The following is a 112,161-nucleotide window of genomic DNA, read 5'->3' as shown; positions in this document are numbered from 1 at the left end:
TTGCCGCATCCCGCGCGGGTCCACGCGGCCATCGGCATCCATCGGTGCGAACCGTTCGTAGTCGTGATCGTGCCCGGCCAGCGCCAGTTCCGCGCCGGCCTCCACCAGCACCTGCCACACGTCGCGCATCTTCGTGTTGCGTGGGTGCCCGCCGGAACTATACATGGGAGCATGCCACCAGGCGAGGGTGCAGCGGGCCGGGTGACGCGCCAGGTCGTCCCGCAGCCAGGCGAGCTGCTCGGCGTGAAGGCCGCGGTCCAGGTGGCTGTTCAGCGCCACGAAGTGCCAGCCGCCGGCATCGAAGCTGTACCAGCCCCGGCCGCGCGGGCCGGCCTGCGCGCCGAAATAATCGTAATAGCCGCCGGCGCTGCCGTCGTGGTATTCGTGGTTGCCGGGCACAGGGCGGGTGCGGTCGCGGAACGCGCCCCACGTCGGCGCATAGCAATGGGTGAATTCCTCGGCGCGGCCATACGGGTAGGTGTGGTCGCCCAGGGTCAGCACCAGCGCGTCCGGCGCAGTGGCCAGCCGGGACTGGATCAACGCGGCGGTGGCCGCGGCATCGGAGTAGCGGGGGCGGCTGTAGCGGCAGTCGGCGATGTCGCCGGCCGCGAAGACCGTCAGTGGCACTGCCGGCGCTGCCGGGGCCAATGCCGGCAGCAATGACAGCAGGGTCAGTGGTAACAGCCGCGGCAGCGGAAGGCGCAAGTTCAGTTGACGAAGCGCAGCAGGCCTTGCAGCGCGTGGATGACGGTTTGTTCGCGCACCGCGTGGCGGTCGCCGGAGAAGACGAGGCGTTCGGTATGCACGGTGTCGCCATTGGCCCAGCCGAAGCAGACGGTGCCGACCGGCTTGCCCGGCACGGCGCCCGTCGGGCCGGCGATGCCCGTCGTCGACACGGCCAGGTGGGCATTGCTGTTGGCAAGTGCCCCTTGCGCCATCGCGGCGGCGACTTCCTCGCTGACGCTGCCGAACTGCGCGATCAGCGCCGCCGGCACCTCCAGCAGTTCCGTCTTCGACGCATTGGAATACGTGACGAAGCCGCAGTCGAACCAGCCGGTCGAGCCGGCGATCTCCGTGATCGCCTGCGACACGCCGCCGCCGGTGCACGATTCCGCAGTGGCCAGAAGCAATCCCTTGTCCTGCAAGGCACGGCCCACCTGGGCGGCCAGTTCGTTGATGTCCGTACTCACGTGTCGCTCCTCGAGGCAAACAATCCGGTTCCATTCTAGCGCGCGCCGCCGGCGGCTGGCCACGCACGCGGCAAAAAATTGTCGGGCTTGCCCGCTTGGGGGAGCAAGGGGCGCACCGGGAGACCAAACAAGCGCTGCGCCCGTCAACTCGACGATAGAATAGGCTGACGGATCAACCAATACGCCCGGCAGAACGTGACACATCGAGAGCTTTCCCGCAGGCAGTGGCTCGCGCAGTGGCTGACGCGGTGGCTTGGTATTGCGCTCGCCGCCGCGACGCTGCCGGCGCGGGCGGGCGACGAGCTGGAACGGCAGATCAAGGCCGCGTTCCTGTACCGCTTCGGCGGCTTCGTCGAATGGCCGGAAGGAGCGTTTGCCCGGGCCGACAGCCCGCTGGTGATCGGCGTGTTCGGCGCCGACGCGCTGGCCGAACAGCTGGAGCGCCTGGTGGCCGGGCGTACCGTCAACGGCCGTATCGTCCAGGTGCAGCGGCTGAACGCGGCGCCGGGCGCCGGCCGGGCCGCCCATATCGCGTTCATCGGCGGCGCCGGCGGCGCGGCAGCCCAGGGCCTGCTTGACGGCTGCCGTGCGCAGCCCATATTGACGGTATCGGACAACGGTCAGGTCCATGGCATGGGCAGCGTGATCAACTTCCTCGTCGTCGATGAACGGCTGCGTTTCGAGGTGTCGCTGAAGGCGGCCGCCGCGGCGCGGCTGCGCATCAGCGCGCGTTTGCTGGCGGCTGCGTACCGCGTCCAGCCGGGAGCGGCATGATGGTCAGGCTCCGTTCCCTGCGCAACAAGCTGCTCGGCGTGATCGCGCTGGTGATGCTGCCGGCCGTGCTGGTATCGATCGCCACGATCATTGTCTACGACCTGCACGTCTACGAGCAGACGATCACGGACGACATGACGACCCAGGCCGAGCTGCTCGGCCACATGAGCGCGCCGGCATTGTCGTTCGACGACGCGCGGCTGGCGCACGAGAACCTGGCGCTGCTGCGGCTGCGGCCGAAGGTCAATGCGGGCGCCATCTACGATGCGCACGGCCGGCTGTTCGCCCGCTACGCGGCGCAGCGCGACACGGCCGGCGTGCCGGCACAGCCGGGCCAGGAGGGCTTCCGCATCGAGGCCGGCAAGCTGCAGCTGTTCAAAAGGATCACCGACAACGGCGAGCTGCTGGGCACCGTCTACCTGCGCGCCGAGTACGAGGTACTCGAACGGCTGCTCGACTACATCCTGATCGGCATCGTCGCCGGCATCCTGGCGCTGATCTGCGCGTGGCTCGTCAGCCGGCGCCTGAACAGCGTGATCACGCGGCCGATCCTGTCGATCGCCGACGTCGCGCGCGACGTGATCGCCACCGGCGACGTGTCGCGCCGCGCGCCGCGGCTGGGGCAGGACGAGGTGGCCGAGCTGGCCGATTCGTTCAACAAGATGCTGGCCGAGATCGAGATCAGGAAGCGCGAGCTGGAAACGTCGAATCGCGAGATCGCCCGCGAATCGGAGCAGCGCCGCGAGGCCCAGCAGGAAGTGATGCGGCTGAACCAGGAACTGGAGCAGCGCGTGCACGAGCGCACCTTGCAGCTCGAGATGGCCAACCGCGAGCTGGCGATGGCGATGGAAGAGGCCAAGAGCGCGAACCAGGCCAAGTCGGCGTTCCTGTCGTCGATGAGTCACGAGCTGCGCACGCCGCTGAACGCGATCCTCGGCTTCGCGCAGATCCTCACGTCCGACAAGCTGCCGTCGACGCTGGCGCAGAAGAAGGAATTCGCCAACCACATCCTGAAGTCGGGCCGCCACCTGCTCACGTTGATCAACGAGATCCTCGACCTGGCCAAGATCGAATCGGGCGCCGTGGCGCTGTCGATGGAACCGGTGGGCCTGCCGGACATCCTGCAGGAATGCGAGGCGATGATGGCGCCGCTGGCGGCCCAGCGCGGCATCCGGCTGCTGTTCCCGGACCGCTGCACGATCAACGTGACGGCCGACCGCACGCGCCTGAAGCAGGTGCTGCTGAACCTCCTGTCGAACGCGATCAAGTACAACCGCGAGGGCGGCGCCGTGGTTGCCGACTGCACCCAGTCCGCCCCCGGCCTGCTGCGCATCTCCGTGCAGGACACGGGCATGGGCCTGAAGGCCGAGCAGGTGCGCATGCTGTTCCAGCCGTTCAACCGGCTGGGCCAGGAAGCGGGCGTGGAGGAGGGCACGGGCATCGGCCTCGTCGTCACCAAGCGCCTGGTGGAACTGATGGGCGGCACGATCGGCGTCTCCAGCAGCCCCGGCGTGGGCAGCATGTTCTGGGTCGAGCTGAAGACCACCGAGCCGGTGCCGCTGCCGGTGCCCGGCCCGGCCTCGCCGGCGCTGGCGGGCCTGCCGGTGCCGGAACGGGACAGCGTCACCTTGCTGTATGTCGAGGACAATCCGGCCAACCTGAAGCTGGTGCAGGAGATCATCCGCTTCCGCCCCGAGCTGCGGCTGCTGTCGGCGCCGGACGGCCAGCTGGGCCTGGAACTGGCGCGTGCGCACCGGCCCGACCTGGTCCTGCTCGATATCAACCTGCCCGGCATGAGCGGTTTCGACATGCTGCGCCAGATGCGCGCCGACCCGCGCACGGCCGCGATTCCGGCGATCGCGCTGACGGCGAACGCGATGCCGCGCGACGTGGAACGGGGAATTGCGGCAGGATTCTCCCGTTATCTGATCAAGCCGATCAATATCGACGAGTTCACGGAAGCCATCAACGCTACACTGAGCACTACAATGAGCGGTACCACCGAGCGGCAGGCCCACCCGCAGCCGGAACGCAAGCAATAGAGCGCAAGCAATAGAGCGCGAGCAATAGCCTGAAGGAGAAGTCATGATCAGCCGGGCCGACATCCTGAACGCCAGCATCCTGATCGTCGACGACCAACCCGTCAACGTGCAGCTGCTGGAGTACCTGCTGCAATCGACGGGCTACACCCACGTCAGCTCCACCACTGATCCGCGCGTCGTCGCGGCGTGGCACGAGCAATACAACTACGACATCATCATCCTCGACCTGCAGATGCCCGGCATGGACGGCTTCGCGGTGATGCAGGCGCTGCGCCCGCTCGAGCCGGAGGGCTACTTGCCGGTGCTGGTCGTGACGGCGGAGCCGGACAAGAAGCAGGCCGCGCTGGACGCCGGCGCGCGCGACTTCGTCAGCAAGCCGTTCGACCCGATCGAGGTGCTGACCCGCATCCGCAACCTGATCGAAGTGCGGCTGATGCAGCGTGAAGCGAAGTTCCACAACCTCGTTCTCGAGCGCACGGTGCGCGAACGCACGGCCGACCTGCAGCGCTTTCGCAGCGCGATGGATGCGACGGCCGATGCGATCTTCCTGATCGATCCGCGCGTGATGCAGATCGTCGACGTCAACGAAGGCGCCTGCCGCATGCTGGGCCACCCGCGCACCCAGTTGCTGGCGATGGAACCGTCCCGTATCGGCCTGGGCAGCCGCGAGCAGTTGCAGCAGCACGTCGACGCGGCACTGGCGGCCGGGTCGGACATGCGCGCCCCCGTGCTGCTGGAAGCGGAACTGCTGCGTCACGACCATGCCACCGTGCCGGTCGAGGTGTACTGGCAGCTGCAGCACCAGCCGGCCGAGCCGCGCCACCGCGATGAGCTGGATACCCCGCGCGACCCGCATCTCGACGGCCAGCGCACGCTGATCTGCGTGGCGCGCGACATCTCCGAGCGCCGCCAGGCCGAGGAACGCCTGACGCACATGGCGCACTACGACAGCCTGACGGGCCTGCCCAACCGCACGCTGTTCTACCGCACGCTGGCCGAAGCGATCGATCTGGCGCGCGACAAGGAGTGGCGCATCGTCGTGCTGTTCATCGGCCTCGATCGCTTCAAGACCGTCAACGATTCGTTGGGCGCGGCGATGGGCGACGAACTGCTGCGCGAGTTCTCGAACCGGCTGGTGCAGTGCGTGCGCATCCGCGACACGGTGGGGCGGCTGGGCGGCGATGAATTCGGCCTGATCCTGACGATGACGCGCGACCAGCAGGATGCCGTGCTGGTCGCCAACGAGGTGCGCGAGGCGCTGCGCGCGCCGTTCCAGCTGGGCGAGCAGCAGGCCCTGATGACGGCATCGATCGGCATCGCCGTCTACCCGGACGATGCGGCCGATCCAGAGACGCTCGTCAAGTACGCCAACACGGCGATGGGGCAGGCGAAGGAGGCGGGCAGCGATGCCTACCGCTTCTTCACGGCCGGCATGAACGTGCAGGTGCTGGCGCGGCTCGACCTGGAGATGGCGCTGCGCCGCGCGCTGGACCACGACGAACTGGAGCTGAACTACCAGCCGAAGGTGAACCTGCACACGGGCAGGGTCAGTGGCGCGGAGGCGCTGCTGCGCTGGAACCGGCCGGGCCACGGCACCGTGTACCCGGCCGAATTCGTCCACGTGCTGGAGGATACGGGCCTGATCGTCCGCACCGGCAACTGGATCATCGATGCCGCGTGCCGGCAGATCGCCGAATGGATGGCGTCGTCCGTGGGGCCCGTCAACGTGGCCGTCAACGTCGCGTCGCGCCAGTTCGCCGAGGGCGACCTGGAACAGGAGGTGCGTCATGCGCTGGAGCGCCACAACGTGCCGGCGGACCTGCTGGAGCTGGAGCTGACGGAGACGGCGTTGATGTCCAACGCGGAGCGCACGATCGAGGTGCTGTCGAAACTGCGCGCGCTCGGCGTGAAGGTGGCGATCGACGACTTCGGCACCGGCTATTCGTCGCTGGCCTACCTGCAGCGCTTCCCGATCGACAAGCTGAAGATCGACATCGCGTTCGTGCGCAACATCGTCACGAACCCGAACGACGCGGCGATCGCGCTGGCGATCATCAGCATGGCGCACAGCCTGAAACTGCGCGTGGTCGCGGAAGGTGTCGAGACGCGCCCGCAGCTGGAATTCCTGCGCCGCAACCGCTGCGACGAGGTGCAGGGTTTCTTCTTCTCGCGGCCGTTGTCGGCGGGCGACCTGGGCCAGCTGGTCGTCGGCGGCAAGGCGCTGCCGCCGGACCCGAACCAGGCCCCCGAACCGCCGCAGACCCTGCTGATCGTCGACGACGACGTCAACGTGCTGTCGTCGCTGCACCGGCTGTTCCGGCGCGACGGCTACCGCATCCTGACGGCCGCGTCGCCGGCCGAAGGCTTCGACCTGCTGGCATTGCACCCGGTGCAGGTGATCGTGTGCGACCAGCGCATGCCGGTGATGAGCGGCACCGAGTTCCTGTCGAAGGTGAAGGACATGTACCCGGACACGATCCGCATCATCCTGTCCGGCTATACGGGGCTGGAAGCGATGCTCGATTCGATCAACCGGGGCGCGATCTACCGCTTCTACACGAAGCCATGGGACGACATCCAGCTGCGCGACAACATCCGCCTGGCATTCCACCACTACTGGCTGATGCACGGCAGCGGCAGGCAGGCCGGCAAGCCGGGGGAGGATCACACGGCGCTGCCGGCAAGGTGACATAGGGTCAGACCCGGTGGGGCGAAGCAGGGGTTTCACGGAGCATGCTCCGCGCCTGCGCAGCGGCGCTGGCTTGCAAGCCAGCGCTCCTTCCTGACCCCAGGGTTTGCACTTGGGTTTGTTCTCGACCGTTAGCGGCCCTTCGCAGTCACACCACGAAGTGATCGAACCCCCCCAGCCGCAAGTCCAGCGGCGCACCGGCCGCGTCCACGAACCGCAAGCCCCGCTCCGCCTCGATTCGCCCCACCCGCGCCACCGGCGTGCCGCACGCGACACCCGCCGCGAGGATCGCTTCGCGCTGCGCGGCCGGCGCCGTGAAGCACAGCTCGTAATCGTCGCCGCCGGCAGCCGTGTACGCGCGGCGCAGCGCGATGTCCTGCGTCGCCAGCACTGGGCCGGCAGGCAGCGCATCGGCGTCCAGTGTGGCGCCCGCGCCAGAGCGTTCCAGGATGTGGCCCAGGTCGCCCGCGAGGCCGTCCGAGATGTCGATCGCCGCGTGGGCCAGCCCTTGCCCGGCCAGTGCCAGGCCGAGTGCGACGCGGGGCGTGGGCAGGTGCATGCGCTGCGCGGCCTGCGCCAGCGCATCCGCCGCGAGCGGGGTTTCGCCGCGCAGGCCGGCCAGTGCCAGCCGCGCATCGCCCAGCGTGCCGGAGACCCAGATGTCGTCGCCGGCGCGGGCGGCATCGCGCCGCAGCGCGCGGCTTGACGCCACCTCGCCGAAGATCGTGATGCAGATGTTCAGCGGACCCTTCGTCGTGTCGCCGCCGATCAGTTCGCAGCCATGGGCATCCGCCAGCGCGAACAGGCCGCCGGAGAATGCGCGCAGCCAGTCGGCATCGGCCACCGGCAACGCCAGCGCCAACGTGAACGCGACGGGCCGGGCGCCCATCGCGGCAAGGTCGGACAGGTTGACGGCCAGGCTCTTGTGGCCGAGCCGGCGCGGATCCTCGCCCGCAAAGAAGTGGCGGTCCTCGACGAGCATGTCGGACGAGATCGCCATGGTCATGCCCGGCGTGGGGCGCAACAGCGCGCAGTCGTCGCCGATGCCGAGCTCGGCACGGCCGGCGCCCGGGCGCACGAAGAATTGTTTGATCAGGTCGAATTCGGAAAGCATGCTGCCATTGTAGCGGCAGCTTCCGGTCCGAGCCGCCAGCCCGCGCCGTTAGTCGGAGCCGTCCCCGCCACCGCAGTCACTGCTGGCGCCGCCATATGCCGGCGTGCCGGCCGTCCGACTTCGCAGCGCCTGCCGGATGCCGAGGAACGCGAACGTGGCGACGGCAAGCGCGCCGAACACGGCCCACGCCGGGCCATAGCTCCAGGCGAACGCGACGACGATGACGGAAACGACGAGCACGGCAGGAATGCGCATGAGGACCTCCGTTGGTCTGACGGCACCAATGTAGCGTACTTCCGGCGGCGCGTCAGCAACTCGTCGTGATGCGCTGCGGCGTACCTGTGGCTTATTCGTCCAGATGGCGCGCCAGCGCGGCCCGGTAGCCGCTGGCGTGGCGTTCCTCGACATTGGCGAGCGCGCCGAAGCGCTTCGCGGCCGTCTCCAGCATGCGCCGGAACGCCGCCGCGTGTTCCGCCGACTCACCGATCTGCTCGTCGAATTCGCCGGCGGCCAGCCGTTCGCCTTCGGCCAGCGCCGCGGCGCGGAACTCCGGGTACATCTCCTCGTATTCGTGCTGCTCGCTCTCCAGTGCCAGCGCGAGGGCGCGTGCCGGCGTCGTGCGATCGCGCGGATACAACAGGTCCAGGTGGCCGAACGCATGCAGCACCTCCTGTTCGGCCGTTTCCTCGAACAGCCGGGCGATCTCGGGAGCGCCGGCCGCCCGCGCCAGCTTCGCGAAATAGCGGTACTTCAGGTGCGCCATCGCCTCGGCGGCAAATGCCGTCTGCAGGTTTTTCAGCGTGATCGAATCGGGCGTATCGGCCATCGGGTTCTCCTCGTGCAAACGATGCGGGATGATAGCGAAAATTGACTGATAGCAAAAACTGATAGAAACGCTGCTTGCGATAGAAAAACTCGGAAAGGCACGAGCGTTCGTGGAAATACCTACTTCAGCGCCGTTTACCGTCTGCTAGAATCGGATAATTTTCAGACAGCACAGGAAGGCAGTACAGCAATGGATTCGTCATCTGACAAGAAAGAGGAACTGCGGCAACAACTGCGCCTGGCCGCGCTTGAATATCACGAGTGCCCCCGGCCCGGCAAGATCAGCGTGACCCCGACCAAGCAGCTGATGAACCAGCGCGACCTGGCCCTGGCATATTCGCCGGGCGTCGCCGCCCCCTGTGAGGAAATCGTCGTCGATCCCGCCGCCGCCTACAAGTATACGGCGCGCGGCAACCTGGTGGCCGTCATTTCGAACGGCACCGCGGTCCTCGGCCTCGGCAATATCGGCGCTCTCGCCTCGAAGCCCGTCATGGAAGGCAAGGGCGTGCTGTTCAAGAAGTTCGCCGGCATCGACGTGTTCGACATCGAGATCAACGAGCAGGACCCGGACAAGCTGATCGACGTGATCGCCGCGCTGGAACCGACGTTCGGCGGTGTGAACCTGGAAGACATCAAGGCGCCGGAGTGCTTCTACATCGAGCGCAAGCTGCGCGAGCGGATGAAGATTCCCGTCTTCCACGACGACCAGCACGGCACCGCGATCATCGTCGGCGCGGCCATCCTGAACGGCATCTCGCTGGTCGGCAAGAACATCAAGGAATGCAAGCTGGTCGTCTCCGGCGCCGGCGCGGCCGCGCTGGCCTGCCTGGACCTGATCGTCGACCTGGGCTTCCCGATCGAGAACATCTACGTGACCGACCTGGCCGGCGTCGTCTACAAGGGCCGCACCGAGCTGATGGACCCGGACAAGGAACGCTTCGCCCGTGAAACGTCCGCGCGCACGCTCGCCGAAGTGATCGACGATGCCGACATCTTCCTGGGCCTCTCCGCTGGCGGCGTGCTGAAGCAGGACATGGTCAAGCGCATGGCCGTCAAGCCGATCATCCTGGCGCTGGCGAACCCGAACCCGGAAATCCTGCCGGAAGACGTGAAGGCCGTGCGCGACGACGCCGTCATCTGCACGGGCCGTTCGGACTACCCGAACCAGGTCAACAACGTGCTCTGCTTCCCGTACATCTTCCGCGGCGCGCTCGATTGCGGCGCCACGACGATCACGCGCGAAATGGAAATCGCCGTCGTGCACGCGATCGCCGAACTGGCGCATGCCGAGCAGTCGGACGTCGTCGCCACCACCTACGGCTTCACCAGCCTGTCGTTCGGGCCCGAGTACCTGATCCCGATGCCGTTCGACCCGCGCCTGTTGATCAAGATCGCGCCGGCCGTGGCCAGGGCCGCCGAGGAGTCGGGCGTGGCGACGCGGCCGATCAAGAACCTGGAAGCGTACGCCGACAGCCTGCAGGAATTCGTCTACCGCAGCGGCACGTTCATGAAGCCGCTGTTCTCGGTGGCGAAGAAGACGCATCCGGATCTGAAGCGCATCGTCTACGCGGAAGGCGAGGAAGAGCGCGTGCTGCGCGCCGTGCAGGTCGTCGTCGACGAGCGGCTGGCGCGCCCGATCCTCGTTGGCCGCCCCACTGTGCTGGAATCGCGCATCCAGAAGTTCGGCCTGCGCCTGAAGCTGGGCGTGGACTTCGACGTGATCAACCCCGACTACGACGACCGCTACCGCGACTACTGGACGGCGTACTACGAACTCACGAACCGCAAGGGCGTGACGGAGGAATACGCGAAGCTGGAAATGCGCCGCCGCCACAGCCTGATCGGCGCGATGATGATCAAGAAGGGCGATGCGGACGGCATGATCTGCGGTACCTTCGGCACCACCCAGCTGCACCTGCACTACATCGACCAGGTGCTGGGCAAGCGCGCGGGCACCAACGTGTACGCGGCGATGAACGTGCTGGTGCTGCCGGAGCGCCAGATCGTGATGGTGGACACCCACGTCAACGAAAACCCGAGCGCCGAGCAGCTGGCCGAGATCACGATCATGGCCGCGGAAGAGATGCGCCGCTTCGGCCTGTCGCCTTCGGTGGCGCTGCTGTCGCACTCGAACTTCGGCTCGTCCAACAGCGAGTCGGCGCAGAAGATGCGCGCCACGCTGCAGCTGGTGCGGGAACGCGCACCGGACCTGGAGATCGATGGCGAGATGCACGGCGACACGGCGCTCGATTCGAAGTTGCGCAAGAAGTTGATGCCGAATTCGACGCTGGAGCGCGACGCGAACCTGCTGGTGGCGCCGAACATCGAATCCGCCAACATCGCCTACAATCTGGTGAAGACGGCGGCCGGCAACGGCATCGCGATCGGCCCGATCCTGCTGGGCTGCGCGGCACCGGTACACATCCTGACCCCGTCCGCCACGGTGCGCCGCATCGTCAACATGACGGCGCTGTGCGTCGTCGACGTGGTGGCCCAGCGCAAGGGCTGATTTTTTCGGATCGACTCCGAAGGGGCCGCCGCGAGGCGGCCTTTTTTTGTGCGCGGCTTTCGCGACCGGCGGCAATATTTCCTGTGCGGATTTGATCCCGGTTATGCCGCCGGCGAAGCGTTTTGACAATGCGCAAAGAGAAGGCTACATTGTCGTCACCATGACCGACCTCATCCTTGCCATCGTCCACCACCTGATCGTCTTCGGCATCGCCGCCGTGCTTGCGGCGGAACTGGCGCTGATGCGGCCGGCCGCGATGTCGCCGCACACCGTGCGCCTGCTGGGCCGGTTCGACGCGGCCTACGGCGTGCTGGCGCTGGCGATTCTCGTCGTCGGCTTCGGCCGGGTGTTCCATGGCGCCAAGGGCGCCGACTTCTACCTGCACAACCCCGCATTCTGGATCAAGGTCGGGGCGTTCCTCGTCGTCGGCCTGCTGTCCATCAAGCCCACGCTGCGCATCCTGGCCTGGCAGAAAGCGCTGAAGGCGGATGCGGGGTTCACGCCGCCGCTCGACGAGGTCAATGCGTTGCGCCGGCGTATGCTGGGCGAGATCCACGTGTTCGCGGTGATCCCGATCGCCGCTGCGGCGATGGCGCGCGGCTTTGGGTATTCCTGAGCGCGGCTTACAGCCGAGCCCGTCTTTGCGAACGGCAACGCGGTAAGGACTTGACTGCCCGGTCCTATCGCATCCTGCGTGGTTTTGCCGTTTTTTCTGCGTGCCGTACTCCGGCGCACCGTTCCCTGTTCGGTGATGCGTTTGTAACAATGAGCTTCCGGTATCTCCGGCCTCATTGCCACATGCTTTCAAACATCGAACGTAGGAGCGATCATGATCAAACGCCTGCTCTTTGCCGCCGCAGCCGCGGCAACCGTCTGTGCCACGGCCCGGGCGGAAACCTGGAGTTTCACCTATCAAGGCTTTACCGATGCCACAACCGGCATCTTCGCGCCGGACATGCGCCTGACCGGACGGTTCGGCGGGCAAGACAAGAACGGCGATGGCGTCATCACTTTGAAGGAGCTGACTTACATGTATGCCGCCGGCCAGGAGTACCTCGGCTCGTGGCGCGACGGCTGTGTCGATTCGACCAGCCAGTACCTCAAATGCAGTATCGTCAGTTTTTCCTTCAAGTTGACCGGCCAGCTCGCGTTCGACATCGGCTACGAAGGCAACGACGAGTTCTCCAGCGGCTGGTATGGCGGCATCATCACGGGCGACCGGATCTACAACGGCGCGTATGGACCGGTGGGCGAGTGGGAGCGCCGCTACCTGTGGTCCGACCGCACCACGTTGACGCTCGACCCGGCCCCGGTGCCGGAACCGTCGATCGCATTGCTGCTGCCCCTCGGCATGGCGGTGCTGGCGGCGCGGCGGCGCGGCTGGGTGACGCGCTCCACCAAGAAGTGATCGCATGGTCCGGGCGGCGCTGGAGCACTACCCGGACAGATGCTCCTGTCGCGTGACCAGCTCACGGGCGGCTCTGCACGGCATTCGGCAGGCCGGTCGGCTTGCGGATTGCACCCCGGTCTTTTTTTCGTATTTCCTCAACCTCTTCCGTTCCAAAGCCGTCTCCTGTTCGGTAATTTTTTGGCAATAATGACCAGACCGGATCCGACAGCCGAGCCAACCCTGTCGTCGGCCGGGCATGGCGGGCACGGTCCGTCACGCGGGATAAGTCGAGCTGTTCCATCGAACTGCACAGGAGATATCAATGAAAAAACACCTGTTGTGTATTGCATTGCTTGCTGCCGGACTCGTCGGCGCGAAGGCTGAAGCGGCGACGTGGGAATTCACGTACCAGGGTTTCCTGGATGTCCAGACCGGCACCTTCAGGCCGGACATGACATTGACCGGCCGCTTTGACGGGACGGACGTCAACCGGGACGGCATTATTGCGCTGGACGAGTTGACCTACTTCAAGGCCGACCACTACACCCTGATCGAGTGGGTTGTCGATTGGCCCGGTGGTCCGAGCCGGCCCGGTGGCTGCGCCAACGAATGGACGCCCTGGCTGCGCTGCCTGATTCCGCAATTCTCGTATGACCTGAAAGGGAATCTCGACTTTCACGTCGAACACTGGGGCAACGACGAGTACGTCAGCGGCTGGGGCGGAACGATGCGCACCGGTCAATTCATCTACACTTACCGGTACGGGGGTATGTACGAGAGTGAATACCAATATGACTGGACCAGCGAGACGACCTTCACGATCTCGCCGGCGCCCGTGCCCGAGCCGGGCGCGGCGATGCTCTGGTTGAGCGGGGCCGGTCTCGTCGCCGCAGCGCTGCGCCGCCGCGGCAAGTAGTCCAGGCAGGCCGTCGCCGGCCGCGGTCGTCAAGCCGCCGCGGCCAGCGGCGGATAATCGATGAGCCCATGCGCGCCACCCCCGAACAGCGTCTCGCGATCGTGCTGTGCCAGCGGGGCGCCGGCGCGCAGGCGCTCCGGCAGGTCCGGGTTGGCGACGAACGGCCGGCCGAATCCGATCATGTCCGCCCAGCCGCCCGCCAGCGCGGCGCGGGCGCGGGCGGCGTCGTACTTGCCCGCGTAGATCAGCATGCCGTCGAATGCCGCGCGCAGACGCTGCCTGAACGCGAGGGGCATGTGCGGCGCGTCGTCCCAGTCCGCCTCGGCGATATGCAGGTAGCCGACGCCCAGTTCGCCCAGCAGGCTGGCGGCCGCCACGTAGGTCGTTTCCGGGTCGGCATCGACGCAGCCGTTGAGGGTCGTCAACGGGGCCAGGCGGATGCCGACGCGGCGTGCGTCGCCCGTGCCTTCCACCAGCGCCTGCGCCACCTTGCCGAGAAAGCGCAGCCGGTTGTCCAGCGTACCGCCATACTCGTCCGTGCGCAGATTGGCACCCGAATCGATGAACTGGTTCACCAGGTAGCCGTTCGCGGCGTGCAGTTCGACGCCGTCGAAGCCGGCCGCCATCGCCCGGCCGGCGGCGGCGCGGTAGTCGTCGACGATCGCGTGGATCTCGGCGATCGTCAGCGCGCGCGGCGTGGACGCCTGCACGGCGCCCGGTCTGCCGTCCGCCTCGGCGATGAAGACGTTGACGCCGGTGGCCGGCAGCGCCGACGACGACACGGGCGCCTGGCCGCCCAGCAGGCTGGTATGGCTGAGGCGGCCTACGTGCCAGAGCTGGGCGAAGATCCTGCCGCCGGCGGCGTGCACGGCGTCGGTCACCTGGCGCCAGCCGGCGACCTGTTCCGGCGTGTGGATACCGGGCGTCCACGCGTAGCCTTTGCCGAGGGGCGAGATCCACGTACCTTCGCTGACGATCAATCCGGCGTCGGCCCGCTGCGCGTAATACTCGGCCATCAGCGCGGTCGGCACGTCGCCGGGCTGGGCGGCGCGGGCGCGCGTCATCGGCGGCATCACGATGCGGTTCGGCAGGGTGAGGGGGCCAAGCGTGGCGGGCTGGAACAGCGGGTCGTTCGGGACAGTCATGGGGCGCTCCGGAAAATAGGTCAGAGCGCAGTGTGCCTTCCCGGTCCAGCGCCAATAAAGCCCCGTACGGATGAATTTCCTTTGCGACGAAGTCAATAATTGCTGCGCTCGCATGCGAAAGTTGCGCTGTAACAAGATGTAATTGTTGTAATCCGGCGCATCCCCGCGGGCGGACGGGAGAGGTGCCTCTGTTACAATATCGGGTTTCTTGGTCACCTCTCCCGGACACCCGATCACATTATGCAAAACACGAAACGCGCCCTGGTAACGGGCATCTCCGGCCAGGATGGCGCCTACCTGGCCCAGCTGCTCCTCGAGAAGGGTTACGAAGTCACCGGCACGTTCCGCCGCACCAGCTCCGTCAATTTCTGGCGGATCGAGGAACTGGGCATCCAGAACCATCCGAACCTGAAGCTGGTCGAGCATGACCTGACCGACCTGTCGTCGTCGATCCGCCTGTTGCAAAACGGCCGTTTCCACGAGATCTACAACCTGGCGGCGCAAAGCTTCGTCGGCGTGTCGTTCGAACAGCCGGTGACGACGGCCGAGATCACCGGCATCGGCGCCGTGAACCTGCTCGAAGCGATCCGCATCGTCGATCCGAAGATCCGCTTCTACCAGGCGTCCACGTCCGAGATGTTCGGCAAGGTGCAGGCGATCCCGCAGAAGGAAGACACGCCGTTCTACCCGCGCAGCCCGTATGGCGTGGCCAAGCTGTACGCGCACTGGATGACGGTGAACTACCGCGAGTCGTACGGCATCTTCGGCTCGTCCGGCATCCTGTTCAACCATGAGTCGCCGCTGCGCGGCCGCGAGTTCGTCACCCGCAAGATCACCGACTCCGTCGCCAAGATCAAGCTGGGCAAGCTCGAGGTGCTGGAGCTGGGCAACCTGGACGCGAAGCGCGACTGGGGCTTCGCCAAGGAATACGTGGAAGGCATGTGGCGCATCCTGCAGGCCGACAAGCCGGACACCTACGTGCTGGCGACGAACCGCACCGAGACCGTGCGCGATTTCGTGACGATGGCCTTCAAGGCCGCCGGCATCGCCATCGAATGGCAGGGCAGCGCCGAGAACGAGACGGGCCATGACGCGCAATCGGGCAAGGTGCTGGTGCGCGTGAGCCCGAAGTTCTACCGCCCCGCGGAAGTCGACCTGCTGATTGGCGACCCGGCCAAGGCGAAGAAGGAACTGGGCTGGGAGCCGAAGACCACGCTGGAAGAGCTGTGCCAGATGATGGTCGAGGCCGACCTGCGCCGCAATACCGCCGGCTTCTCGTTCTGACATGACGGCCGCGCTGCAGTTGCTGTCGCCGGCGCGTGAAGGCGCCGGCAAGCGCGCGCTCGTCACCGGCATCGCCGGCTTCACCGGCCGCTATGTGGCCGAGGAGCTGCGCCAGGCCGGCTACGAAGTGTTCGGCCTGGCCAGCCCCGGCTACGAACACGACGCCGCGACGGTGGCCGTCGACCTGACGGATCGCGCCGCCGTGGCGGCCGCCGTGCAGTCGCTGCAGCCCGACGTGATCGTGCACCTGGCGGCGATCGCGTTTGTCGCGCACAGCGACGTCGAACAGATCTACCGCGTTAACGTGGTCGGCACGCGCAACCTGCTCGAAGCTGCCGCCGCGCTGCCGAAGAAGCCGCAGGCCGTGCTGCTGGCGTCGTCCGCGAACATCTACGGCAATGCCGACGTGGAAGTGATCCACGAGGACGTGCCGGCCGCCCCGGCCAACGACTACGCCGTCAGCAAGCTGGCGATGGAATACATGGCGCGGCTGTGGATGGACAAGCTGCCGATCATCATGGTCCGTCCGTTCAACTACACGGGCGTGGGCCAGGCCGAGAACTTCCTGCTGCCGAAGATCGTGGCGCACTTCAAGCGCCGCGAGCCGCGCATCGAGCTGGGCAACCTGCAGGTGTGGCGCGACTTCTCCGACGTGCGCGTGGTGGCCGCGAGCTACCGCCACCTGCTGGCCGCGCCGGGCGCTGCCGGGCAGGTGTTCAACGTCAGCTCCGGCAAGGCATACTCGCTGGGCGAGGCGCTGGAGATGATGGCGGCGATCGCCGGCTACCGCATCGACGTGCACGTGAACCCCGCGTTCGTGCGTGCCAACGAGGTCGTGCGGCTGACGGGCGACAACCGCCGGCTGCAGGCGGTTGTCGGCACGATCGCGCCGCCGCCGTTGCAAGACACCCTGCGCTGGATGTACGAGGCGTGACCCTTTCGATCGGCCTTTCCACCACGACGACTGAACCGGGCCTGACTGGCGGCCACCTCGACGGAATCGGTGTCTACAGCCGCGCGCTGCTGCATGAACTCCCGCAGGCCGGCGTGGCGGTGGCGCCTTACTCGTTCGGCCCGGCCGCCCGCCTGTCGGTAGGCCAGCCGATGCGTCACCCGTTCCCGCTGGCGACCTTGCGCGACCTGGCGCTGCCCGGCGCGCGCGAGCACATGGACGTGGACCTGTACCACGCCACCGACTACCGCATCATCCGCATGGACCGCCCGATCGTCGCCACGCTGCACGATGCGCTGCCGATCGCCCATCCGGAGTGGTGCAACCCGAAGCTGCGCAAGCTGAAGAACTGGCTGCAGGTAAAGGCCGCGCGCAAGGCGGACCACGTGATCGCCCATACGCATTTCACGATCGCGGAGCTGGTGCAGTGCTTCGGCGTCGACGAGCGCCGCATCAGCGTGGTGCCGTGCGGCGTCGACGAGGCATGGCTGGAAGCGCCCGATGCGGCCGAGGTGGACGCCACGCTGGCGCGCCACGGCCTGCGGCCCGGTTACTTCCTCACCGTCGGCACGATCCAGCCGCGCAAGAACACGGCCCGCGTGCTGCAGGCCTACCTGGGACTGCCGGCGAGCGTACGCGCGCAGCGCCAGCTCGTCATCGTCGGCGCGCCGGGCTGGCGCTGCGAGGAACTCGTGGCGCAGATCCGCGCGGCGCAGCAGAACGGCGAGAACGTCGTCTGGCTCAGCAAGCTGACGAGCAGCGCCGAACTGCGCCACGTGTACGCGGGCGCCGGCGTGTTCGTGTTCCCGTCGCTGTATGAAGGCTTCGGCATTCCGATCGTCGAGGCGTTCGGCTCGGGCGTGCCGGTGATCGCGTCGAACACGACGTCGGTGCCGGAAGTGACGGCGGGGGCGGCGATCGACGTCGACCCGCTGTCGGTCGGTGCGATCGGCGCGGCGATGCTGGAGCTGGCGCGCGACGAGGCATTGCGCCGCCGTTACATCGCGCGCGGCAAGGTGCGTGCCGTGGAGCTGACGTGGCGCGAGACGGCGCGCAAGACGGTCGCCGTGTACGAGTCCGTGCTCAAGGGACGGTGATGCGCGTTCTGCATTTCTACAAGACTTACTACCCCGACTCGTGGGGCGGCGTCGAGCAGGCGATCCGCCAGATCTGCGTCGGCACCGGCCGGCTCGGCATCACGAACGAAGTGCTGACCCTGACGCGCAACCAGGGCGGGCGGATGGAGATCGACGGCCACGTGGTGCACCGCGTGCGGCAGGACGTGGAGATCGCGTCAAATGCGATGTCGTTCGCATCGATCGGCGCCCTGGCCCGGCTGGCGCGCACGGCGGACGTGGTGCATTACCACTTCCCGTGGCCGTTCGGCGACCTGGCGCATTTCCTCGCCCGCGTGAAGAAGCCGTCGGTCGTCACCTACCACTCCGACATCGTGCGGCAGAAAACGCTGCTGAAGGTGTATTCGCCGCTGATGCGGCGCTTCCTGGCCGACGTGGACGCGATCGTCGCGACGTCGCCGAACTACTTCGCGTCGTCCGACGTGCTGCGCCGGCACGGCGACAAGGTGCGCGCGATCCCGTTCGGCCTGGACCGCACCACGTACCCGTCGCCGTCGCCCGAACTGCTGGCGCGCTGGCGCGAACGGGTGGGCGAGCGCTTCTTCCTGTTCGTCGGGGTGCTGCGCTACTACAAGGGCCTGCACATCCTGCTGGACGCGCTGGCGCGGCAGGAGTACCCGGTGGTCATCGTCGGCGCCGGCCCGATCGAAAACGAATTGAAGGAACACGCCCGCCGGCTGGGCTTGACGCAGGTGCGCTTCGTCGGCGCCGTCGACGAGCACGACAAGGCGGCGCTGCTGACGCTGTCGTATGCGATGGCATTCCCATCGCACCTGCGCTCGGAGGCGTTCGGCATCTCGCTGCTCGAAGGCGCAATGTACGGCAAGCCGATGATCTCCAGCGAAATCGGCACAGGCACCAGCTACATCAACGTGGGCGGCGAGACGGGCATCGTGGTGCCCCCCAGCGATCCGCAGGCTTTCGCTGCCGCGATGCACACGTTGTGGCACGACCCGGCACTGGCGGCGGCGATGGGCCAGCGGGCATCCCAGCGCTTCGACACGTTGTTCACGGCCGAAAAAATGGCCGCTGATTACGCGGCCGTGTATCGAGAAGTTGCAAAAAGTTCCACTAGAGTCGGCACCGTTTGAGCTAAATCAAGGTTCCATATTGATACGCCGCTAACATTAGTCGGACTTCCCGCCCCCGCCACGGTCTGCTTTTTCATCGAACGTGCAGCGCAACAACGTGGCGGACGGCGGGAGTTCACCTGATAACGGCTGAGCCCGTGTCACTGGTGCCAGGCACCAGTGACACGGGCTCAGCAGGATGTCTCCGGGTGCCTGGCACTAGGGAACACGAGCTCAACAGGATGTCTCCTGGTGCCTGGCACTAGGAGACACAAGCTGAGCCGGACATCTCGCCGACCTTGCCCTCACGCGGCCCGGGCCACGTGCTCCTCGGCCCACTTTTCCTTGATCGCCAATACCGCGGGCAGCTGTTCGATGAACAGGTCCACCAGCGCCGGGTCGAAGTGCGCGCCGCGCTGTTTTTTCAGGAAGTCGATCGCGTCCTGCAGCGGCCACGCGGCCTTGTAGGGGCGTTCGGACGTCAGCGCGTCGAACACGTCGGCAATCGCGCAGATGCGGCCTTCCAGTGGGATCTGTTCGCCCGCCAGGCCGTTCGGGTAGCCGCTTCCGTCCCATTTTTCGTGGTGCGACAGCGCGATGTTGCGCGCCAGCTTCAACATGCCGTGCGGGTGTTCGCCGATGATATCGGCCCCGATCGTCGCGTGCGACTGCATGATCGCCCATTCGTCCTTGTCGAGCGGCCCGGGTTTTTGCAGGATGCGGTCGGGGATGCCGATCTTGCCCACGTCGTGCATCGGCGCCGCGTGCAGCAGGTCGTCCGCCTGCGCCTCGCTCATACCGGCCGCGATGCCCAGGAGGCGCGAGTAATGGCTCATGCGGATCACGTGCATGCCCGTCTCGTTGTCCTTGTATTCCGCCGCCAGGCCCAGGCGCTGCACGATCTGCAGCCGGGTTTCCTTCAGCTCGTCCATCCGCACCAGCGACAGGTGCGTGCGCACGCGCGCCCGCACGATCGGCGCGCTGACGGGCTTCGTGATGTAGTCGACGGCGCCGGCGTCGAAGCCGCGCACTTCGTCTTCCGTGTCGGACAGCGCCGTCACAAAGATCACGGGAATGCCGGCCGTGGCCGGGTCGGCCTTCAGCGCGCGGCACGCTTCATGGCCCGTCATCCCGGGCATCATCACGTCCAGCAGGATCAGGCTGGGCTGCTCCTGGCGCGCCAGCTCCAGCGCTCGGGCGCCGTCTTTCGCGAACAGCAGCCGGTAATGCTCCTGCAGGATCTGGCGCAGCAGCTGCAGGTTGCTGGCCTCGTCGTCGACGGCGAGGATCAGGGGCAGGGTGGAGGTCATGATTGCGTTTCCGTTTGCATGCCGGGAACCGCCGCCAGGATGTCGGCCAGGCGGCTCTCGGCCAGGGTGAAGTCGAAGTCGTCGATCGCCATGCGCAGCGGCGCCAGCGCGGCAGGGGGCACGTGGCCGTGCAGCGCCTGCGCCAGCGCGGCCAGCGCCGGCTCGTCCAGTGCACCGCGGGCCAGCGACCGGGCCAGCGCCTCGCCAGCAACCTGCAGGGCCTGCGCGTCGAACGGCGCCGCCGGCAGTGCGCCCGCCGCGGCGGCCTTTTCAGGACACGCGCGCGACCGCACCGCGGCCAGCGCCTGTTCCAGTTCCGTGCCGACGCGCGCCAGCAGCGGCGCCAGCGCGGCGCGCGCACCGGCGGCGGCATCGCGTTCGATGTCGGCCAGCGTCGCGGTGAGCTGTTCGAAGCCCAGGTTCGCGGCGACGCCGCGCACGCGGTGCGCCTGCGCCTGCAGCTGCGTGTGGTCGCCGGCGTCGTACAGCGCCGCCAGGCGATCCGCGCTTGCCGCGTGATCGGCCTCGAAGCGGCACAGGGCCAGCTGATGTTCCTCTTCGCTGCCGCCCCAGCGCAACGCGCCGGCCACGCGATCGAGCACTTGCGGGCCGGCAGGCCGCGCCGCGGCGGCAGCCTGCCCCACGACTTCCTGCAGCCCCAGCACCCGCGCGATCTCATGCGACAGCGCGTACCAGTCCACCGGCTTCGATGCGAAGCCGTCCATGCCCGCCGCCTTACTCGCCTTGCGGTGCGCCTCGAGCACGCTGGCCGTCATCGCGATCACGGGTACCCGCTTGCGGCCGGTGCGTTCGGCCTCCGCGCGGATCATCCGCGTGGCAGCCAGCCCGTCCACGTTCGGCATCTGCACGTCCATCAGGATCACGTCGAAGTCCTGGCGTGCCGCCAGCTCGGCGGCGCTGGCGCCATCCTGCGCCGTCGCCACCGTGTGGCCGCGCTTGCCCATCAGGAGCGTCAGCAGTTCCAGGTTCTGCGCCACGTCGTCCGCCGCCAGCACGGCCAGCGGCGGCAGCGCATACGCCTCGCGCTGGCGCTGGCGCGGCAGGTCGGCATGGTGCGGCGCGAGCGCCGGTGCCAGCGGCAGCACCACGTGGAACGTCGTGCCTTCCCCCGGCGTGCTCTCGGCCCGGATGCCGCCGCCCATCAGCTCCACCAGCTGCTTGCTGATCGTCGTGCCCAGGCCCGTGCCGCCGAAGCGGCGCGTCATCGATGCATCGGCCTGCGTGAACGGATCGAAGATCGCGGCCAGCCGGTCCGGCGCGATGCCGATACCCGTGTCGCGCACGGCGATGCGCAGTTCCCGCGCCGCATAGCCGACGGACAGCGTGACGCCGCCCTGGGCCGTGAACTTGATCGCGTTGTCCAGCAGGTTCGTCAGCACCTGGCGCATGCGCAGCTCGTCGCCGTGCAGCCATGGCGACAGGTCCGGCGCGAACGCGATGTTCAGCTCCAGGCCCTTGGCCCGCGCGGTCGCGTTGAACGTCGACGACAGTTCGTCGATCAGCGCCAGCAGGTTGTAGTCGGCCAGCTCCAGTTCGACGGCGCCTTTCTCCAGCTTGGCCGTGTCGAGGATCTCGTTCAACAGGCGCAGCAGCGCGCGGCCCGCATTGCGCACGGTGTCGAGGTGGGCGCGCTGGTCGTGGCGCAGGTCGCTGTCCAGCAGCACGTCCGTGAATCCGAGGATGGAATTCATCGGCGTGCGGATCTCGTGGCTCATGTTGGCGACGAACGTCGCGCGCGCCGCCGCCGCCTGCTCCGCATTCTCCTTCGCCAGGCGCAGGTCTTCCTCCATCTGGCGGCGCGCCGTCGTGTCGAGAATGACCCCGTCGAACCAGCGCGGCGTGCCGTCGTCATTGCGCACCATCGTGCCGTGTTCCCACACCCAGCGCCAGCTGCCGTCGGCGTGGCGGATGCGGTATTCCACCGTGTACGGCAAGCCGTTCTGCGCGCACAGCTTGCACACGGCCAGCACGCGCGGCAGGTCCGCCGGCGAAATCAGGTCGGTCAGGGTGCGGCAGCGCGCCGGCCCGACGAAATCGGCCAGCGGATAGCCCGTCACCCATTCGACGCCCTCGCTGATGAATTCGAGCGGATAGTCGGCTTCGGCGCGGCAGCGGAACGCGATGCCGGGGATGCTGCCGATCAGCGAGCGGAATTGCTGTTCGCTGTCGCGCAGCGCCTGCATGATCGCGCGCCGCTCGCTGATGTCCGTGATGAACAGCACGTACATCTGGCGGTCGATCAGCTTGGCGTGGCCGAGTGCCTTGCGGATCGGCACCAGCGAGCCGTCCTTGCGGCGGCCCAGCACTTCCTCGCCCGCCGTCGCCAGGTGCGTGACCCCGGCACGGATCGAGCGCAGCAAGCCGCCGCGCTCGGAGGCTTCCGGGTCCGCCATCAGGAGCCGTACCGGCTGGCCGACGATCTCGCGCCGCTGCCAGCCGAAGATACGCTCGGCCGACGCATTGAATTCGCGGATGATGCCTTCCTGGTCGATCGTGACGACGCCATCGACGGTCGTCGTCAGCAGCGCGCGCATCCAGTTCTCGCTTTGCAGCAGGTTGCGGTACATCTCGCGGTAGCGCAGCAGGCCGTGCACGGCCATCACGGCCAGCGTGAACACCACCGTGATGCCGGATACGGCCAGCGCCAGCATGTCCGTGTCACTGCCGGTGCTGGTGGCGGGCGGCTTGCCGAAGAAGCGCGCCGCGGCCATGCCGGTGTAGTGCATGCCGGCGATCGCGCAGCCCATCACCACGGCGCTGATCGCCAGCCGCTGGCTGCTCCGCAGGCGTACCGGCAGGCCGCGCAGGCCGAAGCGCACGCCCAGTGCCACGGTGGCCAGCACGACGGCGACGACGATCGACAGGCCGAACATCCACGGGTCGTAATGCAGTTTCAACGATGTGCGCATCGCCGCCATGCCGGCGTAGTGCATCGTGCCGATGCCGGCGCCGACCAGCACGCCGCCGGTGGCCAGCGTGCCGCGCGTCAGGCGTTCGCGCCGCGTGATCGACAGCGCGACGGCCGATGCGGCGAGGCCGGGCAGCAGCGACAGCCCCGTCAGCAGCGGCTCGTAGTGCGTATCGGTGCAGACGTCGAACGCCAGCATGCCGATGAAGTGCATGGCCCAGATGCCGGCGCCCAGCGCGAGGCTGCCCGCCAGCAGGGCGGCGGCGCGCAGGCCGCGGGTGGCGGTGGCGCGCTGCCGGCCGGCCATGTACAGGCCCATCCAGGATGCGAACACGGCGACCAGCACCGACAGCGCGACGAGCCGCGCATCGTAGACGCCATACTGCAGCAGCGACGGGTCCGCCGGAGAAAACAGGTTGTTCAGATCCATGGGGAGAAACGGAGGAAAGGTGGAGGGACAGTACCACACTTTCTCCTTAGAAATTAATGACTTGGCGGTTTTGATAACGCCTTCCGGGTGGCTTTCCCCGTGCATGCCGTTGCCGCGCCGCGACAGCTTGTTTTGCGGTTATCGTGGGTGCTGCATTATTGTCATGGCGCTGTGTCATGGCGCTGTGCCCCGACCTTGTTGGAACGGCCTGAACTTTTCCCCTGTCGCGTTGTCTCAGCAGTATCGACAGCACCGACACGGAGGCGGCGATGGACAAGCCGATGGACCCGGACAAGTTCGAGCGGTTCCTGGGGCGCTTGCGGCGACAGCTGGAAAAGCTCACGCGCCAGCAGGTCGGCCGTACGCAGGATGCTGTGGCGGCTCATGCGGCACGCTGGCAGTGCCTGGACATCATCGAGGCGTTCGGGCGGCTGCGCAAAAAGTGCCCGCACTGTGGCCACGGGCGCTTTCACCGGCACGGCTACACCTCCGGCCTGCAACGCTATCGCTGCCTCGGCTGCACGCACACGTTCTCGGCACTGACCAACACGCCGCTGCTCCACTTGCGCCGGCGCGACCGCTGGCTGCCCTACCTGCAATGCATGCTTGATACGCGCACGGTACGGTCGTCGGCAACCACGGTCGGCATCCATCGCAACACGAGTTTCCGCTGGCGCCACCGCTTCCTGATCCGCGTCGTGCATGACCGGCCGATTCCGTTGAAGGGCATCGTCGAGGCCGATGAGACGTACCTGCTCGAATCGCAGAAGGGCTCGCGCTGCCTGAACCGGCCGGCCAGAAGACGTGGCGGCGTGGCGCACAGCCGCGGCATCAGCAAGGAGCACGACTGCATCCTCGTCTTGCGCGATCGCGGCGGGCAGACACGCGACTGGTGGACGGGGCGTGGCCCCGTCACCAGCAAGCAGCTGTCGTGGGCTCTGCCGGCGGCGCTGGATGAGGACGTCGTGCTGGTAACCGATGGCGCGAAGGCCTATCGCACCTTCATCGCCGCGTATCCGTTTGCCCACGTGCCACTGAACCTCGCGGCCGGTATCCGGTCACGCGGCCCGTACCACCTGCAGAACGTGAACAACTACCACAGCCGCTTCAAGACATGGCTGCGTACCTTCCTCGGCGTGGCCAGTCGCTACCTGCCGAACTACCTGGGCTGGCGCCATGCGCTGGACGGCGGCCGGATCGCTACGCCGGAAGGGCTGCTGAAGTCGGCGCTGGGCCTGCGCACCGGCGCGGCAGCAAGTCATTGAACGCCGGTGCGAGCAAGGGCGATCGAAACAGGCTGAGAGCCAAAGCCGGAGCCGGAGCTGCCCAGTAAATTCGGCGACCAACACGGTCGGGTGACAGCGCCATTGTCATCGGCCCGTGACAAGGGTATAACGGCAAGCACGACCACAGGCCAGGGAGCCCCATGAACCGTTCACCCACCACCCGGCGCAGCGCGTTGCGCGCGCTGGCCGCCATGCCGGCACTCGCGCTGCTGACCGCCGGCCTTCCCGCGCTGGCCGCGGCGCCGCTCCGTGCCGTGTTCCAGGCCACCGAGGCGGACCCGAAGAAATGGCAAATGGTTTTCAACAACCTGCGCAACGCCCGCGCCGAACTGCCGGACGCCGTGCTGGAACTGGTCGTGTTCGGCCCCGCCATCGAGATGCTGCGCACGCAGTCGGACATGGCGCCGCGGCTGCGTGAAGCGATCGCGGCGGGCGTGCGGGTGCAAGCGTGCCGCAACAGCATGCAGGGGTTCGGCGTCGCGGAGGCCGACCTGGTACCGGGCACCACGATCGTGCCGTCCGGCGTCGCCCACGTGATCCGGCGCCAAGCCGAAGGCTACGCTTACGTCCGCCCATAGCGTTCCCGAAGTCGTCATACAACTGCGCAGCGATGTGAGCGAATGAGCATCGGTTGTGCTTGCTTAACGCTGGGTTAGGTTGTACGATGACATACAACTAAGGCGCCGCCTGGTTCCACAGCTGATCTCGCTGGAGACCGAGAGATCGAACCATAACCAACATATGTGATCCTATGAAGCTGAACGAGCCCGTAAGCCAGCAGGGTGCTGGCCAGCGCGTGGCCGCTTCCGCCGGCAAGTACCGGTGGACGATCTGCGCACTGCTGTTCTTCGCCACCACCGTCAACTATCTCGACCGCCAGGTGCTTTCGCTGCTGGCGCCCCAGCTCTCGAAGGAGTTCAACTGGTCCAATTCGGACTACGCCAACATCACGGCCGCGTTCCAGTTCGTGTACGCGGTGTCGATGGTGTTCGCCGGCCCGATCGTCGACCGGCTCGGCACGAAGAAGGCCTACATGTGGGCGATCGCGATCTGGTCCGGCGGCGCCGTGCTGCATGCGTATTCGGTGCCGATGGGCGCCGCGTTCGGCTCCTTGATGGGGGCGCTGGGCATGGTCGCCGCGCCGGCATCGATCGTCGGCTTCATGCTGTCGCGTGCCGTGCTGGCCGTGGGCGAGGCGGGCAACTTCCCCGCCGCGATCAAGGCCACCGCCGAGTTCTTCCCGAAGAAGGAGCGCGCATTCGCCACCGGCATCTTCAACTCGGGCGCCAACGTGGGCGCGATCCTGGCGCCGCTGACGGTGCCGCCGATCGCGCTGATGTGGGGCTGGCAGGCAGCGTTCATCGCGATCGGCGTGATCGGCTTCATCTGGATGGTGCTTTGGCAGACGATGTTCGACGCGCCGGAGAAGAAGCTGTCGCCCGCCGAGCTGGCGTACGTGCGCAGCGACACGAGCGCCGCCGCGCCGGCGCCGGTGCAGGGGGGCGCGAAAGTATCGTGGCTGCGCCTGCTCTCGTACCGCCAGACGCAGGCCTTCGCGGCCGGTAAATTCCTCACCGACGGCGTGTGGTGGTTCTTCCTGTTCTGGCTGCCGAAATACCTGTCGGCCGAATACCAGATGGGCGCCGCGGACATCGTCGTGCCGCTCGCGGTCCTGTACAGCATGACGATGTTCGGCAGTATCGGCGGCGGCTACTTCCCCGCCTACTTCATGAACCGCGGCGACACGCCGTATGACGGCCGCATGAAGGCGATGCTGCTGATCGCGCTGTTCCCGCTCGTCGTGCTGTTCGCCCAGCCGCTCGGCTCCATCAGCTACTGGGTGCCCGTGCTGTTGATCGGCATCGGCGCATCGGCCCACCAGGCGTGGTCGGCGAACCTGTTCACGACCGTGTCCGACATGTTCCCGCAAAAGACGGTGGCTTCCGTCGTCGGCATCGGCGGCATGGCCGGCGGCATCGGCGGCGTGCTGATGTCGAAGCTGGGCGGCTGGCTGTTCGACTACTACGGCGCGCTGGGCAAGCTGTCCACCGGCTACATGATCATGTTCACGATCTGCGCGCTGGCCTACCTGGTCGCGTGGGCGCTGATGAAGGCGCTGGTGCCGCGCTACAAGGAAATCACGGACCTGTGATCCGGCCCGCCCTCCTGGCGCTGGCACTGGCCGGCGCCGCCTCCGTGGCCCACGGCGCCGATACCCGGATCGCTACGCGGCCCTACGGCACGACCGCGGCGGGCCAGGCCGTCGAGCAGGTCACGCTGACGAACGCGCGCGGCATGACCCTGTCCTACATCGACTACGGCGCGACGATCACCGGCGCGACCGTGGCGGACCGGCAGGGCCGCCGCGCCAACGTGGTGCTGGACCTGCCCGATCTCGCCGCCTACGAACGCGGCCGCGCCAAGCATGCGGCCATCATCGGCCGCTACGCCGGCCGCATCGGCAAGGCGCGCTACACGCTGGACGGCAAGACGGTCGAACTGATTCCGAACGCGCGCGGCATGACCGTGCACGGTGGCCCGGACGGCTACGAGAAGCGGGTGTGGCGGCGCCGCGACTTCGCCGACAAGGCGTCGATCGGCTCCGTCTACACGCTGGTCAGCCCGGACGGCGACCAGCGCTTTCCCGGCACCCTGACGATCGAGGTCACGTACCGCCTGCAACGCGCGCGCGACGAATTCTCGATCGAATACGCGGCCCGCACGGATGCGCCGACGGTCGTCAACCTCACCAACCACGGTTACTTCAACCTGGCCGGCGCCGGCAGCGGCGGCCTCGCCACGCACCGCTTCTGCATCGCGGCCGAACGCTACGCCGTCACCGACGACGTGCGCGTGCCGACGGGCGAGCTGGCCAGCGTGGCCGGCACGCCGCTCGACCTGCGCCGGCCCACCGACATCACGCCGCTGCTGGCCAAGCCGGAAGGCGCGCTGGCGCCGCCGCAGGGGTTCGACCACAGCTACGTGTTCGACCAGCCGGCCGGGCAGCTCGTGCGCGCCGCCGTCATCGACGACAGCGCGAGCGGCCGGCGCATGGAGATCTTCACCACCGAACCCTCCGCGCAGTTCTACACGGCGAACGGCTTCGACGGCGTGGAGCGGGGCAGCACGGGCCAGCCCTACCGCAAGCACGACGCATTCGCGTTCGAGACGCAGCACTTGCCGGACAGTCCGAACCAGAGCGCCTTCCCCAGCACCGCGCTGTACCCGGGCCAGGTGATGCGTTCGGTGACGACGTTCCGCTTCGGCGTCGCACCAGCGCGAACGGACTTCAGTCCCTGTACATCGGCCCCGCGCTGACGAACGGGCCGCCCTGGTAGATCGTCGTCGGGTCGCCGGCAGGCGGCCGCTCGGCTGTCGGCGGGAAGTTGCCGGCGAACGCCTGCGAGCTGGCGCGCGGCACGTAGCCCAGGTGCGCGGCCTTGCCGTTGTCCCACCACTGCGTCGCGTTGGCGGACGTGCCGAACGCGATCGTATGCCCCACGCGCGGCGTGAACAGCGCGCAGCGCACCAGCTCCACCAGGTCGTCGTAGGCCAGATACGTCGTCATCATGCGCGCGTTCTTCGGCTCGGGGAACGACGAGCCGATGCGCAGGCACACGGTCTCGATGCCGCAGCGGTCGTAGTAGTAGCGCGACAGCGCCTCACCGAAGCATTTCGACAGGCCGTAGAAGCCGTCCGGGCGCAGCGGCATGTCCGCATCTACCCGCTCCGTCGTCCGGTAGAAGCCCACCGTGTGGCTGGAGCTGGCGTACACCACGCGTCCCACGCCATGCTTGTGCACCGCTTCGTACAGGTGGTGCAGGCCGAGGATGTTGGCGTTCATGATCGGCACGAACTGGTCCTCGACGGAGATGCCGCCGAAGTGCAGCACGGCGTCGACGCCTTCCATCATCGCCAGCACGGCGTCCCGGTCCGCCAGGTCGCAACGCATGATTTCCTCGCCGGGGCGCGCTTCGCCCAGGTCGCCGATGTCGGCCAGCCGCACGACACGGGCCCACGGCTTGATGCGGTCGCGCAGCACGGTGCCGATGCCGCCGCCGGCGCCTGTCAGCAGCAGTCGGTTGAAGGGTTTGTCGATGGTGCTCATGAGGGCCTTTCGGGTCGATTGAGTTAAACGTTTAACTTGGTGTTGTGGCGAGTATACCGCCATCGGCTTTCCCGTCAACCGGCCCGGCGCGCATGGTAAGATCGCCGGCACCCCAGACCGGACCCGATAATGAAGAAAAACGTTCCGACCATTCGCGACGTGGCCGCCGCCGCCGGCGTCTCCACCGCCACCGTGTCCAAGTTCATGAACGGCACGCAGCGGTTCTCGCCCGCCGTCGAAGCGAAGATCACGCAGGTGATCGAACAGCTGGGGTATCGTTCCAACCCGCTCGCACAGTCGATGATCACGGGGCGCACGAAGACGGTGGGCCTGTCCGTGCTGGACGTGACGAATCCGCACTTCACCAGCATCGTGAAAGGCGCGAACCGCGTCGCGCAGGCGCACGGCTACACGGTGCTGCTGGTCGACACCGAAGAAAACCCGGGCCGCGAACGGCCCCAGCTCGAGGCGCTGGCGCGCCGCGTCGATGGGCTGATCATCTTCTCGCGGATGCAGGACAAGGAGCTGGAATGGCTGGCGGGCCTCGACAAGCCGCTGGTGTTCTTCGGCCGCCTGCCGCACCTGACCTTGCCCACGGTGGCCAGCGACGACCACCGCGGCGCCTACATGGCCACTCGCCACCTCGTCACGCTGGGCCACAAGCGCATCGCCTACCTGGGCTTCTCGAAGTCACGCCGCGACGAGGAGCGCATGGGCGGCGTGCAGGAATGCCTGTCCGCGCACGGCCTGCAGCTGCAGGTGTTCGACGCGGCGGCGCCGTCCGCGCTGGAAGGGGAGCGCATCTGCTCGTCGATCATGCTGGGCGCCGACCATCCGGATGCGCTGGTTTGCTACAACGACCTGATGGCGCTGGGCTTCATGAAGGCCGCGCAAACGCTGGGCTTTCGCATCCCGGCCGACATCTCGGTGACGGGCTTCGACAACATCCTGTACGGGAACTACACGTCGCCGCCGCTGACGACGGTGGACCTGCACAGCGAGCGGATGGGCGTAGCCGCGATGGAGAAGCTGCTGGACGCGATCGACGGCCGGCCGACGGCGCCGTTCACGCTGATCGAGCCCCAGCTGATCCTGCGCGGCTCGACCGTCGCACGCACCTGACACATTCTTTGGCTTTACCTTCGGCAGCAAATCTTCTACCATCAGGTTAAACGTTTTACAGAGCAAGACAAACGGAGACCCGATGACTCATAGGACGATTCGCACCGCCCTGCTGGCGGCGCTGCTGTGCGCCGCCCCGGCATGGGCGGAGGTGTCGTATGCCGCCTACGAACCGCCGCTGGCGCTGCAGCCGATGGACCGCACCGTGGCCGGCAACGCCTATCGCCAGCTGGACTGGTTTTTCGCCCGCCTGGCCGAACAGGGGTTGGACACGACGATCGACGGCCAGCGCGCGTTCGGCAGCGGCGACAAGTTCCTGCCGGGGAAAGTGGCCGCCGGCCTGGGCCATGTGCTGCTGCAGACGCCACGCGACGATCCGCGCCTGCCCGCGCTGCTGGCGCAGTACCGCCGCATCGCCGACCTGACGGTGGACATGGACAACCACACGTGGGGCATCTACTACTACATCGGCATGCTGTACCGGCTGCGCGAAGCCGGCTTGCTGGAGCAGGCGTTCACGCCCGCCACGCTGGCCAAGCTGCGCGCGCGGCTGGACTGGCGCACGTTCGTCAGGACGCCCGGCTATGACCTCATCAACCTGCCGACGAACTACTACGGCGTGGCCTTCTCGATCGCCCGGCTGCGCATGCTGCTGGGGTGGGAGGACGCCAGCGCCAGCCAGGTGCTGCTCGAGAAGATGCTGCAGCACTACGCGGCGTATTCGGGCAAGTTCGGCTTTTCCGACGAGACGGCGGGCGAAGGGCGTTTCGACCGCTACAGCATCCTGTTGATCGCCGAGATCTGCGAGCGCTACGTGGAGACGGGGCTGCCCGTCACGGACGACCTGAAGGCCCTGCTGCGCAAGGCGGCCACGGTGGCACTGGCGCAGATGAACACGGCCGGCACGGGCTTCGCATTCGGCCGCTCGCTGGGGCCTTACGGCGAGACGGCGCTGGTCGAAATCCTGTCGATCGCCGCCTACCTCGGCGTGCTCGGCGCCGAGGAGAAGGAGTACGCGTATGCGTTCTCCAGCCGCGTGGCGGCACGCTACATGGACTTCTGGTACGACCCCGCGCTGCATTCGCTGGACATGTGGGGCAAGGGCCGCCGCACCGACACGTATCGGGGCAAGCACCGCATCCTGGGCGAGAACTTCTCGCTGCTGCACCAGCTGATTGCAACGAACGAGCTGTGGAACGAGGCGGGCATGCGCGGCAAGGCCCCGCGCGCCGACCTGCAGGCGTGGCTGGACCGCACCCAGCCGCCGTTCGCGCTGACGTGGTTCGCGCAGGGCGAGTACGACCGCGCGCTGGCCGTGTTCCGCGATCGCCGGCACGTGTTCTCGCTGCTGATGGTGAACGGCGGGGCAGGGCAGTACGACAACAGCCCGTACTACCCGCTGCCGTTCGCGCCGGGCATCGTGTCCGGCATCGCCGACAGCGGCGCGGCGCATGCCCAGCTGCTGCCGAAGTTCACGCTGGCCGACGGCACCGAGCTCCTGGCCACGTCGTACGTCAAGGGGATCGAGGAGGGCCGCGACAGCGGCAGGTACGTCGTGCGCTACCACCAGGATGAGCTGGCGCGCCTGGGCGGCAAGGCGCCCGTCAAGGACGATCGCATCCGGCTAACGACGACCTACGCGTTCGAGCCCGGACTCGTCACGCGCACGGACGTCTACACGCCGCGCGGCGCCGTGCCGGTGCGGCGGGTGACGCTGGACTTCGCGTCGTTCTCGGCGCAGCCGCAGGTGGAGGGCAACACGATCCGCTTTGCCGACGGCGACGTGACCGAGTACCGCGTCGACGGCCTGCGGGATTGCCGCGCCGAGCCGACCAATGGTGCAGCCGCGTTCCAGGCGCCGTATGGGCCGATGAATACGCTGGTCAGTTGCGGACTGGGTCCGTTCACGATGAACGGACCGGTGACGATCCGCTGGGCGATCCGCTACAAGTAGCGGTGCGCCCGCTTCAGGCAGCGCGCTTGCGGCGCAGCGAGGCCGCCAGCACGCCGGCCAGGCCCAGGCCGAACATCGCGTACTGCGACGGTTCCGGCAAGGCCGGCACATAGGCGGAAGCAGGCATGATCTCCGTCGTGGTCTCGTCCGTCCATTTCAAATATCCCGAACCTGAGCGCGAGTACCACTCAACATGATCGCCCGCAACGATCGAGTGCCCCCAAGGGAACATGTCGTCAGCCACGCCGAAGCCGGCGCTGAATGACGGGTTGCTTCCAGGGGTATAGGAAAAGCTGCTGAGGCAGTTCCAGACCGTGGGGTCGCTGTAGCACTGACCCTCATAATGAACGCTGCCCCATTCGAATTTGACCACCTCGTCCAGCGAGTACGTGCCATCGTGATTGCGGTCGTCCACATTGAAATACGCGATTTCCAGAAACTTCGGCTTGAACTGCTTCGCATACACGTCGTAAAAGCCCCGGTAGACCACCTTCAGCTCCTGCACCTCGGCCCTGGCGATTCCGCATGCCGCCAGCGCGGCAATCACAGCCATCTTCTTCAGCATTGGTTATCTCCTGTCGTTGTCAGTACATCCAATAATGTGCGCGGAGATTATCCCATGCTTGCATTATTTTTAATTTATTGGTTGACGAGAGCGCAACAGTTTTTAAATGCAAGCCTGCCGGATTATATATTTCGCCGAGCGCCGGAAAGATAGCGGTAATAGTCGGTGCTGCGAAAAATAAAAAAGCCCGTCGACTGACGGGCTTTTATCGAAGGTGAACGGATCAGAATGCGCAGGCGGCGTCCGCCAGGCCCTGCACACCGGGCCGCAGCAGCACGACGCTGCCGCCCCATTCGGCATCGTCCGGCTTGCCGGAGACGATCGACGTGACGATCATCGTGCGCAGGTCGGCGCCGCCGAACGTGCACATCGACGGCTTCGCAAACGGCAGGTCGATCCGGCGATCCAGCTTGCCGCTGGGCGTGAAACGCAGCAGGCAGCCTGCATCGTTCGCGCACGTCCAGTAGCAGCCGTCCGCATCGACGACGGCGCCGTCCGGCCGGCCCACGTGCTCGGCGAGATTCGCGAACACGCGGCGGTTGCTTGGCGTACCGGTCGCGACATCGTAATCGAACGCCCACACGAGGCGGCTCTGCGGATGCGAGTCGGACAGGTACATCGTCTTGCCATCGGGGGACCACGACAGGCCGTTCTGCGTCAGCAGCCCCGACACGAGCGGCTGCGACAGGCCGTGACCATCGTAGCGATACAGCTTGCCGATATCCTTTGCGGCACTCATGTCCATGAACATGGTGCCGCTCCAGAAGCGGCCTTGCCGGTCGGTGCGGCCATCGTTGAAGCGCATACCGGCACCGAGATCGGCCGGCTTGCCCAGGAGCGCCGTGGCGACGGTACCGTTGTCGAACAGGTCGACGTCGTACATGCCCGTCTCCATGCCGGCAATCAGGCCGCCACGCGCGCGCGGGGCGACGCAGCCGGCCATCTCGGGCAATTCCCAGAAGCGCGTCTTGGAGGCGGCATCGAGCCGCCACACGCGCTTCGCGGGAATGTCGACCCAGTACCAGGCCTTGGCCGCGGCGTCCCACGCCGGGCTTTCGCCCGTCGTGCAACGCACGCCATCGATCCGTTCGACCGATGCAGCCGTCATTACTTCAGCACCAGCTCGCCGTTGACGACGCGCGGTACGGCCAGCGGGTTGCCGTCGGCCAGCGCGGCAGGCAGCAGCTCGGCCGGCACGTCCTGGTAGCAGACCGGGCGCAGGAAGCGGTCGATCGCGGACGCGCCCACCGACGTGGAGCGGCTGTCGGACGTGGACGGGAACGGGCCGCCGTGCACCATCGCGTGCGCCACTTCCACACCGGTGCCGAAGCCGTTGAACAGGATGCGGCCGGCCTTGCGTTCCAGCGTCGGCAGCAGCTTCTTCGCCACGGCGATGTCGGCGCCGGTCGCGTGCACGGCAGCGGTCAGCTGGCCTTCCACGTGCTCGGCCACGGCCACCAGCTCCGCTTCGTTACGGCAGCGGATCAGCAGCGACGTCGGGCCAAAGATCTCGTCTTCCAGTTCCGGACGGGCCAGGAAGTTCTCGCCGGACGTTTCGTACAGGCCGGCGACGGCGCCGCACGGCACTTCGCTCGTCTTGCCCTGGCCGATCAGCTTGACGCCTTCGACCTTCGACAGCTTCGCCACGCCCGTGTTGTAGGCGGAGTGGATGCCCGGGGTCAGCATCGTGGCCGCACCTTTCGCGGCCAGCGCTTCCTTGGCACCGGCGATGAACTTGTCCAGCGCCGGCGATTCGATCGCGATCAGCAGGCCCGGATTGGTGCAGAACTGGCCGGCGCCCAGGGTGGCCGAATCGGCGAACTGCTGTGCCAGCTTTTCGTTCGACGTCAGCGCGCCTTCCAGCAGGAACACCGGATTGATGCTGCTCATTTCCGCATACACGGGAATCGGTTCCGGACGGGCCGCGGCCGTCTTCATCAATGCCACGCCGCCGGCACGCGAACCGGTGAAGCCCACGGCCTTGATGGCTGGGTGCGCTACCAGGTTCTGGCCGATCGTCTGGCCGGCGCCGATCAGCATCGAGAATACGCCTTCCGGCATGTCGCACTCGATCGCCGCCTGCTGCACGGCTTTCGCCACCAGCTCGGACGTGCCGAGGTGGGCCGAGTGGGCCTTCACGACGACGGGGCAGCCTGCCGCCAGCGCGGACGCGGTGTCGCCACCGGCCACGGAGAACGCCAGCGGGAAATTCGATGCGCCGAACACGGCGACCGGGCCCAGGCCGATCTTGCGCAGACGCAGGTCGGGGCGGGGGGCCGGTGCACGGTCCGGCAGCGCCGAGTCCAGCGTGGCGGACAGGTAGCGGCCGTCACGGACGACTTTCGCGAACAGGCGCAGCTGATTGCAGGTGCGGCCGCGTTCGCCTTCAAGGCGGGCCTGCGGCAGGCCGGTTTCCTGCATCGCACGCTCGATCAGCGTGGTGCCCAGGTCCATGATGCGGTCTGCGATCGTTTCGAGGAACTTCGCGCGCTGTTCCGGCGTCGTCTCACGGTACGTGTCGAACGCCTGTTCGGCCAGCGTACAAGTCTTTTCCAGCTCGGCCGTGGAGGCCAGGCCGAAGGCCGGCTCGATCTGCTCGTTGCGGGACGGATCGACAGCCTTGACGGCGCCTTCCTTGCCCACGACGGCCGAACGGCCGATGATCATTTCACCTTTAATCTGCTGCATTTGCTCTCCTTTACTGCGGGCCCTGGGCACGCATCAGTTTTTCCAGCATTGCGAATTCTTCTTCGTTCAGGTCGGTCAGCGGTGCGCGCACCGGACCGGCATCGTAGCCTGCAATCTTCGCACCGGCCTTGACGATCGAGACCGCGTAGCCTGCCTTGCGGTTACGGATGGCAAGGTAAGGCAGGAAGAACTCGTCGATCAGACGGTTCTGGGTCGCGTGGTCGTCGTTGGCGACTGCATGGTAGAAGTCCATCGCCAGCTTCGGCATGAAGTTGAAGACAGCGGACGAGTATACCGGGACTCCGAGGGCTTTGTACGCGGCTGCGTAAACCTCGGCCGTCGGCAGGCCGCCCAGGTAGCTGAAGCGGTCGCCCATGCGGCGCCAGATCGAGACCATCAGTTCGATGTCGCCGATGCCGTCCTTGAACCCGATCAGGTTAGGGTTGCGGTCGGCCAGCTTTTCCAGCGAGTCCGGGGTCAGGCGGCACGCGCCGCGGTTGTACACGACGACGCCGAAGTCGACCGATTTGCAGACTTCTTCCACGTGACGCACCAGGCCGTCCTGGCTCGCTTCCGTCAGGTAGTGCGGCAGCAGCAGGATGCCTTGCGCGCCGATGCGCTCGGCTTCTTGCGCGTAGGCGATCGCAGCGCGGGTCGGGCCGCCGGCGCCGGCCAGGATCGGCACCTTGCCGCGGCAGGTGTCGACGGCGGTCTTGATGATGTCCGTGTATTCGTTCGGGGTCAGCGAGAAGAACTCACCCGTGCCGCCGGCCGCGAACAGCGCCGATGCGCCGTACGGTGCCAGCCACTCCAGGCGCTTCGCGTACGTGTCCGCACGGAAATCGCCGTTCTGGTCGAAGTCGGTGACCGGGAACGACAGCAGGCCATGGTTCAGGATTTTTTGGAGTTCGATCGGTTGCATGTGTCTCTCGCTTTAATGAGTGGAACTGAAGTTGGAACTACAGGAGGGATGGCCTCGCCATCGTTGTATGACATCGTACAACCTAATCGGACGAGGGGCAAGCGTTTTGGTGTTGCATCGATGCCGCCTCGCAAAGTTGCTCAAAAATGGGGTCAGACCCCGTTTTTGAGCAACTTTTTCCGAAAGGAAGTTAGCGGGGGGCGCTTTCGACTTGCGCCTTGCGCAGGCGTTCGCGACTGTTGGAGAGGTGGGTGCGCATCGCCGCGCGGGCGCCTTCCGGGTCGCGCCGCAGGATCGCGTGGTAGATGTCCTCGTGCTCGCGGTTCACGCGCTCCAGGTAGGCGGCCGGGTCGTCGTGTGCCAGCTGGGCCGAGTTGACGCGGGCGCGGGGAATGATCGTCGTGCCCAGGTGGGTCAGGATGTCGACGAAATAACGGTTGCCCGTCGCCTGTGCGATCAGCAGGTGGAACTGCACGTCCGCTTCGACGGAGCCGCCTTGCAGGATGCGCTGCAGCGCCTCGCCCATCTCGCGCGCCTGCTCGTCGGTGCGGCGCGACGCGGCCAGCCACGCCGCTTCCGTCTCCAGGCTGATGCGCAGTTCGAGGATCGCCAGCACGTCTTCGATCGTGCGGATCGTGTCCGGCGAAATCATCAGCGGTGCAACCGGCGGTTCCAGCACGAAGGTGCCGATGCCGTGGCGGGTCTCGACGAGGCCGGCGGCCTGCAAGTGCGAGATCGCTTCGCGCACGACGGTGCGGGACACGCCGTGCATCTCCATGATCACCGATTCGGTCGGCAGTTTCTCGCCCGGCTTCAGCACGCCGTCGCGAATGCTCGCGCTGATGCTTTCAACCACGCCCTGGGCAAGGTTGCGGTAGCGCTTCTTGGGCGCGGCGGCGGTGGGGGCGGTGATGTCGGTCATGCGCATGGGTGTCCTCGAGAAGTGCCGATTATACCAGCACGGTCTGGTTGTACGATGACTTTGCAACCCGTCTTCAATTGTCGGGAAATTGTCGGGATTTCATCAATCCTGAAGCATTGCCGGTCGTCCGATGTTACTCTCGGTTACTCGTTCCTCCACCGGAGACTTCCCATGAAATATGCTGTACTGGCTGCCGCTGTGCTGCTGTCCGCATGTGCCGCGCAAAACCCGGACTCTGAAAATCTCGCGTTCCGCGACGGCGATACCTATACGCCCACCGGCAGCAATATCCCCCGCAAGAACGTCGACAAGGACGGCAAGCGGGTCATCCTGTCGCGCGACGACGCCGGCAAGATGTTGCAGGATGTCCAGGCGATGGGCAACGCGCTGGGCAGCAAATGAGGCGCGCAGCGGTGCTCGCCGCCAGCGCCGTGCTGCTGGCCGGCTGCGCGGCGGCAGGCGTCGACGATACGGCCCAGGCCGACTTCGACGAGGGCTACACGCCCACCGGCAGCCTGATCCCCCGCAAGAATGCCGACCGCGACGGCAAGCGCGTCATCCTGTCGCGCGAGCAGGCCCAGAAGGGGATGCAGGAACTGGAGCGGCAAAACAACGCTGTGCTGGCACGATAGCAACACCGCCTTACAAAACGCTACCCTCCCGCTTGCGCCTGGTATACTGTATAAACATACAGTACTATTTCTAGCGTGCAAGCATGAGAATAAAAATGGTCAAGCTGCGCATGGGCGGCGTTTCGCTGCCCAGCCGCGTGCTGGGCGACCGCTCCGCGCCGCGGTTCGGCGACCTGCGCATCCTCGATACGGACGACCAGGGCCTGCGCCGGCCCGTCAAGCTGGCACGGCTGATGGAGCACGGCTCGCAGGTGATCCGCGAAACGCTGATCGACCCCCGCATCCTGTGGTGCGGCGACAACCGCTTCACGCTGACCGGCTTCGAACGCATCCGCAACCGCCACGGCGAAACCGTCGAATACGCGCAGTCGTGGCTGTGCGAGATCGATACCAGTCCGGGCGAGCTGCTCCCCGATACCTTACGCGCTGCCCCCTACAAGGACCGATGATGCATGTTTCTGCGTCTTTGTGCGTGAGTTTACGTGTTTTTGCGTTTTTGCTGTACGATATCGCAAAAACCAGGAGGACTCATGCAATTAGCTGACGAACGGCGCCGCCTCATCCTCGAGGCCGTCGATAACGAAGGAAAGGTGCTGGCAGCCGAACTGGCGCGCCGGTTCGATACGTCGGAGGACACGATCCGCCGCGACCTGCGTGATCTCGACCTCGCCGGCCTGCTGCGTCGCGTGCACGGCGGCGCGCTGCGGCGCGGCGCGGAAGCCACGTTCGGCCAGCGCGAAGGCGCCGACCAGCAACGCAAGGCGCTGGTGGCGCAAGCGCTGCGTCCGCTCGTGCGGCCCGGCGACACGGTGCTGATCGATGCCGGTTCCACGAATCTCGCGCTGGCCCGCCAGCTGGACGATGGCTGCGCGGCGGCGATCGTGACGAACAGCCCGCAGATCGCGCTGGCGCTGGGCGAATTCCGGCGCACCCGCGTGATCCTGCTGGGCGGCACGTACTCGGCGCAATGCGGCGCCGTGCTGGGCGCGCGCACGCTGGCGGACGTGCAGGCGTTGCGCGCCGACCTGTGCATCGTCGGCCTGTGCGCCGTGGAGCCGGACCGGCTCAGCGCCAGCGATGGCGAGGAGGCTGTTCTGAAGCGTGCGATGCTGGCAGGCAGCGCACGCCGTGCGGCGGCCGTGCTGACGGACCGGCTGACGGCAGCTGCACCGTTCGCGCTCGGCACTTTGTCCGATCTCGACCATCTGGCGCTGGAGGCGGACGTACCCGCCGACCTGCGCGAGCGGCTGCGGATCGATGGCGGCCCCGAACTGATCCTTGCCGCGAAGGGGAACGCATGAACATCGCGATCTCCCGCGCCCGGTGGGCCATCTCGACCATTTTCCTGCTGAACGGCGCCGGCATCGGCCTGTGGGCGGCGCACGTGCCCGTCGTGCAGGCACGCGCCGGCCTCGATACCGGCGTGCTCGGCATGCTGCTGCTGACGATCGCCGCCGGCGCGATGGCGGCAATGCCGGTGGCCGGGTGGCTGTCCACCCACTGGGGCTCGCGCCGCGCCACGCTGGCCTCGGCATTTGCGTTCGCCGCCATGACGGCGGTACTGATCTGCACCAGCCACCCCGTCGCCGTGTTCGTGGCCGCGTTCCTGTTCGGTGCCACGAACGGCGCGCTGGACGTATCGATGAACGCCAACGCCAGCGAAGTGGAACTGGCGCGCGGCAAGCCGACGATGTCGTCGTTCCACGCCTTCTTCAGCCTGGGCGGCCTGGTCGGCGCGGCGCTGGGCGGCCTGCTGATCGAAGGGGGCTTCGGCAACGGCACCGGCGCGCTGATGACGAGCGCGGCGACGATCGTCGCGCTGCTGATCGTGATGCCGCGCGTGCTCAGCACGCAGGCGGCGGCAGGCCACGCATCGCACTTCGCGCTGCCGCGTGGCCCGGCACTGTGGCTCGGCCTGCTGGCGCTGCTGTGCATGGCCGTCGAAGGCGCGCTGGTCGACTGGAGCGCGCTGCTGCTGACGGAGCGCACCGGCGCCACGCCAGCTTCGGCGGCAATCGGCTACTCCGCGTTTTCGATCGCGATGGCGGCCTGCCGCTTCGCCGGCGACCGGCTGACGGTGCGCTTCGGCTCGCCGCGCGTGATGGTCTTCGGCGGCATCGCCATCCTGCTGGGGCTGTTGATCGCCGTGCTGGGCACGCACTACGCCGTGGCCGCGTTCGGCTTCGCGCTGGTGGGCCTGGGCGCCGCCAACGTCGTGCCGCTGATCTTCGCGGCCGCCGCGCGGACTCCGGGCATGTCCGCCGGCGGCGGTGTCGCGACGGCCGCCACCGTCGGCTACACGGGCTTCCTGATGGGGCCGCCCGTCATTGGCTGGGTCGCGTCGCATACGAATATCGCCGTGGCGCTGGGGCTGCTGTCGCTGGCGGGCGCCGTCATCGCGTTGAATGCGCGGGTGGTGCGGCAGGCGGGAAGATAGAGCCGAGCTCGCTTGCCGATTTCGTTCCATCGATCGGCGCCGCCGTTGAGTCCCACCAGCAGCGCGCCGCATCGGCCTCCCGGCCGCGTGCGCCTTCGCTATCATGCGTTGGCAGGCAGAGCGAAAGGGGGCACACCATGACACCGGAACAGGCAGCGGACATCATCGAACAGCTGGCGCTGGGCACCGATCCCCGCGACGGCAACCCATTGGCGGACAGCGACTCCTGTACGGCGCCGGAGGTCATCCGCGCGCTGTTCCTGGCGCGCACCGCGTTGCGCGGCGCGCTGGCCGCGCCGGCGCCAGCGAAAACGCCGCGTGCACCGGTGATGCGGAACGGCGTCGTGCTGCCGAACGTCGGCAAGAAGTGGTCGGGCGACGACGTCGATACCTTGCTGCGGCAGTTCGAGGCCGGCACGCCGATCGGCGCCATCGCCGCGCAGCTGGGGCGCACGGACAGCGGCATCGTCGCGCGGCTCGTGCATGCGGGCGCGATTCCCGATCGGGAGACGGGGTATGCGCTGATGCGGGAGGGGCGGCAGAAGGGCGGGTAAGCGGCGGCGGGTGCCGTGTCAGGAGGGCGGTACAACGTGCTTGCGGCAACAAAAAACCCGCCATGCCTTGCGAACATGCGGGTTTCAAGTTTTGTGATGCTGATGGTGCCGGGAACCGGAATCGAACCGGTACGCCTTGCGGCGCGGGATTTTGAGTCCCGTGCGTCTACCTATTCCGCCATCCCGGCGACGCGCCGTGCATTATCACTGATTTGAACTGCCGGGGCAACCCTCACTACTCCGCGGAATGGTTGTCGGTGTGGCAACGGCGGCGGCGGGCGGATGGCGTATCATCTCGACCTGTTTCGTTATCAGCCGGGCAAACCGGCCATGGGCGCATGAAGAACAACAAAATCCGCGAAATCATCCTCGGCAAGGCGCTCGATCCGCTAGCCAAGGAAACCCGGCATTCGATGGCGCTGGTGGCCTTCCTGGCGTGGGTCGGACTGGGGGCGGACGGCCTGTCGTCGTCGGCATACGGCCCGGAAGAGACGTTCAAGGCGCTCGGCACGCACACCCATCTCGGCCTGTACATGGCGCTGGCCACAGCCGTCACCGTGTTCATCATCGCGCTTGCCTACAACCAGGTGATCGAGCTGTTCCCCACCGGCGGCGGCGGCTACCGCGTCGCGACGAAGCTGGTCGGCCCGTATCTCGGCCTGATCGCCGGCTGCGCGCTGATCCTCGACTACGTGCTGACGATCGCGATCTCGATCGCATCCGGCGTTGATGCGCTCGCGTCGTTCATGCCGCTGTGGTTCCAGCCCTACAAGATATGGGCGGAGGCGTTCTTCATCGCCGTGCTGATCGTGATGAACCTGCGCGGGCTGAAGGAAGCGATCCAGATCCTGCTGCCGATCTTCCTCGGCTTCGTATTCACGCACCTCGTGCTGATCGTCTACGGCCTCGCCGCGCATGCGTCGCACCTGCCGGACCTCGTGCCGAACACGCTGAACGAAACGACGTCGCTGGCCGGCACCGTCGGCTGGGCCGGCGTGGCAGGCATGCTGCTGCTCGCGTACTCGCATGGCGGCGGTACGTACACAGGCTTGGAAGCGGTGTCCAACAACATCAACCTGCTGGCCGAGCCGCGCGTGCGGACCGGCAAGGTGACGATGATCTATATGGCGCTGTCGCTGGCCGTTACCGCCAGCGGCATCATCCTGCTGTACCTGCTGTGGGATGCGTCGCCGATCGCCGGCGAGACGCTGAACGCGACGACGTTCCGCCGCATCATCGAGAACGCCATCCCGCACGGCGGCGTGACGAACCAGGTACTGCTCGCGATCGTGCTGGCGTTCGAGGCCGGCCTGCTGTTCGTCGCGGCCAATACGGGCTTCCTCGGCGGCCCGGCCGTGCTGGCGAACATGGCGGGCGACTCGTGGGTGCCGCACAAGTTCCGCTACCTGTCCACGCGGCTCGTCACGCAGAACGGCATCCTCGTGATGGGCATTGCCGCGCTGGCGATCCTGTTCTGGACGGAGGGCAGCGTGACCTTGCTCGTCGTGCTGTATTCGATTTCCGTGTTCCTGACGTTCGCGATCTCGCTGCTCGGCCTCGTGCTGTACTGGTCCCGTAACCGCAAGAAGGGCACGCACTGGCTGCGCCGGCTGCTGCTGTCGCTGCTGGGTTTCGTCATCTGTGCGGGCATCCTGATCGTGCTGCTGGTCGAACGCTTCCTCGACGGCGGCTGGACCACCGTGCTGATCATCGCCGCGATGGCGTGGATGGGCATCTGGATCCGCAACCACTACCGCGAAACGAAGCAGGCGATCCATTCCGTCGACGACGTATTCGCCACGCAGCCGTTCGGCCCGAACCGCGAACCGATCGAGCCGAAGCCGGACGACCAGACGGCCGTGTTCATCGTCGGCACGTCGCGGGGCGGCGGCCTGCACGCGCTGTTGTGGGTGCAAAGGATGTTCCCCGGTCACTTCAAGAACTTCCTGTTCGTGAACGCCCGCACGGTCGATTCGCACGTGTACGGCGGCGAAGGCGCGATGGACCACATGCGCGAAGAAGCGGCCGAGACGCTGGAATACTTCGTCGACTTCTGCCACAGCCACGGCATGGCCGCGTCGTCCTACCTGGGCTTCGGTACCGACGCCGTCGACGAAGTCACGCGGCTGTGCGAAGAGATCAGCCGCGAATTCCCCCATTCAATTTTCTTCACCAGCAAACTCATCTTCGCCCGCGGCGACAACTGGCTGATCCGCACGCTGCACAACCAGGCGGCGCTGGCGGTGCAGCGGCGGTTGCATCTGGAGGGGTTGCAGATGGTGATTTTGCCGATGAAGGTGTAAGACGTTCCCATCCCAAGAATGAAAGAGCCCGGCATTGCCGGGCTCTTTCAATGACCTGCTTACTTCACCAGGGCCTTGCGGAAATCTGGATCGTCAAACAGCTGGCTAACCAGTTTGCGGTACATCTGCTGATAATGCTGTACAGCGGCGGGTATGGCGACGGCCCCCATGAACGACGACTCCCATTCCGAGTTCACTTCCAGGGTGCGGTCATACTTCACGGTACCTGCCTGCTTCACGACGAAGCGGGCCTGCAGGTGCCCCTTGCCGATGCTCATTGCCGGATCGAGCATCGAATCCATCAGCGTCCCCTCGATCCGGGTTTGCGAGTTGGGATCGAGCAGCTGCGCTGCTTCCAGCTCGACACGCAGCGTCTCTTTCAGGTATTGCGCGAACGAGTTGTCGATCGGCGAAGCCAGGGTATTTCCGCCGCGCACACTGACCGACTGGTCCATCGCAGCGGGCTTGCCCGCATCCAGCGCAAAAGCTCCGACGGCCACTGGCGCCTTGGCGCTGCCATCACGCATCTTGACGGTATTGTCCATCGACGCGACAGGCTGGCCCATCTTGACCGAGGCGCAGCCCACCAGTTGGGTTGCTGCGAGCATCACGCCGGCCATGGCCAGCAAACGAATGAATCGATTCATCTTTGATAATCAGTTGAAGTTAGGGGAATTGGACAGGTCGCGCAGTGCGGTGCTCACCACGTCGCGTGTCATCTTGCGGACGGCGGCTTCCATGCTGGGCGACTCCTGCGCATTCGCAGGGGCGCTGGACGCGCCCATCGTCGTGTGAATCGCATGGCGTGCGGACACCTTCACCGGCTGGGCCTGGCCCGGAGGCAGATAGGAGATCGTGCACACGTAGCCGTCGGTAACCGTGCTGCCAACGGCGCCAAAGGTCAACCCGGTGACAAAGCCGGCGGCGGCAGCGTTCTGGCCTTGCAGCGGCACGTTGTTGAGGACGACTTGCAGCTGGCCGGCGCCGGGCGTGCCCGAAGCGGTGGCGAACAAGCCGCTGTTTTCCAGCTGGTCGGTAACCTGGGCTTTCAGGAACTCCGTTGCACGGCTGTTGGGCGCGCCGTTGGTCTGAAACTCGAACGACACCGTTACAGGCTTGGCCTGTGTAGGCTTCCTGTATTCAGAAGCAGCCACTTCCTTCGTCATGGTGTCGACATACGTCGTTGCGCAGCCGGTCAGCAAGGTCGTGCCGGCCAGCGCGGCAACGATGGAAAAACGCTTGAGAAGAGCGATGATTTTCATTGAGAAATGGAATCGAAAGTTGATATATTGAAATTTTATCACGCGCACTACCCGGCAAAAGTCACCGAATGTCACGATCTGTCCGTCAGAACATATGCCCATCCCAAGGCGTGCGTCAGACGCACCGGATGGCACCGGGGTTCAACTCGTCGGCGTGCCTGTGCGATCCCCGACTGCGAGCGTCCTGAGCGGAGTCGCCGAGCGGGCATGGCCGCGTTTCGCCCTTGGCTTCACCAGGAAATTGCCTCGTGACCGCGCCCGGGAGCAGCACCGAGGACTTTGAACTCGCCACAGCATTCCGTCCGGAGCCGCCTGCATTTCATCCCGCGTTTTCGGCACTTCGTCGCTTTACGCCCCCCTCCCCAAGTTGCCTTTGTTACCTTAGCACCGTTGCCGCACATTACTGAGAGGCGGCGACGACCAGGCAACCACTTTGGAGAGAAAGATGAAAAACTCGTTTATCAGCGCTTCCGCCGCCGTCAGCATCCTCGTCGCCGCCCTCGTTCCCGCCGCGGCCCACGCCCAGAACGACGCGCCCACCGTGCCCGTCAAGGCGGCCCGCACCGCGACCACCGCGACTACAGCGAGCACCTACGCGATGCAGGCGAACGAATTCGCTGACTATGCGAACACCTACAGGCTCAGCAACGGCCAGGTCGCCAAGTTCACCCAGCAGGGCAACCATTACTTCGTGCAGCTGAAGAGCTCCCTGGCGGCGCTGCAACGCGACGAGAGCAAAGGCCCGGTGGGCATCTCGACCAAGCTGCGTCCGATCGGTCCCGGCCAGTTCGTCACCGACTCCGGTACCCAGCTGCAGTTCCGTAACGATGGCGAGGAAGTCGTGATCGACAACTTCGAGCGCCTGCCCGCCGCCAAGGTCGCGGCATCGCAAGTGAACGTGCAGATGATCGCGCGCCGTTGATGCGATGAGCGTAAACGACAAAAGGCCCACAACGATGTGGGCCTTGTCGTATGCGGCAGCGAACAGCGCTTATGCGGCGAGGCGCAGCGGTGCCGGGTCGAGGCGCTCTTCCAGCAGCGCGAACACGTCGTCCTTCGTGAGCACGTAGCGTTCCATCAGCACGTCCTTCAGCGATTCCATCACGGCGCGGTAGTCGCCGATCGACTTCAGCGTGTGGCTGTACAGCTCATCCGCCTTCGCTTCCACCTGCACCAGCGTGTGCTCGCCCGACGTCTCGCTCTTGAACTGACTGTAGTCCAGCTTCGAGCGCGAATACATCGACAGGCGGTTGACCATCATGTCCAGCATCGAGGTCGCCTTCTGGATGTCGTTCTGGCTGCCCACCGAAATGCCGCGGGCGCCGTAGAACAGCTCTTCCGCCGCAACGCCGCCGTACAGCTGCATCACGTCGCGTTCCATCTCTTCCAGCGTACGCAGCGACATGTCGTCGCCAGCCGACAGCACATAGCCCAGCGCGTTCAGCTTCGACACGGATTCCGTGCTGATCTTCAGCAGGTGCGACTTTTCCTTCACATCGGCCAGCGACATGCCTTCGCGCAGGTACGGGTCGATCTGCATGAAGAAGTGGCCCAGCTCGTGCAGTGCGATGCGCTCGCGCTGGCGGGTCTTCTCGGCCGTCGTGGCGCGGTCGGTCAGGCCGATCGTCGCACGCTCGAAGGCGCGGAACATCAGCGCCGTGTTGATCACCTGCTTCTCCTGGATCGACAGCAGCGAGGCGCGGTCGACCACCGTTTCCAGCAGCGCCGGCGACAGGTTCTGCGTGATCTCGGCCACCTGGTCCAGGTCCATGTCGTTCCAGTCGACGAGGCCGTCTTCCTTGCGCTTCAGGAACGAGCCCAGCAGCTCCTTGCGCTCGGCCTTGTTCGGCAGGCGGAAGTTGATCTTCACGGAGAAGCGGCGCAGCATGGCTTCGTCCATCTGCGTGCTGTTGTCGTCGAAGTTCGAGGCCACGACCCAGATCACGCCCTTGCCTTCGTCGCTCTTGACGCCGTCCAACAGGCCCAGCAGCGTGTTCGCCGTATCGTCTTCCCACTTCTTCTCGCCGCGGCCGCGCGGCATGAACAGCGCCTGTGCCTCGTCCAGGAAGATGATGCAGTTGCCGCGCGCGGCAGCCTTGCGGTACAGCGCGTTCAGCGATTTGGAACCGCCGCCGATGTAGCCCGATTCCAGTGCGGAGCCGGAGGCCGAGATCAGCGGGTAGCCCAGGCGCTTGGCCAGGTAGCCGGCCAGCTTCGTCTTGCCGGTACCGGCGGGGCCCGTCAGCATCACGTTGAACGGCTTGTCGATGTTGTGCTGCTTGTAGACTTCGCGGTTGCGGATCATGTCTTCCAGGTGCAGCACTTCCTGCTTGATGTCTTCCATGCCGATCAGGTCGTCCATCGAGCCTTTCAGCTTGTCCGGAGTGACGATCGATGCGGACGCGCCGCCCATGCCCGGCAGGCCGAACTTCAGCATGAACAGCATCAGCGCGACGACGAAGATGTCGAACGCGTGGCGCTGCACGAATGCCGTCACGCCGGCCATCGTGCCGCCGTCGTCCAGCAGCACAGCCTTGTGCTTGGATAGGTATTCTTCCTGTGCGATCGCGTACGGCAGGGCGTTCCGCAGCAGCACTTCGCGCTCCAGGTTCACGTGCGAGGTGCTCGGCACCTTCACCACGTGCAGCTGCGGCGCATCCTTGAACTTGTAGATGTAGCGGGGGGCGTCCGACAGCGGACGGGCGATCAGCAGGTACTCCAGCCGTGCGCGCTGGCCGACCAGGGCGGTGATCTCCGAGATGTTCTGGGAACGCACCACCGGGTTATTGTCCTGCGCGACCTCGGTACGGACGACGGCGAAAACCACGGCTGCAACGGCCAGCACGACCAGGGCGAGACGCACCCAGTTGTTCTTGAGCGCAAGCTGAAGTTTGTAAAGATTGAACATGTGGCAGACTCAACAAATACAGTAGTGACACGGATGTCGTGAATTCGTGGGGCTGGATGCGCGTTGATGGGGCGCATGGCACCACTGATGGTCCGGCACGCGAAGCGAGGCACTGCCGGGAGTGTCGTTGCGGGGCAAGCGCTGCCTGGATGGCAGCTTGTATCTGATGACCTGTGGCGGCCTTTTAGTGCCGAGCGGCAACGTAGCGTATATGTGGACTATACCGGGCTCCACAAGCTTTGTCTTTAGTTTCCTCAAGAAAAAAAAGCCTCGCGCAACAGCTTTTTAAGCCTGCAATGACGCGGTGTCTACCGTTGTTTACAAGTTTTACTTTTCCGCCGTGGCGTCCTGATAACGGCGGTCGATGCGGGCGAAGGTGCCGTCGCGGCGCATCGTGTCGAACATCGCGTTCATCCGGTCCACCAGCCGGTCCGGCACGGTCGGGTTGCACGCCAGGTAGAGGCGCACGCGGTTGAACACGAGCACGGGGACGAACTGGCCGTCGCGGCCCAGTTCGCGGGCCATGTCGAGGTCCGGGCGGGCGGCCACGGCCCACAGGTCGATCCGGTTCAGCAGCAGCTTGTCGGGATTGGACGCGTCGTTCTGCACCGGGTCCACGTTGAAGCCGCGGCTTTTCAGGTATTCGTCGCGGGCGTCGCCGTTGTAGGTGCCGATGCGCAGCGTGCGGGCATCTTCCAGCGTGCGCAGGTGGAATTTGCGGTCGGCGCGGCCCATCAGCACCCAGTCGATCTCGACCATCGGGCCGACCCACTTGAACTGCTTCTCGCGTTCCGGCGTGCGGGTGGTCGAATACACGCATGTGAGCGCGTCGCGCTGCGCCATCATGTAAGCCCGTTTCCACGGCAGGATGTCGATCGAGTGGGGGACGCCGACACGGTCGAGCATCTCGTGCACCTTGTCCGTCTGGCGGCCGGCAGGCTTGCCGTCGACGAACATGCTCGTCGGCGGGGTGTTTTCCCCGGTGATCGTCAGATGCGGCCAGGCCGGCACCGGGCCGGGGCCCGCCTGCGTGGCGGCACAGGCGCCCGCCCCTGCCAGCATCGTCAGTATCGCCACCGCTTTCTGCATCGTGGTCATCCGGAAGTCACGGCTCAGCATAGCATGGCGGGCTTACGGCGCCGGGCGGCGGTACAGGCGGAAGCGTTCGGTGCGGTCGCTGGCGCGCCGGCCTTCCCACAGCAACGTCCAGTTGCCGGGCGGCTCGTGGCGCACGCCGCCGCGCACATAGTCCTGCCACAGCAGCAGCCGGCAGTTGCCCCCGTCCACCGGGCGGAACGGCAGCTTGCCGAAGTAGGCGAACGAGGCGCGCTGGGCGGGGCCCGCGTTGCTGTCGATGCAATCGGTGTCGGGCGGCAGCGCGGCGGCGGCCTGGCGCGCCACGGTCGCGTAGCTCTTGCTGTAGTTCGTGTGCGGCAGGAACAGCGTCATCCACAGGATCCAGATCAGGATCACGCCGCCGGACGACAGCACGACGGCGCGCCACAGCACGGACGGCCGGCGCGATACGCGCCAGTGCACCAGCAGGAACCAGCCCAGCGTGGCCGCGATCGCGACGATGAGGGCTACCCAGTTCACCTCCGGCACGTAGCCGGGGATCAGCCGCAGCACGTTATGGGCGGGCTTCGGCGGCCAGCCCGTCAGCTGGGCATACCAGAAGATCCACAGCACGGCCGCGCCCAGGGTCAGCACCATCACCGAGAACCAGTCGATCGCGTTGATCGCGCCGCGCTGTACCGTCAACAGGCCGAACGCGGCCATGATCGCCAGCGGCGGCACCAGCATCAGCAGCTGCGCATGTTCCGGTGCGGGATGGACAAGCAGCAGCGCGATGGCGACGATAACGAACGTCGTCGGCACCACGATGTGCAGCAGGTTGTTCTGCCGGCGCCATGCGTAGGCGGCCCACAGCGCGAACGGCCAGGCGGGCCAGAAGAACCACACGCCGTCGCGCAGCAAAGTTTGCAGCGGGCGCAGGCTCGGCAGGCCCAGTTGCGCCAGGTTCCACGCGTTCCAGGCCAGCAGCGGCGCCTGGCCGTAGGGGCGGGCGACGAAGGCTGGCACGAGCCACGGCAACGTGACGGCGAAGGCGATGGCCAGCGTGGCCAGCAGGTGCGGCAGCGCGCGGGCCACGGGAATGGCGAGGAAGCGCGTGCAGGTGAACAGCGCGACCAGCAGGAACACGGGCGGCACCCAGCCGCGCGTCAGCGTCATCAGGCCCAGCGCCAGGCCGATCAGCGCGGCGTTGCGCCAGCACGGCTTTTCCATGTAGCGCACCGAACGGTACAGGGTCAGCGCAAGCAGCGCGGTGAGCAGGGGTTCGGACGTCGTCTCGTGGCTGTGCTGGAGGAAGCCCAGGCAGCCGAGGTAGATCAGCAGCGCGGCATCGGCCAGCGTGCGGCCGAAGTCGTTCGGCTCGGGCTGGCCGCCGAACGCCAGCCGCAGCGGCTGCGCCTCGGGCCGGCGGCCCAGGTTGAAGGTGGCGTACCACAGCGCCAGCGCGCCCAGCAGGAAGACCCCGATCGTCGCGATGCGGGCCGCCAGCACGTCGCCGAGGATGCCGCCGAACAGCTTGATGCACAGCGCGCCCAGCCAGAACATCAGCGGGCCTTCCTCAGGGACGGACATGCCGGCGATGTTCGGCCACAGCCAGTCCTGCCAGGTGCCGTGCGCCATCGTCCACATGATGCCGAAGCTGGCCGCGTCGTCGTTCTTCCACGGCTCGCGCCCGATGACACCGGGCAGGATGTACAGCATCGCGAGGGCAAACAGCGCCCAGCGGGGGAGAGCGAGAACGGCGGAGGCGGGCAGGCGGACAGGCTTCATCAATGGACTGACTTACGTAAGAAACATGAGTATCGGCGATAACAATAAAAAAAGGCAGCCGTGGCTGCCTTTTTTCGTACCGGAAGGCTGATCAGCCTTGCGAGACGGCGGTCTTCGAACCGACTTTGCCGAACTTCTGGCGGAATTTTTCCACGCGGCCGGCGGTGTCGACGATCTTGTGCTGGCCCGTGAAGAACGGGTGCGATTCCGACGAAACCTCGATCTTCACCAGCGGGTAGTCCTTACCTTCGTAGGTACCGGTTTCGCGGGTCTGGATCGTGGAACGGGTGATGAACTTGAAGTCGCAGGACAGGTCGTGGAACAGGACTTCACGGTAATCCGGATGGATATCGGCTTTCATGTGCTTCTCTCTCGATGGATTGGTAGCCAAACAGCACTTCGTCGGTCCTACAGCTTCTCGACCCGATTGCCGCTCACTTGCCAGGGTTAAAAACAGCCGGTGATTATAGCTGATTTTTGTGTGGGCGGGTCGTTTGCGGTGCTAAAACCAACGGCAGAAGCCAGGGTCAGACCCGCCGGGTCTGACCCTAGTAGTTGCTTTTAGGGTTTTGCTTGGATAGCGCGAAAAGCAGAACCCCAAAAGGCAACGTCTTGGGTCAGACCCGCCGGGTCTGACCCTGGCGGCGCTTAGCCGCCTCGGCGCATCATGTCGAAGAACTCGGTATTGGTCTTCGTCGCGCGCATCTTGTCGAGGATGAACTCCATCGCTTCGATCTCGTCCATCGAGTACAAGAGCTTGCGCAGGATCCAGATCTTCTGCAGCTGGTCCGGCTTGATCAGCAGTTCCTCGCGGCGGGTGCCCGATTTGTTCAGGTTGATCGCCGGGTACACGCGCTTCTCGGCCAGGCGGCGCTCCAGGTGCACTTCCATGTTGCCGGTGCCCTTGAATTCCTCGTAGATCACGTCGTCCATCCGCGAACCCGTCTCGATCAGCGCGGTCGCGACGATCGTCAGCGAGCCGCCTTCCTCGACGTTACGCGCGGCGCCGAAGAAGCGTTTCGGGCGCTGCAGCGCGTTGGCGTCCACACCGCCGGTCAGCACCTTGCCCGATGCCGGGATCACGGTGTTGTAGGCGCGGGCCAGGCGGGTGATCGAGTCCAGCAGGATCACGACGTCCTTCTTCATCTCGACGAGGCGCTTGGCCTTTTCCATCACCATCTCGGCGACCTGCACGTGGCGGGTGGCCGGTTCGTCGAACGTCGAGGCGACGACTTCGCCGCGCACCGAGCGCTGCATCTCCGTCACTTCTTCCGGGCGTTCGTCGATCAGCAGCACGATCAGCGTCACGTCCGGGTGGTTCGCCGTGATCGCGTGCGCGATATGCTGCAGCATCACGGATTTACCGGACTTCGGCGACGCCACCAGCAGGCCGCGCTGGCCTTTGCCGATTGGGGCGATCAGGTCGATGATGCGGCCCGTGATGTTTTCCGCGCCGTTCATCTCGCGCTCCAGGCGCAGCGGTTCCTGCGGGTGCAGCGGCGTCAGGTTCTCAAACAGGATGCGGTGCTTCGAGGCTTCCGGCGATTCGCCGTTGACCTTGTCCACCTTGACCAGTGCAAAGTAGCGTTCGCCGTCCTTCGGCGTGCGCACTTCACCCTCGATCGAATCACCCGTATGCAGGTTGAAGCGCCGGATCTGCGACGGGGAGATGTAGATGTCGTCGGTGGACGCCATGTAGCTCGCGTCCGGCGAGCGCAGGAAGCCGAAGCCGTCGGGCAGTACTTCCAGGGCGCCGTCGCCGAAGATCTGCTCGCCGGCTTTGGCGCGCTTCTTCAGGATCGCGAACATCAGTTCCTGCTTGCGCAGGCGCGCAGCATTGTCGATATCCAGACTGATGGCCATTTCCAGCAACGCCGAAACGTGCAAGGCCTTTAATTCAGATAGATGCATAGGTGTTTGAGTGTCCCGTGACGGGAAAGTAAGGTAGGGGAGGGAGCTGCGTGGACTAGTTATTTTCGGAGAAGGGCTGGTGCCTCATCCCGGCCAGGCAGGCGGTGCCGCGGGCGCAGCACCGCCTATATTACTCAAATATTGCTGTCGATGAAAGAGGTCAGCTGGCCTTTCGCCATTGCGCCTACTTTCTGGGCAGCCGGTACGCCGTTCTTGAACAGGATCAGCGTCGGGATGCCGCGGATGCCGAACTTGCCCGGGATGGCCTGGTTCGAATCGACGTCCAGCTTGGCGACCGTCAGCTTGCCATCGTATTCCTTGGCGACTTCTTCCAGGATCGGTGCAATGCTCTTGCACGGACCGCACCACTCGGCCCAGAAGTCGACCAGGACCGGACGATCGGATTTGAGCACGTCGGCTTCGAACGACGCGTCCGTAATGTGTTTGATGTTTTCGCTCATGTTGTTTTCCCCTTTCGGGATTTCAGTTTAATGTCGCCTGGCGCGCTGCGTGCCGCCAGTTCCGCAGGAAACGGAGATGGTGGCTTTGCGCATGAATTCAATGTCACGCTGCAATGTCACACTGCCATCGCTCGCTGTACAACGCCGCTGTACAACGGACCTTGCATGAGGGAATCAGGCGGGGATGGCTCAAATAATAACCTATTTTCCATCAGCGTGTCCCAGAGCGGGCGGCCTGCCGGCTGGAGGCCAGCGCCAGCAGGTCGGCCAGCTGCGCGGTCGCCAGCGGCTTGCTGCAAGCGCCCAGGATCGTCAGCCCTTGCGCCATCGCCAGCGTCTCGGCCGCGCGCAGGATGCCGCTGTCCATGCCGGACAGCAGGATGACGCTGCCGCCATAGTGCTGCTCGGCCACCGTGCGCAGGAATTCGATGCCGTCCATCTCCGGCATCGACAGGTCGCAGACCAGCAGGTCCGGCTTGAATTGCGGCAGCGCCTTCAGCGCGCGGCGGGCGTCGGTTTCGCTGTGCACGTTGGCATAGCCCAGGTCGTTCACCATCTCCTGCAGCATCTCCAGCATGAAGGCGTCGTCGTCCAGCAGAAGTATGCGTAGGCCGTTGTTCATATCCGATATCAGTGTTCGCGTTCAGTGAGCGGCAAAAGTCGTGTGATGCGTGATGTGTTCCCGGATTGCTTCCAATAGCGGCCGCAGCTGTTCGACCAGTGCCGCCGCGGCCTCCCGTTCGGTGCCGGACACGGGCAGCCGTTCCAGCCGCTCGCACAGTTCGCCCATGCCCGCAGCGCCGACGGTACGGGCCGACGCTTTCAGGCGGTGACCCAGTTCGCGCAGCCGCTGCACGTCGCTTGCCGCCAGCGCCCGCTCCATCTCGGCCAGGCTGGCATCGCTCGTGTGCAGGAACTTCTGCGCGAACTTGCCGATCTTGTCGGGCTGGTAGCCCAGCACGTTGGCCAGGACCGAGAGGTCGATTATCGCAGGATCGCCGACGAGTGTCGCATGCGTTCGTCGCGGCGGGGCATCTGCGTCCCGCGCCGCCCCGTTGCCGGCCGCCCGTTCGGGCAGCCATGCGGCGATCGTGCGCACCATCACGGCGGGCTGGATCGGTTTCGCGATGAAATCGTCCATGCCCGCTTCCAGGCAGCGCGCGCGGTCGTCGCTGGTGGCGGTGGCCGTCATCGCCAGCACGCGCAGGCCGGTCATCCGGCGGTCGCGGCGGATGCGCCGGGTCGCCTCCAGGCCATCCATCACCGGCATCTGCACGTCCATCAGCACGCAGTCGAACGTGGCCTGTTCGAGCAGTGCCAGCGCCTGCTCGCCATTGTCGGCCACCGTGACGAGCGCGCCCGCTTCCTCCAGCATCTCCTGGGCGATCTGCTGGTTGAACGCATTGTCCTCGACGAGCAGGATGCGCGCGCCTTTCAGGTCGGCCGCCTCCGGGACGGCGGCCGCCGGCGCGGTACGGGCGCCTGCGCCGACGAGACCCAGGCGGGCCGTGAACCAGAACGTGCTGCCCGCGCCGGGGCGGCTGGCGACGCCGACCTCGCCGCCCATCAGGTGCGCCAGCTGCTTGCAGATCGCCAGGCCCAGGCCCGTGCCGCCATAGGCCCGCGTCGTCGACGTGTCGGCCTGCTGGAACGATTGAAACAGCTTGTCCATCTCCTCTTCGGTCAGGCCGATGCCCTCGTCGCTGACGTCGAAGCGCAGCACGCAGTGGTGCTCGTCCGCCTCGACACGGCGGACGCGCACGGCGATCGTGCCCTGCTCGCTGAACTTGATGGCGTTGTTCGCATAGTTGATCAGCACCTGGCCGAGGCGCAGCGGATCGCCGCGCAGCACGGCCGGCACGTCCGGCGCGATGTCGATCTCCAGCCGCAGCTCCTTGGCGGCGGCCTTCGGCGCCACCACCGTCGTCAGCGTCTCGATCACCTCGGCCAGCGGGAACTGCACCTGCTCGATCTCCAGCTTGCCCGCCTCGATCTTCGAGATGTCGAGGATGTCGTCGATGATGCGCAGCAGGTGCTCGCCGGCGAAGCGGATCTTTTCCAGGTAGTCGCGCTGCCGCGGGTCCAGTTCCGTCTTCAGCGCCAGGTGGGCCATGCCGATCACGCCGTTCATCGGCGTGCGGATCTCATGGCTCATATTGGCCAGGAACTGGCCCTTGGCCTGGCTGGCTTCCTCGGCGATCTGCTTGGCCTGGTCCAGCTGCTCGGTGCGTTGCACCACCCGTTCCTCCAGGTGTTCGTTCAGTTCGCGCAGCGCCTGTTCCACGCGCTTGCTGTCGGTGATGTCGATCGACATGCAGATCAGGTAAGCGGGGGCGCCGGTCTCGTCGAACACGGGCTTCTTGAACGTGCGCAGGTGACGGTGCTGGCGCAGGCGCGGGTTGAGGATCGTTTCCTCGTAGTCGATCTGGTCGCCGTGCGCGAACGCCTCGCGGTCGCGGCGCATGAATTCCTCGATCTCGGCCGCGGTGTGCAGGTGCGCGAAGCTGCCGTTGTGCAGCTCCTTCAGCGTGTAGCCGAACTGCTGTTCGGCGGCTGGGTTCATCAGGATCATGCGCCCGTCCACATCCTTCAGGAACAGGCCGATCGGCATCATGTTGATGATCTCCTGCAGGCGCTGCTCGCCGCGCCGCACCGCGTCCTCGCTGCGCTTGCGCTCCGTGATGTCGGTGAGGCTGGCCACCACCATCGTCGCGGCGCCCAGTTCATCGCGCATCGGTTCCGCATTGACGGACAGCCAGCACGTGCCGCGTTCGCCCGGCACGCCCATCACCACGTCGCGCACCGAGCGCCCGCTGGCCAGCGCCTGCTGCACCGGATGCCCGTCGACCGTGTACGGCCGGCCATCCTCGTGCATGCCCGGCCACAGCCGCGCGCCGCTGGCGGCGGCCGGCCCCAGCATGCGCGCCGCGGCCGCATTGCATTCGAGGAGCACGCCTTCGCTGTTCAGCACCACCAGGCCGTTCGTCACGGCGTTGAACACGGATGCCATGCGCTGGCTGGAATTGCGCAGGGCGACTTCGGCCAGGCGCCGGTCGGTGATATCCGTGATCATCGCCAGCGTGCCCGTGTAGACGCCGTCGTCGGCCTGGATCCGCGTCGTCGACAGCAGGCCCCACAGCGACGAGCCGTCCTTGCGGTAGAAGCGCGCGTCGCCCTGTTCCGACTGGCCCGGCCGGCGCCGCTGGTTCTGCCGTGCCAGCTGGGCGATGCTGTCGTCGTCCATGAAGTCGCTCATCGGCCGGCCCATCATTTCGTCCGCCGCGTAGCCCAGCATGCGCGTCATCGTCGGGTTGACGAACGACGTGCGGTCGTGCGCATCCGTCATCCAGATGCCTTCGGTGGCCGTCTGCACGATCAGGCGGTAACGCTCCGAGCTCGCGTGCAGCGCCTGTTCGGTGCGCTGGCGCTGCGTCATGTCGCGCACCGCCACGATCGACAGGCCCTGGCCCTCGATCCGCAGCGGCGCCAGGTGCACCATCGCCGGAAAGTGGCTGCCGTCGCCGCGCCGCGCCGTCAGCACGCGCCCCGGCAGGTTGGGCCGCGAGAACAGCTCGCGCGGCAGGCCGGGTGCGCTGCGCATCACTTCCGGCACCAGCAGCTCCATCGACAGGCCCGCCATCTCGCTGCCCTGGTAGCCGAAGCAGCTGGCGGCGGCGCGGTTCGCATGCCACACCCGGCCGCCGCGGTCGGCCACCAGGATCCCGCCCGGCATCGCTTCCAGCACGGCCGCCAGCCGTTCGCGCTCGGCCAGCGCGCGATCGCTGACCGGCCCGATCGTGCCGCTGACGAGCGCCGGCTGGCCATCCCCGTCGCGCCGCGTCACGCGGCCGCGCGCCAGCATCCACGTGTAGCCGCCGTCGCGGCAGCGCATGCGGAATTCGTGCACCAGCAAGGCGTCGTCCTGCTGCACGAGGCTGACGCGCGCCATGTCGTCCAGCAGGTGTTCGCGGTCGTCCGGGTGCACGTGCTGCAGCCAGGCGCCGCGGTCGTGCGGGGTGAACTCGCTGGCCGCGTAGCCGAGCAGGATGCCGCAGCGGGGCGACAGCGTCACCTCGTCGGTGCGCGGGTCCCAGTCCCACGTGCCCTCGTCGGCCGCCGCCAGGGCCCGCTCCGCCTGCGGTTCCGGTTCGACCGCAGCCGGCTGCACCGGCGCGGGCAGGTGGGTGCGCAGGCGCCATGCCACGCCACCGGCCAGCAAGGCGGCCATCGTCGCGGCGCCGATCCAGGGCCACGGCGTGCCGGCGCGCGGTTCGCTGTAGATGAAGCCGTCCAGCGGCACGCTGCGCGGCAGCATGCCGAGCGTGATGTAGGTGTTGGCGATGGCCTGCCAGCGCGCCGGATTGCTGTAGCCCGGTTCGACAAGCGGCTGCTCCAGCAGCTTGGCCGTCTGGCCAGCTTCGAACAACAGGTGTTCGCGGGTGTGGCCCTGCGGGTAGCGGGCGCGGATCAGGTCGACGATTTCGTCCGGGTGCGTCATCGCGTAGCGCCAGCCGCGCAGCGTGGCGGCCCGCATCGCGCGGGCGCGTTCCGGGTGCTCGCGCACTTCGCGTTCCGTCGTGAACAGGTTATCGCCATAGAAGTCGATGCCGGCCGAGCGGGGCGACAGCACGTCGTAGTGCATGCCGAGGCGATCGAGGCTGTAAGGCAGTACCGTCACGTAGCCCGAGACCGCGTCCGCGTTGCCTTCGACGAAGTCGGCGATGCGGTGGCTGTGCGGCAGCAGCTTCAGGTCCGCCAGCTTCACGCCCTGGCGCAGCAGGTAGGCGTGCAGTTCCTCGTTACCGGGCGCCAGCATCACGCGCGCGCCGGGCCATTGGAACGGCTTGCCGTCGGCAGGGCGGCGTACGAACAGCGCGGCGGCGGAGTGCTGGAAGATCGAGGCCAGCACGACGACCGGCTTGCCGGCCGCCCGGTGCAGCAGCAGGCTGCTGTTGCCGGTGCCGTACTGGGCGCGGCCGGACAGCACGGCCTGCACCGGATCGAGCCCCGGCTGCGCCTCGATCAGCGTGACTTCCAGGCCCGCGTCGCGGTAATAGCCCTTGTCCTGCGCCGCGTAATATCCCGCGAACTGGAACTGGTGCTGCCATTTCAACTGGACGGCGACTTGTTCCAGCGCGGCGGCCGGCCCGCAGGCGCACAGCAACGCGCCGCACGATACTGCATGCAGCAGCAGGCGGCGAGTTGCTAGGCGGGCGGCGATCGGCGGCAATGGCTTCCTTTCCTGAAGGCGGCCTGGACGGCACTCACCCGGTCAACTATACACTGGCTCAGGCCTGCGCACCGGTGGCGACGCTGCCGGCGAACTGGTAGCGGTGCCCCGGGTGCCACATCGTGACGATCGAGGCCACCCTGCCGCCCGAGCGGGTGTGCCGGCGCAGTACGAGGCAGGGCTGGCGGACGTCCATTGCCAGCATGTCGGCGATGTCGCGCGGCGCCGCGAGCGCTTCCAGGCTGTAGGTGGCGCCTTGCAAGGGAGCCGCGGCCATCAGGTAGGCGGACGGCGTGGTGCGCGTGAAATCCTGGGCCAGGTAGTCGGGCGCCAGCTGCGGATTGACCCAGCGGTCCTCGACCTGGATCGGCACGCCGTTCTCGTAATGGACTATGACGGAATGAAACAAAGGATGCCCGGAGGGCAGCTCGAACTGCTTGGCCAGCAATTCGTTGGCGCGGCCTTCCTCGAGGCGCTGCAGGCTGCTGCGGTGGGTGTGGCCGCGACCGCGCACCTCGTCGGCGATGCTCTTGATTTCCAACAGCGTGGCCTGGTACTTCTGCGGCGCGACATAGGTGCCGGCACCCTGGCGGCGGGTCAGCACGGCTTCGGCAGTCAGCTCGCGCACGGCCCGGTTGACGGTCATCCGCGACACGCCGAACTGCTTCACGAGCGCCTGCTCGGACGGAATGACGTCGCCTTCCTTCCAGTGGCCGGCAGCGATCTGCGCGGTCAGGAAATCCTTGATTTGCTGGAAAATCGGAATGCCCGCCTGGCCGTCGTGCTGTGCTTCCAAACCCCTGTCTCCGTCGCTGCCTGTTGTCGAGGCATTCTAGCATTCGGGCCATCGAATTCAAAAGCAAGCGCCGGGGTGCGGCCGCCGAGTGCGGCGCCTACGATGGCGGCATACAATTCGCACGTGGAGCAACCATGACCAACCCCGACTTTCATTCCGACGAAGCGCGCTGGGCCGCCGTGCAGCGGCGCGACCCGGCCGCCGACGGCCAGTTCTACTATTCCGTGCGCACGACGGGCGTGTATTGCCGGCCGTCGTGCGGCGCCCGGCCCGCGCTGCGCAGCAACGTCGCCTTCCACGCCAGCATGGCCGAGGCGGAACAGGCAGGCTTCCGGCCCTGCCTGCGCTGCAAGCCCGACCAGCCGCCGCTGGCCGAGCGCCACGCCGCGCTGGTGGCCGAGGTGTGCCGGCTGATCGACGCGGCCGACGAGGAGCCGGACCTGGCTTCGCTGGCCGAGGCCAGCGGCGTATCGCGCTTCCACCTGCACCGCATCTTCAAGGCGCAGACGGGCATCACGCCGAAGGCCTACGCGGCCGCGAAGCGCAAGGCGCGCATGCACCAGGGGCTGGCCGAGCAGCCGTCCGTGACGGACGCGATCTACGCGGCCGGCTTCAATTCGAGCGGCCGCTTCTACGCGTCGACGCGCCAGGCGCTGGGCATGACCCCCACCGCGTTCCGCCAGGGCGGCAAGGGCGCGGCGATCCGCTTCGCGATCGCCCAATGCTCGCTGGGCGCCATCCTCGTCGCCAGCACGGACGTCGGCATCTGCGCGATCCTGCTGGGCGACGATCCGGACGCCTTGGCGCGCGAGCTGCAGGACCGCTTCCCGAACGCGGAACTGGTCGGCGCCGAGCGCGAGTACGAGCAGGTGGTCGCGCAGGTGATCGGCCTCGTCGAGGCGCCGGAACAGGGCCTGGACTTGCCGCTGGACGTGCGCGGCACCGCGTTCCAGCAACGTGTGTGGCAGGCGCTGCGCAGCATCCCGGCCGGGCGCACCGTCAGCTATACGGAGCTGGCCGGGATGGTCGGTGCGCCGAACAGTGCGCGGGCCGTGGCCGGCGCCTGCGCGGCCAATGCGTTGGCGGTGGCGATTCCTTGCCACCGCGTGGTGCGCAACGACGGCTCGATCTCCGGCTACCGCTGGGGCGTCGAACGCAAACAGGCGCTGCTCGAACGCGAGGGATCGAAATGACGTTCGACTGGGCCCGCATCGGGGATGAACTCGATGCGTTCGGCTGCGCCCGCGTGCCCGGCGTCCTCGCGCCCGCCGATTGCGCCCTGCTGGCGGGCGCCTACGACGATCCGGCCTTGTTCCGCAGCCGCGTCGTGATGGAGCGGCACGGCTTTGGCCGTGGCGAGTACCAGTATTTCCGCTATCCGCTGCCGGACCTGGTGGCCCAGCTGCGCGCGGCGATGTACGGTCCGCTGGCGGCGATCGCCAACCGGTGGCAGGAAGTTCTGCTTAAGTCGGCAATGGGCATCGACGCACGCTACCCTGCGCTGCATGCCGACTACCTGGCGCGCTGCCATGCGGCCGGCCAGACGCGGCCCACGCCGCTGCTGCTGCGCTACCGGGAAGGCGACTACAACTGCCTGCACCAGGACCTGTATGGCGAGCACGTGTTCCCGTTGCAGGCGGCGTTCCTGCTGTCGCGCCCCGGCACCGACTTCACGGGCGGCGAGTTCGTGCTGACGGAGCAGCGCCCGCGCATGCAGTCGCGCGCCGAGGTGGTGCTGCTGGAGCAGGGCGACTGCGTGATCTTCCCCGTCCACCACCGCCCGGTGAACGGCACGCGCGGCGTCTACCGCGTCAACATGCGGCACGGCGTGTCGCGCCTGCGCAGCGGCAACCGCCACACGCTGGGCATCATCTTCCACGACGCCGCCTGAGCCATCACGGCAGTTCCCTGCCCGAGTACGGGTCGATCGCGTACGGGTGGTGCTCGTCCAGGAAGCCTTCCTGCGCCCGCACGCGGGCGATCCATGCACGCACGTTCGGATAGTCCGCCAGCGGCAGGCCCGCCTCGTCGGCTCGGTGGGCGTAGGCGAACAGCGCGATATCGGCCACCGTGTATGCGTCACCGGCGATGAACGGCCGCGCAGACAGCTCGCGGTCCAGGATCGCCAGCGCCTTGCTGCCGGCGGCACGCCGCATCGCGGCCCACGCGGGCGGCCGGCGCGCCAGCTTGCCCGTCATCGTCCAGTGCCGCAGCCCGGCGATATGGCCCACGTAGTCCTGTTCGAACGACATCCATTGCAGTACCTTCGCCTGCCCGAACGGATCGGCCGGCAGGTAGCGCGTGCCCTGCGCCAGGTAGAACAGGATCGCATTCGATTCGGCCAGCACGCGGCCGTCCGGCAGGCGCAGCGCCGGCACGGCGCCGGCGGGGTTCACGGCCAGGTAGTCGTCGCGCTGGCCTTCGCCTTCGAAGATGCTGACGTATTCGGTGCGGTAGGGCGTGCCCAAGTGGCGCAGCAGCGCGCGCACCTTCCATGCGTTCTGCGACGGCAGATAGTCGTACAGCGTATACATCCGGTCTCCTTGGACAAAGACCCGATTGGACCAGCATGCCGATTTCGTTACACTCTGGATCTTGCCATCGAATCCAGAAAGGACTCCCATGCGCCTGCCCCTGTTGACCGCCTGCCTTGCCTGCACGTTGCAAGCCTCTGCCGCACCCGGTACCGTGATCGACAACGCCAACGGCTACACACTGAACGGCAGCAACCAGCTGGTGCAGTTCCGTTCCCTCGCGTTCGACGGGGACGGCCGGATCGTCGCGGTCGGCAGCGCGGGCGACGTGGCGGCACGCGCACCCGGCTACACGCACATCGACGTGCAAGGGAAGACCGTGCTGCCCGGCCTGATCGACGCGCACGGCCACGTCTTCGGGCTGGGCGAGATCGCCACCGGCGCCGAGTTGTATAGCTCCACGAGCCTGGAAGGTGCCGTCAGGTCGGTGGGCGAATTCGCGCGCGCCAATCCGCAGCGGGCGTGGGTGGTGGGCAACGGCTGGAACCAGGAAACGTGGAACCTGGGCCGCTTCCCGACCGCCCAGGAGCTGGATGCCGCCGTGCCGGACCGCCCCGCGCTGATGCACCGGGTCGACGGCCATGCCGTGTGGGTCAACAGCCGCGCGCTGGCGCTGGCCGGCATCACGAAGGAAACCCGCGACCCGGCCGGCGGCAAGATCGAGCGCGACGCGTACGGCAACTCAACCGGCATCCTCGTCGACGCGGCGATGGACCTGGTAACAAAAGTGATGCCGCGCCCCACCGAGGCGGAAGGGCGCGCGGCGCTGGACGGCGCACTGGCGATCCTGAAGAAGATGGGCCTGACCAGCGTGCACGACGCCGGCATCGGCGTGCCGGCCGACGCACTGTACCGCGACTATGCGGACAAGGGCCGGCTGACGACGCGCGTCTACGCGATGATCATGGGTACGGAGGCGGACTTCGACAAGCTGGCGGCCGCCGGCCCCCTGAAAAGCTACGGCAATGACTTCTACGCGCTGACGGCCGTCAAGCTGCTGGCCGACGGCGCGCTGGGCAGCCGCGGCGCCGCGCTGATCAAACCCTACAGCGACGCGCCGCACACGCATGGCCTGCTGTTCTACAAGGACGACGAGATGCGCGGGCGGATGGCGAAGGCGATGAAGGCCGGCTACCAGGTCAACGTGCACGCGATCGGCGACGCCGGCAACCGGCAGATCCTCGATGCCTATGCGGCGCTGCTGCCGAAATACGGCGCGGCGCCGCGCCACCGCATCGAGCATGCGCAGGTCGTCGCGCTGGGCGACATCCCCCGCTTCGCCGCGCTGGGCATCATCCCGTCGATGCAGCCGACCCATGCGACATCGGACCAGAACATGGCGGAAAAGCGCGTCGGCCCGCAGCGCATCCAGGGCGCGTACGCATGGCGCACGTTCCTGAAGCAGGGCTCGCGCATCGCCTGCGGCTCGGACTTCCCGATCGAATCGCCGAACCCGTTCCAAGGCATCCACGCGGCCGTCACGCGCCAGGACATGGAGAACATGCCGGCGGGCGGCTGGTACAAGGAACAGGCGATGACGGTGAAGGAAGCGCTGCGCTGCTTCACGCTGGATGCGGCCTACGCGGCGCGCCAGGAAGACAAACTCGGCTCGCTGGAGCCGGGCAAGTGGGCCGACTTCATCGTCGTCGACCGCGACCTGTTCACGGTGCCGCCGGCCGAGATCGGCCGGATCGGCGTGCTGGAGACGTGGGTGGGTGGTCGGCAGGTGTACAAGAAATGACAACAAACCGGTTGACTCACTTGTATAGACAACCTATGCTGTAGGGATACCCAACCCCGAGGAGACCCCCATGAGCGATCCCCGCCTTGACCCCACCCGCGACACCCGCGCCCCGCGTGGCCCCGAGAAGGTCTGCAAGACCTGGGGCGCCGAAGCGGCGTACCGGATGATCCAGAACAACCTGGACAAGGAAGTGGCCGAGAATCCGCAGGCGCTCGTCGTCTACGGCGGCATCGGCCGCGCCGCCCGCAACTGGGAGTGCTTCGACCAGATCCTCGCGTCGCTGAAAACGCTGGGCGAGGACGAGACCTTGCTGATCCAGTCCGGCAAGCCGGTCGGCGTGTTCCGCACCCACGAGGACGCGCCGCGCGTGCTGCTGGCGAACTCGAACCTCGTGCCGAAGTGGGCGAACTGGGAGCACTTCAACGAGCTCGATCGCAAGGGCCTGTTCATGTACGGCCAGATGACGGCCGGCAGCTGGATCTACATCGGCACGCAGGGCATCGTGCAGGGCACCTACGAGACGTTCGCCGAAGCGGGCCGCCAGCATTTCGGCGGCGACCTGCAAGGGCGCTGGGTGCTGACGGCCGGCCTGGGCGGCATGGGCGGCGCGCAGCCGCTGGCCGCGACGATGGCCGGCGCCGTGTCGTTGACCGTCGAGTGCCAGCAGAGCAGCATCGACTTCCGCCTGCGCACCCGCTACCTGGACAAGCAGGCGCGCGACGTCGACGAGGCGCTCGCGATGGTGCGCGAGCACAAGGCCAGGGGCGACGCGATCTCGATCGGCTTGCTCGGCAATGCGGCCGACGTGCTGCCCGAGCTGGTACGCCGGGCGAAGGAGGGCGGCATGGTGCCGGACCTCGTCACGGACCAGACTTCCGCGCACGACCTGATCAACGGCTACCTGCCGCGCGGCTGGACGGTCGAAGAGTGGCAGGAAGCGCGCCGCGATCCGGCCCGCCATGGGGAGCTGAAAGCGGCGGCCGCCGCGTCGTGTGCCGTGCACGTGCGGGCGATGCTGGACTTCCAGGCGCTGGGCGCCAAGGTGGTCGACTACGGCAACAACATCCGCCAGGTGGCGCATGACGAAGGCGTGGCCAACGCGTTCGACTTCCCCGGCTTCGTGCCGGCCTACATCCGCCCGCAGTTCTGCGAAGGGCGCGGGCCGTTCCGCTGGGTGGCGCTGTCCGGCGATCCGGAGGACATCTACAAGACGGATGCGAAGATCAAGGAACTGTTCCCGCACCACGCCAACGTGCACCGCTGGCTGGACATGGCGCGCGAGCGCATCGCCTTCCAGGGGCTGCCCGCGCGGATCTGCTGGCTGGGCCTGGGCGAGCGCCACGTGGCCGGGCTGGCGTTCAACGAGATGGTGAAGAACGGCGAACTGAAGGCGCCGATCGTGATCGGCCGCGACCACCTGGACACGGGTTCCGTCGCCAGCCCGAACCGCGAGACGGAAGCGATGAAGGACGGCAGCGACGCCGTGTCCGACTGGCCGCTGTTGAACGCGCTGTTGAACACGGCGGGCGGCGCCACCTGGGTGTCGCTGCACCACGGCGGCGGCGTCGGCATGGGCTATTCGCAGCACGCCGGCGTCGTCATCGTTGCGGACGGCACGGAAGCGGCGGCACGCCGGCTCGCGCGCGTGCTCGTCAACGACAGCGCGTCCGGCGTGATGCGCCATGCGGACGCCGGCTATGAATCGGCCATTGCGTGCGCCCGCCGCAACGGTCTCAATCTCCCGATGGTGAAGTAACGATGAATCTGACTCTGAAACCCGGCAAGCTGACCTTGGCCGAACTGCGCGCCGCGTGGACGGCACCCGGCCGCATCACCCTGGCTGCCGAAGCGTACGCCCACATCGACGCGTCGGCCCAGGCCGTGCAGGCGATCGTGCACAAGGGCGACGCGGCGTACGGCATCAACACGGGCTTCGGCCTGCTGGCCAAGACGCGCATCCCGGACGACAAGCTGGAGCAACTGCAGCGCAACCTGATCCTGTCGCATTCCGTCGGCACGGGCGACCTGATGCCCGACCACGTCGTGCGCCTGTTGCTGCTGACGAAAATCGGCAGCCTGGCCCGCGGCTATTCCGGCATCCGCGCGCTCGTCATCGACACGTTGATCGCGCTGTACAACGCGGACATCATGCCGGCCATCCCCGTGAAGGGATCGGTGGGCGCATCCGGCGACCTGGCGCCGCTGGCGCACATGACGCTGGCGATCCTCGGCGTCGGCGCAGTGCGCGTAAAGGGCGAGTTGATGCAGGCGGCCGACGCGTTGCAGGCGGCCGGCATCGCGCCCGTCACCCTGGCGCCGAAGGAAGGGCTGGCGCTGATCAACGGCACCCAGGCGTCGACGGCGCTGGCGCTGCACGGCTTGTTCATGGCCGAGCGGCTGATGGAGGCGGCAATGGTGACGGGTTCGCTGTCGCTGGACGCGGCCAAGGGCAGCGACTCGCCGTTCGACGCCCGCGTGCACGAGGTGCGCGGCCAGCCGGGCCAGATCGCCGCCGCGGCGATCTACCGCCAGCTAGTGGCCGGCAGCGCGATCCGCGCTTCCCACCTGGTCGGCGATGAGCGAGTGCAGGACCCGTACTGCCTGCGCTGCCAGCCGCAGGTGATGGGCGCGTGCATGGACCTGATCGGCAACGCCGCGCGTACCCTGCTGATCGAGTCGAATGCCGTCACCGACAACCCGCTGCTGTTCCGCGATGGCGACGACGTGGCCATCGTCTCGGGCGGGAACTTCCACGCGGAGCCGGTGGCCTTCGCGGCCGATACGCTGGCGCTGGCGATCGCGGAAATCGGCAGCATCGCCGAGCGCCGCATCGCCCTCTTGATCGACGCCACCTTGTCCGGCCTGCCGCCATTCCTCGTGCGCGAGCCGGGCGTCAACTCCGGCTTCATGATCGCGCACGTGACGGCTGCCGCGCTGGCTTCGGAAAACAAGTCGCTGGCGCATCCGGCCAGCGTGGACAGCCTGCCCACGTCCGCCAACCAGGAAGACCACGTCAGCATGGCCACGTTCGCGGCGCGCCGTCTCGACGAGATGGCGCACAATACCGCGGCCATCGTCGGCATCGAGCTGCTGGCGGCGGCGCAGGGCATCGACTTCCACCGGCCGCTGAAGACGTCGCCGCACCTGGAGCACGTGCATGCGCAGCTGCGCCAGAAGGTGCCGTTCTTCGACGCCGACCGCTACTTCGCGCCGGACATCGAAGCGGCCAAGCGGATGGTGCTGGACGGCGACTTGTCGGCAACGTGCCGCGGCCTGTTCACGGCGCTGCATCCATAAGCAAAGGAGGGCGCATGGACTATCACGGGATGGACTATCACTTCGGACCGGGCACGCTGCCGCTGCTGGTGTCGATGCCGCACGTGGGCACCGACATCCCGGACGATATCGCGGCAACGATGACGCCCGCCGCGCGGGTATTGGCCGATACCGACTGGCACCTGCGCGAGCTGTACGGCTTCCTGCGTGACCTGGGCGCTTCGACGCTGGCGGCGCGCTGGTCGCGTTACGTGATCGACCTGAACCGCCCGCCGGAGAACACCAACCTGTATCCGGGCCAGGATACGACGGGCCTGTGCCCGCTCGATACGTTTGCCCGCGAACCGCTGTACCCACCGGGTGGCGCACCGGGCGACGAGGAAGTGCGGCGCCGGCTCGCGCTGTACTGGCAGCCGTACCACGACCGGCTGCGCGCGGAACTGGACCGCCTGCTGCACGTGCACGGCAAGGTGGTGCTGTGGGAAGCCCATTCGATCGCGTCGCACGTGCCGCGCTTTTTCGAAGGTAAGCTGCCGGACCTGAACTTCGGCACGGCCGACGGCGCCAGCTGCGATGGCGCGCTGACGGACATCGTCACGGCCCTGGCGCAGGTGGACGGTCGCTACACGGTCGCCGTCAACGGCCGCTTCAAGGGCGGCCACATCACGCGGTTCTATGGCAAGCCGGAGCGGGGCGTGCATGCGCTGCAGCTGGAGATGTGCCAGAGCACGTACATGGACGAGGCGCCGCCGTTCGCCTATCGCGAAGACCTGGCCGAGCGCGTGCAGCCGCTGCTGCGGCAGATGCTGGCCGCGGCCGCCGACTGGGCAGGACAATGAACGCGCTGTTCGCCCGCCACGCGCTGCTGCCGGACGGCTGGCGGCGCGACGTGCTGCTGCGCTGGGACGATACGGGGCGCTTCACCGGAGTGACCGCGGACAGCGCGCCGCCGCAGGGCATCGAGCAGGCCAGCTACGTGCTGCCGGGGATGATCAACCTGCACTCGCACAGCTTCCAGCGCGCGTTGTCGGGCCTCACCGAGATCGCCGGCGAAGGGCCGGACAGCTTCTGGACCTGGCGCGACCTGATGTACCGCTTCGCACTCGGCATCACACCCGAGCAGATGGAGGCGATCGCCGCCCAGCTGTTCGTCGAATGCCTGCGGTACGGCTACACGTCGATCTGCGAATTCCATTATGTGCACCGCGCGCCCGATGGCGCGTTATACGCCGATGTGGCCGAGACGGCCCGCCGCGTGATCGCCGCCGCCGGCAGTGCCGGCATCGGCATCACGATGCTGCCTGTGCTCTACAGTTACGCGGGCTTCGGTGCCGTGCCGCTGTCCGACCAGCAGCGGCGTTTCCGCACGGGGCCCGACGACGTGCTGGCGATCGTGCAGGCGCTGGAACCGTTGCGCGGGCCGATGGTCGAAGTGGGCGTGGCGCCGCACTCGTTGCGCGCCGCGTCGGTGGACGGGGTCCGGGCGGTGGTGGACGCGTTGCCGAAGGAACGGCCGGTGCACATCCATATCGCCGAGCAACAGGCCGAGGTGCGGCAATGCCTCGACCAAACCGGGCGCCGCCCGGTACGGTTTCTGTTCGATAATCTGGCGGTCGATACGCGCTGGTGTTTCGTCCATGCAACGCACATGGATGAATCGGAGATCAATTCAATCGCGGCGAGCGGCGCGGTAGCGGGCCTGTGCCCGACGACGGAAGCGAACCTGGGCGACGGGCTGTTCCCGTTGCCCCCGTTCCTGGAGCGGGGCGGGCGATTCGGCATCGGCAGCGACAGCCATGTGTCGACCAGCCCCGTGGAGGAATTGCGCTGGCTCGAATACGGTCAGCGGCTGGCGACACAGCGGCGCAATGTCGCGGTGGCGCACACCGGCGATACTGGCGGCAGGGCGGAGCGCCGCGTCGGCGACTTCCTGTGGCGCGCCGCGCTCGAAGGTGGTGGTGCGGCGGCGGGGCGGCAGGTGGGTGCCTTGCGTCCGGGCTACAATGCCGACCTGTTGGTGCTGGACGACGCGCATCCGAACGTGGCGCCGCCGCCCGAGCTGCTGAATGGTTTCATCTTCAGCGGCAACGACAACCTGGTGAAGGACGTTCTGGCCGGCGGGCGCTGGGTGGTCCGCGGCCGGGAGCACGTGGCGCAACGGGCCATCGCCGCGCGCTTTCTTCAAACGCTGGCCGAACTGCGTGAGCTGCGATCATGACTACGCTGATACAGTATGCAAGCCTGAACCCAACGCCCTGGAAAAATGGCGGCGGTTGCACGACCGAGATCCTCGCGTCGCCGCCCGGCGCCACGATGGACGACTTCGACTTCCGCATCAGCCTGGCGACGATCGCCCAGAGCGGGCCGTTCTCCACGTTCCCCGGCGTCGACCGCACGCTGTCGCTCGTCGACGGCGGCAACGTCGTGCTGGACGTGGGCAACGAGCGCAAGGTGGCGCTGTCGGACAAGGAACCGGTCGTCGCGTTCCCCGGCGAAGTGCCCGTCTCCGCCACCGTCGACGGCAGCCCCACGATCGACTTCAACGTGATGACCCGGCGCGGGCGCTGCTCGCACCAGGTCGAACGACGCGTGGTGCACGACTTCTCCACGCTGGAGCGGCGCAGCACGTTGACGATCCTGTTCCTCGCCGAAGGCGAAAGCCTGACCGTCTACAGCTCGCGCGAGCGCATGTCGATGGTGCGCTACGACGCCGTCGTGCTCGACCGCGAAGAGGTGTGGACGCTGGAAGCGCCCCGTGCCACCGTGTTCGTCGTCGACATCATCCCCGACGAGGACGAGTAGCGCATGAGCGGCTGGGACCTGCTGATCACGAACGTGCACCTGGCCACGCTGGCCGAAGGTACAGGCTATGGCGAAATCCGTGACGGTGCCATCGCGGTCAGGGACGGCCGCATCGCCTGGCTCGGTCCGGCCGCGGACGCGCCGGCGCACGGCGCTGCCAACGAGGAACGCGATGGCGGCGGCGCCTGGCTGACGCCGGGGCTCGTCGACTGCCACACGCACATCGTCCACGCCGGCAACCGCAGCGACGAATTCGAAGCGCGCCTGAACGGCGCCACCTACGAGGACATCGCCCGCGCCGGCGGCGGCATCATGTCCACCGTGCGCGCCACACGCGCCGCGAGCGAGGAAGCGCTGCTGCGCCAGAGCGTGCCGCGCATCGCCGCGCTGCTGGCCGAAGGCGTCACCACGCTGGAGATCAAGTCCGGCTATGGCCTCGACCTGGCATCGGAAGCGAAGATGCTGCGCGTGGCGCGCCGCGTGGCGGACGTGCTGCCGGTGCGTGTCGCCACCACTTTCCTCGGTGCGCACGCGCTGCCGCCAGATTACGCAGGGCGGGCGGACGAGTACATCGATGCCGTCTGCGCGATGATTGCGCCGCTGGCCGAGGAAGGCCTCGTCGATGCTGTCGATGCGTTCTGCGAGCGCATTGGTTTTACGCCGGCCCAGACGGAGCGTGTGTTCGACGCGGCCCGCCAGCATGGCCTGCCGGTGAAGCTGCACGCGGAGCAGCTGTCCGACCAGCGCGGCGCCGAGCTGGTTGCGCGGTATGGCGGGCTGTCGGCCGATCACCTGGAGCACCTGTCCGATGCGGGCATCGCCGCGATGAAAGTGGCCGGCACGGTGGCCGTGCTGCTGCCGGGTGCGTACTACTTCCTGCGCGACACCACGCCGCCGCCCATCGCGAAACTGCGCGCGGCCGGCGTGCCGATGGCGGTCGCCACCGACAACAACCCCGGCACGTCGCCGCTGACGTCCTTGCTGCTGGCGCTGAACATGGCGTGCACGCTGTGGCGCCTGACGCCGCAGGAAGCGCTGCGCGGTGCGACGGTGCACGCGGCCCGTGCGCTGGGCCTGGCCGGCGAGATCGGCACGCTGGAGGTGGGCAAGCGGGCCGACTTCGCGCTGTGGCGCATCGCCCGGCCGGCGGACCTGTGCTACGCGATCGGCTTCAATCCTTGCTGCGCGGTCGTCAACGGCGGGAAGTGGCGCGCGCCGCTGGTCGCCGCGTGAGGGGGCTCGTCGCGGCGCTGCTGCCGCTGCTGCTCCTTCTGCTGATTACCGCGGCGGCCAGGGCGGATGACGGTGTACGGGATGACGGCGTACTGCGTGTCGGCTCGAAGCGTTTCACGGAATCGTACATCCTCGCCGAAGTGATCGCGCAGACGGCCGCGCCGCACGTGAAGGTCGAGCACCGCCAGGGCCTCGGCAACACGGCGATCGTGCTGGCCGCGCTGAAGAACGGCGCGATCGACGTCTATCCGGAATACGTGGGCACGATCGACCAGGAGATCCTGCGTCACACACAACCTTCAAGCCTCGAGCAGATCCGCCGCGAGCTGGCCGCGCAGGGCCTGGGTGTCGCGGTGCCGCTCGGCTTCAACAACACCTATGCGCTGGCCGTGCGCGGCGATGCGCAGCTGCGCACCTTGTCCGACCTGGCGCGCCAGCCGGAACTGCATTTCGGCCTGTCGCACGAATTCATCGGCCGCGCCGACGGCTGGCCGGGCCTGGCGCGCCGCTATGCGCTGCCGCAGCAGCCGCGCGGCCTGGATCACGGCATCGCCTACGAAGCGCTGGCGGCGCGGCAGGTGGACGTGATCGACATCTATTCGACGGACGCGAAGATCGCCCGCTACGGCCTGACGGTGCTGCGCGACGACCGCGCCTACTTTCCCCGCTACGACGCGGTGCTGCTGTACCGCCTCGACGCGCCGCAAAGATTCCCCGCAGCGTGGCGCGCGATCGCTCAGCTGGAAGGGCGGATCGGCGAGCGCGACATGATCGCGATGAACGCGGCCGCGGAACTGGACGGGCAGCCGTTCGCGCAGGTGGCGCGGCAGTGGTTGCAGAGCAAGGGACAAGGCGGGGCGCAGGCGCCCACGGCACCGCAGCGCACCACCTTGGCCGGCGCGCTGTTCGGCGCCGACTTCGCCAGGCTGACGGGCCAGCACGTGCTGCTGGTGGTGCTGTCCGTGCTGCTCGCGTGCGTGGCCGGCATCCCGCTCGGCATCGTCGCCGCGTTCAAGCCGCCGCTGCGCCAACCGGTGCTGGCGCTGACGGGCATGCTGCAGACGGTGCCGTCGCTGGCGCTGCTGGCGATCCTGATACCGCTGTTGGGGACGATCGGCACGGTGCCGGCGCTGATCGCATTGTTCGTGTATGCATTGCTGCCCGTCGTGCGCAATACGTGCACGGGCATGCTGGGCGTGCCGGCCGGCCTGCGCCAGGCCGCGCTGGCGCTCGGACTGACGCCGGGCCAGCGCCTGCGCCACGTCGACCTGCCGCTCGCGATGCCCGTGATCCTGGCCGGCGTGAAGACGGCCGCCGTGACCAGCGTGGGCACGGCGACGATCGCCGCGTTCATCGGGGCCGGCGGCTACGGCGAGCGGATCACGACGGGCCTCGCGTTGAACGACAACACGCTGCTGCTGGCGGGCGCGCTGCCCGCCGCCGCGCTGGCGCTGTTGACGCAAGGCTTGTTTGAATTGGTGGAGCGGCGCTTTACCGTCCTGCAACGCATGTAAGCAAGCGCTGACAGCAGGTAAGCATTTGTAAAAGGCAGTCGAACGGTCGAGCGGGAGGACTATATTGAATCCGTTGATTCATCTCCCCTCCCAACTAACACTGGGTTCCAGTCCACGCCGTTCGCGGCGTGGATTTTTTTCAGCCTTTGGCGAGCGCCGTCAGCGCGTCGCCGGTGACACGGCAGATGCGCCAGTCCGGCAGCACCGTCGCACCCATCTTCTCGTAGAACGCGATCGCATTGGCGTTCCAGTCCAGCACCGACCACTCGAAGCGGCCGCACTGGCGTTCGACGGCCAGGGCGGCCAGCGCCGCCAGCATCTCTTTGCCATAGCCCTTGCCGCGGCGGCTCTGCTTCACGTACAGGTCTTCCAGGTACAGGCCCTTGCGGCACAGGAAGGTGGAGAAGTTATGGAAGAACAGCGCGAACGTCACGACTTCGCCATTGTCCTCTTCGCCGACGATCGCCTCGCACGAAGGCCGCGCACCGAACAGCGCATCGTGCAGCAGCGGCGATTCGGCAACGACCATGTGTTCGAGTTTTTCAAAGACGGCCAGTTCGCGGATCATCGCGAAGATGGCGGCAACGTCGTCGGGGCGGGCAGGGCGGATCGTCAGTGCGGTCATGAGGCTTTCTTCAACAAGTCAAGTTCGGGTTCGAGCGCACGCGGCGCAGGCGCCGGCCGTGCCGGCCCTGCCAGTGCCCAGGCAACGCTGGACAGGCACAGTAGCATGCCCACGCATTCGATGACGCCTGGCCGGAAGTTTTCGAGGCGGATCGACAACAGCACGGAGATCACGGGCGTGACGACGCCGATGTAGACGGCCTTGCCCGAGCCGATCCGGTCGATCAGCGTGAAGTAGCACGCGAACGCGATGACGGAGCCGAAGAAGGCCAGGTACAGCAGGCCGGCCCAGTAGCGCGGCGCCGTCGGCAGCACGAAGCGCTGGCCCGAAACGATGGTCCACAGGGCCACGAGCAGCGCGCCCCACAGCATGCCCCACGCCATCGTCAGCAACACATTGGACGACTGCTCGCGCACCTTCACCACCATCACGTTGCCCGCCGAGCTGGCGACCGTCGCAACGAGCGCCGTGACGAGGCCGAGCAGGAAGTGCCCTTCGCCGCCGGCAAGGATCTCGCGCACGGCGTGGCCGATCGATTGCGAGAACAGCAGGATCACGCCGACGACGGCCACGCTGCCGGCCGCCCACGTGCGCCACGACAGCGGCGTGCCGAGGACCAGGCGGTTCAAGATCGGGTTCCAGAACACCATCAGCGCGAACAGCACGGCGACCAGCGCCGACACGAGGTATTGCTCGGACGTGTAAGTGCAGATGTAGCTGAGGCCGAACGTGGCGCAGCCCTGCGCGATCGTCCAGCATTGCGCGCGCCACGGCAGGCGCAGGCGGTCGCCGCGCAGTTTGCACCACGCGAACAGCACAGCCGACGCCAGCGCGAAACGGTAGACGACGGAGGCGGCGGGCGGCACGTCGCCCAACTGCAAGGTGATGGCCCAGAACGTGGAACCCCAGATCAGGCAGGCGATGACGAAGAGAACGGGAGAAGGCATCGCCGCAGTATACGTGGCTTTGCCGAGCTTGCCCTAGAGCATCTTGCTGTTGAGCACCGTTGCTGTCACGCCCGCGCAACTTGATTCGTCTCAATCGGTACGACAGTTGATCGAACTTTGCCAATTCGGCAATTAAGATGCAAAGACTTCTCTGAAAGGACAGGCGATGAACAGGACTTTGCAATGGAAGGTGGCGTCGCTGCTGGGCTACGTGGCCGTGCTGATGATGACGCTCGTGATGGGCAGCGACGGCGAGCTGCCGGTGATTCTGCGGCTCGCCGCGCCGTTGTGAGCGCCCGGCCGGTAGGCCTCAGTAGGCGAGATGGAACCGGCGGTACAGGAAACTCAGCACGAACAGCGGCCCGATCAGCAGGAAGCGCAGGTCGTCCAGGAACGACGGCTTCTTCCCCTCGATCATGTGGCCGATGAACTGGCCCGCCCAGGCCAGCACGAAGATCACGATACACAGCGGCAGCACGGCGATCGGCGGCAGCGCCGCGATAATCCCCAGCATCACCAGCGCCATCACGAGCATCCCGGCCGCGAACGGCCGCGACAGCTTCCAGTAATACGCCAGGCTGGCCACGACTACCGCCACGGCCAGCAGCGGATGCACCCACCACAGCATACCGAGCAGCGACAGCACGATGACGGGCACGCAGATGAAATGGATCAACTCGTTGGTCGGATTCCGGTGGCTTTCGCTGTATTGCGCCAGCAGGATGTCGATGGTGCGGGAGTGTGGTTCCACGTTCGCCTCCGCTATTGTGGGTTCTTGTCGAGTCGGGTGCCTGCCGATTCTACCCGCAGCCGCTACAATTTGGCGCATGGTCACACCTTCCGCAACGCTGACGGGCCTGGCTCCCGTCCTCGACACCAACACCCGCATCCTCGTCCTCGGCAGCTTTCCCGGCGCGGCATCGCTGGCCGCCCAGCAGTACTACGCCCATCCGCGCAATCATTTCTGGCGCCTCGTGTCGGCGCTGGTCGGCGAGGACCTGGCGGCGCTGCCGTATGCCGACCGGCTACCCCGGGTGCTGGCGCATGGCATCGGGTTATGGGATGTACTGGGAGCGTGCGAGCGGGAAGGGAGCCTCGACTCGGCGATCCGCAATCCCGCCGCCAATGATTTCGAACGGCTGCGGCTGCTGTGCCCGCGACTCGAGGTAGTCGGGTTCAATGGGCAGGCGTCCGGCAAGTTCGCGCCGCAGTTCGCCGAGCGTGGGTATCGGACGGTGGTGTTGCCGTCGTCGTCGCCGGCGAATGCGGGGATGACGTTCGAGGGGAAGCTGGAGACGTGGCGGCGCTTGACCGGCTGATGGGGCTCGTCAGAGCCTTGCCAGATCCAGCACAGCGCCGAAGTTACGGACCAGACCACCGATTACCATCAACAGCGCGAGGCCGGGCCAGATGCGCGACCCTTCGTATCGTGTTCCAGCGTTCCACAGCGCTTTCACCAATAAAAATTGATAACACACGAATAGCGCGCCGAGCCAGAAGGCGAGCGTAGCGGAAGAGGCATGGCGGATCGCTATCCCAACGATGCCCGTCGGTACGGCAGCGCCAAGCCAGTACGTCTTCGCAAGCCCGAATTCGCCGCGCACGAATTTTTCGAAGAATCCTCGAGTTGGCGTGTGGCTTTCCTGTTGCGCTTGAGCAAATTTGTCTTCGGCCGTGTCCATGGTCATTCGTCTCGTTTTTCTTACCGTGAAAGAAGCAGTATAGGCGGCGGGCTCCGCTTGATACGGGCTCAGGAACCAGCGCGAGCAGCTTGCCCGGCCGCCGCCGCTAACGCCTTGTCCGGGTGCTTGCGAAATTCGTCCAGGTAGCCCCAGTACACCAGTTTCCCGCCCTCGAAGGCGATCAGGTAGCGGTCCGTTTGCAGGCCGTTGTTCATCTGGTACTGGTAGAACTGGAAGGCGCGCCCATCCGCCTGTGCGTGGAGAACACCGGCGGGCGGTAGCTTGAGCAGGGCGACAACTTCCGTTGGAGTCAGCCCCTTGTCCAGGGCCGCCAGTTGGGATTGATGAATCCGAGGTGCGCCGCATGCGCAGAGGGCCGCAACGGCGGCGAGCGAGAGGATCAGCTTACGCATCGGTTATTTCGTCCGCATCTTTTGTTCCCAGGCCTTTTTCAGGTCGGGCATCACGGACGCGACCCTATCGTCCGGGCTCTTGCTCAACTCTTCGATCGTCCCCCAGCCGAGCAGTTTCAACGAAGGCTGTTCTTGCACGACCACATATTGCGACAGGACCGGAACGGTGACGAAGATCGGAATGCACGTCGGTGTACAGACCATCGTCGAGGTCTGCGTGGAGCCCGTCTGCAGCGAAAAATGACGAGCGCGGTACTGCCGGGCATGCGATTCGAAATCGTATTCGGCCGACACGGTTGCCTTGCCGAAGATGCTGTTCAGCTGATCGGGCGTCGTATCAGCGCCGATGCGGCCGATCTGGTCGCGCTGCAGGGGGACGTTGGCCGCGCAGCCCGCCAACAGGAGGGCTGCGAGAGAAACCGGAAGGAGTATCTTGAACATGGATGCGAACGCAGTGGAAACTGGCGAGAATATACACTGTTGATGTATTGAGGAAACTATCCAAATCTCACCTGCCCAGTAAAACATGTAAGGTACGTAAAATCTGTGTCCACACAGCCACGCGTCGAAAGGACGTTATAACGGATTTGTGCGCCGCACAAAGAACCTGTGCTATACTCCTTCCTGTCGATGAGATCCCAAACGATCCCACCGACCCCTCCGGGCGACGCGAACAGGCAGGTGTAAGGCCGTGACGCGATGAGATGTCCACGAGGGTTGTCATTCCAGACTTTGTCGGATTACACGTCGGCCGCACCGTGCAGATAGCGCGGGCGCCCCGAAGTTTCGCACCACGCAGATAGCATGGGCTGAAACCGCGAATGAAGCATTTGGTATCACATTGAAACGAAGCCCGCAGTAGCGGGCTTTTTTTTCACCGATTCGTCCTCACCTGCAGTACTCGCCCCGATCCGCGGGCACCTCACGAAAGGGAATATGGCTAAAGAAGAGCTGATTGAAATGAATGGTCTCGTCACGGAAATCTTGCCGGAAATGCGCTTCCGCGTCGACCTCGACAATGGTCACCAACTGGTGGCTTACACTTCCGGCAAAATGAAGAAAAACCACATCCGTATCATCGCTGGCGACCGGGTCACGCTGGAGATGTCACCTTACGACCTGAACAAGGGCCGCATCACGTTCCGCCACCTCGAGAAGCGCGGACCGGCTCCCACGAACCAGTACCAGCGCCGCCGCTGACGGCGCGCCTGCCGGCGACACCGCGCGCATCGCACCAAGACATGCGCACGGTCGCCGGTGCCAACCCCGACTGCCGGGAATCCCTGGCACGACAAGCCTGAGCGAAGCGTCAAGCTGACGGTCTCGAGCGCCGGCTTGCGCGCCGCCCGCACGCACGGCGATCGGCTATCATCGCGGGCACCATGCGCGCTGCCAACCACGCCAGACACCACGAACGCATCAGCCGCTTCCTGTCGCTGATCCTGCGCCATGCGCCGGACACGATCGGGCTGGCGCTGGACGGCAACGGCTGGGCCGACGTGGCCGAACTGCTGGAGAAGGCCGCGCGGCACGGCACGCCGCTCACCCTCGACCTGTTGCGCGACGTCGTCGCGACGAACGACAAGCAGCGCTTCGCATTCAGCGACGACGGCTTGCGCATTCGCGCGAGCCAGGGCCATTCGCTGCGCTCTGTCGACCTGGCGCTGCAGCCGCAAACGCCGCCGGACGTGCTGTACCACGGCACCGCCAGCCGCTTCGTCACGTCGATCCGCCAAGCCGGTCTGCGCCCCGGTGCGCGGCGGCACGTGCACCTGTCCACCGATATCGATACGGCCGTAAAGGTCGGCACGCGCTATGGCGTTCCGGTCGTGCTGACGATCCAGGCGGCAGCGATGCATGCGCTGGGCCACCTGTTCTACCGGGCCGACAACGGCGTGTGGCTGACGGATGCCGTGCCCGCGCGCTTCATCGCATTTCCCATTTCGCGAGCGTGAGCGACGGCCGTCCACGAGGCGGCCTCATGTACGATTTTCCTTCCATCCGGGGAGGCGGCCGATAAACTGTCAGCTGAACCGTAAGCCCCGCCAGCCATGAACATTCACGACCTGATCACGCCCGCCACGCTGCGCAACTTGGCCGGGAATGCCTCCTTCACGCGCGGCGAGGAATACGTCGCAGCCGGCGCCGTGCGCAAGCTCGATTGCGCGGGTGACCGCATCAGGGCCACCGTGCAGGGCTCCACCGATTACGACGTGTGCGTGTGGGTGCGCGACAAGGCGCTGCATTTCGCATGCAGCTGCCCGCACGCGGCGCAGCGCTCCACTTACTGCAAGCACTTTGTCGCCGTGGGGCTCGCCGCGATCGGTGCCCCGACAGCGATGCCGGCGCAGCCCGCGCCGGTGCGCAAGCGCACGAGGAAAAGTGCGGCCGACGAGGATTGGATCGAGCTCGACCGCTATCTGCGTGGCCTGGATGCCGACACGTTGGCCGACCTGCTGCTGCGGGCCGCCCGCGACGACCGGCGCCTGTACGCGGCGCTGGTCGCGCAATCCACGCCGCGCGAATTCGACGAGGCGTACGTGCGCAAACTGATCGACGAGGTGACGGACCTGCCCGAATGGGTGCCGCAGCACGAGGCCGGGGAATGCGGGCGCGCGATCGAGCGGATGCTCGGCAAGCTCGAGCAACTGCGCACGCCGGCTACCGCGCCGGCGCTCGTCGGCCTGCTCGAATACGCGTTCGAGCGTGTCGAGGACGCGTTGGAACGTGTCGACGATTCCGGCGGCGAGGTCGGCGATCTACTGCTCCAGATCGGCCGCGCGCACCGGGACGCCTGCACGCTGGCCCGTCCCGATCCGGTCGTGCTGGCCGAGCGCCTGTTCGAACTGGCGGTACGTTCGGGCATGGGCTTGTGGGACTTCAGCCCGGACAACTATGCGCAGGCGCTTGGCGAAGCGGGGCGGCAGCGCTATCGCGAAGTGGCCATGGCCGCCTGGCGCAAGTTGCCGCTGCGCGGCCGGGATGCGCGGGCGGATGCCATCGTGCACGTGATGGAAGCGCTGGCCGCCGACGACATCGACCTGAAGGTGCAGGTGCTGTCGCGCGATCTCGGCACGCTTTATCGCTACCGGGTGATCGCCAGCGCGCTGTGGGACGCAGGCCGCGGCGCCGAGGCGGTCGAGTGGGTGCGGCGCGGCATGCGCGCGTTTCCGCTCGATCGCGACTGGGGCCTGTGCGACATCCTCGTCGCCGATCACCTGGCGCACGGGCGCGGTGAGCAGGCCATCGATATCCGGCTGGAGCAACTGGAGGTCGGACCGACGCTGCACGGGTACCAGGAGGTGGTGGCCGCAGCGCAGGCGGCGGGCCAATGGCCGGCCGCACGCAAGCGGGCGTGGCAGGCGGTCGAGCGTTACGTGAAGCGACGGGAAACGGAGTCACGCACGGTGCATGTGGAAATCGCACTGTGGGAGAACGATATCGACCTGGCGTGGCAACACGCGCTTGCCGGCCACTGCGAGGCGGAGCCGTTGCAGCGGCTTGCCGAGGCACTGGAGCCCATCTGGCCGGACGATGCGTTCGCCTGCTACCGCCGCCTCATTCGCCTGGCGATGGAACAGCGTCTGGACATCATGCAGCCCGTGTACGCGAGCGCGTTCGGTTACGTGCAGCGCATCCTGGCCCTGCTGGCGTCGATGGGGCGCGCCGACGAAGGCGCGCAATACGTCCAGTTCCTGCGCAACGAATACCAGCGCAAGCGCAACTTCATCAAGCTGCTGGACTCGCTGCCTTGATCGCGCCGCCCTGGCCGCGCTGCCGAACTACGTTGTCGGATTTACGTTGCCCGATTACGTTGCTCGATAACGCCGTCTCGGCCTATGCCGCGGTCGGCGTATCGTCCGGCAGCGGCTGCGCCAAGGTGAACTGCAGCGTCAGGAATTGCGCGATCTTCTGCTGCGTGGCGGGCAGGTAAGGGATGTTCATGTGGTCCGAGGCGGGGATCGTCTCGTCCAGGTGCACGCGCGTGAGCTTCGCCACCAGCTGGTCCGTGTGGGCATGCGGCACCACGTCGTCCGTCGCGGCGCGCAGCACATACGTTGGTGCGGACAGCAGCGACGCATACTTGATCGATTCGAAGCGGTGCCGCAGCAGGTAGCTGACGGGCACGCCCTTGAAGCGGCGTTGCGCCAGCGCGAGGATCGAATCGTACGGCGTGATCAGCACCACCGACTGCGCCGGCCTTTCCTTCGCCACCTGCACGGCCACGCCGGAACCGAGGCTGCGGCCGACGACGGCCACCCGTTTCGGGTCGACGTTGCGGCGCCCGCATAGCCAGTCGAACAGCATGCAGCCATCCTCGACCATGTGCTCCTCGCCCGGCTCGCCGCGTGAGTCGCCATAGCCGCGGTAATTCATCGCCAGCACGGCCATGCCGGGGAACAAGGTGCCGGCATCGCGCACGACCCACGACACTTCCTCGGAGCGGCCGCCGAAGTAGACGACGGCCGGGTGGGGCCCCGGCATGTTCGGCGTCATCAGCCAGCCGGCCAGGCGCGTGCCGTCGTTGGCGCGCAGCACGACGGCGCGCGTGCGGTGGCCGCTGCTGCGCGGGCTTTGCACCTCGCGGATCAGGGTAGGGTTGAACAACAGCTTGCGCTGCCCGGCGGCGATCATCGACACCATGCCGGCCCACAGCAAGCCGACCGCGCCGACGGTGGCTGCGACTTTTCTCGATGTACTCATGAGGCCAGTCTACCGCCAAACCCGGCGGCGCGGCGCGCACGCTGTTGCGTTTCCGGTATAACCGTTGCTGGCCGGGCTCAATGACGCGTTGTGTGAGCCGCCGGATTGGGCTGGTAGGCACGCAGGCGGTCCAGCTTGGCGGCATACAACGCGTAGTCGTCGCGCGTCGTGCTGGCCGCCATCGCCTTCGTCATGTGCTCGTTGGCGCCGGCCATGTCGCCCAGGTAGAAATCGGCGGCGGCCAGCCAGGCGTGGAATTCATGGTAGTTCGGGTCGCGTTGCAGCTCGCGCTCGAACAGGATGCGGGCGCGGCGGTAGTCGCCCAGCTGCATGGCCGTCTTGCCCAGGTTGAAGTAGTAGAACGGCGTCACCGGTTGCAGGCGCGCCAGCTTTTCACGCACCACGCGCGATTCGTCCTTGCGGCCGGCCGCGTCCAGCAGCTGCGCCAGGTTCGACAGCGCCATCGTGCTGTCCGGCTCGCGCGCCAGCGCCCAGCGCAGCGTGCGCTCGGCCATCGCCGCATCGCCATGCCGGCGATAGACGACGGCCAGCGTGTTGTACGGGTACAGCAGGTCGGGGTCGGACTGGACGGCACGGCGGGCCCACCAGTACGCGTCGTCGAGCTTGCCGCGCGCCAGCGCCTCGGCCGCGCGGTTGTTCATGAACATCGCCACCACCGTCTCGCGGCCGATCGCCTTGCCCTCGCTGGGCTTGCCTTCGGGCGGCGGCTGGAAATCGATGATCGTGTAGTTCTCGCGGTCGTAGCCGGAAAAGCCGTCGCGCAGCGCGCGGCCCAGCTTCAGGTTCACGTGGCCGCTGTTGAAATAGATCTCGCCGCTGCGGCTCCACGTGTCCTCGGTGGGCACGCTCTGGAACACGACGGGGATGTTCATCTCGTTGGCCAGCGCCGCCGTCATGATGACGAGCGACAGGCAATTGCCCTGGCGCGCCTCGAACGCCTGCGCGGCCGTGCGGGTGACGGCGGAATCGTATTCGAGCTGCAGCTGGTCGCGCTGGTACAGCGCTTCGAACAGCGCGCGGCGGATTTCCCGGCCGCGGCGGTGGCGCATCACGTCATCCGTGTAGGCCTTCATGGCAGGCGTCAGCGCGAAGATCTGGTCGGCGCTCAACTGCTCGGCGGAGGGCTGGAACAGCGCATCGGCAAACAGCTCGGCGGGCGGGGCCTGGACCTGCGGAGCCGTGGCGCAGGCCGACAGCATGAGGACGAACGCCAGCGTGGCCAGCGTCCGTACGCGACGGGACAATGAAGAGGGCAAGGAAGAGGACAAGGAAGAATACTTCATGGCATGTCTCCTTACAGGCCAGTATCCTCCCCGCCACCTCCGTTGTCAAAGCCGATTTGCAGCCGGACGCAGCCTGATTCAGCGCGCCGGCAACACCATCAATTGCAGGCCGGACGGGGTGTCTGGCGCGTGGTAGACGCGCTGCGTCGCCTTCCTGAAATCCTCCGGCTTGGCCTTGGGAATGTCGACGAACGTCTGCGGGTTCAGGTCGATCAGCGGGAACCACGAGCTCTGCACCTGCACCATGATGCGGTGGCCGCGGCGGAACGTATGCAGCACGTCGCCCAGGTGGTAGCTGACGGATTCGATCTTGCCCGGCACGAACGCTTCAGGCCGCTCGAAGCCGTTGCGGAACTTGCCGCGCAGCGGGTTGCCGCGCACCAGTTGCTGGTAGCCGGCGAGCGTCGCCTGCGGCGGCGGCACGTCCTTGCCCCGTTCGTGCTGGCCGGCGGCCGGGTACTCGTTCGGGTACACGTCGATCAACTTCACGATCCAGTCCGCATCCGTGCCGGTCGTCGACACGAACAGCTTCGGCGTCACGGGGCCGGCGATCGTCACGTCCTCTTCCAGTGGTTCCGTCTGGTAGACGAGCACGTCCGGCCGGGTCGCGGCGAAGCGCTGGTCCGACACCATGTATTCCTTCGGCACGCCGGTCGCGGGGTAGCCGATGTACGGCACCGGCTTCTTCGGATCGCTGACGTATTCGTCGTAGCCCGTGTCCAGCGCCGGCTGCGTGCCGGGCTTTTGCCAGCCCAGGCCGCCGTTGGCGCCGAAGTACAGCACGCGCGGCTTGGCCTGCTGCGGCGGCCATGCCGTGTACTGGCGCCACACGTTCGTGCCCGTCTCGAATGCCGTCACCTCGGCGATCGGCTTGGCAGGCTTGGTGCCTTTCAGGTGCTGTTCGAAGAAGGGGAACTGGATCTCCTTGCGGAAGTACTCGCTCGTCTTCGCGTCGAACTGCACCCGGCTCAGGCTCTTGCCTTCGCCGCCGGCCCAGCCGCCATGCACCCATGGGCCCACGACGAGGCCGCTGAACGTGCGCGGGTTGTTGCGCTTGATCGCGTGATACGTGGTGAACGGGCCCTGCGCATCTTCCGCGTCGTACCAGCCGCCCACCGTCAGCACGGCCGCCTTCACGTTCTTCAGGTGCTGCGCGATGTTCCGACTCTTCCAGAACTCATCGTAGCTGGTGTGCTCGATCATCGGCTGGAACAGCACGCGCTGCTTGTCCGTCAGGCTCGACGCGATGTTCGCCAACGTCAGCCGCTGCAGGAAGTAATCGTAGCCGTCCGCCACGCCGTAGTCGAAGTCGCCCCACGTCTTCGGCAGCGGCGTCGGGTTCGGCTCCTCGGTGAACGCGGCGTAGAAGTCGAAGTTCGCCGCCAGCATGAAGGCGCCGCCGTGGTAGGCGTCGTCGCCCATGTACAGGTCCGTCACCGGCGCCTGCGGCGATGCGGCCTTGATGGCCGGGTGCGAATCGATGATGCTGGCCGACGTGTAGAAGCCCGGGTAGCTGATGCCGTAGATGCCGACCTTGCCGTTATTGTTCGGCACGTTCTTCAGCAGCCATTCGACGGTGTCGTGCATGTCCGCACTCTCGTTGCCTTCGCCGGCCGCGCGCTGCGGCTTCACGTGCGGCGTCATCTCCTGCCACTTCCCTTCGGACATGAAGCGGCCCCGCACGTCCTGCTTGACGAAGATGTAGCCGGCATCCTCGAACTCCTTCGACGGGCCGATCTGCTTCGGCATGAAGTCCACGCCGTAATGCAGCTCGCCATCCGCGTTGACGCCCGCGCTGTACGGCGTGCGCTGCATCAGGAACGGGTAGCTGCGGCTGGTGTCCTTCGGCACGTAGACGGTCGTAAACAGCCGCACGCCATCGCGCATCGGGATGCGGAACTCGTACTTGGTATAGCGCTCGCGCAGCGTGTCGGGTGCCTTCTTGGCGGGGGCGTCGTCGTCGTCGAACGCCGCTGCGTGGGCGGCCTGCGCGGCGGGGAGGGCCAGCAGGATGGCCAGCAGCGGAGCCAGGGCGGCGGGGGCGAGGGCGGAAAGTCGTCGGTGCATGGTGTCCTTCATCCGGTTGTCACTTGAGCACGCAAGTGTAGCCGAATTGCCGCCCCGATTTGCCCGATCGTCAATGCAGGCGACGTGTGTCGCGCTCCGGCTGCTCTTCCACCGCCACGTCGGTGACGCCCAGCGTGGCCAGCGCATCGCGCATGTCGTCCACTTCCTGTTCGACGTCTGCCGCCGGATCGAGCGCGCGCTCGGCATCGGCCAGCAATGCGTCGTCCGCATACAATTGCACGCGCAGGACCATCTCGCCGCCTCCGTAAGCGGGCGCGATCACGGCGCGGACCGGGCCGCCGTGTGCCGCCAGCGCGGCGCCCAGCGTCGTCATCAGCGCAAGCATCGCCTGTTCGGCCAGGCCGGCGGCACGGGCGCCGAAGAACAGGTCCTGGTACAGGAAGTTCAGGGTGATGTCGCGGCCGGCCGGCGCCAGGCAGCGCGCCACCAGCGGCGCGGCCTGTTCGGTCCACTGGCGATAGCGTTCCATGCGCTCGGCGAACCACGCATCGGCGGCCGCTTCATCGTCCGGCACCGCATAGAACGGATCGTCGGCGCGCTTGACGGAGAAGCCGACGAGGAAGCGCAGCTCCACGGCCTCGTCGTCCGGACCGAACGCGGGGCCGGTCCAGCCGGCGATACTGCGCAGCATCGCGGGGGCGTCGGCCACCTTCTTGTCCACCAGCGCGGCGGCCGCTTCGCGCGCCATCGCGTGCAGCTGGCTATACGTGATGCGGCTCGCTTCGGCCGCGTCGTAGGCATGGCGCACCAGCGCCAGTTTCGCTTTCGGGCTTTCCAGGCCGGCGCTCTTCATCGATTCGAGCAAGGCATCGTAGGCGTCGTCGTCCTGGAAGCCTTCCGCTTCGACGAGGCCGCCCGTGCTGTGCACGAAGACGGGAATCGCGAACGCATCGATGTCCAGCGCGGGCGCGTTATCGCGGCGCAGCTGCACGCTGGCGGCGGCTTCCTCGATCGCCGCGCGCAGCAGCTGCCAGGCGCCGGTGTCCTCGTGGCTGGCCAGGTCCAGCGCGCCGTACAGCACGGCGTCCTTGTCCTGGGTGAGGTAACGGCGCAGCGCGCGCTGGAAATCGCGTTCCTTGTCGCGCAGCTCGCTGCCGAGGGTGTCGTTGTCTTCCTGTTCGGCCAGTTCGAGCGCCAGCGCGGACAATGCGGCGGCTTGCGCGTCGTCCTTGTCTTCGGGGACAGCGCTGGTCTTGCGGGGAGCGGGTTTCTTGTTCTTCGGCTTCGGGGGCATAGGCATGTCGATGCCCGTGCCGGGCATCAGTGTTCGATGTGGAAAGTCTCGTGCAATTCCTCGAGCAGGTCTTCCACCTCGCCGTCATCCAGGCCCAGGTGGCGGCAGGCGGGTTCGCCGCCTTTTTCCCATTCGAGGGAATTGCGGTTGCCATGGTAGCGCGCAATGCCCCGTTCGGCCAGCACCGATGCGGCGACGAGCGAGCGGATCGCATCGTCGGTGGCCTCGTCGTCCAGCACGGCGTAGTCGTGGTGGTGCAGGATCGCCCACGAGACGTCCGGCGACAGGCCCCAGTTGCGCGCCAGCAGGCAGCCGATGGCCGCGTGGTTTGTGCTGTGGCGGGCATCCTCGATCTCGGTAAAGCCGCGCTGTGCGTCGCGGGCGGCGATCGCCAGCGTGTCGTCATAGTCGGAGAAACGGTCCATCAGCAGCGGGATGCCGATGTCGCAGAACAGGCCGAACGTGTGGGCGATGTCCGGTGGGGCGATGCGCAGCCGGCGCGCCGTCAACACGAGCGCCTGGGCGCGGCGCGCGCTCGTGTCCCAGAACTGGTTCAGCGCACCGCTGTTGCCGTCGACCGCCTGGCGCGCCAGCAGCCCCGTCAGCAGTGCCGCACACTGGTTGATGCCCAGGAAGTTGATCGCCTGTTCGACGGACTTCGCTTTGCGGGTCGCGCCGAAGAACGGCGAATTGGCCAGCTTGAGCAGCGCGCCCGACATGCCGACGTCATTGCCGATGAGGCGGGCGATGCGGCGCGGCGACGGATCTTCCTCGGCCAGCTCGCGCTGCAGGTCCACCAGCAGGCTGGGCCGCGGCGGAATGCGGATCGAACGCAGCAAGGCGTCTTCTACGGTGGATTCCTCGGCGGGAGTGGCGGCTCTGATCATGATCGTGTGCGTGGGACTGCAGAAGCGTCATTATCGCCTGTTTCGTTGCGGCAAGATCAGGATGCGACGGCAAAATCTGCCTTTTTGGTGCCCAATGTTGCCGATCCACGCCGAATCGATGTTGAAATGACAGGAAAATATTGTCAGATGTGAAACTCTGCCCAGGCCGGCGCCGGCCCGCGGCGGGGCGGCGCTACAATGCGCCGATGACGACTTTTCTCGCTGGAATCGATTTCAATGCACCGTCGCATGAGGTGGCACGCCTGCTGATCGGCGTGACGGTGCTGGTCGACGGCGTCGGCGGCCGCATCGTCGAAACGGAAGCCTACGACCGAGAAGACCCCGCCTCGCACACCTACAACGGTCCGACCGCCCGCAACGCGTCGATGTTCGGCCCGCCTGCCCATGCCTATGTGTACCGCTCGTACGGCATCCATTGGTGCTTGAACTTCGTGTGCCGCGAGGAGGGCCATGGCGCCGGCGTGCTGATCCGCGCGATCGAGCCGACCCACGGTATCGACGTCATGCGGGAGCGCCGCGGCCTCGACGATCCGCGCCTGCTGTGCTCCGGCCCGGGCCGCGTCTGCCAGGCGCTGGGCATCACGCGCGAGCACAACGGCGAAGCGCTGTGGCTGCCGCCGTTCGACCTGCTGCCGCGCGCGGCCGCGCCGGACGTGGCGATCGTGTCCGGTCCCCGCATCGGCATCTCGAAGGCGATGGAGACGCCGTGGCGCTTCGGCGTGGCGCGCTCGCCGTTTCTGAGCAAGCCTTTCCGCGCCTAGCTTCCGTCATCACGCCCGCTGCCGTCCCGCCGCTTCCCGCTCCGGCTGGCGCAGCGGCAGGCCGCGCATCGGGCTGTCCGGCGCGCGCCGTTCGCCGGGCGCGGTGCCGTCGCGCTGCGGGCGTGCCGGTGCCTCCCCGGCCTCGTCGAGCTCGAACACGGCCACCGCGCGCGACAGGTTGACGGCCTGCTCCTGCAGGCTTTCCGCCGCCGCCGCGGCCTGTTCGACGAGCGCCGCGTTCTGCTGCGTCACGTCGTCGATCTGGCCCACCGCGTGGTTCACTTCAGAGATGCCCTGCGCCTGCTCGGCGCTCGCTGCGCTGATGCGGTCGATGATGTGGTTCACCTGCTGCACCGACGAGACGATGTCGCCCATGCTGCTGCCGGCCAGGCTCACCGAGGCGGCACCGTCGTCGATCGTCGCCACCGAGGCGGCGATCAGCTCCTTGATCTCCTTCGCGGCGGCCGCCGAGCGCTGCGCCAGGGTGCGCACCTCGCTGGCGACGACGGCGAAGCCGCGCCCCTGTTCGCCCGCACGCGCCGCCTCGACGGCCGCGTTCAGCGCCAGGATATTGGTCTGGAACGAGATGCTGTCGATGACGCCGATGATCTCGACGATCTTGCGCGAACTGCCGCGGATCGATTCCATCGTCGTGACGGCTTGCGCCACCGCCGTGCCGCCTTTTTCGGCCATCGTCGTCGCGGTGGCGGCCAGGCGGCACGCTTCGCGCGCGTTGTCGGCGTTCTGCCGCACCGCCGTCGTCAGGGTCGCCATCGCGCTCGCCGTTTCCTCCAGCGAGCCGGCCTGGCGTTCCGTGCGTGTGGACAGGTCCAGGTTGCCCACGGCGATCTCGTGCGACGCCGTATCGATCGACTGCACCGCGCCGCGGATCGTGCGCAGCGTGTGGTTCAGGTTCGCGATGCTCTGGTCCAGCACGCGCGCCGTTTCGGCGATCTCGTCGCGGCCCTGGTTCGGCGCGCCGGACGTCAGCCGCCCCGCGGCGAGGCTGCGCACCACGTCGGCGATCGAACGGATGTCGCGCAGCAGCGCCGCGCGCACCAGCATCGTCACGAGCAGCGATAGCGCGACCGACAGCACGCACAGCCCCGCCATCGTGATGCCGAGCTGGCGGAACTCCGCCTTCGCTTCGTCGTACGCCGCGGCCGACAGCGATTTCTCCAGCGCGGACAGGCGCGCCAGGTCTTCCTCGAGCTGCACGAACTGCCGCTCCGCCTTCTGCATCGAGTTGGTGGCGATCGACTGGTCCATCTGCGCCATCTCGATCGTTTCCAGCACGGCCTTGCGGTACGAGACCAGCGCGGCGGCGGACGCGTCGACGAGCTTGCGTTCGCCGGCATCGGACACGCGCGCCAACGCCTTGAGCTGTTCTTCGACGGCGCGATGGCGGGCGTGGATCCGCCCGGTCAGCTCGGCGAGCCGGTTGGCGGCGAAGCTGCCGTTGACCCAGGCCAGCAGCTGGTAGGTGTTGGCGTGGGCATACTTGGCCTCGCCGGCGATGTCGGCGGCGGCCTTCAGCCGCGCCGCCCGCACCTGCACGAGGTTCTCCATCGACGCGTTCTGGCGCACCATGCCGAACCAGGCGCAGGCCGTGATCGCGACCAGCAGAATCAGCACGACGCCTGGCGCCAGCAGCAGTTTGGGACCGATACGTAGTTTGTTCAGCATGACGACTCCCGCCAGGGCGTTGATGAGTGATTAGTTCTTGTAGATGCCGGCTTCGAGCACGACGTCGCCGACGCGCAGGATGTACGTCGTCTTCGGCTCGATCTTGCCGCTGACGGGGTTCTTGTACATGTAGTCGACCCAGCCCTTGCCCTTGCTGGCGGCCAGCTGGATGATCTCGCGGCGGTACACCTTGCCGCTGGCATCCGGCACGTCCGTCAGGTTCTTGCCGACGATCGAAGGATTGATCGGGTGCGCCAGCACGATGCCCGTATTGATGTCGCGCATGTCCACGTACAGCTCGCCCTGCACGAACTCGGGGTCCTTCTCGGCCAGCTTCTTCATCATCGCTTCCTTGCCGTGCGCCTTCATGAACGCGGCGCCCTTCTCGGCCATCGCGATGGCGTCCTTCTCGGTCGGTTCCGTGACGGCGAACGCGCTCGCCATTGCCAGGCAGGCCAGGCTGCCGATCAACAGTTGTTTCATGGTGTGCTCCTGTGGTTGGTCAAATACCGGAAGCCATTCTGCGCCGCTGCTGCATTCGGGAAATTGCGCTAGCGCAAGGTGTAAAAGGAAGCGACTACTCTGGACAACACGAACCTCTCAATATCTTTCCGCATGGATATTGATTATTGGCAACGCAGGTTTCGCCCGGATCACTAGCATGGGCCTTCCTTCCCTCGGAGACTCACATGAACGCCGCCAACGTACCGCAGAAATTCAAGCCCTACACGCGACAAAGCATCCGCCAGGCCCGCCAGTGGCAATGGCTGCCGCCGGACCAGCAGGAAGCCGTGCAGGTCGTGTCGCACGTGATGCCATTCCGCACCAACGAATACGTGCTCGAACACCTGATCGACTGGAGCAACGTGCCGGACGATCCGATCTATCGCCTCGTGTTCCCGCACCGCGACATGCTGCCGATCGACGAGTACCGCCAGCTGCGCGACCTCGTGATGGTCAAGCAGGACGATGCCGCGATCGCCGCGCTGGTGCACAAGATCCGCATGCGCATGAATCCCCACCCGGCCGGGCAGATGACCCACAACGTGCCGCGCGTGAACGACCATGTGCTGAAAGGCCTGCAGCACAAGTACAAGGAAACCGTGCTGTTCTTCCCCAGCTCGGGCCAGACGTGCCACGCGTACTGCACGTTCTGCTTCCGCTGGCCCCAATTCGTCGGCATGGAAGACATGAAGTTCGATGCGAAGGAAACGGACGAACTGGTGTCGTACCTGAAGTCGCACCAGGAGGTGACGGACGTCCTGATCACCGGCGGCGATCCGATGATCATGAACACCCGCTCGCTCGCGGACTTCATCGAACCGCTGCTGGCGCCCGAGCTGGCGCACATCCAGAACATCCGCATCGGCACCAAGTCCGTCGCGTACTGGCCGCAACGCTTCGTCACGGACCGCGACTCGGACGACCTGCTGCGCCTGTTCGAGAAGGTGGTCGCCAGCGGCAAGAACATGGCGATCATGGGGCACTACAACCATGCCGTGGAACTGCGCCAGGACATCGCCCAGCAAGCCGTCAAGCGCATCGTCGGCACCGGCGCCACGCTGCGCATGCAGGGCCCCCTGATCCGCCACATCAACGAAGACCCGCACAGCTGGGCCGAATTGTGGCGCACCGGCGTGCGCCTCGGCGCGATCCCGTACTACATGTTCGTCGAACGGGACACGGGGCCGCGCGAGTACTTCCAGCTGCCGCTGGCGCGTGCGCATGAGATCTTCCAGCAGGCCTACCAGATGGTGTCCGGCCTGGCCCGCACGGTGCGCGGCCCGTCGATGAGCGCGTTCCCCGGCAAGGTCGCGATCGACGGCGTCGTCACGATCAATGGCGAGAAGCTGTTCGCGCTGCAGTTCCTGCAAGCCCGCAACCCCGACTGGGTGAGGAAGCCATTCTTCGCGAAATACGATCCGCAGGCCACCTGGCTCGACCACCTGAAGCCCGCGTTCGGCAAGGACAAATTCTTTTTTGAGACTGAGACGAGCGAAACGGAGACGAGCGCGCATGCGACGCAAGAGCGCAAGGTGATCCCGATCGCCTCGGCGCGCGACTGCGCCAACCACAGCAACGCGGCGTGATGCGATGAAGTCCCTGCCGCGTGCACACGCAGCCTGGAGCGGGCGCCAGCACGTGCCGGGCCAGCTGTCCGGCCTTGCCGTGCTGTGTCTCGTGTTCCTGCCGTACGCGCTGGGGCACTATCTGTCCTGCCTGCTGCGTACCGTGAACGCGGTGCTGGCGCCGCAGCTGGTGTCCGCCGCGGGGCTGACACCGGGCGACCTGGGACTGTTGACGAGTGCCTACTTCTTCGCGTTCGCGCTGGCCCAGCTGCCGGTCGGCATCGCGCTGGACCGCTACGGCCCGCGGCTGGTGCAGTTCCTGATGCTGTTGCTGGCAGCACTGGGCACGCTCGCATTTGCCGGCAGCGGCGACTTCGTGCAGATGCTGTGCGCCCGCACGTTGATGGGGCTGGGCCTGGCCGGCTGCTTCATGGCCGCCGTGAAGGCGATCTCCACGTGGATCTCGCCGGCCAGGCTGCCGTCGGTGCAGGGCTACCTGATCGCCGCCGGCGGGCTGGGCGCCGCGTCGTCGACCTTACCGGTGCGGCTGTTCCTGCAGCACGCCGACTGGCGCTGGCTGTTCATCCTGCTGGCCGCTGCCTGCGTGATCGTCGGCTTCCTGATCCTGCTGCTGGCGCCGACGCCGCCGGCTACGCCGCGCAAGCCGTTCAACCTCGGCGTGCTGGCGGAGGTGTATCGCCACCCCGCGTTCCGCGAGACGGCCGCGCTGGTGCTGGTGCCGCACACCGTGTTCTTCGGCATCCAGGGCCTGTGGATCGGGCGCTGGCTGACGGACGTGGGACGGCTGCCGGAACACAGCGTCGCCTGGCTGCTGTACCTCGGCATGGCGGCCGTGATCTTCGGTGCGATCGCCGTCGGCATGGTGACGGAATGGGCGGCGAAGCGGGGCGCCGATGCGATCACGGTGGCCGGCGTCGGCGTGGCGTTGTTCGTCGTCGTGCAGTGCGGTTTCGTGATGAGCTACCGGCCCAGCTTCGCGCTGCTGGCCGTGCTGTTCACGCTGGTGGGCACGATCACCGGCATCGAGTACACGATCGTCGCGCAAGCGATGCCGCCCGCGCTGACGGGGCGCGCGTCGACGTGCCTGAACCTGTTGATCTTCACGGGCGCGTTCATCGTGCAGGCGGGCTTCGGCCAGATCGTCGGCCTGTGGACGCCTGACGCCGCGCAGCACTATCCGGCCGCGGCGTACCAAGCCGCGTTCCTCGTGCTGGTGCTGGTGCAGCTGCCCGGCATCGCGTGGTTCGTCTGGCGGCGCAGGTCGCCTGCCCGGAAGCCTGTAGAATCTCTCCTTTAGCGCCGGGCAGCAGCCTGGCGCGCGTATGACAAGTGGGAGAGAAGATGAAACTGGTTCGTTACGGCCGTCCCGGCAAGGAAAAGCCCGGCCTGATCGATGAGGAAGGCAAGCTGCGCGACCTGTCCGGCGTGACGGGCGATTTCGCCGGCGCCAACCTGTCCGACAAGGCGTTGAAGAAGCTCGCGAAGATCCCGCACGACACGCTGCCGCTGGTACGCGGCAACCCGCGGATCGGCGTGCCTGTCGCGAAGGTGGGCAAGTTCATCGGCATCGGCCTCAATTACGCGGACCATGCGGCGGAATCGAACATGCCGATTCCAAAAGAACCGATCGTGTTCATGAAGGCCGTCACGAGCCTGTCCGGCCCGGACGATCCGGTGATGCTGCCGAAAGGCTCGAAGAAGACGGATTGGGAAGTGGAGCTGGGCGTCGTCATCGGCACGCGCGCCCGCTACGTCAGCGAAGCCGACGCGGAGAAGTACGTCGCCGGCTATTGCGTCGTCAACGACGTCTCCGAGCGCGAGTACCAGCTGGAGCGGGGCGGCCAGTGGGACAAGGGCAAGGGCTGCGACACGTTCGGCCCCGTCGGCCCGTGGCTCGTCACGCGCGACGAAGTGTGGGACGTGAACAACCTGGACCTGTACCTGGAACTGAACGGCAAGCGCATGCAGACCGGGAACACGAGCACGATGATCTTCAAGGTGCCGCAGATCGTCTCGTACCTGTCGCAGTTCATGACCTTGGAGCCGGGCGACATCATCGCCACCGGCACGCCGCCGGGTGTCGGCATGGCGCGCAAGCGGTTCCTGAAGAAGGGAGACTTCCTCCGGCTGGGGATCGCCGGGCTGGGCGAGCAGCAGCAGGATGTGATCGGGTTTATGGAGTTTTGAGTTTTATGAAGACGCCCGCGGCCTGGATAGAACCCAAGGCGCAACCCTGGGGTCAGACCCGTCGGGTCTGACCCCTGCTTTATGCCGTTGGGGTAAGCTCGGACCGCAGCACGCACGCCAAACACTCAGAAACTCAACCCGGAGCAATCGCCGCCAACGCCCGCGTCAACGCATCGGACAACCGCGCCACGATCTGCGCCAGGTCGGCCTCGGTGGCGATGAACGGCGGTGCCAGCAGGATGTGGTCGCCGCGCTTGCCGTCCGCCGTGCCGCCCATCGGGTACACCATCAAGCCGCATCCCAGCGCCTTTTCCTTCACCGCCGCATGCAGCTGCAGGTCCGGGTCGAACGGCCGCTTCGTGTCGCGGTCCTGCACCAGTTCCAACCCCACCAGCAGCCCGCGGCCGCGGATGTCGCCCACGTGCGGGTGCGCGCCGAACGCGTCGCGCAGCATGCGGCGCAGCGTCGTGCCGCGTACCGTCGCCGCGCCCAGCAGGCAATCGCGCTTGATGATCTTCTGCACCGCCAGCGCGGCGGCGGCCGCCACCGGATGGGCGTTGTATGTGTGGCCGTGCTGGAAGATGCCGCTGCCGTTGCGTAATCGCTCGACGACGTGGTCGCGCACGACGACGGCGCCGATCGGCTGGTAGCCGGCCGCCAGGCCCTTGCCCAGCGCGACGATGTCCGGCACCACCCCTTCCTGCTCCACCGCGTACAGCGTGCCGGTGCGGCCCATGCCGCACATGACTTCATCGGCGATGAACAGGATGCCGTACTTGTCGCACAGTGCCCGCACGCCCTTGAAATAGCCCGGTGTCGCGGGCACGGCGCCAAGCGTGGCGCCGACGACGGGTTCGGCGCAGAAGCCGATCACGTTCTGCGGGCCGGCATCGAGGATCGTGCGTTCCAGCTCGTCCAAGAGGCCGGCCGTGTAGTCCGCCGGATCCTGGCCCGCCGGGCGGTGGCGGTATTCGTAGCAGGGCGACACGCGGGCGACGGTCATCAGCAGCGGCTCGAACTGCTTGCGGCGCGCCTCGTTGCCGCCGAGCGCCAGCGCGCCCAGCGTATTGCCGTGGTAGCTCTGCTTGCGGGCGATGAACACGCGCCGCTGCGTTTCGCCGTTCTCGACGCAGTACTGGCGCGCCATCTTCATCGCCGCCTCGATCGCCTCGGACCCGCCCGACACGAGGTAGACGTTGTTCAGGTCTCCCGGCGCGTCGGTGCCCAGCCGGTGCGCCAGCTCCTCGGCGACGTCGGTCGTGAAGAAGCCCGAGTGGGCGTAGGCTGTCGTTTTCAATTGCGCCTGCATCGCCGCCAGCACGTCGGGGTGGCTGTGGCCCAGCGACGACACGGCTGCGCCGCCGCTGGCGTCCATATACGTATTGCCGTCCTTGTCGCGCATGTACATGCCAAATGCGCAGACGGCGGTGGGCGGCGTGCGGCGCAGGTTCCGGTGTATCAGCTGGGTCATGATGTCCTCGTTCGGTTGATCGACCCATTGACGTTAGCCCGCGCGATTGCGCACTGTTTTGATTTTTCCCTTGCCGTATGCGAATATTTCCAGCATGACAGATCGCCTCCCCCCACTGCCGCCGCAGCAACTGACGCCGGCGCAACAGGCTGCCGCGCAAGCGGTCATCGACGGCCCCCGCGGCGCGCTGTACGGCCCGTTCGTGCCGCTGCTGCGCAGCCCCGAGCTGATGCAGCACGCCCAGCGGATGGGCGAGTACCTGCGCTACCGCAGCGCGCTCGGCACGCGGCTCTCCGAACTGGCGATCCTCGTCACGGCGCGGCAGTGGAACCAGCAGGTGGAATGGGCGATCCACGCGCCGATCGCCGCGCAGGAGGGCATCGGCCAGGCCGTCATCGACGCGATCGCCCAGCGCCGCGCGCCGCCCGGCCTGGCGCCGGACGAGCAGGCGGTCTACGACTTCTGCAAGGAACTACACGAACACAAGCGTGTCACGGACGCCACATACGCGGCAGCGCTGGCGCTGTTCGGCGAACAAGGGGTCGTGGATTTGATGGGCCTGAACGGCTACTACACGTTCCTGGCGATGGTGATGAATGCGGCCCAGTCGGCGGTGCCGCCGTCGGAGGCGGCGCCGCTGCCGGACTAAAACGTTTCCCGAAAAATGGTGTCAGACACCATTTTTACTTCAAGACCTTGTGCAGCCACGCCGAGATGTCGTCCACCTCTTCCTGGCACAGCGAGTGCTGCATGTAGTAGTCGTGCCACTCGACGTTATAGCCCAGCGTCTGCAGCAGGTCGCGGGAGGCGGTGGCGCGGGCGATCGGGATCACCGGGTCCATGCGGCCGTGCACGAGGAAGATCGGCGTGTCCTGGTTGGCCGGGTGGCGTTCGGCGGCCACCTTGTCCGCCAGCGGCACGTAGCCCGACAGGCACAGCAGGCCCGCCAGCTTTTCCGGATGGCGCAGGCCGGCCTGCAACGTCATTGCGCAGCCCTGCGAGAAGCCGCCCAGGATGATGCGGTTGGCGGGAACGCCGCGCGCCTTTTCGCGGGCGATCAGCGCTTCCACTTGCGCCTGCGACGCGCGCAGGCCCTTCTCGTCTTCCTGGCGGCCCAGGTCCGTGTGGATGATGTCGTACCACGCGCGCATCACGTAGCCGCCGTTGATCGTCACGGGCATCGTGTTCGCGTGCGGGAAGATGAAGCGGATGCCCGGCAGGCCGGACAGGTTCAGCTCGTTCACGAACGGCACGAAGTCGTTGCCGTCCGCCCCAAGGCCGTGCATCCAGATGATGGACACCTGCGGCGCGTCGTTGGTGGCGACTTCGATATTCGGTAACACGTCGATCATCTGGGGCTCCTTACTGCAGCGGCGTCGCGGACGATTTGTTCTTGATGGCTGACTTCGGCCGGAATGCCTTGCATACCGCCGCATCCGTCTCGATGTACGGCCCGCCGATCAGGTCGATGCAGTACGGGACCGCGGCGAAGATGCCGGCGACGACCTGGTTGCCCGCATCGTCCTTCAACCCTTCCAGCGTTTCCTTGATCGACTTCGGCTGGCCCGGCAAGTTCATCACCAGCGCGGCGTGATCCGAGGTTTCGCGGATCACGGCCACCTGCCGCGACAGGATCGCGGTCGGCACGAAGCGCAGGCTGATCTGCCGCATCTGCTCGCCGAAGCCCGGCATCTCCTTCGTGCCGATGGCCAGCGTCGCTTCCGGCGTCACGTCGCGCCGCGCCGGGCCCGTGCCGCCGGTCGTCAGCACAAGGTGGCACTTGACGGTGTCGACCAGTTCGACGAGCGTCGCTTCGATCGTCGCGCGCTCGTCCGGAATCAGGCGCGTCTCGACGCGAAACGGCGTCGTGATCGCGCTCTTCAGCCAATCCTGCAGCGCCGGGATGCCCTGGTCCTGGTACACGCCGCCGCTGGCGCGGTCGGACACGGAGACCAGGCCGATCACCAGCTCAGTGGGCTCAGGCGTTGTCGTCATCGCCATCGTCATCGGAATCGTTCTCCTCGTCGTCGGCCTTGGCCTGTGCCGCCGCGCCGCGCGCCTTCGCATCCAGTTCCTTCAGGATCTGGAAGATCTCGCGGTAAGCCTTCGGCGGCTTGCTCTCGGCCTGCTCCTTGCGCGCATTGCGGATCAGCGTGCGCAGGTGCTGGGCGTCCAGGTCCGGATGCTCGGCCAGCAGGTTCGTCAGCGCCTGGTCGTCCGTCAGCAGCTTGTCGCGGCGGCGTTCCAGCGCGTGCAGCGCGGCCGTATCGGCTTTCGACGCGCCTTTCCACCCTTCGATCGTGCGCTGGATGATGGCCACTTCCTCTTCGGTCAGCGAGCGCATCTTCTTGCCGACGAATTGCAGCTGGCGGCGGCGGCCTTCGTGGTTCTTGATGTTCTGGCATTCCAGAATGGCATCCCGCACGTCCTCCGGCATCGGCACGCGCTTGACGCGGTCGCGTGGCTGGTCGACCAGTTCTTGGCCCAGCGCCTGCAGCGCATCGGACTGGCGTTTCATTTCGGTCTTGGAAGGCCGCTCGTATTTTTCCTGGAACTCGGAGGAGTCGAAGCCTACGGAGCCGCGGTTTGCATTTGGCATGATGATGAAAAACGCGCCAATCAGGCGCGCCTGTAAAAACGGTAAACGGCTGCTATGATAACTGTTTTAACGCTTAGCCCTCCAAAAACACCCTATGAGCGAATCGCATTTCACCCACAGCCAGGACCAGTTGAAGCAGCTTGCGCAGGACGTGTTGGCCTATGCGCGGGAGAAGGGCGGCACCGATGCCGCCGTCGAGATCAGCGAAGGTAGCGGCTTGTCGGTGTCGGTTCGCAAGAGCAAGATCGAAACGATCGAGCAGAACAAGGACAAGGGGCTGGGCGTCACCGTCTTCGTCGGCAAGAAGCGCGGCAACGCGTCGACGTCCGACTTCTCGGCCGCATCGCTGCGCGCCACCGTCGAGGCAGCCTACAACATCGCCCGTTTCACGGCGGACGACGAGGCGGCCGGCCTGGCGGACGAGGACATGCTCGAGCTCGCACCGCGCGACCTGCAGCTGTTCTACCCGTGGCCCATCACCACCGAGGAAGCCGTCGTGCTGGCGCAGCGCGCCGAAGCTGCCGCGTTCCAGGTCGACCCGCGCGTGACGAACAGTGAAGGCGCCGGCGTGCACATCCAGCAGTCGCACTTCGTGTCCGCGAACTCGCGCGGCTTCATGGGTGGCTATCCGTATTCGCGCCACACGATCGCGTGCACGCCGATCGCCGGCAAGGGCGCCAACATGCAGCGCGACGACTGGTACAGCTCGCAGCGCGATCCAAAGAAACTCGCCACGCCGGAAGCGATCGGCCGTTACGCGGCGGAGCGCGCGCTGGCCCGCCTGAACGCGCGCCAGATGACGACGCGCACCTGCCCGGTGCTGTTCGAAGCGCCGCTGGCCGCGGGCCTGCTGGGCGCGTTCGTGCAGGCCACGTCCGGCGGCGCGCTGTACCGCAAGTCGTCGTTCCTGCTCGATACGCTGGGCAAGCAGGTGTTCCCGGAACACATCCAGATCAGCGAAGACCCGCACGTGCTCGGCGCCGTGGGCTCGGCGCCGTTCGACGAGGAAGGCGTGCGCACGCAGTACCGCGACGTCGTCAAGGACGGCATCCTGCAAGGCTATTTCCTGTCCACGTACTCGGCCCGCAAGCTCGGCATGAAGACGACCGGCAACGCGGGCGGCTCGCACAACCTGGCGCTGACCTCGACGTTGACGAAGCCCGAGGACGACTTCGCCGGCATGCTGAAGAAGCTGGGCACGGGCCTGCTGGTCACCGAACTGATGGGCCAGGGCACGAACTACGTGACGGGCGATTATTCGCGCGGCGCGTCCGGCTTCTGGGTCGAGAACGGCATCATCCAGTACCCCGTCGAGGAGATCACGATCGCCGGCAACATGAAGGAAATGTTCCGCCAGATCGTCGGCATCGGCAACGACGTGCTGATTCGTGGTACGAAGCAGACGGGCTCGATCCTGATCGAGAAGATGGTCATCGCGGGCAATTAAACCTGTTGCAACGCCGACGGCGTTTCCCTACACTGTCCTGAGCAGTAACGTTTTCCGTAACGTAATAAAAATCCTCAGGAGACCGTATGGAACGTCGTCGCTTCATCGCGAAGGCTGCTGCGGGCGCGGGAGCCGGCATCATCGCCGCCCCCGCCCTGGCGCAATCGCAACCCACGATCAACTGGCGCCTCGCCTCCAGCTTCCCGAAGTCGCTGGACACCATCTTCGGTGCCGCCGACATCTTCACCAAGCGCATTTCCCAGCTCACCAACGGCAAGTTCAACATCCGTTCGTTCGCGGCCGGCGAGATCGTGCCGGGGCTGCAGGTGCTGGACGCGGTGCAGGCCGGTACCGTCGAATGCGGCCACAGCGCCTCGTACTACTATTTCGGCAAGGACGCCGCGTTCTCGTTCGACTGCGCGGTGCCGTTCGGCCTCACGTCGCGCCAGCACACGGCCTGGTACGACCAGGGCGGTGGCCGTGAACTGATGCGCGCGTTCTTCAAGGACTACAACATCATCAACTTCCTGGGCGGGAACTCGGGCACGCAGATGGGCGGCTGGTTCCGCAAGGAGATCAAGTCGACGGCGGACCTGAAGGGCACCAAGATGCGCGTGGCCGGTTTCGCCGGCAAGGTGCTGGAGCGCCTGGGCGTCGTGCCGCAGCAGCTGGCCGGCGGCGACATCTATCCGGCGCTGGAAAAGGGCACGATCGACGCGGCCGAATGGGTCGGCCCGTACGACGACGAGAAGCTGGGCTTCTTCAAGGTGGCACCGTTCTACTACGCGCCGGGCTGGTGGGAGCCGTCCGCGTCGTTCTCGTTCTACGTGAACATCAAGGAATGGGAAAAGCTGCCGAAGGATTACCAGGCCGCCGTCGAAGTGGCGACGTACGAGGCGCACGTGGGCATGCAGGCCGAGTACGACGTGAAGAACCCGGCCGCGCTGGCGCGCCTCCTGAAGAACGGCGTGAAGCTGCGCTCCTACCCGAAGGACGTGATGGACGCGTGCTTCAAGACCTCGACAGCCGTGATGGAGGAAGAGGCCGCGAAGAACGCCAAGTTCCGCAAGATCTACGACCCGTGGAAGAGGTTCCGCCAGGACCAGAACCAGTGGGCTTCCGTGGCCGAGGCGCCGATCCAGAATTACCTGATCAGCGCGGGGCGGCTCGCGAAGTGATTGGAGGCGGGGACACGGTCCCCGCTCGCCGATTGCGCCATCATTTGCACTTGTCGCTGCGCGGCACACCGCAGGCAATCAGGCTGCCCACATCCGGATTGACCAGATAGTCCTCATGGGCGCGCACCGGGTCCTGGATGAAGCCGAAATACGTGGGCGCGGTGGACACCAGCACGTTGTAGACGACGGCGCCCGCTTCCCGGTAGCGCTCCGGCGGCAGCGTGTACGTCAGCACGTCGCTCGGGTCGCTGAACGCGACGAGCGTGAGCGGCGTCGCGGCGCGGCGGCTCGCTGGCGCCGGCATGCGGCGCATCTGCAGCAGCTGTTGCAGGCTGTCCGGCGGTGCGGCCTGCGCGGCCAGCGGCGCCTGCGTTGCCAGCGGCTGGTCCGCCACCTGCAGCAGCGGGATCTGGTTGGCCGCCATGATCAGCCATGCCATCCGCCGCACTTCACGCTCGGCCACCTGCGCCGCGCGGCTCTCCGGCCCTTCCTGCGTCATGCGCAGCAAGGTGTCGAACAGGATCTTGCTGCCCAGGCTTTCCGAAATCACGACGAGCGGCGCACCGTCGTCCCTGTCGCCCATCGTCCGCAGGATCGCGTTGCGCATGCGCAGCTGGATCTGGTCGCGCGCCACGCCCTGGTAGGCTAGCGCATCGGGCAGGCAGTCGTCCAGCAGCCAGTCCTTCACCTTGCCATTGAATTTCGCCCGCGTGTAAGGGAACGGCGGCGCGCCGGTGCAGATCGGCGACTTGTGGGTCTGGTCATAGCACAGCTGCTGCTTGACGGGCGTCGTCAGCGGCGACCAGATCAGCGACTGGAAGCGCAGCGTGCCTTGCGGCGTGACGACGTCGAGCGGGACGATTTCGATGTACGGCGCGATTTCCGGCGCCGTGCCGCGCACCGAGGGCCGGGCTTGCACGTTGGCGGCCAGCTGTTTGGCCAGCGTGGCGACCGTGTCGGTGGCCCAGCGCGCGTCGTGCGTGCACATGCCGTGCACCAGCAGCACGTCCGCCTTGCGGTCCGGCGCTTGGGCGACGAAGTCGATCAGGCCGGGGAATTTCGTATCGGTCTCGATGAACTGAGGCGGGCGGTAAGGCAGCGAGCAGCCGGCCAGCAGGGCGAGAAGCAGGAGGGCAAGGAGGTAGGGAGCGGGGCGCATGGTGGTCTCCTGATTGTGGAGCTTCCATCTTTGTCCCGCTGGGCCCGGCAGGTTTGCGCCCGCTCAAAGTCGGTGCGTCACTCCACGACTTGCAGCGTAGCGGCACGGTCCTTCTGCCGGACGAACCGCACGATCGATTCGGTCGTGACGGTGTCGATCTGCCCCGCCATGCGCCGGTCGAACGGGTGGTCGTCGAATGCCACGTTGGCGCGGAACATGCGCGCGCCGAGCCGCTTCGTGGCCGGAACATCGACGGTGATGGGGCTGAAGCTGGAGGACTTCAGCCATGCCTGCGCCTCGTCGCGCGTCTCCACCTGGCCCGACGGCGCGGATGCCGCCGCATAGGTCTCGAGTACCCATTGGTTCGAATTCTGGTAACGGGTCGAGAATGCGTACGACAGCATGTTGTAGCGCGGCTCGTGCAGCCGCCGCGGCGTGCGGCCGGCCAGCAGTTGCGCCAGGCGCGCCTGGACGGCAGGGTCGGGAATCACGAGCTGGGCCTCGTACCGGAACAGGTCCGTCAGGAAGAAGTTGCCCATGCCTTCCTCGTACAGGTTCGACGACGCCGTGCCGCACTCGTTCAGCTCGTGCACGACGGTCCAGCGTCCGGCCGGATGATCGCGCACGACGATGCCCATATGCGAGTAGCGCAGCCCGTATGCGGACAGGTCCTGGCCGGCGCGCGAGACGAGGGCGACCTGGGCACCGCTGGCGTCCAGCGCCTGGACGGTGCGCAGGGCCAGGTCCAGCGAACGCGCCGCATCCGCAGCGGACAGCGGCTTGTCGTCGCAGGCCTGTCCGGCCCATGCGGGCAGGCAAAGGACCAGCCAGGCCGTCAGCAGCAGGCGCTTCATGCGCCGACCTTCGCGCTGTGCAGCAGCGCCTTGCCCGCCTCGTTCGGAATGAACGCGATCGCCTTGCCGGACATGACGAGCAGGTGCCCGCTGGCGGTAGCCGTCACGTCCAACACCGTCCCTGCCGCAACGGACAAGCCTTCGGCCGCCTTGCCGGACAGGCGCACCGTGGCGCGGCTGCCGTCCGCCGCGTTCTTCAGCACCAGCTCGATGCCGTCGGCGATCTTGTCCACACCCACGACGACGCTGCCCGCCACCAGCACGGCGACCGCGGAACCGCCGACGACGCTGCCGGTGATGTCGGACAGGGCGCGCGACGGCGCGGAGCCGTCGGCCGCGTGGGCGGCGCAGGAAAGGCTCAGCAGGGCGGCGAGGAAGAGGCGTTTCATGATCGGGTCCTTGTGTGGTTGGAGTGAGCGCATGATGCCGCGCCCGCGGTCCGCTGGGCAAGCGCTGGCTCGACAGTAGCGACAGGCGACTGCTAAAGTATAGGAATCCAATACTTTCAGATGGGAAGTGAATAATGTCGAGCAGCGCGATACTGATCGATGGGCTGAAACGCCAACTGAAGGCGCGCGGCATCACCTATGCCGAGCTGGCGCGGCGTATCGGCATGTCCGAGGCGGGCGTCAAGCGCATGTTCGCGCAGAAGAGCTTCACGCTGGCGCGGCTGGACGACGTGCTGGCGGCCGCCGGCCTCGAATTGCTGGACCTGACGCAGAGCGCGCTGGAAGCGCCCACGCTGATCGCGCAGCTCACGCACGCGCAGGAACAGGAATTGATCGGCGACCCGAAGCTGCTGCTGGTGGCCGTCGCGGCGCTGAACGGCGTACCGCTGGAGGAATTGGTGGCGACGTATGCGCTGACCGAGGCGGAGGGCGTGAAGTACCTGTTGCGGCTGGACCGCATCGGCTTTCTCGTCCTCAAACCAAACAATCGCGTGAAGCTGCTGGTGGCGCGTACGTTCGGCTGGATCCCCGATGGGCCGATCCAGACGTGGTTCCGCCGCGAGGCCGCCGGCGCTTATCTCGACGCGGATTTCCACGGCCCGCGCGAACTGCTGCGGCTCGTGAACGTGATGCTGTCGGACGCGTCGGCGCAGGCGCTGCTGGCGCGGCTGCGCCAGGTGGCGGACGACTTCTCGCAGCAGCACCAGGCCGATGCCCGGCTGCCGTACGGGGAGCGCCACGCCGTCACCGTGCTGCTGGCGGCGCGGCCCTGGCTTCCCGACGCGTTCCGGGCGTTGCGGCGGTCAGCGGGCGCCTAGCTGCCGCAACAGCGTCAGGTTGTCCTCCAGGTGCCAGTTCTCGGCGATCCTGCCGTTCTTCACGCGGTACAGGTCGAAAGCCTGGAAGTCGATCGGCTCGCCATGGCCTTGCCGGCCGTCGAACGTGCCCGTGAAATGGCCGGTGAAGTGCAGCCGCACGGCGACGCGGTCGCCCTCGGCGACGATGTCCGTCGCTTCAGCGCGCAGGTCCGGCACGGCGGCGCGGAACGTGCGCGACGCTTGCAGCGGGCCGTCAGGCCCTTGCGCGCGGCCCGGCGGCAATGTGCGGTCGATGAAGCCGGGCGCCAGCGCGGCGCGCGCCAGGGCCGGGTCGCCGGTATTCCAGAACTGCGCATAGGTGCGCGCGGCTTGCACGACCGGGTCCGGGGCGCCGCCCACATGGACGGCGGCGGTGGCGGTGGCTGTCGTGGCAAACGCGAACGCCAGGGCGGCGATCGTGCCGGCCGCGATGTGGTTAGTCGATGTCATGTGGTTCTCCTTGTCAGATGGTTTCCGGTTCGCGCACCGTCAGCGGGCTGTCCAGCGCGATGCGCGCGATCTCGTCCTTGCGCAGGAAGGCAACGCCGGGCTTGGTGGCCGCGTAGGCGAGGAACCTGTCCCACACACGCACCATCTGCGGCGTGCCGCTGATGCGGTCATGCGCGCTGATCGACATCATGCGGCGGCGCGTGACCGCTTCCTCGTACAGCTGGTCGAATTCGCTGGTGATCTGGGCGAGGAATTGCTGTGGCGAGTAGTTGCGCCCTTCGATCAGCACGATGTCGTTGTTGCGCAACGTGTAGGGCACGACGACGAAGTCCTTGCCGCCCACGCGCTCGATGAACGGTTCGTCGCGGCTGACGTCGTCGATGTGGTACAGGTAGCCCAGTTCCTGCAGCAATGCCAGCGTGTTCGGGCCGCGGCGCAGCCAGTTGCAGTTGTAGCCGACCGGCCGGGTGCCGGTGACCTGCTCGACCATCGCCCGCGCGTCCTCCAGGAAGCGCCTTTCCTCGGCACGGTCCATCGCGAATTGCGAACTCCAGCGCGGCCCGTGCGCCGCCGCTTCGTGGCCGCGGCGCACGATCTCCCTGGCCAGTTCGGGATGGCGGCGCGCGGCCTCACCGATCATGTGGGAAGTCACCTTGACGCCGTGCCTGTCCCACAAGTCCAGCATGCGCGGGATGCCCTCCCGGTAGCCGTAGGCGAACCACGTGTTGGCGGCGGGATCGCTCGGCACGTGCTCCGGCATGGCCACTGGCGGGAACGGGCTGTCGGTGCCTTTGGGCGGTTGGCCGCCCGCCTCGAACTGCATCGAGATCGAGATCACGAGGCGGGTGCCGCCCGGCCAGAATTGCCCCGGCGCGGCGATTGGCTGCGCGACGGCTTCCCGCCCCAGCAGGCCGCTGCCGGCGACGGCGGCAGCGGTGGCCGCGGCTTGCACCAGGAAGGTCCGGCGCGATGGTGTCGATTGCATGGTTGCTCCTTGTGGATGGGTCGATGGAGCGATTGTGGCCGCCGGCCGCGTGATTGATAATTGGCCCAGGTAGCGAATCATTTTCAAAAGGAACCGAAGAATGGCGTACGACAGGCTGGGCGACATGCGGTTGTTCGCATGCGCGGCGGAGCTGGGCGGCTTGTCCGCGGCGGGGCGCAAGCTGGGCTTGTCGCCGGCTGCGGCGAGCGCACGCATCCAGAAGCTGGAGCAGGCGTTGCAGGCGCGTCTGTTCGAGCGCACCACGCGGCGGCTGCGCCTGACGGACGAAGGCCGCCTGTACCTGGAGCACTGCCGCGTCGCGCTGCAGGCCGTCGACGATGCCGAGGCGGCGTTGCAGGCCCGCCGCGACACGGCGCGCGGCAAGATCCGCATCGCCGCCACGTCCGACTTCGGCCGCCACACGCTGTGCCGCTGGCTCGACGACTTCGCGCGGTTGCATCCCGACGTGTCGTTCGGGTTGACGCTGTCGGACGCGTACTCCGACTTCCTGCATGACGAGATCGACCTGGCGATCCGCTTCGGCCGGCCGCGCGACAGTTCCCTGCACGCGCGGCGGCTGGCGCCGAACCGGCGCGTGCTGTGCGCGGCGCCGGCCTATTTCGACGGTATCGCGCGGCCACGCGTGCCGGCCGACCTGGCGGCGCACCGCTTCGTCACGCTGCTGGGCGCCCCAGGCATGGCGGAGGAAATCACATTGCAGCGCGACGGCGTGCGCACCGCGTTCCGCCTGCCGGCGCAGCAGGCGTGGGAGAGCAACGACGGCGCCGTCGTGCGGGATTGGCTGCTGGCGGGGAAGGGGATCGGCTACAAGTCCCAGTGGGACGTGGCGGACGACGTGGCGGCGGGGCGCCTGGAAGTGCTGCTGCCGGAGTGGGAGACTCCGGCGGCGCACGTGCACGCGTTGTTTCACCGGCGCCTGATGCCGATGCGCGTGCGGCTGCTGCTGGAATTCCTGGCCGGCCGCTTCACGCAGCGGCTCGGCCAGGCGCGGTGAGGACCGCTTAGCGGCGCAGTGCGCGCAGCACCGGCTGCAGGATCGCGGCGCCCAGCTTCATCGAGCGCGCGCCGTTCCAGCCGTTGACCGGATCGGGATCGTTCGCGTTGTCCTTGAACGGCATTTCCAACGTCAGCGACAGGCAGCCGAACAGGTGGGTGATGTGGGGCGAACCCATCGTCAGCACTTCCGGCGTGAACGGCGCGTCCGGGTAGCCGAATTCGCTCTGGAAGTCCGGGCTGGCGATCTTGAAGTCCTCGATGAAGCGGTCCTGCTCGGCCTTCTGCCCAGCCGTGAAGTTCTGCAGCGAGTCGCTGCCGGCCACAAACACGTACGGCAGGCCTTCGTCGCCGTGGATGTCTAAGAACAGGTCGCAGCCGACTTCCTGCATCTTCCGCTTGACGAGGAAGACCTCGGGGCTGCGCTCCATCGTCGGCTCGTTCCATTCGCGATTCAGGTTCGCGCCGGCCGCGTTGGTGCGCAGGTTACCGCGCACGGAGCCGTCCGGGTTCATGTTCGGCACCACGTAGAACACGGCCTCCTTCAGGCACTGGCTCGCGAACGGATCGGCCGGGTCGAGCAGCGCTTCGAGCATGCCCTCGACGAACCACTCGGCCATCGTTTCGCCCGGGTGCTGGCGGGCGATGACCCAGACCTTCTTCGGCGCATCCGGGTCGCCGACGACCAGCATGTTCAGGTCGCGGCCGTCCACCGTCGAACCGAGGTCGACCAGCTCGGCGAGCGGCGACAGTTGCGCGCTGTCGAGCAGGGCCAGGTGGCGTTCCCACGAATACGGCTCGAAGTAGGCGTAATAGACGCTGTCGTGTTCCGGCGCGTGCTCGATCGTCATCACTTCGCCGTCGTAGCTGGTGGGGACGCGGAACCACGTGTCGCGGTCGTAGCTGGCCACGGCGTGATAATCCTTCCAGCCGTCCGGATAGGCGGCCTTGCCGGCGTTCAGGAAGCGGATCGTCAGCGGCACGGCTGCCGCGCCCTGCACGCGGAAGTAGAACCACTGGACGATATCGGCGTGGGAATCCTTGCGGATGTTGACGTCGATGTCGCCGGCGCTGGTAACGCTGACGACGTCGATGGCGCCAGCGTCGAACTGGCTGCTGATCTTGATAGACATTGTGTGCCCTTGTTGTTGGAAACGGCGCGAGTGGCGCGAGGCCGTCATGATAGCGGCTTTATCGGCGGGGCGCAGCCGTGCCGTGGCCGATCCGCCAACATTGCCGCAAGCGGATACAATCGCTCATCCATTCAAGAGGAGACTTCGATGCAGCGTCGTTCCTTTCTCACCAAGACCGCCATCGCGGCAGGCGCCGGCACCGCTACCGCCACCATCACTGCGCCGGCGCTGGCGCAAGCGCAGCCGGCCGTCAGCTGGCGGCTCGCTTCCAGCTTCCCGAAAACGCTGGACACGATCTACGGCTCGGCCGAGCAGTTCGTCAAGCGCGTATCCCAGCTCACCAACGGCAAATTCACGATCCGCCAGTTCGCCGCCGGCGAGATCGTGCCGGGACTGCAGGTGATGGACGCCGTGCAGGCAGGCACCGTCGAAATTGGCCATACGCCGGCCTACTACTACTTCGGCAAGGACCCCACGTTCGCGTTCGACTGCGCGGTGCCGTTCGGCCTGACGTCGCGCCAGCAGACGGCGTGGTTCGACCAGGGCGGCGGCCGCGAACTGCTGCGCGAGTTCTACCGCGGCTACGGCATCATCAACTTCATGGGCGGGAACACGGGCGTGCAGATGGGCGGCTGGTATCGCAAGGAGATCCGCTCGCTGGCCGACATGAAGGGCCTGAAGATGCGCGTGGCCGGTTTCGCGGGCCGCGTGATGGAGCGGATGGGCGTGGTGCCGCAGCAGATCCCGGCGGGCGACGTCTACGCCGCGCTGGAAAAGGGCACGATCGACGCGGCCGAATGGGTCGGCCCATACGACGACGAAAAGCTCGGCCTTGTGCGCGTGGCGCCGTTCTATTACTCACCGGGCTGGTGGGAAGCGGGGCCGCAGCTGTCGTTCTACGTCAACGCGAAGGAATGGGACAAGCTGCCGAAGCAGTACCAGGCCGCGCTGGAAGCGGCATCGTACGAATGCCACGTCGGCATGCAGGCGGACTACGACGCGAAGAACCCGGCCGCATTGGCGCGCCTGCTGAAGAACGGCGCCAAGCTGCGCAACTTCAGCAAGGAAGTGCTGGACGCGGCGTACAAGCAGTCCACCGCGGTGATGGAAGAGGAAGCCGCGAAGAACGCGAAGTTCAAGAAGATCTACGAGCCGTGGAAGAAGTTCCGGCATGACCAGAACCAGTGGGCATCTGTGGCGGAAGCGGCGATGCAGAACTATCTGATCACCGCGACGCGGAAGTAACTACGGCCCGGTTCGTGTCCTTCTGGGGGCAGACCCCGACAGGACACGAGCTCGACTATTTGCCTGATGAGCCCGTATCCCCCTGGAGTCTGACCCCAGAGGGACACGGGCTCAGCCGTCAGGTCAGGCCGCCGAAGCGCTGGTAAAACGCCGGCTCCGCCTCAGGCACCTCCGGGTCCTCGCGCCGCAGCGCGGCGAGGACGTGCTCCTCGGCCGCGGCATGCGTCAGCTGGTACAGGTCGCGCGCCAGGTCGTACGCAGCCGCGCCCGGCCATGGCTCGGGGAGCAGTTCCATCGGCAGTTGCGGGTCGTGCAGTTGGACGCGGCGGTAGGCGTGGATCAGCAGGGTGCGCACGATGTAGGCCTGCTCCGGCGCCAGCTCGCGCGGCAGCAGGCGCAGCAGAGGCTCGAAGCGGTCGATGAAGCGCTGGTAGGCTGCGCCGATCTCGCGCAGGTCCCAGCCTTCGCTGATCAGGTCCGCCAGCGGCTTGCCCTGCACGCCCGGCAGTTGCGCGGCCTGTACGACGTACACCTTGCCGCGCATGTTCAGGCGGCCCAGCAGCGCGTCCAGCGCTTCCGCGTCGCCCGCCGGATGCCCGGCGATACCCTGGGCGATCACGCTGTACCCCTCCCACAGCAATTCCTTGCGCAGCAGCGCCCGCTCGGCGGCCGACAGGCTGTTGGTGCCCAGCACGAACGTCCAGCTGCCGTGCCAGTGCGCGTGCGGCGCCGCGTACACCCGGCGGAACGCCCGCGCGAAGCGCTGCGCCGCCTGCTGCGTGATCATGTAGTTGCTGCGGCGCCCGTCGCGCTGCGATTCAAGCCACCCTTCCTGCGCCAGCCGGAACACGGACGTGCGCAACAGCCGGTCGTTGACGCCGAACGGCGCCAGCAGCTCGATCAGGCTGCCCATCCACACCAGCCCGCCATGCGATACCACGGAGTCGCCGAATACCGTCATCACCAGCGACTTCGAGCGGGGCGGGTCCTGCGTCAAGAACTGGTCGATCCAGTCGTTCAGCTTCATTCTCATGCTGCCATTGTACCTACGTCACCGAACAAGATACGGAATTCGAACATGACACAAAAAATCTGTTTGCAAATGAATTTGTGTATCGTAATATGAAGTCAAGGAGGAGACACCCATGTACGCACAAATGGTGGAGACGGGCCTCAAAAATGTCCGCACAGAAAGTGACATGAGCGCCGAAGAGCGTGCCTTTCAACAACGCATCGACGACGGCATCAAGATCGAGCCGAAGGACTGGATGCCGGAGGCCTACCGCAAGACGCTGATCCGGCAGATTTCGCAGCACGCGCACTCGGAGATCGTCGGCCAGCTGCCCGAGGGGAACTGGGTCACGCGCGCGCCGACCTTGAAGCGCAAATCGATTTTGCTGGCGAAGATCCAGGACGAAGCGGGCCATGGCCTGTACCTGTACAGCGCTGCCGAAACGCTGGGCGTCTCGCGCGACGAACTGCTGGCCGCGCTCCATGCCGGCAAGGCCAAGTACTCGAGCATCTTCAACTACCCGACGCTGTCGTGGGCCGACATCGGTGCCATCGGCTGGCTCGTCGACGGCTCCGCGATCATCAACCAGATCCCGCTGTGCCGCTGCTCGTACGGCCCGTATTCGCGGGCGATGATCCGCGTCTGCAAGGAAGAGTCGTTCCACGCGCGGCAGGGCTACGACATCATGATGAGCCTTGCCAAGGGCACGCCCGAACAGAAGGCGATGGCGCAGGATGCGCTGAACCGCTGGTGGTGGCCGTCGTTGATGATGTTCGGTCCATCGGATGCGGACTCCGTCAACAGCGCCCAATCGACGAAGTGGCGCATCAAGCTGTTCTCCAACGACGAGCTGCGCCAGCGCATGGTCGACCAGACCGTGCCGCAGGCCGAGTACCTGGGCCTGACGATCCCCGACCCGGACCTGAAATGGAACGAGGAACGGGGCCATTACGACTTCGGCGAGATCGACTGGGAAGAATTCCACAACGTCCTGAAGGGCAACGGCCCCTGCAACCGCGAGCGGCTGCGCACGCGCGTGCAAGCCTGGGACGACGGCGAGTGGTTCCGCGAAGCGCTCGTGGCGCACACCGAGAAAAAACAGAAAGCAGCGTGAGGAGACAAGCATGAGCAAGGAATGGCCCCTGTGGGAAGTGTTCATCCGCAGCCAGCACGGCCTGGCCCACAAGCACGTGGGCAGCCTGCACGCGCCGGATGCCGAGATGGCGATCAATAACGCCCGCGACGTGTACACGCGCCGCAACGAAGGCGTGTCGATCTGGGTCGTGCGCGCGGCGGACATCGTTGCCAGCAGCCCGTTCGACAAGGGCGCGCTGTTCGAGCCCGCCAACAGCAAGGTGTACCGCCACCCGACCTTCTTCCCGATGCCGGAAGAAGTCAAGAACCTGTAAGGCCGCGCCATGGATGCCAAGTTGCAGTATCTGCTGCGCCTGGGCGACAACGCCCTCGTGCTGAGCCAGCGCCTGTCCGAGTTGTGCGGCAAAGGGCCGGCACTGGAAGAGGACATGGCGCTGACCAACGTCGCGCTGGACCTGCTGGGGCAGGCCCGCATGTGGCTCACATATGCGGGTGAGCTGGAAGGGCGTGGTCGCGACGAGGATGCGCTGGCCTACCTGCGCGACGCGCACGACTTCCACAACGCGCTGCTGGTCGAACAGCCGAATGGCAATTACGCGCACACGATGATGCGCCAGTTCTACTTCGACACGTGGCATTACTTCCTCATCGGTGCGCTGGTGCAGTCGTCCGATGCGCGCATCGCGGAGATCGCCGAGAAGTCGCTGAAGGAAGTCACGTACCACCTGCGCCGCAGCGGCGACCTGGTGGTGCGCCTGGGCGACGGCACGGCCACGAGCCACGCCTACATGCAGACGGCGGCCGACGAGCTGTGGATGTACACGGGCGAGCTGTTCATGGAAGACGACGTCGACGCGCAGATGATCGCCGCCGGCGTCGCCCCCGCGGCGGCCGGCCTGCGCACCCAATGGCTGGCGCACGTGGCCGACATCTTTGCCGAAGCGACGCTGACGATGCCCGCGCCGGACGCGTGGATGCAGAAGGGCGGCAAGCAGGGCCGCCACAGCGAACACCTGGGCTACCTGCTGGCCGAGATGCAGTTCCTGCAGCGCGCCTATCCGGGCGCGCAGTGGTGATGCGATGAGTGACCACATGAACGCGCTCTTAGTGGACGAAGCCACCGTCTGGTCATGGCTCGCCGAGGTGCCGGACCCGGAGATCCCCGTGATCTCCGTCGTCGACCTGGGCATCGTGCGCGGCGTGGCCGTGCAGGGCGGCGACGCCGTCACCGTGACGATCACGCCCACGTATTCCGGCTGCCCGGCGATGCAGGTAATCGAGAGCGCCGTGCGCGAGGCACTGCATCGGCGTGGCGTCGAGCACGTGCACGTCGCCACCCGGCTGTCGCCCGCATGGACGACGGACTGGATGAGCGAGTCCGGCAAGGCCAAATTGACAGGCTACGGCATCGCGCCGCCGGCGCAGACGGTGCAGCTGCATGGCAGCCTGGCCGCCGCCGTAGCGCGCCGCGCGTCCCTCGCACCGACGGTCGCCTGCCCGCATTGCGGATCGACGCATACCGAAATGACGAGCCAGTTCGGCTCCACGCCGTGCAAGGCGCTGTACCGCTGCCTGGCCTGCCGCGAGCCGTTCGATTACTTCAAGTGCCACTGACATCATGAGCAAATTCCATCCGCTGACCGTCTCCCGGGTACACAACGAAACGCGCGACTGCATCGCCGTCACGTTCGCCGTGCCGCCCGAGCTGCGGGACAGCTTCCAGTATCAGCAGGGCCAGCACCTGACCTTGCGTGCGCTGATCGACGGCCAGGACGTGCGCCGCTCGTATTCGATCTGCTCGGCCGTGCAGGACGGCGCGCTGCGCGTGGCGATCAAGCGCACGCCCGGCGGCATGTTCTCCACCTGGGCCAACGAAGCGCTGCGCCCAGGCGCCGTGCTCGAAGTGATGCCGCCGATGGGCCACTTCAACGTGCCGCTGCATGGCGAGAACCGCAAGCACTACCTGGCGTTCGCCGCGGGCAGCGGCATCACGCCGATCCTGTCGATCGTCAAGACGACGCTGCTGACGGAGCCGCAGAGCCGCTTCACCCTCGTGTATGGCAACCGGGCGTCGTCGTCGGTGATCTTCAAGAACGAGCTGACGGAACTGAAGGACCTGTTCCTGGAGCGCCTGAACGTCGTCTACGTGATGAGCCGCGAGCAGCAGGACATCGACCTGTTCAACGGCCGCATCACGCAGGAAAAGACCCGGCAGCTGCTGGAGCACTGGATCGACATCGAAGACTACGACACGGCGTTCATCTGCGGCCCGGAAGACATGATGCAGGGCGTCTCGAGCGCGCTGAAGGAGGCCGGCATGCCGGCTGCGAACATCAAGTTCGAACTCTTTGCCGCATCGATCCCGAAGCACGAGCACAAGCCGCGCGCACTGGATGCGCGGGCGGCGCAGCACCTGACCGAGGTCACCGTGATCCAGGACGGCACGGCCGCCACGTTCACGATGGAGAAGGACAAGGAATCGATCCTGGACGCGGGCCTGAAGGCCGGCCTGGAGATGCGCTACTCGTGCAAAGGGGGCGTATGCTCGACGTGCCGCTGCAAGGTCGTCGAAGGCAAGGTCGATATGGACGTCAACTATGCGCTGGAAGACTACGAGATCGCGCGCGGGTTCGTGCTGAGCTGCCAGAGTTTTCCCGCGACGGATAAAGTGGTTATCGACTTTGACCAGGCTGAGTAAAAGGGCCGGTCAAGTAGATTCAAACCCAAAAGCAACCCCTGGGGTCAGACCCGTCGGGTCTGACCCCGGCCTCTGCCTTTGGGGTATTGGAGGAGACACCAATGAACAACGACAACAAGCTGTACGAAAACATCCTGTTCAACATCAGCGAAGGCATCGCTAAGCTGACACTG

The 112,161-nt window shown here is 66.7% G+C and carries 106 protein-coding genes, 1 tRNA gene and 1 pseudogene (2 of these 108 cut by a window edge); 56 read left to right on the top strand and 52 right to left on the bottom strand.

Annotated elements, in window-relative coordinates; all coding sequences use genetic code 11:
* Both IP92_RS29880 and IP92_RS29875 read right to left on the bottom strand, forming a co-directional pair.
* A protein-coding gene (locus IP92_RS29880; protein ID WP_158206736.1) for a metallophosphoesterase family protein crosses the window boundary here: on the bottom strand, window positions 1-627 show its 5' portion. The gene continues 207 nt to the left of window position 1, outside the view; the window shows 627 of its 834 coding nt (coding positions 1-627); it begins with the start codon at window positions 625-627; the stop codon falls past the left edge of the window.
* Window positions 628-707: 80 nt separating this feature from the next.
* Entirely contained in the window at window positions 708-1,190 is a 483-nt protein-coding gene (locus IP92_RS29875) for a CinA family protein (protein WP_158206735.1), read from the bottom strand.
* A gap of 195 nt (window positions 1,191-1,385) precedes the next feature.
* Between IP92_RS29875 and IP92_RS10730 the strand changes: the two genes are divergently transcribed.
* From IP92_RS10730 to IP92_RS10720, 3 genes are read left to right on the top strand one after another with little or no spacing between them, the layout of a single operon-like run.
* Window positions 1,386-1,964 carry a TOL_0243 family YfiR-like periplasmic protein gene (locus tag IP92_RS10730; protein WP_158206734.1) on the top strand — a complete coding sequence of 193 codons (579 nt, stop codon included), beginning with the start codon at window positions 1,386-1,388 and terminating at the stop codon, window positions 1,962-1,964.
* Window positions 1,961-4,006 carry a sensor histidine kinase, YfiR-like protein-associated gene (locus IP92_RS10725; protein WP_229418719.1) on the top strand — a complete coding sequence of 682 codons (2,046 nt, stop codon included), beginning with the start codon at window positions 1,961-1,963 and terminating at the stop codon, window positions 4,004-4,006. The genes IP92_RS10730 and IP92_RS10725 overlap by 4 nt, the downstream gene beginning before the upstream one ends.
* 43 nt (window positions 4,007-4,049) lie before the next feature.
* The gene (locus IP92_RS10720; RefSeq protein ID WP_145874525.1) at window positions 4,050-6,695 is read left to right on the top strand and encodes an EAL domain-containing protein; all 2,646 of its coding nucleotides are present in this window, start codon (window positions 4,050-4,052) and stop codon (window positions 6,693-6,695) included.
* A gap of 148 nt (window positions 6,696-6,843) precedes the next feature.
* On the opposite strand, the gene thiL is transcribed toward IP92_RS10720, so the two are convergent.
* The 3 genes from thiL to IP92_RS10705 form a co-directional block, all read right to left on the bottom strand.
* Window positions 6,844-7,809, bottom strand: a complete 966-nt coding sequence (gene thiL / locus IP92_RS10715; protein ID WP_145874524.1) for a thiamine-phosphate kinase — start codon at window positions 7,807-7,809, stop codon at window positions 6,844-6,846.
* 48 nt (window positions 7,810-7,857) lie between these two features.
* Window positions 7,858-8,064, bottom strand: a complete 207-nt coding sequence (locus IP92_RS10710; RefSeq protein ID WP_145874523.1) for a hypothetical protein — start codon at window positions 8,062-8,064, stop codon at window positions 7,858-7,860.
* Window positions 8,065-8,155: 91 nt separating this feature from the next.
* Window positions 8,156-8,635, bottom strand: a complete 480-nt coding sequence (locus IP92_RS10705; RefSeq protein ID WP_145874522.1) for a rubrerythrin family protein — start codon at window positions 8,633-8,635, stop codon at window positions 8,156-8,158.
* A 189-nt stretch (window positions 8,636-8,824) separates the two neighbouring features.
* On the opposite strand from IP92_RS10705, the gene IP92_RS10700 reads away from it, so the two are divergent.
* From IP92_RS10700 to IP92_RS10690, 3 genes are all read left to right on the top strand, one after another.
* Entirely contained in the window at window positions 8,825-11,143 is a 2,319-nt protein-coding gene (locus IP92_RS10700; protein ID WP_145874521.1) for an NADP-dependent malic enzyme, read from the top strand.
* 160 nt (window positions 11,144-11,303) lie between these two features.
* Window positions 11,304-11,759 (top strand): DUF2214 family protein, encoded by a 456-nt coding sequence (locus IP92_RS10695; RefSeq protein WP_145874520.1) that lies wholly within the window; start codon window positions 11,304-11,306, stop codon window positions 11,757-11,759.
* 213 nt (window positions 11,760-11,972) lie between these two features.
* Window positions 11,973-12,551 carry a PEP-CTERM sorting domain-containing protein gene (locus IP92_RS10690; RefSeq protein WP_145874519.1) on the top strand — a complete coding sequence of 193 codons (579 nt, stop codon included), beginning with the start codon at window positions 11,973-11,975 and terminating at the stop codon, window positions 12,549-12,551.
* A 61-nt stretch (window positions 12,552-12,612) separates the two neighbouring features.
* Here the strand turns inward: IP92_RS10690 and IP92_RS10685 are convergent, their stop codons facing one another.
* On the bottom strand, window positions 12,613-12,834 hold the full coding sequence (locus tag IP92_RS10685; protein ID WP_145874518.1) for a hypothetical protein: 222 nt from the start codon (window positions 12,832-12,834) through the stop codon (window positions 12,613-12,615).
* Between the two features lie 21 nt (window positions 12,835-12,855).
* On the opposite strand from IP92_RS10685, the gene IP92_RS10680 reads away from it, so the two are divergent.
* Window positions 12,856-13,449 carry a PEP-CTERM sorting domain-containing protein gene (locus IP92_RS10680; protein WP_145874517.1) on the top strand — a complete coding sequence of 198 codons (594 nt, stop codon included), beginning with the start codon at window positions 12,856-12,858 and terminating at the stop codon, window positions 13,447-13,449.
* Between the two features lie 29 nt (window positions 13,450-13,478).
* On the opposite strand, the gene IP92_RS10675 is transcribed toward IP92_RS10680, so the two are convergent.
* Window positions 13,479-14,594: an alkene reductase gene (locus tag IP92_RS10675; protein WP_145874516.1), complete on the bottom strand. Its 1,116-nt coding sequence runs from the start codon at window positions 14,592-14,594 to the stop codon at window positions 13,479-13,481.
* Window positions 14,595-14,834: 240 nt separating this feature from the next.
* On the opposite strand from IP92_RS10675, the gene gmd reads away from it, so the two are divergent.
* Genes gmd through IP92_RS10655 form a run of 4 tightly spaced genes read left to right on the top strand, consistent with a single transcriptional unit; the run spans window position 14,835 to window position 19,057 of the window.
* On the top strand, window positions 14,835-15,878 hold the full coding sequence (gmd, locus tag IP92_RS10670; protein WP_145874515.1) for a GDP-mannose 4,6-dehydratase: 1,044 nt from the start codon (window positions 14,835-14,837) through the stop codon (window positions 15,876-15,878).
* A gap of 1 nt (window position 15,879) precedes the next feature.
* Window positions 15,880-16,812: an NAD-dependent epimerase/dehydratase family protein gene (locus IP92_RS10665; RefSeq protein WP_145874514.1), complete on the top strand. Its 933-nt coding sequence runs from the start codon at window positions 15,880-15,882 to the stop codon at window positions 16,810-16,812.
* Window positions 16,809-17,927 (top strand): glycosyltransferase family 4 protein, encoded by a 1,119-nt coding sequence (locus tag IP92_RS10660; protein WP_229418718.1) that lies wholly within the window; start codon window positions 16,809-16,811, stop codon window positions 17,925-17,927. Before IP92_RS10665 ends, IP92_RS10660 begins: the two co-directional genes overlap by 4 nt.
* Window positions 17,927-19,057, top strand: coding sequence for a glycosyltransferase family 4 protein (locus tag IP92_RS10655; RefSeq protein ID WP_145874513.1), 1,131 nt, complete (start codon window positions 17,927-17,929; stop codon window positions 19,055-19,057). Before IP92_RS10660 ends, IP92_RS10655 begins: the two co-directional genes overlap by 1 nt.
* A 284-nt stretch (window positions 19,058-19,341) precedes the next feature.
* Here the strand turns inward: IP92_RS10655 and IP92_RS10650 are convergent, their stop codons facing one another.
* Together IP92_RS10650 and IP92_RS10645 are read right to left on the bottom strand one after the other, a co-directional pair.
* The gene (locus IP92_RS10650; protein ID WP_145874512.1) at window positions 19,342-20,346 is read right to left on the bottom strand and encodes an HD-GYP domain-containing protein; all 1,005 of its coding nucleotides are present in this window, start codon (window positions 20,344-20,346) and stop codon (window positions 19,342-19,344) included.
* A complete protein-coding gene (locus IP92_RS10645; protein ID WP_145874511.1) occupies window positions 20,343-23,705 on the bottom strand; it encodes an MHYT domain-containing protein in 3,363 nt (1,120 codons plus the stop codon). The genes IP92_RS10650 and IP92_RS10645 overlap by 4 nt, the downstream gene beginning before the upstream one ends.
* A 281-nt stretch (window positions 23,706-23,986) precedes the next feature.
* Here IP92_RS10645 and IP92_RS10640 point away from each other — a divergent pair, with 281 nt between their 5' ends.
* The 4 genes and pseudogenes from IP92_RS10640 to IP92_RS10625 all read left to right on the top strand — a co-directional run bounded on the left by IP92_RS10640 (window position 23,987) and on the right by IP92_RS10625 (window position 28,309).
* Window positions 23,987-24,970 (top strand): IS1595 family transposase, encoded by a 984-nt coding sequence (locus tag IP92_RS10640; RefSeq protein ID WP_145874875.1) that lies wholly within the window; start codon window positions 23,987-23,989, stop codon window positions 24,968-24,970.
* 161 nt (window positions 24,971-25,131) lie between these two features.
* The gene (locus tag IP92_RS10635) at window positions 25,132-25,569 is read left to right on the top strand and encodes a DsrE family protein (protein WP_145874510.1); all 438 of its coding nucleotides are present in this window, start codon (window positions 25,132-25,134) and stop codon (window positions 25,567-25,569) included.
* Between the two features lie 149 nt (window positions 25,570-25,718).
* Window positions 25,719-27,143 (top strand): annotated as a pseudogene (locus IP92_RS10630) (MFS transporter); the annotation flags it as partial.
* Entirely contained in the window at window positions 27,140-28,309 is a 1,170-nt protein-coding gene (locus tag IP92_RS10625; protein WP_158206733.1) for an aldose epimerase family protein, read from the top strand. The pseudogene IP92_RS10630 and the gene IP92_RS10625, both read left to right, overlap by 4 nt.
* Here the strand turns inward: IP92_RS10625 and IP92_RS10620 are convergent.
* Window positions 28,281-29,099, bottom strand: coding sequence for an NAD-dependent epimerase/dehydratase family protein (locus tag IP92_RS10620; RefSeq protein ID WP_145874507.1), 819 nt, complete (start codon window positions 29,097-29,099; stop codon window positions 28,281-28,283). The two genes, IP92_RS10625 and IP92_RS10620, sit on opposite strands and share 29 nt — an antisense overlap.
* A 129-nt stretch (window positions 29,100-29,228) precedes the next feature.
* On the opposite strand from IP92_RS10620, the gene IP92_RS10615 reads away from it, so the two are divergent.
* Together IP92_RS10615 and IP92_RS10610 are read left to right on the top strand one after the other, a co-directional pair.
* A complete protein-coding gene (locus IP92_RS10615) occupies window positions 29,229-30,221 on the top strand; it encodes a LacI family DNA-binding transcriptional regulator (protein ID WP_145874506.1) in 993 nt (330 codons plus the stop codon).
* A gap of 82 nt (window positions 30,222-30,303) precedes the next feature.
* A complete protein-coding gene (locus tag IP92_RS10610; protein WP_199271940.1) occupies window positions 30,304-32,175 on the top strand; it encodes a hypothetical protein in 1,872 nt (623 codons plus the stop codon).
* Window positions 32,176-32,188: 13 nt separating this feature from the next.
* Here the strand turns inward: IP92_RS10610 and IP92_RS10605 are convergent, their stop codons facing one another.
* The 5 genes from IP92_RS10605 to IP92_RS10585 all read right to left on the bottom strand — a co-directional run bounded on the left by IP92_RS10605 (window position 32,189) and on the right by IP92_RS10585 (window position 37,272).
* Window positions 32,189-32,740 carry a PEP-CTERM sorting domain-containing protein gene (locus IP92_RS10605; RefSeq protein ID WP_145874505.1) on the bottom strand — a complete coding sequence of 184 codons (552 nt, stop codon included), beginning with the start codon at window positions 32,738-32,740 and terminating at the stop codon, window positions 32,189-32,191.
* A 223-nt stretch (window positions 32,741-32,963) separates the two neighbouring features.
* Complete coding sequence (locus IP92_RS10600) at window positions 32,964-33,848, bottom strand: SMP-30/gluconolactonase/LRE family protein (RefSeq protein WP_145874504.1); 885 nt, start codon at window positions 33,846-33,848, stop codon at window positions 32,964-32,966.
* The gene (locus tag IP92_RS10595; protein WP_229418716.1) at window positions 33,848-35,428 is read right to left on the bottom strand and encodes an aldehyde dehydrogenase (NADP(+)); all 1,581 of its coding nucleotides are present in this window, start codon (window positions 35,426-35,428) and stop codon (window positions 33,848-33,850) included. The genes IP92_RS10600 and IP92_RS10595 overlap by 1 nt, the downstream gene beginning before the upstream one ends.
* Before the next feature lie 10 nt (window positions 35,429-35,438).
* Window positions 35,439-36,350, bottom strand: a complete 912-nt coding sequence (gene kdgD, locus IP92_RS10590; RefSeq protein ID WP_145874503.1) for a 5-dehydro-4-deoxyglucarate dehydratase — start codon at window positions 36,348-36,350, stop codon at window positions 35,439-35,441.
* Window positions 36,351-36,540: 190 nt separating this feature from the next.
* On the bottom strand, window positions 36,541-37,272 hold the full coding sequence (locus IP92_RS10585) for a FadR/GntR family transcriptional regulator (RefSeq protein WP_199271939.1): 732 nt from the start codon (window positions 37,270-37,272) through the stop codon (window positions 36,541-36,543).
* A 171-nt stretch (window positions 37,273-37,443) separates the two neighbouring features.
* Between IP92_RS10585 and IP92_RS10580 the strand changes: the two genes are divergently transcribed.
* The 6 genes from IP92_RS10580 (at window position 37,444) to IP92_RS10555 (ending at window position 40,895) form a co-directional block, all read left to right on the top strand.
* The gene (locus IP92_RS10580; protein ID WP_145874501.1) at window positions 37,444-37,674 is read left to right on the top strand and encodes a hypothetical protein; all 231 of its coding nucleotides are present in this window, start codon (window positions 37,444-37,446) and stop codon (window positions 37,672-37,674) included.
* A complete protein-coding gene (locus IP92_RS10575; RefSeq protein WP_145874500.1) occupies window positions 37,671-37,904 on the top strand; it encodes a hypothetical protein in 234 nt (77 codons plus the stop codon). The genes IP92_RS10580 and IP92_RS10575 overlap by 4 nt, the downstream gene beginning before the upstream one ends.
* Before the next feature lie 95 nt (window positions 37,905-37,999).
* Complete coding sequence (locus tag IP92_RS10570) at window positions 38,000-38,353, top strand: hypothetical protein (protein WP_145874499.1); 354 nt, start codon at window positions 38,000-38,002, stop codon at window positions 38,351-38,353.
* A gap of 81 nt (window positions 38,354-38,434) precedes the next feature.
* Window positions 38,435-39,205, top strand: coding sequence for a DeoR/GlpR family DNA-binding transcription regulator (locus IP92_RS10565; protein ID WP_145874498.1), 771 nt, complete (start codon window positions 38,435-38,437; stop codon window positions 39,203-39,205).
* Window positions 39,202-40,341 (top strand): MFS transporter, encoded by a 1,140-nt coding sequence (locus IP92_RS10560; RefSeq protein WP_145874497.1) that lies wholly within the window; start codon window positions 39,202-39,204, stop codon window positions 40,339-40,341. The genes IP92_RS10565 and IP92_RS10560 overlap by 4 nt, the downstream gene beginning before the upstream one ends.
* A gap of 137 nt (window positions 40,342-40,478) precedes the next feature.
* Window positions 40,479-40,895: a hypothetical protein gene (locus tag IP92_RS10555; RefSeq protein ID WP_145874496.1), complete on the top strand. Its 417-nt coding sequence runs from the start codon at window positions 40,479-40,481 to the stop codon at window positions 40,893-40,895.
* Between the two features lie 103 nt (window positions 40,896-40,998).
* Here the strand turns inward: IP92_RS10555 and IP92_RS10550 are convergent.
* Window positions 40,999-41,083: transfer RNA gene (locus IP92_RS10550), tRNA-Leu, on the bottom strand.
* Window positions 41,084-41,233: 150 nt separating this feature from the next.
* Between IP92_RS10550 and IP92_RS10545 the strand changes: the two genes are divergently transcribed.
* Window positions 41,234-43,198 carry an APC family permease gene (locus tag IP92_RS10545; protein WP_145874495.1) on the top strand — a complete coding sequence of 655 codons (1,965 nt, stop codon included), beginning with the start codon at window positions 41,234-41,236 and terminating at the stop codon, window positions 43,196-43,198.
* Between the two features lie 59 nt (window positions 43,199-43,257).
* Here IP92_RS10545 and IP92_RS10540 read toward each other — a convergent pair whose 3' ends face one another.
* Both IP92_RS10540 and IP92_RS10535 read right to left on the bottom strand, forming a co-directional pair.
* Entirely contained in the window at window positions 43,258-43,845 is a 588-nt protein-coding gene (locus IP92_RS10540; protein ID WP_145874494.1) for a hypothetical protein, read from the bottom strand.
* Window positions 43,846-43,854: 9 nt separating this feature from the next.
* The gene (locus tag IP92_RS10535; RefSeq protein ID WP_145874493.1) at window positions 43,855-44,460 is read right to left on the bottom strand and encodes a hypothetical protein; all 606 of its coding nucleotides are present in this window, start codon (window positions 44,458-44,460) and stop codon (window positions 43,855-43,857) included.
* A 445-nt stretch (window positions 44,461-44,905) separates the two neighbouring features.
* Between IP92_RS10535 and IP92_RS10530 the strand changes: the two genes are divergently transcribed.
* Window positions 44,906-45,382 carry a hypothetical protein gene (locus IP92_RS10530; RefSeq protein WP_145874492.1) on the top strand — a complete coding sequence of 159 codons (477 nt, stop codon included), beginning with the start codon at window positions 44,906-44,908 and terminating at the stop codon, window positions 45,380-45,382.
* 69 nt (window positions 45,383-45,451) lie between these two features.
* On the opposite strand, the gene IP92_RS10525 is transcribed toward IP92_RS10530, so the two are convergent.
* From IP92_RS10525 to hutC, 9 genes are all read right to left on the bottom strand, one after another.
* A complete protein-coding gene (locus IP92_RS10525) occupies window positions 45,452-47,368 on the bottom strand; it encodes an AAA family ATPase (RefSeq protein WP_145874491.1) in 1,917 nt (638 codons plus the stop codon).
* 327 nt (window positions 47,369-47,695) lie between these two features.
* A complete protein-coding gene (locus tag IP92_RS10520; protein WP_145874490.1) occupies window positions 47,696-48,457 on the bottom strand; it encodes a substrate-binding periplasmic protein in 762 nt (253 codons plus the stop codon).
* A 42-nt stretch (window positions 48,458-48,499) separates the two neighbouring features.
* On the bottom strand, window positions 48,500-50,212 hold the full coding sequence (locus IP92_RS10515; RefSeq protein ID WP_145874489.1) for an ArnT family glycosyltransferase: 1,713 nt from the start codon (window positions 50,210-50,212) through the stop codon (window positions 48,500-48,502).
* A 91-nt stretch (window positions 50,213-50,303) separates the two neighbouring features.
* Complete coding sequence (locus IP92_RS10510) at window positions 50,304-50,573, bottom strand: type B 50S ribosomal protein L31 (RefSeq protein ID WP_145874488.1); 270 nt, start codon at window positions 50,571-50,573, stop codon at window positions 50,304-50,306.
* Between the two features lie 287 nt (window positions 50,574-50,860).
* Window positions 50,861-52,123, bottom strand: coding sequence for a transcription termination factor Rho (gene rho / locus IP92_RS10505; protein ID WP_145874487.1), 1,263 nt, complete (start codon window positions 52,121-52,123; stop codon window positions 50,861-50,863).
* A 134-nt stretch (window positions 52,124-52,257) separates the two neighbouring features.
* Window positions 52,258-52,584: a thioredoxin TrxA gene (gene trxA / locus IP92_RS10500; protein WP_145874486.1), complete on the bottom strand. Its 327-nt coding sequence runs from the start codon at window positions 52,582-52,584 to the stop codon at window positions 52,258-52,260.
* A gap of 211 nt (window positions 52,585-52,795) precedes the next feature.
* The gene (locus tag IP92_RS10495) at window positions 52,796-53,206 is read right to left on the bottom strand and encodes a response regulator (RefSeq protein WP_145874485.1); all 411 of its coding nucleotides are present in this window, start codon (window positions 53,204-53,206) and stop codon (window positions 52,796-52,798) included.
* A 21-nt stretch (window positions 53,207-53,227) separates the two neighbouring features.
* Window positions 53,228-57,814 (bottom strand): PAS domain S-box protein, encoded by a 4,587-nt coding sequence (locus tag IP92_RS10490; RefSeq protein WP_145874484.1) that lies wholly within the window; start codon window positions 57,812-57,814, stop codon window positions 53,228-53,230.
* 58 nt (window positions 57,815-57,872) lie between these two features.
* Window positions 57,873-58,610, bottom strand: coding sequence for a histidine utilization transcriptional repressor HutC (gene hutC, locus IP92_RS10485; RefSeq protein WP_145874483.1), 738 nt, complete (start codon window positions 58,608-58,610; stop codon window positions 57,873-57,875).
* A 134-nt stretch (window positions 58,611-58,744) separates the two neighbouring features.
* Here hutC and ada point away from each other — a divergent pair, with 134 nt between their 5' ends.
* Together ada and IP92_RS10475 are read left to right on the top strand one after the other, a co-directional pair.
* Window positions 58,745-59,803 carry a bifunctional DNA-binding transcriptional regulator/O6-methylguanine-DNA methyltransferase Ada gene (gene ada / locus IP92_RS10480; protein ID WP_145874482.1) on the top strand — a complete coding sequence of 353 codons (1,059 nt, stop codon included), beginning with the start codon at window positions 58,745-58,747 and terminating at the stop codon, window positions 59,801-59,803.
* Window positions 59,800-60,501 (top strand): 2OG-Fe(II) oxygenase, encoded by a 702-nt coding sequence (locus IP92_RS10475; RefSeq protein ID WP_145874481.1) that lies wholly within the window; start codon window positions 59,800-59,802, stop codon window positions 60,499-60,501. The genes ada and IP92_RS10475 overlap by 4 nt, the downstream gene beginning before the upstream one ends.
* 4 nt (window positions 60,502-60,505) lie before the next feature.
* On the opposite strand, the gene IP92_RS10470 is transcribed toward IP92_RS10475, so the two are convergent.
* Window positions 60,506-61,144, bottom strand: coding sequence for a glutathione S-transferase family protein (locus tag IP92_RS10470; protein WP_145874480.1), 639 nt, complete (start codon window positions 61,142-61,144; stop codon window positions 60,506-60,508).
* Between the two features lie 88 nt (window positions 61,145-61,232).
* On the opposite strand from IP92_RS10470, the gene IP92_RS10465 reads away from it, so the two are divergent.
* From IP92_RS10465 to IP92_RS10430, 8 genes are all read left to right on the top strand, one after another.
* The gene (locus tag IP92_RS10465) at window positions 61,233-62,885 is read left to right on the top strand and encodes an amidohydrolase (protein ID WP_145874479.1); all 1,653 of its coding nucleotides are present in this window, start codon (window positions 61,233-61,235) and stop codon (window positions 62,883-62,885) included.
* A 70-nt stretch (window positions 62,886-62,955) separates the two neighbouring features.
* The gene (hutU, locus tag IP92_RS10460) at window positions 62,956-64,644 is read left to right on the top strand and encodes a urocanate hydratase (protein ID WP_145874478.1); all 1,689 of its coding nucleotides are present in this window, start codon (window positions 62,956-62,958) and stop codon (window positions 64,642-64,644) included.
* Window positions 64,645-64,646: 2 nt separating this feature from the next.
* Window positions 64,647-66,185, top strand: coding sequence for a histidine ammonia-lyase (hutH, locus tag IP92_RS10455; RefSeq protein ID WP_145874477.1), 1,539 nt, complete (start codon window positions 64,647-64,649; stop codon window positions 66,183-66,185).
* 29 nt (window positions 66,186-66,214) lie between these two features.
* On the top strand, window positions 66,215-67,003 hold the full coding sequence (gene hutG, locus IP92_RS10450; RefSeq protein ID WP_145874869.1) for an N-formylglutamate deformylase: 789 nt from the start codon (window positions 66,215-66,217) through the stop codon (window positions 67,001-67,003).
* Window positions 67,000-68,382 (top strand): formimidoylglutamate deiminase, encoded by a 1,383-nt coding sequence (locus IP92_RS10445; protein WP_145874476.1) that lies wholly within the window; start codon window positions 67,000-67,002, stop codon window positions 68,380-68,382. The genes hutG and IP92_RS10445 overlap by 4 nt, the downstream gene beginning before the upstream one ends.
* On the top strand, window positions 68,379-68,966 hold the full coding sequence (locus tag IP92_RS10440) for a HutD/Ves family protein (protein ID WP_145874475.1): 588 nt from the start codon (window positions 68,379-68,381) through the stop codon (window positions 68,964-68,966). The genes IP92_RS10445 and IP92_RS10440 overlap by 4 nt, the downstream gene beginning before the upstream one ends.
* A 3-nt stretch (window positions 68,967-68,969) precedes the next feature.
* A complete protein-coding gene (hutI, locus tag IP92_RS10435; RefSeq protein WP_145874474.1) occupies window positions 68,970-70,199 on the top strand; it encodes an imidazolonepropionase in 1,230 nt (409 codons plus the stop codon).
* A 41-nt stretch (window positions 70,200-70,240) separates the two neighbouring features.
* The gene (locus IP92_RS10430) at window positions 70,241-71,713 is read left to right on the top strand and encodes an ABC transporter permease/substrate-binding protein (protein ID WP_443094146.1); all 1,473 of its coding nucleotides are present in this window, start codon (window positions 70,241-70,243) and stop codon (window positions 71,711-71,713) included.
* Between the two features lie 139 nt (window positions 71,714-71,852).
* Here IP92_RS10430 and IP92_RS10425 read toward each other — a convergent pair whose 3' ends face one another.
* Both IP92_RS10425 and IP92_RS10420 read right to left on the bottom strand, forming a co-directional pair.
* Complete coding sequence (locus IP92_RS10425) at window positions 71,853-72,338, bottom strand: GNAT family N-acetyltransferase (RefSeq protein ID WP_145874473.1); 486 nt, start codon at window positions 72,336-72,338, stop codon at window positions 71,853-71,855.
* Entirely contained in the window at window positions 72,335-73,285 is a 951-nt protein-coding gene (locus tag IP92_RS10420) for a DMT family transporter (RefSeq protein WP_145874472.1), read from the bottom strand. Before IP92_RS10420 ends, IP92_RS10425 begins: the two co-directional genes overlap by 4 nt.
* A gap of 166 nt (window positions 73,286-73,451) precedes the next feature.
* On the opposite strand from IP92_RS10420, the gene IP92_RS30640 reads away from it, so the two are divergent.
* Window positions 73,452-73,577, top strand: a complete 126-nt coding sequence (locus IP92_RS30640; RefSeq protein ID WP_260070870.1) for a hypothetical protein — start codon at window positions 73,452-73,454, stop codon at window positions 73,575-73,577.
* Between the two features lie 18 nt (window positions 73,578-73,595).
* Here the strand turns inward: IP92_RS30640 and IP92_RS10415 are convergent, their stop codons facing one another.
* Entirely contained in the window at window positions 73,596-74,036 is a 441-nt protein-coding gene (locus IP92_RS10415) for an Mpo1 family 2-hydroxy fatty acid dioxygenase (RefSeq protein ID WP_229418715.1), read from the bottom strand.
* Between the two features lie 76 nt (window positions 74,037-74,112).
* On the opposite strand from IP92_RS10415, the gene IP92_RS10410 reads away from it, so the two are divergent.
* The gene (locus IP92_RS10410) at window positions 74,113-74,604 is read left to right on the top strand and encodes a DNA-deoxyinosine glycosylase (protein WP_145874470.1); all 492 of its coding nucleotides are present in this window, start codon (window positions 74,113-74,115) and stop codon (window positions 74,602-74,604) included.
* 9 nt (window positions 74,605-74,613) lie between these two features.
* Here IP92_RS10410 and IP92_RS10405 read toward each other — a convergent pair whose 3' ends face one another.
* From IP92_RS10405 to IP92_RS10395, 3 genes are all read right to left on the bottom strand, one after another.
* Window positions 74,614-74,973 (bottom strand): hypothetical protein, encoded by a 360-nt coding sequence (locus tag IP92_RS10405; protein ID WP_145874469.1) that lies wholly within the window; start codon window positions 74,971-74,973, stop codon window positions 74,614-74,616.
* A 62-nt stretch (window positions 74,974-75,035) separates the two neighbouring features.
* Complete coding sequence (locus tag IP92_RS10400) at window positions 75,036-75,380, bottom strand: hypothetical protein (RefSeq protein ID WP_145874468.1); 345 nt, start codon at window positions 75,378-75,380, stop codon at window positions 75,036-75,038.
* Window positions 75,381-75,383: 3 nt separating this feature from the next.
* Window positions 75,384-75,821: a hypothetical protein gene (locus tag IP92_RS10395; RefSeq protein WP_145874467.1), complete on the bottom strand. Its 438-nt coding sequence runs from the start codon at window positions 75,819-75,821 to the stop codon at window positions 75,384-75,386.
* A gap of 495 nt (window positions 75,822-76,316) precedes the next feature.
* On the opposite strand from IP92_RS10395, the gene infA reads away from it, so the two are divergent.
* The 3 genes from infA to IP92_RS10380 all read left to right on the top strand — a co-directional run bounded on the left by infA (window position 76,317) and on the right by IP92_RS10380 (window position 79,135).
* Window positions 76,317-76,580, top strand: coding sequence for a translation initiation factor IF-1 (infA, locus tag IP92_RS10390; protein ID WP_145874466.1), 264 nt, complete (start codon window positions 76,317-76,319; stop codon window positions 76,578-76,580).
* A 182-nt stretch (window positions 76,581-76,762) separates the two neighbouring features.
* A complete protein-coding gene (locus IP92_RS10385; RefSeq protein ID WP_145874465.1) occupies window positions 76,763-77,335 on the top strand; it encodes an RNA 2'-phosphotransferase in 573 nt (190 codons plus the stop codon).
* Window positions 77,336-77,431: 96 nt separating this feature from the next.
* On the top strand, window positions 77,432-79,135 hold the full coding sequence (locus IP92_RS10380) for an SWIM zinc finger family protein (protein WP_145874464.1): 1,704 nt from the start codon (window positions 77,432-77,434) through the stop codon (window positions 79,133-79,135).
* 82 nt (window positions 79,136-79,217) lie between these two features.
* Here the strand turns inward: IP92_RS10380 and IP92_RS10375 are convergent, their stop codons facing one another.
* The 5 genes from IP92_RS10375 to IP92_RS10355 form a co-directional block, all read right to left on the bottom strand.
* Entirely contained in the window at window positions 79,218-80,084 is an 867-nt protein-coding gene (locus IP92_RS10375) for an alpha/beta hydrolase (RefSeq protein WP_145874463.1), read from the bottom strand.
* Between the two features lie 77 nt (window positions 80,085-80,161).
* The gene (locus tag IP92_RS10370) at window positions 80,162-81,388 is read right to left on the bottom strand and encodes a tetratricopeptide repeat protein (RefSeq protein WP_145874462.1); all 1,227 of its coding nucleotides are present in this window, start codon (window positions 81,386-81,388) and stop codon (window positions 80,162-80,164) included.
* A 78-nt stretch (window positions 81,389-81,466) separates the two neighbouring features.
* Complete coding sequence (locus tag IP92_RS10365; protein WP_145874461.1) at window positions 81,467-83,455, bottom strand: CocE/NonD family hydrolase; 1,989 nt, start codon at window positions 83,453-83,455, stop codon at window positions 81,467-81,469.
* Window positions 83,456-83,525: 70 nt separating this feature from the next.
* Window positions 83,526-84,716, bottom strand: a complete 1,191-nt coding sequence (locus tag IP92_RS10360) for a DUF2863 family protein (protein WP_229418714.1) — start codon at window positions 84,714-84,716, stop codon at window positions 83,526-83,528.
* Window positions 84,717-84,736: 20 nt separating this feature from the next.
* Window positions 84,737-85,597: an HDOD domain-containing protein gene (locus IP92_RS10355; RefSeq protein WP_145874460.1), complete on the bottom strand. Its 861-nt coding sequence runs from the start codon at window positions 85,595-85,597 to the stop codon at window positions 84,737-84,739.
* 206 nt (window positions 85,598-85,803) lie between these two features.
* On the opposite strand from IP92_RS10355, the gene IP92_RS10350 reads away from it, so the two are divergent.
* On the top strand, window positions 85,804-86,379 hold the full coding sequence (locus IP92_RS10350; RefSeq protein WP_145874459.1) for a DNA-3-methyladenine glycosylase: 576 nt from the start codon (window positions 85,804-85,806) through the stop codon (window positions 86,377-86,379).
* Window positions 86,380-86,388: 9 nt separating this feature from the next.
* Here IP92_RS10350 and IP92_RS10345 read toward each other — a convergent pair whose 3' ends face one another.
* Complete coding sequence (locus IP92_RS10345; protein ID WP_145874458.1) at window positions 86,389-88,065, bottom strand: methyl-accepting chemotaxis protein; 1,677 nt, start codon at window positions 88,063-88,065, stop codon at window positions 86,389-86,391.
* A 30-nt stretch (window positions 88,066-88,095) separates the two neighbouring features.
* Window positions 88,096-88,548: a cache domain-containing protein gene (locus IP92_RS10340; protein ID WP_145874457.1), complete on the bottom strand. Its 453-nt coding sequence runs from the start codon at window positions 88,546-88,548 to the stop codon at window positions 88,096-88,098.
* Window positions 88,549-88,754: 206 nt separating this feature from the next.
* On the opposite strand from IP92_RS10340, the gene IP92_RS10335 reads away from it, so the two are divergent.
* Genes IP92_RS10335 through IP92_RS10325 form a run of 3 tightly spaced genes read left to right on the top strand, consistent with a single transcriptional unit; the run spans window position 88,755 to window position 92,342 of the window.
* Entirely contained in the window at window positions 88,755-90,155 is a 1,401-nt protein-coding gene (locus IP92_RS10335) for a KamA family radical SAM protein (protein ID WP_145874456.1), read from the top strand.
* Window positions 90,156-90,159: 4 nt separating this feature from the next.
* Window positions 90,160-91,452, top strand: coding sequence for an MFS transporter (locus IP92_RS10330; RefSeq protein WP_199271938.1), 1,293 nt, complete (start codon window positions 90,160-90,162; stop codon window positions 91,450-91,452).
* Window positions 91,453-91,496: 44 nt separating this feature from the next.
* Window positions 91,497-92,342 (top strand): fumarylacetoacetate hydrolase family protein, encoded by an 846-nt coding sequence (locus IP92_RS10325; protein ID WP_145874455.1) that lies wholly within the window; start codon window positions 91,497-91,499, stop codon window positions 92,340-92,342.
* 133 nt (window positions 92,343-92,475) lie between these two features.
* Here IP92_RS10325 and IP92_RS10320 read toward each other — a convergent pair whose 3' ends face one another.
* The gene (locus IP92_RS10320; RefSeq protein WP_145874454.1) at window positions 92,476-93,813 is read right to left on the bottom strand and encodes an aspartate aminotransferase family protein; all 1,338 of its coding nucleotides are present in this window, start codon (window positions 93,811-93,813) and stop codon (window positions 92,476-92,478) included.
* 94 nt (window positions 93,814-93,907) lie between these two features.
* On the opposite strand from IP92_RS10320, the gene IP92_RS10315 reads away from it, so the two are divergent.
* The gene (locus IP92_RS10315; protein WP_145874453.1) at window positions 93,908-94,462 is read left to right on the top strand and encodes a carboxymuconolactone decarboxylase family protein; all 555 of its coding nucleotides are present in this window, start codon (window positions 93,908-93,910) and stop codon (window positions 94,460-94,462) included.
* A gap of 34 nt (window positions 94,463-94,496) precedes the next feature.
* On the opposite strand, the gene IP92_RS10310 is transcribed toward IP92_RS10315, so the two are convergent.
* Genes IP92_RS10310 through yjgA form a run of 3 tightly spaced genes read right to left on the bottom strand, consistent with a single transcriptional unit; the run spans window position 94,497 to window position 96,412 of the window.
* Entirely contained in the window at window positions 94,497-95,165 is a 669-nt protein-coding gene (locus tag IP92_RS10310) for an alpha/beta hydrolase (protein ID WP_145874452.1), read from the bottom strand.
* Window positions 95,166-95,175: 10 nt separating this feature from the next.
* Complete coding sequence (gene mog / locus IP92_RS10305; RefSeq protein ID WP_371860916.1) at window positions 95,176-95,808, bottom strand: molybdopterin adenylyltransferase; 633 nt, start codon at window positions 95,806-95,808, stop codon at window positions 95,176-95,178.
* Window positions 95,792-96,412 (bottom strand): ribosome biogenesis factor YjgA, encoded by a 621-nt coding sequence (gene yjgA / locus IP92_RS10300; protein ID WP_145874451.1) that lies wholly within the window; start codon window positions 96,410-96,412, stop codon window positions 95,792-95,794. The genes mog and yjgA overlap by 17 nt, the downstream gene beginning before the upstream one ends.
* 94 nt (window positions 96,413-96,506) lie before the next feature.
* On the opposite strand from yjgA, the gene pmbA reads away from it, so the two are divergent.
* Both pmbA and IP92_RS10290 read left to right on the top strand, forming a co-directional pair.
* Complete coding sequence (gene pmbA, locus IP92_RS10295; RefSeq protein WP_145874450.1) at window positions 96,507-97,859, top strand: metalloprotease PmbA; 1,353 nt, start codon at window positions 96,507-96,509, stop codon at window positions 97,857-97,859.
* Window positions 97,860-97,945: 86 nt separating this feature from the next.
* Window positions 97,946-99,037, top strand: a complete 1,092-nt coding sequence (locus IP92_RS10290) for a TRAP transporter substrate-binding protein (protein ID WP_145874449.1) — start codon at window positions 97,946-97,948, stop codon at window positions 99,035-99,037.
* Between the two features lie 40 nt (window positions 99,038-99,077).
* On the opposite strand, the gene IP92_RS10285 is transcribed toward IP92_RS10290, so the two are convergent.
* The 3 genes from IP92_RS10285 to IP92_RS10275 all read right to left on the bottom strand — a co-directional run bounded on the left by IP92_RS10285 (window position 99,078) and on the right by IP92_RS10275 (window position 101,439).
* The gene (locus IP92_RS10285) at window positions 99,078-100,196 is read right to left on the bottom strand and encodes a hypothetical protein (RefSeq protein WP_145874448.1); all 1,119 of its coding nucleotides are present in this window, start codon (window positions 100,194-100,196) and stop codon (window positions 99,078-99,080) included.
* Between the two features lie 77 nt (window positions 100,197-100,273).
* The gene (locus tag IP92_RS10280; RefSeq protein WP_199271937.1) at window positions 100,274-101,050 is read right to left on the bottom strand and encodes a DUF2145 domain-containing protein; all 777 of its coding nucleotides are present in this window, start codon (window positions 101,048-101,050) and stop codon (window positions 100,274-100,276) included.
* Entirely contained in the window at window positions 101,047-101,439 is a 393-nt protein-coding gene (locus IP92_RS10275) for a hypothetical protein (protein ID WP_145874447.1), read from the bottom strand. Before IP92_RS10275 ends, IP92_RS10280 begins: the two co-directional genes overlap by 4 nt.
* A gap of 134 nt (window positions 101,440-101,573) precedes the next feature.
* On the opposite strand from IP92_RS10275, the gene IP92_RS10270 reads away from it, so the two are divergent.
* Window positions 101,574-102,317: a helix-turn-helix domain-containing protein gene (locus tag IP92_RS10270; protein WP_145874446.1), complete on the top strand. Its 744-nt coding sequence runs from the start codon at window positions 101,574-101,576 to the stop codon at window positions 102,315-102,317.
* Here IP92_RS10270 and IP92_RS10265 read toward each other — a convergent pair.
* Together IP92_RS10265 and IP92_RS10260 are read right to left on the bottom strand one after the other, a co-directional pair.
* Window positions 102,303-102,806: an ester cyclase gene (locus tag IP92_RS10265; RefSeq protein ID WP_145874445.1), complete on the bottom strand. Its 504-nt coding sequence runs from the start codon at window positions 102,804-102,806 to the stop codon at window positions 102,303-102,305. The genes IP92_RS10270 and IP92_RS10265 overlap by 15 nt on opposite strands.
* A 13-nt stretch (window positions 102,807-102,819) precedes the next feature.
* Window positions 102,820-103,791, bottom strand: a complete 972-nt coding sequence (locus tag IP92_RS10260; protein ID WP_145874444.1) for a polysaccharide deacetylase family protein — start codon at window positions 103,789-103,791, stop codon at window positions 102,820-102,822.
* A 100-nt stretch (window positions 103,792-103,891) separates the two neighbouring features.
* On the opposite strand from IP92_RS10260, the gene IP92_RS10255 reads away from it, so the two are divergent.
* On the top strand, window positions 103,892-104,806 hold the full coding sequence (locus tag IP92_RS10255) for a LysR family transcriptional regulator (RefSeq protein WP_145874443.1): 915 nt from the start codon (window positions 103,892-103,894) through the stop codon (window positions 104,804-104,806).
* Between the two features lie 7 nt (window positions 104,807-104,813).
* On the opposite strand, the gene IP92_RS10250 is transcribed toward IP92_RS10255, so the two are convergent.
* Window positions 104,814-105,938 carry a M14 family metallopeptidase gene (locus IP92_RS10250; protein WP_145874442.1) on the bottom strand — a complete coding sequence of 375 codons (1,125 nt, stop codon included), beginning with the start codon at window positions 105,936-105,938 and terminating at the stop codon, window positions 104,814-104,816.
* Between the two features lie 147 nt (window positions 105,939-106,085).
* Here IP92_RS10250 and IP92_RS10245 point away from each other — a divergent pair, with 147 nt between their 5' ends.
* The gene (locus IP92_RS10245; protein ID WP_145874441.1) at window positions 106,086-107,183 is read left to right on the top strand and encodes a TRAP transporter substrate-binding protein; all 1,098 of its coding nucleotides are present in this window, start codon (window positions 106,086-106,088) and stop codon (window positions 107,181-107,183) included.
* 118 nt (window positions 107,184-107,301) lie between these two features.
* Here IP92_RS10245 and paaX read toward each other — a convergent pair whose 3' ends face one another.
* Window positions 107,302-108,216 carry a phenylacetic acid degradation operon negative regulatory protein PaaX gene (gene paaX / locus IP92_RS10240; RefSeq protein ID WP_307724847.1) on the bottom strand — a complete coding sequence of 305 codons (915 nt, stop codon included), beginning with the start codon at window positions 108,214-108,216 and terminating at the stop codon, window positions 107,302-107,304.
* A 112-nt stretch (window positions 108,217-108,328) separates the two neighbouring features.
* Between paaX and paaA the strand changes: the two genes are divergently transcribed.
* From paaA to paaG, 6 genes are all read left to right on the top strand, one after another.
* Window positions 108,329-109,309: a 1,2-phenylacetyl-CoA epoxidase subunit PaaA gene (gene paaA / locus IP92_RS10235; protein ID WP_145874440.1), complete on the top strand. Its 981-nt coding sequence runs from the start codon at window positions 108,329-108,331 to the stop codon at window positions 109,307-109,309.
* A gap of 10 nt (window positions 109,310-109,319) precedes the next feature.
* The gene (gene paaB / locus IP92_RS10230; RefSeq protein ID WP_130187516.1) at window positions 109,320-109,604 is read left to right on the top strand and encodes a 1,2-phenylacetyl-CoA epoxidase subunit PaaB; all 285 of its coding nucleotides are present in this window, start codon (window positions 109,320-109,322) and stop codon (window positions 109,602-109,604) included.
* Window positions 109,605-109,613: 9 nt separating this feature from the next.
* A complete protein-coding gene (paaC, locus tag IP92_RS10225; protein ID WP_145874439.1) occupies window positions 109,614-110,366 on the top strand; it encodes a 1,2-phenylacetyl-CoA epoxidase subunit PaaC in 753 nt (250 codons plus the stop codon).
* Between the two features lie 16 nt (window positions 110,367-110,382).
* A complete protein-coding gene (gene paaD / locus IP92_RS10220; RefSeq protein WP_145874438.1) occupies window positions 110,383-110,904 on the top strand; it encodes a 1,2-phenylacetyl-CoA epoxidase subunit PaaD in 522 nt (173 codons plus the stop codon).
* A 4-nt stretch (window positions 110,905-110,908) separates the two neighbouring features.
* On the top strand, window positions 110,909-111,988 hold the full coding sequence (paaE, locus tag IP92_RS10215; protein ID WP_145874437.1) for a 1,2-phenylacetyl-CoA epoxidase subunit PaaE: 1,080 nt from the start codon (window positions 110,909-110,911) through the stop codon (window positions 111,986-111,988).
* A 101-nt stretch (window positions 111,989-112,089) separates the two neighbouring features.
* Window positions 112,090-112,161 carry the 5' end (the start) of a 2-(1,2-epoxy-1,2-dihydrophenyl)acetyl-CoA isomerase PaaG gene (paaG, locus tag IP92_RS10210; RefSeq protein WP_145874436.1) on the top strand. It continues 735 nt past the right edge of the window, so 72 of the gene's 807 nt are visible here — the first part of the coding sequence; the start codon lies at window positions 112,090-112,092; its stop codon lies off the right edge, out of view.

Origin of the sequence: Pseudoduganella flava, from assembly GCF_007830495.1 — a bacterium.
Classification (GTDB): Bacteria; Pseudomonadota; Gammaproteobacteria; order Burkholderiales; family Burkholderiaceae_D; genus Rugamonas; species Rugamonas flava.
This window is presented reverse-complemented; position numbering and strand designations above follow the sequence as displayed.

Bases quoted from the DNA above. Each gene is read 5' to 3' on its own strand.
- IP92_RS10510 (WP_145874488.1), bottom strand. From the start codon at position 50,573: ATGAAAGCCGATATCCATCCGGATTACCGTGAAGTCCTGTTCCACGAC.
- IP92_RS10325 (WP_145874455.1), top strand. From the start codon at position 91,497: ATGAAACTGGTTCGTTACGGCCGTCCCGGCAAGGAAAAGCCCGGCCTG.
- IP92_RS10575 (WP_145874500.1), top strand. From the start codon at position 37,671: ATGAGGCGCGCAGCGGTGCTCGCCGCCAGCGCCGTGCTGCTGGCCGGC.
- IP92_RS30640 (WP_260070870.1), top strand. From the start codon at position 73,452: ATGAACAGGACTTTGCAATGGAAGGTGGCGTCGCTGCTGGGCTACGTG.
- IP92_RS10440 (WP_145874475.1), top strand. From the start codon at position 68,379: ATGACTACGCTGATACAGTATGCAAGCCTGAACCCAACGCCCTGGAAA.
- IP92_RS10400 (WP_145874468.1), bottom strand. From the start codon at position 75,380: ATGCGTAAGCTGATCCTCTCGCTCGCCGCCGTTGCGGCCCTCTGCGCA.
- IP92_RS10310 (WP_145874452.1), bottom strand. From the start codon at position 95,165: ATGATCGACGTGTTACCGAATATCGAAGTCGCCACCAACGACGCGCCG.
- IP92_RS10290 (WP_145874449.1), top strand. From the start codon at position 97,946: ATGGAACGTCGTCGCTTCATCGCGAAGGCTGCTGCGGGCGCGGGAGCC.
- IP92_RS10375 (WP_145874463.1), bottom strand. From the start codon at position 80,084: ATGAGTACATCGAGAAAAGTCGCAGCCACCGTCGGCGCGGTCGGCTTG.
- IP92_RS10560 (WP_145874497.1), top strand. From the start codon at position 39,202: ATGAACATCGCGATCTCCCGCGCCCGGTGGGCCATCTCGACCATTTTC.
- IP92_RS10475 (WP_145874481.1), top strand. From the start codon at position 59,800: ATGACGTTCGACTGGGCCCGCATCGGGGATGAACTCGATGCGTTCGGC.
- pmbA (WP_145874450.1), top strand. From the start codon at position 96,507: ATGAGCGAATCGCATTTCACCCACAGCCAGGACCAGTTGAAGCAGCTT.
- paaC (WP_145874439.1), top strand. From the start codon at position 109,614: ATGGATGCCAAGTTGCAGTATCTGCTGCGCCTGGGCGACAACGCCCTC.
- IP92_RS10545 (WP_145874495.1), top strand. From the start codon at position 41,234: ATGAAGAACAACAAAATCCGCGAAATCATCCTCGGCAAGGCGCTCGAT.
- paaD (WP_145874438.1), top strand. From the start codon at position 110,383: ATGAACGCGCTCTTAGTGGACGAAGCCACCGTCTGGTCATGGCTCGCC.
- rho (WP_145874487.1), bottom strand. From the start codon at position 52,123: ATGCATCTATCTGAATTAAAGGCCTTGCACGTTTCGGCGTTGCTGGAA.
- IP92_RS10350 (WP_145874459.1), top strand. From the start codon at position 85,804: ATGACGACTTTTCTCGCTGGAATCGATTTCAATGCACCGTCGCATGAG.
- IP92_RS10595 (WP_229418716.1), bottom strand. From the start codon at position 35,428: ATGCAGCAGATTAAAGGTGAAATGATCATCGGCCGTTCGGCCGTCGTG.
- IP92_RS10255 (WP_145874443.1), top strand. From the start codon at position 103,892: ATGGCGTACGACAGGCTGGGCGACATGCGGTTGTTCGCATGCGCGGCG.
- IP92_RS10530 (WP_145874492.1), top strand. From the start codon at position 44,906: ATGAAAAACTCGTTTATCAGCGCTTCCGCCGCCGTCAGCATCCTCGTC.
- IP92_RS10395 (WP_145874467.1), bottom strand. From the start codon at position 75,821: ATGTTCAAGATACTCCTTCCGGTTTCTCTCGCAGCCCTCCTGTTGGCG.
- hutI (WP_145874474.1), top strand. From the start codon at position 68,970: ATGAGCGGCTGGGACCTGCTGATCACGAACGTGCACCTGGCCACGCTG.
- IP92_RS10260 (WP_145874444.1), bottom strand. From the start codon at position 103,791: ATGCAATCGACACCATCGCGCCGGACCTTCCTGGTGCAAGCCGCGGCC.
- IP92_RS10680 (WP_145874517.1), top strand. From the start codon at position 12,856: ATGAAAAAACACCTGTTGTGTATTGCATTGCTTGCTGCCGGACTCGTC.
- IP92_RS10330 (WP_199271938.1), top strand. From the start codon at position 90,160: ATGAAGTCCCTGCCGCGTGCACACGCAGCCTGGAGCGGGCGCCAGCAC.
- hutH (WP_145874477.1), top strand. From the start codon at position 64,647: ATGAATCTGACTCTGAAACCCGGCAAGCTGACCTTGGCCGAACTGCGC.
- IP92_RS10535 (WP_145874493.1), bottom strand. From the start codon at position 44,460: ATGAAAATCATCGCTCTTCTCAAGCGTTTTTCCATCGTTGCCGCGCTG.
- IP92_RS10360 (WP_229418714.1), bottom strand. From the start codon at position 84,716: ATGCCTATGCCCCCGAAGCCGAAGAACAAGAAACCCGCTCCCCGCAAG.
- IP92_RS10405 (WP_145874469.1), bottom strand. From the start codon at position 74,973: ATGACCATGGACACGGCCGAAGACAAATTTGCTCAAGCGCAACAGGAA.
- IP92_RS10705 (WP_145874522.1), bottom strand. From the start codon at position 8,635: ATGGCCGATACGCCCGATTCGATCACGCTGAAAAACCTGCAGACGGCA.
- IP92_RS10275 (WP_145874447.1), bottom strand. From the start codon at position 101,439: ATGAAACGCCTCTTCCTCGCCGCCCTGCTGAGCCTTTCCTGCGCCGCC.
- IP92_RS10695 (WP_145874520.1), top strand. From the start codon at position 11,304: ATGACCGACCTCATCCTTGCCATCGTCCACCACCTGATCGTCTTCGGC.
- IP92_RS10495 (WP_145874485.1), bottom strand. From the start codon at position 53,206: ATGAACAACGGCCTACGCATACTTCTGCTGGACGACGACGCCTTCATG.
- IP92_RS10555 (WP_145874496.1), top strand. From the start codon at position 40,479: ATGACACCGGAACAGGCAGCGGACATCATCGAACAGCTGGCGCTGGGC.
- IP92_RS10265 (WP_145874445.1), bottom strand. From the start codon at position 102,806: ATGACATCGACTAACCACATCGCGGCCGGCACGATCGCCGCCCTGGCG.
- IP92_RS10665 (WP_145874514.1), top strand. From the start codon at position 15,880: ATGACGGCCGCGCTGCAGTTGCTGTCGCCGGCGCGTGAAGGCGCCGGC.
- IP92_RS10650 (WP_145874512.1), bottom strand. From the start codon at position 20,346: ATGACCTCCACCCTGCCCCTGATCCTCGCCGTCGACGACGAGGCCAGC.
- IP92_RS10345 (WP_145874458.1), bottom strand. From the start codon at position 88,065: ATGCTGAACAAACTACGTATCGGTCCCAAACTGCTGCTGGCGCCAGGC.
- ada (WP_145874482.1), top strand. From the start codon at position 58,745: ATGACCAACCCCGACTTTCATTCCGACGAAGCGCGCTGGGCCGCCGTG.
- IP92_RS10645 (WP_145874511.1), bottom strand. From the start codon at position 23,705: ATGGATCTGAACAACCTGTTTTCTCCGGCGGACCCGTCGCTGCTGCAG.
- IP92_RS10570 (WP_145874499.1), top strand. From the start codon at position 38,000: ATGGTCAAGCTGCGCATGGGCGGCGTTTCGCTGCCCAGCCGCGTGCTG.
- IP92_RS10600 (WP_145874504.1), bottom strand. From the start codon at position 33,848: ATGACGGCTGCATCGGTCGAACGGATCGATGGCGTGCGTTGCACGACG.
- IP92_RS10725 (WP_229418719.1), top strand. From the start codon at position 1,961: ATGATGGTCAGGCTCCGTTCCCTGCGCAACAAGCTGCTCGGCGTGATC.
- mog (WP_371860916.1), bottom strand. From the start codon at position 95,808: ATGACGACAACGCCTGAGCCCACTGAGCTGGTGATCGGCCTGGTCTCC.
- IP92_RS10640 (WP_145874875.1), top strand. From the start codon at position 23,987: ATGGACCCGGACAAGTTCGAGCGGTTCCTGGGGCGCTTGCGGCGACAG.
- IP92_RS10685 (WP_145874518.1), bottom strand. From the start codon at position 12,834: ATGGAACAGCTCGACTTATCCCGCGTGACGGACCGTGCCCGCCATGCC.
- IP92_RS10385 (WP_145874465.1), top strand. From the start codon at position 76,763: ATGCGCGCTGCCAACCACGCCAGACACCACGAACGCATCAGCCGCTTC.
- paaX (WP_307724847.1), bottom strand. From the start codon at position 108,216: ATGAGAATGAAGCTGAACGACTGGATCGACCAGTTCTTGACGCAGGAC.
- IP92_RS10355 (WP_145874460.1), bottom strand. From the start codon at position 85,597: ATGATCAGAGCCGCCACTCCCGCCGAGGAATCCACCGTAGAAGACGCC.
- gmd (WP_145874515.1), top strand. From the start codon at position 14,835: ATGCAAAACACGAAACGCGCCCTGGTAACGGGCATCTCCGGCCAGGAT.
- IP92_RS10515 (WP_145874489.1), bottom strand. From the start codon at position 50,212: ATGAAGCCTGTCCGCCTGCCCGCCTCCGCCGTTCTCGCTCTCCCCCGC.
- IP92_RS10245 (WP_145874441.1), top strand. From the start codon at position 106,086: ATGCAGCGTCGTTCCTTTCTCACCAAGACCGCCATCGCGGCAGGCGCC.
- IP92_RS10710 (WP_145874523.1), bottom strand. From the start codon at position 8,064: ATGCGCATTCCTGCCGTGCTCGTCGTTTCCGTCATCGTCGTCGCGTTC.
- IP92_RS10270 (WP_145874446.1), top strand. From the start codon at position 101,574: ATGTCGAGCAGCGCGATACTGATCGATGGGCTGAAACGCCAACTGAAG.
- trxA (WP_145874486.1), bottom strand. From the start codon at position 52,584: ATGAGCGAAAACATCAAACACATTACGGACGCGTCGTTCGAAGCCGAC.
- IP92_RS10365 (WP_145874461.1), bottom strand. From the start codon at position 83,455: ATGCACCGACGACTTTCCGCCCTCGCCCCCGCCGCCCTGGCTCCGCTG.
- IP92_RS10445 (WP_145874476.1), top strand. From the start codon at position 67,000: ATGAACGCGCTGTTCGCCCGCCACGCGCTGCTGCCGGACGGCTGGCGG.
- IP92_RS10585 (WP_199271939.1), bottom strand. From the start codon at position 37,272: ATGACCGACATCACCGCCCCCACCGCCGCCGCGCCCAAGAAGCGCTAC.
- IP92_RS10525 (WP_145874491.1), bottom strand. From the start codon at position 47,368: ATGTTCAATCTTTACAAACTTCAGCTTGCGCTCAAGAACAACTGGGTG.
- IP92_RS10250 (WP_145874442.1), bottom strand. From the start codon at position 105,938: ATGTCTATCAAGATCAGCAGCCAGTTCGACGCTGGCGCCATCGACGTC.
- IP92_RS10320 (WP_145874454.1), bottom strand. From the start codon at position 93,813: ATGACCCAGCTGATACACCGGAACCTGCGCCGCACGCCGCCCACCGCC.
- IP92_RS10315 (WP_145874453.1), top strand. From the start codon at position 93,908: ATGACAGATCGCCTCCCCCCACTGCCGCCGCAGCAACTGACGCCGGCG.
- IP92_RS10520 (WP_145874490.1), bottom strand. From the start codon at position 48,457: ATGCAGAAAGCGGTGGCGATACTGACGATGCTGGCAGGGGCGGGCGCC.
- IP92_RS10335 (WP_145874456.1), top strand. From the start codon at position 88,755: ATGAACGCCGCCAACGTACCGCAGAAATTCAAGCCCTACACGCGACAA.
- IP92_RS10605 (WP_145874505.1), bottom strand. From the start codon at position 32,740: ATGCTGAAGAAGATGGCTGTGATTGCCGCGCTGGCGGCATGCGGAATC.
- IP92_RS10655 (WP_145874513.1), top strand. From the start codon at position 17,927: ATGCGCGTTCTGCATTTCTACAAGACTTACTACCCCGACTCGTGGGGC.
- IP92_RS10285 (WP_145874448.1), bottom strand. From the start codon at position 100,196: ATGCGCCCCGCTCCCTACCTCCTTGCCCTCCTGCTTCTCGCCCTGCTG.
- IP92_RS10540 (WP_145874494.1), bottom strand. From the start codon at position 43,845: ATGAATCGATTCATTCGTTTGCTGGCCATGGCCGGCGTGATGCTCGCA.
- IP92_RS10565 (WP_145874498.1), top strand. From the start codon at position 38,435: ATGCAATTAGCTGACGAACGGCGCCGCCTCATCCTCGAGGCCGTCGAT.
- IP92_RS10280 (WP_199271937.1), bottom strand. From the start codon at position 101,050: ATGAAGCGCCTGCTGCTGACGGCCTGGCTGGTCCTTTGCCTGCCCGCA.
- paaA (WP_145874440.1), top strand. From the start codon at position 108,329: ATGTACGCACAAATGGTGGAGACGGGCCTCAAAAATGTCCGCACAGAA.
- IP92_RS10580 (WP_145874501.1), top strand. From the start codon at position 37,444: ATGAAATATGCTGTACTGGCTGCCGCTGTGCTGCTGTCCGCATGTGCC.
- yjgA (WP_145874451.1), bottom strand. From the start codon at position 96,412: ATGCCAAATGCAAACCGCGGCTCCGTAGGCTTCGACTCCTCCGAGTTC.
- IP92_RS10635 (WP_145874510.1), top strand. From the start codon at position 25,132: ATGAACCGTTCACCCACCACCCGGCGCAGCGCGTTGCGCGCGCTGGCC.
- paaE (WP_145874437.1), top strand. From the start codon at position 110,909: ATGAGCAAATTCCATCCGCTGACCGTCTCCCGGGTACACAACGAAACG.
- IP92_RS10620 (WP_145874507.1), bottom strand. From the start codon at position 29,099: ATGAGCACCATCGACAAACCCTTCAACCGACTGCTGCTGACAGGCGCC.
- IP92_RS10615 (WP_145874506.1), top strand. From the start codon at position 29,229: ATGAAGAAAAACGTTCCGACCATTCGCGACGTGGCCGCCGCCGCCGGC.
- kdgD (WP_145874503.1), bottom strand. From the start codon at position 36,350: ATGCAACCGATCGAACTCCAAAAAATCCTGAACCATGGCCTGCTGTCG.
- IP92_RS10720 (WP_145874525.1), top strand. From the start codon at position 4,050: ATGATCAGCCGGGCCGACATCCTGAACGCCAGCATCCTGATCGTCGAC.
- hutG (WP_145874869.1), top strand. From the start codon at position 66,215: ATGGACTATCACTTCGGACCGGGCACGCTGCCGCTGCTGGTGTCGATG.
- paaB (WP_130187516.1), top strand. From the start codon at position 109,320: ATGAGCAAGGAATGGCCCCTGTGGGAAGTGTTCATCCGCAGCCAGCAC.
- IP92_RS10690 (WP_145874519.1), top strand. From the start codon at position 11,973: ATGATCAAACGCCTGCTCTTTGCCGCCGCAGCCGCGGCAACCGTCTGT.
- thiL (WP_145874524.1), bottom strand. From the start codon at position 7,809: ATGCTTTCCGAATTCGACCTGATCAAACAATTCTTCGTGCGCCCGGGC.
- IP92_RS10700 (WP_145874521.1), top strand. From the start codon at position 8,825: ATGGATTCGTCATCTGACAAGAAAGAGGAACTGCGGCAACAACTGCGC.
- IP92_RS10425 (WP_145874473.1), bottom strand. From the start codon at position 72,338: ATGACCGCACTGACGATCCGCCCTGCCCGCCCCGACGACGTTGCCGCC.
- IP92_RS10470 (WP_145874480.1), bottom strand. From the start codon at position 61,144: ATGTATACGCTGTACGACTATCTGCCGTCGCAGAACGCATGGAAGGTG.
- IP92_RS10420 (WP_145874472.1), bottom strand. From the start codon at position 73,285: ATGCCTTCTCCCGTTCTCTTCGTCATCGCCTGCCTGATCTGGGGTTCC.
- IP92_RS10675 (WP_145874516.1), bottom strand. From the start codon at position 14,594: ATGACTGTCCCGAACGACCCGCTGTTCCAGCCCGCCACGCTTGGCCCC.
- infA (WP_145874466.1), top strand. From the start codon at position 76,317: ATGGCTAAAGAAGAGCTGATTGAAATGAATGGTCTCGTCACGGAAATC.
- IP92_RS10610 (WP_199271940.1), top strand. From the start codon at position 30,304: ATGACTCATAGGACGATTCGCACCGCCCTGCTGGCGGCGCTGCTGTGC.
- IP92_RS10370 (WP_145874462.1), bottom strand. From the start codon at position 81,388: ATGAAGTATTCTTCCTTGTCCTCTTCCTTGCCCTCTTCATTGTCCCGT.
- IP92_RS10465 (WP_145874479.1), top strand. From the start codon at position 61,233: ATGCGCCTGCCCCTGTTGACCGCCTGCCTTGCCTGCACGTTGCAAGCC.
- IP92_RS10380 (WP_145874464.1), top strand. From the start codon at position 77,432: ATGAACATTCACGACCTGATCACGCCCGCCACGCTGCGCAACTTGGCC.
- hutU (WP_145874478.1), top strand. From the start codon at position 62,956: ATGAGCGATCCCCGCCTTGACCCCACCCGCGACACCCGCGCCCCGCGT.
- IP92_RS10340 (WP_145874457.1), bottom strand. From the start codon at position 88,548: ATGAAACAACTGTTGATCGGCAGCCTGGCCTGCCTGGCAATGGCGAGC.
- IP92_RS10410 (WP_145874470.1), top strand. From the start codon at position 74,113: ATGGTCACACCTTCCGCAACGCTGACGGGCCTGGCTCCCGTCCTCGAC.